103 protein-coding genes and 1 pseudogene (1 of these 104 only partly in view) are annotated in these 110362 nt (G+C 74.3%); 45 read left to right on the top strand and 59 right to left on the bottom strand.

The genetic code is table 11. The annotated features are described in order from the left end of the window. Together ACZ6ZT_RS05345 and ACZ6ZT_RS05340 are read left to right on the top strand one after the other, a co-directional pair. Positions 1 to 243 carry the end of a sigma-70 family RNA polymerase sigma factor gene (locus tag ACZ6ZT_RS05345; protein WP_469715717.1) on the top strand. It extends 360 nt beyond the left edge of the window, so only the last 243 of its 603 coding nucleotides appear in the window; its start codon lies off the left edge, out of view; it ends in the stop codon at positions 241 to 243. After that, positions 240 to 962: an anti-sigma factor gene (locus ACZ6ZT_RS05340; protein WP_469715715.1), complete on the top strand. Its 723-nt coding sequence runs from the start codon at positions 240 to 242 to the stop codon at positions 960 to 962. Before ACZ6ZT_RS05345 ends, ACZ6ZT_RS05340 begins: the two co-directional genes overlap by 4 nt. 392 nt (positions 963 to 1354) lie before the next feature. Here ACZ6ZT_RS05340 and ACZ6ZT_RS05335 read toward each other — a convergent pair whose 3' ends face one another. The 8 genes from ACZ6ZT_RS05335 to ACZ6ZT_RS05300 form a co-directional block, all read right to left on the bottom strand. Beyond that, on the bottom strand, positions 1355 to 2086 hold the full coding sequence (locus ACZ6ZT_RS05335; RefSeq protein ID WP_469715713.1) for a DUF7873 family protein: 732 nt from the start codon (positions 2084 to 2086) through the stop codon (positions 1355 to 1357). 45 nt (positions 2087 to 2131) lie between these two features. Then, positions 2132 to 3301 (bottom strand): alpha/beta hydrolase family protein, encoded by a 1170-nt coding sequence (locus ACZ6ZT_RS05330; protein ID WP_469715712.1) that lies wholly within the window; start codon positions 3299 to 3301, stop codon positions 2132 to 2134. 58 nt (positions 3302 to 3359) lie between these two features. Then, positions 3360 to 4607, bottom strand: a complete 1248-nt coding sequence (locus ACZ6ZT_RS05325; protein WP_469715710.1) for a cytochrome P450 family protein — start codon at positions 4605 to 4607, stop codon at positions 3360 to 3362. Next, a complete protein-coding gene (locus ACZ6ZT_RS05320) occupies positions 4604 to 5833 on the bottom strand; it encodes a cytochrome P450 (RefSeq protein WP_469715708.1) in 1230 nt (409 codons plus the stop codon). The genes ACZ6ZT_RS05325 and ACZ6ZT_RS05320 overlap by 4 nt, the downstream gene beginning before the upstream one ends. After that, positions 5830 to 6474 carry a GTP-binding protein gene (locus ACZ6ZT_RS05315; RefSeq protein ID WP_469715707.1) on the bottom strand — a complete coding sequence of 215 codons (645 nt, stop codon included), beginning with the start codon at positions 6472 to 6474 and terminating at the stop codon, positions 5830 to 5832. The genes ACZ6ZT_RS05320 and ACZ6ZT_RS05315 overlap by 4 nt, the downstream gene beginning before the upstream one ends. Next, on the bottom strand, positions 6455 to 6811 hold the full coding sequence (locus ACZ6ZT_RS05310; protein ID WP_469715705.1) for a DUF742 domain-containing protein: 357 nt from the start codon (positions 6809 to 6811) through the stop codon (positions 6455 to 6457). Before ACZ6ZT_RS05310 ends, ACZ6ZT_RS05315 begins: the two co-directional genes overlap by 20 nt. After that, positions 6808 to 7209, bottom strand: coding sequence for a roadblock/LC7 domain-containing protein (locus tag ACZ6ZT_RS05305; protein WP_266579719.1), 402 nt, complete (start codon positions 7207 to 7209; stop codon positions 6808 to 6810). Before ACZ6ZT_RS05305 ends, ACZ6ZT_RS05310 begins: the two co-directional genes overlap by 4 nt. Positions 7210 to 7292: 83 nt before the next feature. Continuing rightward, positions 7293 to 8822 carry a sensor histidine kinase gene (locus ACZ6ZT_RS05300; RefSeq protein ID WP_469715703.1) on the bottom strand — a complete coding sequence of 510 codons (1530 nt, stop codon included), beginning with the start codon at positions 8820 to 8822 and terminating at the stop codon, positions 7293 to 7295. Between the two features lie 233 nt (positions 8823 to 9055). On the opposite strand from ACZ6ZT_RS05300, the gene ACZ6ZT_RS05295 reads away from it, so the two are divergent. Genes ACZ6ZT_RS05295 through ACZ6ZT_RS05285 form a run of 3 tightly spaced genes read left to right on the top strand, consistent with a single transcriptional unit; the run spans position 9056 to position 11891 of the window. Next, positions 9056 to 9955, top strand: a complete 900-nt coding sequence (locus ACZ6ZT_RS05295) for an ATP-grasp domain-containing protein (protein WP_469715702.1) — start codon at positions 9056 to 9058, stop codon at positions 9953 to 9955. Next, positions 9952 to 10794 carry an ATP-grasp domain-containing protein gene (locus ACZ6ZT_RS05290; protein WP_469715700.1) on the top strand — a complete coding sequence of 281 codons (843 nt, stop codon included), beginning with the start codon at positions 9952 to 9954 and terminating at the stop codon, positions 10792 to 10794. The genes ACZ6ZT_RS05295 and ACZ6ZT_RS05290 overlap by 4 nt, the downstream gene beginning before the upstream one ends. 47 nt (positions 10795 to 10841) lie before the next feature. Continuing rightward, the gene (locus tag ACZ6ZT_RS05285; protein WP_469715698.1) at positions 10842 to 11891 is read left to right on the top strand and encodes a zinc-dependent alcohol dehydrogenase family protein; all 1050 of its coding nucleotides are present in this window, start codon (positions 10842 to 10844) and stop codon (positions 11889 to 11891) included. A 319-nt stretch (positions 11892 to 12210) separates the two neighbouring features. Here the strand turns inward: ACZ6ZT_RS05285 and ACZ6ZT_RS05280 are convergent, their stop codons facing one another. After that, positions 12211 to 14589, bottom strand: coding sequence for an ATP-binding cassette domain-containing protein (locus tag ACZ6ZT_RS05280; RefSeq protein WP_469715697.1), 2379 nt, complete (start codon positions 14587 to 14589; stop codon positions 12211 to 12213). A 122-nt stretch (positions 14590 to 14711) separates the two neighbouring features. Next, positions 14712 to 15068, bottom strand: a complete 357-nt coding sequence (locus tag ACZ6ZT_RS05275) for a VOC family protein (protein WP_469715695.1) — start codon at positions 15066 to 15068, stop codon at positions 14712 to 14714. Between the two features lie 230 nt (positions 15069 to 15298). Between ACZ6ZT_RS05275 and tmpA the strand changes: the two genes are divergently transcribed. Both tmpA and ACZ6ZT_RS05265 read left to right on the top strand, forming a co-directional pair. Beyond that, on the top strand, positions 15299 to 16402 hold the full coding sequence (gene tmpA / locus ACZ6ZT_RS05270) for a 2-trimethylaminoethylphosphonate dioxygenase (protein WP_469715694.1): 1104 nt from the start codon (positions 15299 to 15301) through the stop codon (positions 16400 to 16402). Beyond that, entirely contained in the window at positions 16399 to 16974 is a 576-nt protein-coding gene (locus ACZ6ZT_RS05265) for a phosphonate degradation HD-domain oxygenase (protein WP_469715692.1), read from the top strand. The genes tmpA and ACZ6ZT_RS05265 overlap by 4 nt, the downstream gene beginning before the upstream one ends. 46 nt (positions 16975 to 17020) lie before the next feature. Here the strand turns inward: ACZ6ZT_RS05265 and ACZ6ZT_RS05260 are convergent, their stop codons facing one another. Next, the gene (locus tag ACZ6ZT_RS05260) at positions 17021 to 17914 is read right to left on the bottom strand and encodes a GntR family transcriptional regulator (protein ID WP_469715690.1); all 894 of its coding nucleotides are present in this window, start codon (positions 17912 to 17914) and stop codon (positions 17021 to 17023) included. Between the two features lie 109 nt (positions 17915 to 18023). Between ACZ6ZT_RS05260 and ACZ6ZT_RS05255 the strand changes: the two genes are divergently transcribed. Then, a complete protein-coding gene (locus ACZ6ZT_RS05255) occupies positions 18024 to 18488 on the top strand; it encodes a hypothetical protein (protein WP_469715689.1) in 465 nt (154 codons plus the stop codon). Here ACZ6ZT_RS05255 and ACZ6ZT_RS05250 read toward each other — a convergent pair. Genes ACZ6ZT_RS05250 through ACZ6ZT_RS05230 form a run of 5 tightly spaced genes read right to left on the bottom strand, consistent with a single transcriptional unit; the run spans position 18446 to position 23319 of the window. Beyond that, on the bottom strand, positions 18446 to 19201 hold the full coding sequence (locus ACZ6ZT_RS05250; protein WP_469715687.1) for an HAD family hydrolase: 756 nt from the start codon (positions 19199 to 19201) through the stop codon (positions 18446 to 18448). The genes ACZ6ZT_RS05255 and ACZ6ZT_RS05250 overlap by 43 nt on opposite strands. Before the next feature lie 20 nt (positions 19202 to 19221). After that, entirely contained in the window at positions 19222 to 20316 is a 1095-nt protein-coding gene (locus ACZ6ZT_RS05245; protein WP_469715685.1) for an ABC transporter ATP-binding protein, read from the bottom strand. A gap of 5 nt (positions 20317 to 20321) precedes the next feature. Continuing rightward, positions 20322 to 21260 (bottom strand): ABC transporter permease, encoded by a 939-nt coding sequence (locus tag ACZ6ZT_RS05240; RefSeq protein ID WP_469715683.1) that lies wholly within the window; start codon positions 21258 to 21260, stop codon positions 20322 to 20324. Beyond that, positions 21248 to 22150: an ABC transporter permease gene (locus tag ACZ6ZT_RS05235; RefSeq protein WP_469715682.1), complete on the bottom strand. Its 903-nt coding sequence runs from the start codon at positions 22148 to 22150 to the stop codon at positions 21248 to 21250. The genes ACZ6ZT_RS05240 and ACZ6ZT_RS05235 overlap by 13 nt, the downstream gene beginning before the upstream one ends. Beyond that, positions 22150 to 23319: an ABC transporter substrate-binding protein gene (locus tag ACZ6ZT_RS05230; protein ID WP_469715680.1), complete on the bottom strand. Its 1170-nt coding sequence runs from the start codon at positions 23317 to 23319 to the stop codon at positions 22150 to 22152. The genes ACZ6ZT_RS05235 and ACZ6ZT_RS05230 overlap by 1 nt, the downstream gene beginning before the upstream one ends. A gap of 232 nt (positions 23320 to 23551) precedes the next feature. Here ACZ6ZT_RS05230 and ACZ6ZT_RS05225 point away from each other — a divergent pair, with 232 nt between their 5' ends. Then, on the top strand, positions 23552 to 24301 hold the full coding sequence (locus tag ACZ6ZT_RS05225) for a GntR family transcriptional regulator (protein WP_469715678.1): 750 nt from the start codon (positions 23552 to 23554) through the stop codon (positions 24299 to 24301). A gap of 5 nt (positions 24302 to 24306) precedes the next feature. Here the strand turns inward: ACZ6ZT_RS05225 and ACZ6ZT_RS05220 are convergent, their stop codons facing one another. After that, positions 24307 to 25209 carry an NAD-dependent epimerase/dehydratase family protein gene (locus ACZ6ZT_RS05220; protein ID WP_469715676.1) on the bottom strand — a complete coding sequence of 301 codons (903 nt, stop codon included), beginning with the start codon at positions 25207 to 25209 and terminating at the stop codon, positions 24307 to 24309. Between the two features lie 71 nt (positions 25210 to 25280). On the opposite strand from ACZ6ZT_RS05220, the gene ACZ6ZT_RS05215 reads away from it, so the two are divergent. Then, on the top strand, positions 25281 to 26189 hold the full coding sequence (locus ACZ6ZT_RS05215) for a LysR family transcriptional regulator (RefSeq protein ID WP_469715674.1): 909 nt from the start codon (positions 25281 to 25283) through the stop codon (positions 26187 to 26189). After that, positions 26186 to 27691 (top strand): hypothetical protein, encoded by a 1506-nt coding sequence (locus ACZ6ZT_RS05210; RefSeq protein WP_469715672.1) that lies wholly within the window; start codon positions 26186 to 26188, stop codon positions 27689 to 27691. The genes ACZ6ZT_RS05215 and ACZ6ZT_RS05210 overlap by 4 nt, the downstream gene beginning before the upstream one ends. Positions 27692 to 27705: 14 nt before the next feature. Here ACZ6ZT_RS05210 and ACZ6ZT_RS05205 read toward each other — a convergent pair whose 3' ends face one another. After that, positions 27706 to 28599 carry a hypothetical protein gene (locus ACZ6ZT_RS05205; protein WP_469715670.1) on the bottom strand — a complete coding sequence of 298 codons (894 nt, stop codon included), beginning with the start codon at positions 28597 to 28599 and terminating at the stop codon, positions 27706 to 27708. A 162-nt stretch (positions 28600 to 28761) separates the two neighbouring features. Here ACZ6ZT_RS05205 and ACZ6ZT_RS05200 point away from each other — a divergent pair, with 162 nt between their 5' ends. Continuing rightward, positions 28762 to 29205, top strand: a complete 444-nt coding sequence (locus tag ACZ6ZT_RS05200; RefSeq protein WP_469715668.1) for an STAS domain-containing protein — start codon at positions 28762 to 28764, stop codon at positions 29203 to 29205. Positions 29206 to 29298: 93 nt separating this feature from the next. Here the strand turns inward: ACZ6ZT_RS05200 and ACZ6ZT_RS05195 are convergent. Then, positions 29299 to 29542: pseudogene (locus ACZ6ZT_RS05195) on the bottom strand (ABC transporter ATP-binding protein); the annotation flags it as partial. Between the two features lie 76 nt (positions 29543 to 29618). On the opposite strand from ACZ6ZT_RS05195, the gene ACZ6ZT_RS05190 reads away from it, so the two are divergent. Beyond that, the gene (locus tag ACZ6ZT_RS05190) at positions 29619 to 31088 is read left to right on the top strand and encodes a condensation domain-containing protein (protein ID WP_469715666.1); all 1470 of its coding nucleotides are present in this window, start codon (positions 29619 to 29621) and stop codon (positions 31086 to 31088) included. Here ACZ6ZT_RS05190 and ACZ6ZT_RS05185 read toward each other — a convergent pair. Continuing rightward, a complete protein-coding gene (locus ACZ6ZT_RS05185; RefSeq protein ID WP_469715664.1) occupies positions 31078 to 32322 on the bottom strand; it encodes an RNA polymerase sigma factor in 1245 nt (414 codons plus the stop codon). The genes ACZ6ZT_RS05190 and ACZ6ZT_RS05185 overlap by 11 nt on opposite strands. Positions 32323 to 32373: 51 nt before the next feature. Beyond that, entirely contained in the window at positions 32374 to 32730 is a 357-nt protein-coding gene (locus ACZ6ZT_RS05180) for a YciI family protein (protein ID WP_469715662.1), read from the bottom strand. Positions 32731 to 32985: 255 nt separating this feature from the next. Here ACZ6ZT_RS05180 and ACZ6ZT_RS05175 point away from each other — a divergent pair, with 255 nt between their 5' ends. Continuing rightward, a complete protein-coding gene (locus tag ACZ6ZT_RS05175) occupies positions 32986 to 33363 on the top strand; it encodes a DoxX family protein (protein WP_469715660.1) in 378 nt (125 codons plus the stop codon). 91 nt (positions 33364 to 33454) lie between these two features. On the opposite strand, the gene ACZ6ZT_RS05170 is transcribed toward ACZ6ZT_RS05175, so the two are convergent. Further along, the gene (locus tag ACZ6ZT_RS05170) at positions 33455 to 33724 is read right to left on the bottom strand and encodes a hypothetical protein (protein WP_469715658.1); all 270 of its coding nucleotides are present in this window, start codon (positions 33722 to 33724) and stop codon (positions 33455 to 33457) included. Positions 33725 to 33822: 98 nt separating this feature from the next. On the opposite strand from ACZ6ZT_RS05170, the gene ACZ6ZT_RS05165 reads away from it, so the two are divergent. From ACZ6ZT_RS05165 to ACZ6ZT_RS05155, 3 genes are all read left to right on the top strand, one after another. Further along, on the top strand, positions 33823 to 34167 hold the full coding sequence (locus ACZ6ZT_RS05165) for a thioredoxin family protein (protein ID WP_469715657.1): 345 nt from the start codon (positions 33823 to 33825) through the stop codon (positions 34165 to 34167). A 144-nt stretch (positions 34168 to 34311) separates the two neighbouring features. Further along, the gene (locus tag ACZ6ZT_RS05160; protein ID WP_469715656.1) at positions 34312 to 35523 is read left to right on the top strand and encodes a cytochrome P450; all 1212 of its coding nucleotides are present in this window, start codon (positions 34312 to 34314) and stop codon (positions 35521 to 35523) included. 5 nt (positions 35524 to 35528) lie between these two features. Beyond that, entirely contained in the window at positions 35529 to 35723 is a 195-nt protein-coding gene (locus tag ACZ6ZT_RS05155; RefSeq protein ID WP_469715840.1) for a ferredoxin, read from the top strand. 120 nt (positions 35724 to 35843) lie between these two features. Here the strand turns inward: ACZ6ZT_RS05155 and ACZ6ZT_RS05150 are convergent, their stop codons facing one another. Next, the gene (locus ACZ6ZT_RS05150; RefSeq protein WP_469715654.1) at positions 35844 to 36050 is read right to left on the bottom strand and encodes a cold-shock protein; all 207 of its coding nucleotides are present in this window, start codon (positions 36048 to 36050) and stop codon (positions 35844 to 35846) included. 14 nt (positions 36051 to 36064) lie between these two features. Continuing rightward, entirely contained in the window at positions 36065 to 36454 is a 390-nt protein-coding gene (locus ACZ6ZT_RS05145) for an HGxxPAAW family protein (RefSeq protein WP_469715652.1), read from the bottom strand. Positions 36455 to 36544: 90 nt separating this feature from the next. Here ACZ6ZT_RS05145 and ACZ6ZT_RS05140 point away from each other — a divergent pair, with 90 nt between their 5' ends. Further along, positions 36545 to 37072 carry a MarR family winged helix-turn-helix transcriptional regulator gene (locus ACZ6ZT_RS05140; RefSeq protein ID WP_469715650.1) on the top strand — a complete coding sequence of 176 codons (528 nt, stop codon included), beginning with the start codon at positions 36545 to 36547 and terminating at the stop codon, positions 37070 to 37072. 152 nt (positions 37073 to 37224) lie between these two features. Further along, positions 37225 to 38727: a DEAD/DEAH box helicase gene (locus ACZ6ZT_RS05135; protein ID WP_469715647.1), complete on the top strand. Its 1503-nt coding sequence runs from the start codon at positions 37225 to 37227 to the stop codon at positions 38725 to 38727. A 102-nt stretch (positions 38728 to 38829) separates the two neighbouring features. On the opposite strand, the gene ACZ6ZT_RS05130 is transcribed toward ACZ6ZT_RS05135, so the two are convergent. From ACZ6ZT_RS05130 to ACZ6ZT_RS05110, 5 genes are all read right to left on the bottom strand, one after another. Next, complete coding sequence (locus ACZ6ZT_RS05130) at positions 38830 to 39780, bottom strand: class I SAM-dependent methyltransferase (protein ID WP_469715645.1); 951 nt, start codon at positions 39778 to 39780, stop codon at positions 38830 to 38832. A 171-nt stretch (positions 39781 to 39951) separates the two neighbouring features. Next, positions 39952 to 40569 carry a hypothetical protein gene (locus ACZ6ZT_RS05125; protein WP_469715643.1) on the bottom strand — a complete coding sequence of 206 codons (618 nt, stop codon included), beginning with the start codon at positions 40567 to 40569 and terminating at the stop codon, positions 39952 to 39954. A 68-nt stretch (positions 40570 to 40637) separates the two neighbouring features. Further along, positions 40638 to 41372: an SDR family oxidoreductase gene (locus tag ACZ6ZT_RS05120; RefSeq protein WP_469715641.1), complete on the bottom strand. Its 735-nt coding sequence runs from the start codon at positions 41370 to 41372 to the stop codon at positions 40638 to 40640. 102 nt (positions 41373 to 41474) lie between these two features. Further along, positions 41475 to 42005, bottom strand: coding sequence for an SRPBCC domain-containing protein (locus ACZ6ZT_RS05115; protein ID WP_469715639.1), 531 nt, complete (start codon positions 42003 to 42005; stop codon positions 41475 to 41477). Positions 42006 to 42096: 91 nt separating this feature from the next. Then, a complete protein-coding gene (locus ACZ6ZT_RS05110; protein WP_469715637.1) occupies positions 42097 to 43104 on the bottom strand; it encodes an NUDIX domain-containing protein in 1008 nt (335 codons plus the stop codon). Positions 43105 to 43513: 409 nt separating this feature from the next. On the opposite strand from ACZ6ZT_RS05110, the gene ACZ6ZT_RS05105 reads away from it, so the two are divergent. The 6 genes from ACZ6ZT_RS05105 to ACZ6ZT_RS05080 all read left to right on the top strand — a co-directional run bounded on the left by ACZ6ZT_RS05105 (position 43514) and on the right by ACZ6ZT_RS05080 (position 54135). Further along, entirely contained in the window at positions 43514 to 43927 is a 414-nt protein-coding gene (locus tag ACZ6ZT_RS05105) for a hypothetical protein (protein WP_469715635.1), read from the top strand. A gap of 83 nt (positions 43928 to 44010) precedes the next feature. Continuing rightward, entirely contained in the window at positions 44011 to 45843 is a 1833-nt protein-coding gene (locus ACZ6ZT_RS05100) for an RNA ligase family protein (RefSeq protein WP_469715633.1), read from the top strand. Then, a complete protein-coding gene (locus ACZ6ZT_RS05095) occupies positions 45843 to 48704 on the top strand; it encodes a poly(A) polymerase (protein ID WP_469715631.1) in 2862 nt (953 codons plus the stop codon). Before ACZ6ZT_RS05100 ends, ACZ6ZT_RS05095 begins: the two co-directional genes overlap by 1 nt. Positions 48705 to 49052: 348 nt before the next feature. Continuing rightward, entirely contained in the window at positions 49053 to 51209 is a 2157-nt protein-coding gene (locus tag ACZ6ZT_RS05090) for a discoidin domain-containing protein (protein WP_469715629.1), read from the top strand. A gap of 97 nt (positions 51210 to 51306) precedes the next feature. Next, the gene (locus tag ACZ6ZT_RS05085) at positions 51307 to 52359 is read left to right on the top strand and encodes a DUF1996 domain-containing protein (RefSeq protein WP_469715627.1); all 1053 of its coding nucleotides are present in this window, start codon (positions 51307 to 51309) and stop codon (positions 52357 to 52359) included. Positions 52360 to 52404: 45 nt separating this feature from the next. Then, entirely contained in the window at positions 52405 to 54135 is a 1731-nt protein-coding gene (locus ACZ6ZT_RS05080) for a discoidin domain-containing protein (protein ID WP_469715626.1), read from the top strand. A gap of 83 nt (positions 54136 to 54218) precedes the next feature. On the opposite strand, the gene ACZ6ZT_RS05075 is transcribed toward ACZ6ZT_RS05080, so the two are convergent. The 5 genes from ACZ6ZT_RS05075 to ACZ6ZT_RS05055 all read right to left on the bottom strand — a co-directional run bounded on the left by ACZ6ZT_RS05075 (position 54219) and on the right by ACZ6ZT_RS05055 (position 59926). After that, on the bottom strand, positions 54219 to 55136 hold the full coding sequence (locus ACZ6ZT_RS05075; RefSeq protein WP_469715838.1) for an NADP-dependent oxidoreductase: 918 nt from the start codon (positions 55134 to 55136) through the stop codon (positions 54219 to 54221). A gap of 202 nt (positions 55137 to 55338) precedes the next feature. Next, entirely contained in the window at positions 55339 to 56724 is a 1386-nt protein-coding gene (locus tag ACZ6ZT_RS05070) for a GH1 family beta-glucosidase (protein ID WP_469715624.1), read from the bottom strand. Then, positions 56721 to 57584, bottom strand: a complete 864-nt coding sequence (locus tag ACZ6ZT_RS05065) for a carbohydrate ABC transporter permease (RefSeq protein WP_469715623.1) — start codon at positions 57582 to 57584, stop codon at positions 56721 to 56723. Before ACZ6ZT_RS05065 ends, ACZ6ZT_RS05070 begins: the two co-directional genes overlap by 4 nt. Next, entirely contained in the window at positions 57571 to 58470 is a 900-nt protein-coding gene (locus ACZ6ZT_RS05060; RefSeq protein ID WP_469715836.1) for a carbohydrate ABC transporter permease, read from the bottom strand. The genes ACZ6ZT_RS05065 and ACZ6ZT_RS05060 overlap by 14 nt, the downstream gene beginning before the upstream one ends. Before the next feature lie 136 nt (positions 58471 to 58606). After that, positions 58607 to 59926 (bottom strand): extracellular solute-binding protein, encoded by a 1320-nt coding sequence (locus tag ACZ6ZT_RS05055; protein WP_469715622.1) that lies wholly within the window; start codon positions 59924 to 59926, stop codon positions 58607 to 58609. A 194-nt stretch (positions 59927 to 60120) separates the two neighbouring features. Here ACZ6ZT_RS05055 and ACZ6ZT_RS05050 point away from each other — a divergent pair, with 194 nt between their 5' ends. Further along, positions 60121 to 61578: an ROK family transcriptional regulator gene (locus ACZ6ZT_RS05050; RefSeq protein WP_469715620.1), complete on the top strand. Its 1458-nt coding sequence runs from the start codon at positions 60121 to 60123 to the stop codon at positions 61576 to 61578. A gap of 432 nt (positions 61579 to 62010) precedes the next feature. On the opposite strand, the gene ACZ6ZT_RS05045 is transcribed toward ACZ6ZT_RS05050, so the two are convergent. The 4 genes from ACZ6ZT_RS05045 to ACZ6ZT_RS05030 form a co-directional block, all read right to left on the bottom strand. Continuing rightward, positions 62011 to 63072, bottom strand: coding sequence for a LacI family DNA-binding transcriptional regulator (locus ACZ6ZT_RS05045; protein ID WP_469715618.1), 1062 nt, complete (start codon positions 63070 to 63072; stop codon positions 62011 to 62013). 34 nt (positions 63073 to 63106) lie between these two features. Then, entirely contained in the window at positions 63107 to 65674 is a 2568-nt protein-coding gene (locus ACZ6ZT_RS05040; RefSeq protein WP_469715616.1) for a glycoside hydrolase family 3 C-terminal domain-containing protein, read from the bottom strand. A 145-nt stretch (positions 65675 to 65819) separates the two neighbouring features. After that, positions 65820 to 66731 (bottom strand): DUF2199 domain-containing protein, encoded by a 912-nt coding sequence (locus ACZ6ZT_RS05035; protein WP_469715615.1) that lies wholly within the window; start codon positions 66729 to 66731, stop codon positions 65820 to 65822. A gap of 104 nt (positions 66732 to 66835) precedes the next feature. Then, positions 66836 to 67912, bottom strand: a complete 1077-nt coding sequence (locus ACZ6ZT_RS05030; protein ID WP_469715613.1) for an RNA ligase (ATP) — start codon at positions 67910 to 67912, stop codon at positions 66836 to 66838. Positions 67913 to 68070: 158 nt separating this feature from the next. Between ACZ6ZT_RS05030 and ACZ6ZT_RS05025 the strand changes: the two genes are divergently transcribed. Together ACZ6ZT_RS05025 and ACZ6ZT_RS05020 are read left to right on the top strand one after the other, a co-directional pair. After that, positions 68071 to 68814 (top strand): SDR family NAD(P)-dependent oxidoreductase, encoded by a 744-nt coding sequence (locus ACZ6ZT_RS05025; protein WP_469715612.1) that lies wholly within the window; start codon positions 68071 to 68073, stop codon positions 68812 to 68814. A gap of 79 nt (positions 68815 to 68893) precedes the next feature. Next, complete coding sequence (locus ACZ6ZT_RS05020; RefSeq protein ID WP_469715611.1) at positions 68894 to 69409, top strand: P-loop nucleotide/nucleoside kinase family protein; 516 nt, start codon at positions 68894 to 68896, stop codon at positions 69407 to 69409. A gap of 27 nt (positions 69410 to 69436) precedes the next feature. Here the strand turns inward: ACZ6ZT_RS05020 and ACZ6ZT_RS05015 are convergent, their stop codons facing one another. Continuing rightward, positions 69437 to 69940, bottom strand: coding sequence for a peptidoglycan-binding domain-containing protein (locus ACZ6ZT_RS05015; RefSeq protein WP_469715609.1), 504 nt, complete (start codon positions 69938 to 69940; stop codon positions 69437 to 69439). A gap of 721 nt (positions 69941 to 70661) precedes the next feature. Next, complete coding sequence (locus tag ACZ6ZT_RS05010) at positions 70662 to 70850, bottom strand: hypothetical protein (RefSeq protein WP_469715607.1); 189 nt, start codon at positions 70848 to 70850, stop codon at positions 70662 to 70664. A gap of 231 nt (positions 70851 to 71081) precedes the next feature. Here ACZ6ZT_RS05010 and ACZ6ZT_RS05005 point away from each other — a divergent pair, with 231 nt between their 5' ends. Then, entirely contained in the window at positions 71082 to 71540 is a 459-nt protein-coding gene (locus tag ACZ6ZT_RS05005; protein WP_469715605.1) for a hypothetical protein, read from the top strand. 37 nt (positions 71541 to 71577) lie between these two features. Further along, entirely contained in the window at positions 71578 to 72411 is an 834-nt protein-coding gene (locus ACZ6ZT_RS05000; protein ID WP_469715603.1) for a MerR family transcriptional regulator, read from the top strand. Here ACZ6ZT_RS05000 and ACZ6ZT_RS04995 read toward each other — a convergent pair. Next, positions 72380 to 72763 carry a hypothetical protein gene (locus ACZ6ZT_RS04995; RefSeq protein WP_469715601.1) on the bottom strand — a complete coding sequence of 128 codons (384 nt, stop codon included), beginning with the start codon at positions 72761 to 72763 and terminating at the stop codon, positions 72380 to 72382. The two genes, ACZ6ZT_RS05000 and ACZ6ZT_RS04995, sit on opposite strands and share 32 nt — an antisense overlap. A gap of 103 nt (positions 72764 to 72866) precedes the next feature. On the opposite strand from ACZ6ZT_RS04995, the gene ACZ6ZT_RS04990 reads away from it, so the two are divergent. Beyond that, positions 72867 to 73328: a hypothetical protein gene (locus ACZ6ZT_RS04990; protein WP_469715600.1), complete on the top strand. Its 462-nt coding sequence runs from the start codon at positions 72867 to 72869 to the stop codon at positions 73326 to 73328. A gap of 73 nt (positions 73329 to 73401) precedes the next feature. Here ACZ6ZT_RS04990 and ACZ6ZT_RS04985 read toward each other — a convergent pair whose 3' ends face one another. Continuing rightward, on the bottom strand, positions 73402 to 76143 hold the full coding sequence (locus ACZ6ZT_RS04985; RefSeq protein WP_469715598.1) for a LamG-like jellyroll fold domain-containing protein: 2742 nt from the start codon (positions 76141 to 76143) through the stop codon (positions 73402 to 73404). Positions 76144 to 76482: 339 nt separating this feature from the next. On the opposite strand from ACZ6ZT_RS04985, the gene ACZ6ZT_RS04980 reads away from it, so the two are divergent. After that, the gene (locus tag ACZ6ZT_RS04980) at positions 76483 to 77172 is read left to right on the top strand and encodes a hypothetical protein (protein ID WP_469715596.1); all 690 of its coding nucleotides are present in this window, start codon (positions 76483 to 76485) and stop codon (positions 77170 to 77172) included. An 84-nt stretch (positions 77173 to 77256) separates the two neighbouring features. Here the strand turns inward: ACZ6ZT_RS04980 and ACZ6ZT_RS04975 are convergent, their stop codons facing one another. Beyond that, positions 77257 to 79197: a glycoside hydrolase family 5 protein gene (locus ACZ6ZT_RS04975; RefSeq protein ID WP_469715595.1), complete on the bottom strand. Its 1941-nt coding sequence runs from the start codon at positions 79195 to 79197 to the stop codon at positions 77257 to 77259. A gap of 292 nt (positions 79198 to 79489) precedes the next feature. On the opposite strand from ACZ6ZT_RS04975, the gene ACZ6ZT_RS04970 reads away from it, so the two are divergent. Beyond that, entirely contained in the window at positions 79490 to 79951 is a 462-nt protein-coding gene (locus ACZ6ZT_RS04970) for a Crp/Fnr family transcriptional regulator (RefSeq protein WP_469715593.1), read from the top strand. Positions 79952 to 80187: 236 nt separating this feature from the next. Continuing rightward, complete coding sequence (locus ACZ6ZT_RS04965) at positions 80188 to 80631, top strand: subtilase-type protease inhibitor (RefSeq protein ID WP_469715592.1); 444 nt, start codon at positions 80188 to 80190, stop codon at positions 80629 to 80631. Positions 80632 to 80735: 104 nt separating this feature from the next. Here the strand turns inward: ACZ6ZT_RS04965 and ACZ6ZT_RS04960 are convergent, their stop codons facing one another. Further along, positions 80736 to 81581 carry a GNAT family N-acetyltransferase gene (locus ACZ6ZT_RS04960; protein ID WP_469715591.1) on the bottom strand — a complete coding sequence of 282 codons (846 nt, stop codon included), beginning with the start codon at positions 81579 to 81581 and terminating at the stop codon, positions 80736 to 80738. 78 nt (positions 81582 to 81659) lie between these two features. Beyond that, the gene (locus ACZ6ZT_RS04955; RefSeq protein WP_469715589.1) at positions 81660 to 82109 is read right to left on the bottom strand and encodes a hypothetical protein; all 450 of its coding nucleotides are present in this window, start codon (positions 82107 to 82109) and stop codon (positions 81660 to 81662) included. A 168-nt stretch (positions 82110 to 82277) separates the two neighbouring features. Here ACZ6ZT_RS04955 and ACZ6ZT_RS04950 point away from each other — a divergent pair, with 168 nt between their 5' ends. Further along, a complete protein-coding gene (locus ACZ6ZT_RS04950; RefSeq protein WP_469715588.1) occupies positions 82278 to 83012 on the top strand; it encodes an SIR2 family NAD-dependent protein deacylase in 735 nt (244 codons plus the stop codon). A 90-nt stretch (positions 83013 to 83102) separates the two neighbouring features. Here the strand turns inward: ACZ6ZT_RS04950 and ACZ6ZT_RS04945 are convergent, their stop codons facing one another. From ACZ6ZT_RS04945 to ACZ6ZT_RS04915, 7 genes are all read right to left on the bottom strand, one after another. Further along, complete coding sequence (locus tag ACZ6ZT_RS04945) at positions 83103 to 83588, bottom strand: VOC family protein (RefSeq protein ID WP_469715587.1); 486 nt, start codon at positions 83586 to 83588, stop codon at positions 83103 to 83105. Positions 83589 to 83724: 136 nt separating this feature from the next. After that, the gene (locus ACZ6ZT_RS04940; RefSeq protein ID WP_469715585.1) at positions 83725 to 87288 is read right to left on the bottom strand and encodes a bifunctional glycosyltransferase/CDP-glycerol:glycerophosphate glycerophosphotransferase; all 3564 of its coding nucleotides are present in this window, start codon (positions 87286 to 87288) and stop codon (positions 83725 to 83727) included. 182 nt (positions 87289 to 87470) lie between these two features. Continuing rightward, positions 87471 to 87845, bottom strand: a complete 375-nt coding sequence (locus ACZ6ZT_RS04935; protein WP_469715584.1) for a hypothetical protein — start codon at positions 87843 to 87845, stop codon at positions 87471 to 87473. Between the two features lie 119 nt (positions 87846 to 87964). Continuing rightward, a complete protein-coding gene (locus tag ACZ6ZT_RS04930; protein WP_469715582.1) occupies positions 87965 to 88465 on the bottom strand; it encodes a roadblock/LC7 domain-containing protein in 501 nt (166 codons plus the stop codon). A gap of 71 nt (positions 88466 to 88536) precedes the next feature. Further along, positions 88537 to 89301, bottom strand: a complete 765-nt coding sequence (locus ACZ6ZT_RS04925; RefSeq protein ID WP_469715580.1) for a transcriptional regulator — start codon at positions 89299 to 89301, stop codon at positions 88537 to 88539. Beyond that, entirely contained in the window at positions 89298 to 89711 is a 414-nt protein-coding gene (locus tag ACZ6ZT_RS04920; RefSeq protein ID WP_469715578.1) for a hypothetical protein, read from the bottom strand. The genes ACZ6ZT_RS04925 and ACZ6ZT_RS04920 overlap by 4 nt, the downstream gene beginning before the upstream one ends. Before the next feature lie 250 nt (positions 89712 to 89961). After that, positions 89962 to 90513, bottom strand: a complete 552-nt coding sequence (locus ACZ6ZT_RS04915) for a TetR/AcrR family transcriptional regulator (protein WP_469715576.1) — start codon at positions 90511 to 90513, stop codon at positions 89962 to 89964. A gap of 176 nt (positions 90514 to 90689) precedes the next feature. Here ACZ6ZT_RS04915 and ACZ6ZT_RS04910 point away from each other — a divergent pair, with 176 nt between their 5' ends. Continuing rightward, entirely contained in the window at positions 90690 to 91967 is a 1278-nt protein-coding gene (locus tag ACZ6ZT_RS04910; RefSeq protein WP_469715574.1) for a PucR family transcriptional regulator, read from the top strand. Here ACZ6ZT_RS04910 and ACZ6ZT_RS04905 read toward each other — a convergent pair. Continuing rightward, on the bottom strand, positions 91882 to 93825 hold the full coding sequence (locus ACZ6ZT_RS04905) for an APC family permease (protein ID WP_469715572.1): 1944 nt from the start codon (positions 93823 to 93825) through the stop codon (positions 91882 to 91884). The genes ACZ6ZT_RS04910 and ACZ6ZT_RS04905 overlap by 86 nt on opposite strands. Positions 93826 to 93977: 152 nt before the next feature. On the opposite strand from ACZ6ZT_RS04905, the gene ACZ6ZT_RS04900 reads away from it, so the two are divergent. Further along, positions 93978 to 94391 (top strand): SHOCT domain-containing protein, encoded by a 414-nt coding sequence (locus tag ACZ6ZT_RS04900; RefSeq protein ID WP_469715571.1) that lies wholly within the window; start codon positions 93978 to 93980, stop codon positions 94389 to 94391. Positions 94392 to 94448: 57 nt separating this feature from the next. Here the strand turns inward: ACZ6ZT_RS04900 and ACZ6ZT_RS04895 are convergent, their stop codons facing one another. After that, entirely contained in the window at positions 94449 to 94904 is a 456-nt protein-coding gene (locus ACZ6ZT_RS04895; protein ID WP_469715570.1) for a (2Fe-2S)-binding protein, read from the bottom strand. 15 nt (positions 94905 to 94919) lie between these two features. Next, positions 94920 to 97184, bottom strand: a complete 2265-nt coding sequence (locus ACZ6ZT_RS04890; RefSeq protein ID WP_469715568.1) for a xanthine dehydrogenase family protein molybdopterin-binding subunit — start codon at positions 97182 to 97184, stop codon at positions 94920 to 94922. A 532-nt stretch (positions 97185 to 97716) separates the two neighbouring features. Between ACZ6ZT_RS04890 and ACZ6ZT_RS04885 the strand changes: the two genes are divergently transcribed. Further along, positions 97717 to 99129, top strand: a complete 1413-nt coding sequence (locus ACZ6ZT_RS04885; protein WP_469715567.1) for a PP2C family protein-serine/threonine phosphatase — start codon at positions 97717 to 97719, stop codon at positions 99127 to 99129. A 104-nt stretch (positions 99130 to 99233) separates the two neighbouring features. Here the strand turns inward: ACZ6ZT_RS04885 and ACZ6ZT_RS04880 are convergent, their stop codons facing one another. After that, positions 99234 to 100730 (bottom strand): DNA-binding protein NsdB, encoded by a 1497-nt coding sequence (locus tag ACZ6ZT_RS04880; protein ID WP_469715566.1) that lies wholly within the window; start codon positions 100728 to 100730, stop codon positions 99234 to 99236. A gap of 232 nt (positions 100731 to 100962) precedes the next feature. On the opposite strand from ACZ6ZT_RS04880, the gene ACZ6ZT_RS04875 reads away from it, so the two are divergent. Both ACZ6ZT_RS04875 and kstD read left to right on the top strand, forming a co-directional pair. Beyond that, positions 100963 to 102093 (top strand): aminoglycoside phosphotransferase family protein, encoded by a 1131-nt coding sequence (locus ACZ6ZT_RS04875; protein ID WP_469715564.1) that lies wholly within the window; start codon positions 100963 to 100965, stop codon positions 102091 to 102093. Between the two features lie 186 nt (positions 102094 to 102279). Beyond that, the gene (gene kstD / locus ACZ6ZT_RS04870) at positions 102280 to 104100 is read left to right on the top strand and encodes a 3-oxosteroid 1-dehydrogenase (RefSeq protein WP_469715563.1); all 1821 of its coding nucleotides are present in this window, start codon (positions 102280 to 102282) and stop codon (positions 104098 to 104100) included. Between the two features lie 69 nt (positions 104101 to 104169). On the opposite strand, the gene ACZ6ZT_RS04865 is transcribed toward kstD, so the two are convergent. Beyond that, positions 104170 to 104670, bottom strand: coding sequence for a hypothetical protein (locus tag ACZ6ZT_RS04865; RefSeq protein WP_469715561.1), 501 nt, complete (start codon positions 104668 to 104670; stop codon positions 104170 to 104172). A 364-nt stretch (positions 104671 to 105034) separates the two neighbouring features. On the opposite strand from ACZ6ZT_RS04865, the gene ACZ6ZT_RS04860 reads away from it, so the two are divergent. The 4 genes from ACZ6ZT_RS04860 to ACZ6ZT_RS04845 are packed head-to-tail and all read left to right on the top strand — an operon-like array spanning position 105035 to position 108781. After that, entirely contained in the window at positions 105035 to 105634 is a 600-nt protein-coding gene (locus ACZ6ZT_RS04860) for a hypothetical protein (RefSeq protein ID WP_469715560.1), read from the top strand. Positions 105635 to 105648: 14 nt separating this feature from the next. Then, positions 105649 to 106179: a toxin-antitoxin system, toxin component gene (locus ACZ6ZT_RS04855; RefSeq protein ID WP_469715834.1), complete on the top strand. Its 531-nt coding sequence runs from the start codon at positions 105649 to 105651 to the stop codon at positions 106177 to 106179. 2 nt (positions 106180 to 106181) lie between these two features. Further along, positions 106182 to 107369 carry an MAB_1171c family putative transporter gene (locus ACZ6ZT_RS04850; RefSeq protein WP_469715832.1) on the top strand — a complete coding sequence of 396 codons (1188 nt, stop codon included), beginning with the start codon at positions 106182 to 106184 and terminating at the stop codon, positions 107367 to 107369. Further along, on the top strand, positions 107366 to 108781 hold the full coding sequence (locus ACZ6ZT_RS04845) for an NAD(P)/FAD-dependent oxidoreductase (RefSeq protein ID WP_469715558.1): 1416 nt from the start codon (positions 107366 to 107368) through the stop codon (positions 108779 to 108781). The genes ACZ6ZT_RS04850 and ACZ6ZT_RS04845 overlap by 4 nt, the downstream gene beginning before the upstream one ends. 66 nt (positions 108782 to 108847) lie before the next feature. On the opposite strand, the gene ACZ6ZT_RS04840 is transcribed toward ACZ6ZT_RS04845, so the two are convergent. Further along, complete coding sequence (locus ACZ6ZT_RS04840; RefSeq protein ID WP_469715555.1) at positions 108848 to 109258, bottom strand: ACT domain-containing protein; 411 nt, start codon at positions 109256 to 109258, stop codon at positions 108848 to 108850. A 179-nt stretch (positions 109259 to 109437) separates the two neighbouring features. Here ACZ6ZT_RS04840 and ACZ6ZT_RS04835 point away from each other — a divergent pair, with 179 nt between their 5' ends. Continuing rightward, a complete protein-coding gene (locus tag ACZ6ZT_RS04835) occupies positions 109438 to 110103 on the top strand; it encodes a hypothetical protein (protein ID WP_469715553.1) in 666 nt (221 codons plus the stop codon). A 62-nt stretch (positions 110104 to 110165) separates the two neighbouring features. Here ACZ6ZT_RS04835 and ACZ6ZT_RS04830 read toward each other — a convergent pair. After that, positions 110166 to 110362 (bottom strand): hypothetical protein (locus tag ACZ6ZT_RS04830; RefSeq protein ID WP_469715552.1); only part of this gene is annotated, 197 nt, incomplete at its 5' end.

The raw sequence follows: 110362 nt of genomic DNA, 5'->3' as shown, positions 1-110362 counted from the left end.
GCCCTGGACCGGCTGTCGCCGGAACACCGGGACGTGCTGACGGAGTTGTACTACCGCCAGCGCAGTGTCGCCGAGGCCGCCGACCGGCTCGGCATTCCCGCCGGGACGGTGAAATCGCGCTCGCACTACGCGCTGAAGGCCTTGCGCGAGGTGTTCGCGGACGGCGCCGCGGAAGGCGCCGGGAAGAGACGACCAGGCCGGCCGCCCCAGCAGCCCGGCGGACTGCGGGAGGTGGTGGCATGAACCGGCAGCGGCACGAGGAGGAACTGCTCGGACCGTACGTGCTCGGCGTCCTGGACGAGGAGGACGTACGGCGCGTCGAGGAGCACATCGGCGACTGCGTGCGGTGCCGGGAGGAGGTGGCCGCGTTGCGCGAGATGGAGAGCGTGCTGGGCGAGGTGCCGCGGGAGGCGTTCCTCGACGGGCCCCCGCAGGGCGGTGACCTGCTGCTCCAGCGGACCCTGCGGCAGGTGCGCGGGGAGCGGACGGCGTCGGCGCGGCGCCGGGTGGGGCTGGCCGGGCTGGCGGTGGCGGCTTCGCTGGCGGCCGTGTTCTGGGCCGGGACCCGGATGGGCGCGGAGCAGGACCAGGCCGGGGCGCTGCCCGGGCCGGTGATCCCGGGCGTTTCGGCGGCGCCCGCTCCCGTACCGGGGACCAGGGTGGCTTCCGCGACGGACCGGGGCTCGGGCGCGCGGATGAACGTACAGGTGACGCCCGCGGCGAAGTGGGTGCGGGTACACGCGGCGGTGACCGGGATCCCGGCGGGCGAGCGCTGCCGGCTGGTGGTGGTCGCGAAGGACGGTACGCGGTCCACGGCGGGCGGCTGGGTCGTGGGCACGGCCGAGCACGGCGAGGGCAGGGGGGCGTCCCTGGACGGTTCGGCGGCGGTGGATCCGGCGAACGTCAAGGAGGTCCTGGTGGAGAACGAGTCGGGGCGGACGTTCGTCTCGGTGCCGGTCTAGCGGGAACGTGACGGAGCCCGGGAGCATGTCCAGCTCCCGGGCTCCTGCTTGCCACCCAATTGCGCACACCGGCGGCTTTTAAGAACGGGGATCAAGGTGAGGCCGACGTGTTCTGCCTTTGAACTACCGCGCCATGAGAGAGGCGCAGGAGGGACTTGAACCCCCATCCGTCAGTGGTCGTCCCTGTTCGGTCGATCCGGTGTTCGGCGGCGAATACTGAGACTGGAGCGATAATCTGAAGTTCAAGGGGTCGCCTCTTCCGGCTTGGGCCACCCCGGCACGTGTGCCGGGGGAGGGATTCGAACCCCCAACTGACACCCCTGTTTCAGCTTCAACATCAGTTTCAGCTTGCGCTCTCGCGCACCCCCTGCGACACAGGGGGCGATCGTGGGCTACCCGAACAGGTAGCCGAACACCGCGTCGCCGACCCGCTTGTCGGTGACCTCGGTGCCGTTGGCCTCCTCGCGGGCGAACTTCACGGCCTGCTGGAGCCGCTCCACCCGGTCGAGGAGCTCGTTGACCCGGCGGGCCGGGAGGGCGCCGGAGAACTTGACGGTCGTCCAGTAGCCGACGGCCACGTCCTCGTAGTACACCTCGACCTGGGCCGGGTGCTGCTCGGTGGCCTCGGCCTTGACGTGGTTGCGCGGGACCTTCTTCGTGCGGATCGTCCGCACGGCCTCCGTCCGCCAGGAGTCCGTGGACGGGTCCAGGTTCCAGGATTCCGAGGCGTCGAGGACCGGGAGCTTGCGCACGAAGGTGTGCAGGTCGGTCAGCTGCTTCTCCAGGAAGAGCAGGTAGGGCACCGGCACCTCGGCGAGCAGGACGGTGCCGTCGACGACGATGTCCGCGACGGCGGTGCGGTTCGCCCAGTCCTTGGTGGCCGTCACGTCGAAGAGACGGGTCAGGGTGGTGGCCGTCGCCCGCAGCACGTCCTCGGCCTTCACCTGCACCCGGGTGGACTCGGGGGGCAGCTGCTCACCCTCTTCGTCCTTCGGCTGGTACGTCCGCGAGATACCGGCCAGCAGGGCGGGCTTCTGGACGTCGTGGTGAGCCTGGGTGAGCTCCTGGAGGGACTTGGACTTGACGCCCTTTTCGACTGCGATGATCTGATTCAGCTTCGGCACGTGAGCAACCTAGCAATTCCCCCGATCGGATGACCATCGGATATTTCACGGGTTGTGGAAGCGGACCTCGGGGTGGGCGGCGGACGGCCCGTCCAGTACCGGCCGGGCCTGCCCCTTGAGGTGCCGGTCGAGGAAGGCGGTCACGTAGCGCCGGGTCAGCTCGACGGCCCGGTCGCCGGACAGCGGGGCGTCGGGGTGGGGCAGGCCGAGCTGGTCGCGCAGGGCGGGGAAATCGGTGGGGCCGGAGTGGTCGGTGCCGTCGAAGGTGATCCAGCGCTTCCAGCCGTCGAAGTGCGGCCAGGGCCCGGACCAGTTGTACGGGGTGTCACCGGGCACGCTCGCGGCCGAGCCCAGCAGCATGAAGGGGCGCCCGCCGATGCCCGCCGCCGGGTACGGCTCCGGCAGGGCGCCGTCCATGTCGACGCCCGCCCGGATGCGCGGGTCGGCGGCCATGGCCGGGAGGGCGCTGGCTCCGCCGATGGAATGCCCCGCCATGGCGATGCGGGCCGGGTCGATGAGGCCGGCCCGGGCCCAGGCGGGATGGCGGCCGGTCAGCTGGTCCAGCAGGAAGGAGGTGTCGCGGGCCCGTACGGCCGTGATGGCCTCGCGGCCGCCCGGGCCCTGGGTCTGGTCGCAGGCCAGGCAGGTCAGGATCCGGCCGCCGGGGAAGGCGGTGGCGGCGCTCTCGTAGGCGTGGTCGACGGAGGCCACCACGTAACCCCGGGAGGCGAGTTCCTCGGCGAGGGAGCCGAGGGTGGCCCGGGGCACGGTGAAACCGGGCGAGAGGACGACCAGCGGGTAGCGGCCCCGGGCGGGCCTGGCCGCCGTACGGGCGTGGGTGCGGGTGGCGGCGAAGGCGGCGGGGTCGACGACCTGGCCGAGGCCCTGGTCGCGCAGGAGCAGCCGGGCTTCCTCGGTGCTCAGGTACGGGGCCGGGGCGCGGCCGGTGCCGGCTTCGGCCGGGTAGCGCAGGGTCACCATCAGTTCGCGCGGGCCGGAGTGCGCCCAGGGGTCGGTCCGGCCGCGGTCGACGAGGTGGAGGTCCTCGGAGCCGATGGCGAACGGGCCTGTGGGGCGCGGGAGTTCGAGCGCGGAGGTCCGGGTGCCCGAGGGGGCGGGGGCCGGCTGGGCGGCGGCGGAGGTCCCGGCGAGCGGGAGGGTGAGCAGGAGGGCTGACAAGGCCACGGCGGCCGCGGTGCGGCGTCTGATCTGCATGACGCCGAACCTAGGCGGCCGGCCGCGGCCATACGTCGCTCCCCGGTCGGATACCGGGTCAGCCCGCGGTCGTAGTGAGCGTGACGGGCAGGTCGAAGAGGTCGTTCTGGGTGAGGATCGGCTTGTTGCGCAGTTCCCCAGGTGCGACGGCCAGGGACAGGGCCGGGAAGCGGGCGTAGAGGGCCGGGAGGGCAACCAGGGCCTCCAGGCGGGACAGGGCCGCGCCGGGGCAGACGTGGGGGCCGTGGCCGAAGGAGATGTGCCGGTTGGGGGTGCGGGTGACGTCGAAGGCCCCCGCGGTCTCGCCGTGCTGGGCCTCGTCGCGGCCCAGGGCCCCGAAGGAGACGATCAGGCCCTCGCCCCGGGGCAGGATCCGGTCGCCGACCTCGATGTCCTCGGTGGCGAAGCGGATGAGGACGTGCGAGGTGGGGGTGGACCAGCGCAGGGTCTCCTCGATCACGTTCTCCCAGGGCACCTCGCCCGCGAGGACGCGGACGCGCTGCTCGGGGTGGGTCTCCAGGGCGACGACCGCGTTGACGATGAGGCTGATGGTGGTCTCGTGACCGGCGGCGACCATCAGCTGGAGGGTGTTGGTGATCTCCTCGGTGCTGAGGCGGTCACCGTCCTCGGAGGCCGCGATGAGCGCGCTGGTGAGGTCGTCGTCCGGGTTCGCGCGCTTGGACTCCACGATGCGGGAGAAGAGCGCGCCGAGGTCCGCCATCATCTGCGGGACCTCCTCGGGGAGGGTCTGGGTGGAGAAGAACTTCTCGAAGAGCGCCTTGAGGCGGGGGTGTTCGGACGCGTCCACGCCCATCAGCCGGCTGATGACGTTCATCGGCAGCGGGTAGGCGAAGGACGCCTTCAGGTCGACGCGCTCGCCGGGCGGGAGGGTGGCGAGCTTGTCGAGCATCTCGGTGGTGAGGTCCTCGATGCCGGCGCGCAGCTTCTCCACCCGGCGCACGGTGAGCGCCTGGGCGACGAGGGTGCGCAGGCGGCGGTGCTCGTCGCCGTCGGCGGTGAGCATGGAGCGGCCGGGGTTGGCGAGGCCGATCAGCGGCCAGTCCAGGGGGATCTCGCCGCGCTGCCAGGCGCCCCACACGTTGATGTCCTTGACCACTCTGGGGTCGGTGAGGAGTCTTCGGGCCTCGGCGTGGTGCGTGACGGCGTACACGCCGACGCCGCCGGGGAGCACGACGGGGACCAGCGGGCCGGCGGCGCGCAGCGCGGCGCTCTCGGCGTCGAGGTCGGTGACGAACGGGTCGAGGACCAGGGGGGCGGGGCCGGTGTGGTCGATCGGGCAGGTCATCGGGCGGCTCCATGGGCGGGAGTGGGCGTGTAGGTCACGGGGAGGGCGCTGAGTCCGCGCAGCCAGGGCGAGGGGCGCCGGGTGAGCGCCTCGGCGGGGCCGGCGAGGTCGACGTCGGGGAGCCGGTCGAGCAGGACCTCGATGCCGGTCCGCGCGATGACCTCGGCGACCTCCTGGGCCGGGAAGGGGCAGCGGTGTTCACCGTGGCCGAAGGAGAAGAAGGCGTTGTTCCCGCCGGTGAGGGCGCCCGCGTCGGTCCGGACGTTCGGGTCGGCGTTGGCGGCGGCCAGGCCCAGCAGGACCAGGTCGCCGCGGCCGATGCGCTGGCCGCCGAGCTTGGTGTCCCGGGTGGTCCAGCGGCCGGCCACGTTCTGGGTCGGGGTGTCCTCCCAGAGCACTTCGTTCATGGCCTCGCCGACGCTGTGCCGGCCGCCGGCCAGGGAGGCGGCGAAGCGGTCGTCGGTGAGCATCAGGCGCAGCGAGTTGCCGATCCAGTCGGCGGTGGGCTGGTGGCCGGCGGCCATCATGACCATGAGGTCCTGGGCGATCTCGTCGACGGTGAAGCCCGCGGTGTTGGCGAGCATCCGGGAGGCGACGTCGGGGCCGGGCTCGGCGGACTTCGCGGCGAGGAGCGCGTACATCGACTCGCCGAGGTGGCGCTGGCCGTCCAGGGCCCCCTCCCGGCCGTTGATCATGTCGTTCATGGCGGTGACGAGGCCGGGGCCCTGCTCGTCGGAGAAGCCGTAGAGACGGGCGAGGACGCGCAGCGGCAGCAGCATGGCGTACTGGCCGACGATGTCGCACTCGCCCTTGCCGCACAGCTGGTCGATGAGCTCGTCGGCGAAGCGTTCGGCGTGGCCCTTGAGTTCGAAGGGGTCGACGGCCTCCAGCGCGGCGGAGATCACGGCGGCGCGTTCGCGGTGGCGTTCGCCGACGGTGTAGAGGATGGACGGCTGCTTGCGGCCGATCATCGGGAGCAGCGGCCAGTCCGCCGGGATGCGGTCCCACTGGTTCCACAGGTCGGAGTCGCGGGAGAAGAGCTGCGGGTCGCTGGTGACCTGGTGGAGCTCGCGGTAGCCGAGGACCAGCCAGGCCGGGACGTCCCCGTCGAGGACGACCGGGGCGACGGCGCCGTGGTCGCGGCGCATCTCCCGGTACAGCTCGGCGGGGTCGGTCTGGAAGCGGGGGCCGCCGAGGTAGACGGGCTGCGGCTCGGGGGTGGTCACGGGGTGGGCTCCGGGATGGGGGTCGGGAGGGCCGGGCGGGGATGCGGGACGCCCTGGAGGCGCTGGAGGTGCTCGACGAGCGTGATCAGCACCTCCTTGCTGGACTCGCGGGAGCGGGCGTCGCAGAAGAGCAGCGGGACCTCGGGCGGCAGGTCGAGGGCGGCGCGGATCTGGTCCGGGGTGTGCGCGGGTCCGCCGAAGTCGTTGCAGGCCACGACGAAGGGCGTGCCGTGGTGTTCGAGGCGGTCGATGGCGTACCAGGAGTCGGCGAGCCGGCGGGTGTCGGCGAGGACGACGGCGCCGAGGGTGCCGGAGAAGAGCCGGTCCCACAGGAACCAGAACCGCTCCTGGCCGGGGGCGCCGAAGAGGTACAGGACGTTGTGGGCGTCGAGGGTGATGCGGCCGAAGTCGAAGGCGACGGTGGTGGCGGTCTTGGCGCCCACGCCCTCGGTGTCGTCGATGGCCTCGCCGGCCTTCGTCATCGTCTCCTCGGTGTTCAGCGGACGGATCTCGCTGACGGAGCGCACCATGGTGGTCTTGCCGACGCCGAAACCACCCACGATCACGATCTTGAGACCGTTGTCGGCGGTGCTGCTGAGGTTCTGCCGGGGCGCGCCCCGGTCAGAGGTTGCGGAGTCCAACGAGCACCTGCTCCAGGATGTCGAGGTCGGGAAGGCGGTAGGCGCCGGCGCGGGGGTGCCGGGCGCTGATCCGGCCGGTGCCGAGGAGGTCGGCGAGCAGGATCCGTACGATCGAGACGGGCAGGCCCAGTTCGGCGGCGATCTCGACGACGGCCGTCGGGAAGCGCGACATCTTCAGGATCGCCGCGTGTTCGGACTGCATGCCGGGTACCGGGTCGCATTCGGCGACGATGAGGGTCACCAGGTCGAAGGCGTCGGAACCGGAGCTGCTGCGGCCGCCGGTGAGGGTGTAGAGCCGGTCCGGGGAGTCGTCCCGGCCCGGCCTGCTGCGGCTCAACCCCGGGGCCTGGCGATCAGATGCTCGCTCAGCTGCTCGACCAGTTCGGACATGTTGTGGCCGACGAGTCCCGCGTCGGCGTCCTCGGCGGCGACGAGGGCGAGGTGGGCGCCCTCGCCGGCCTCGACGATGAAGAGGAGGCCGCCGTAGAACTCGGCCATGGCGGAGCGGACCCCGCCGGTGCCGTCGCCGAATTCGATGGACGCCCCGTGGGACAGGCTCTGGATGCCGGCGGCGATCGCCGCGAGCTGGTCGGCCTGGTCGACGGAGAGCTCGGGGGTGCGGCACAGCTTGAGGCCGTCGCGGGACAGCACGAGGGCGTGCCGGGCGCCGGGGGTGCGCTCCAGGAGCCCTTCCAGGAGCCAGCTGAGCGTCTCGTCGGTGGTGGAGCCGGTCATTGCGTGTTGCCTTCCGGGTACGGGGGTTCGTGGGGGCGTTCGGGGCGGCCGGGCGGGGGCCCGGCCGGCCGGCGGGGCCGTCCCTACGGCTGCTGCTCCGAGGTGCCGCGCACCGCCTGGCGGAAGCTGCCGAAGCGGGCGGCGGACCGGGACGCGGTGCCGGGGGCGGCCTGGGTACGGGCCGCCTCGGCGGCGTCGGGCCCGTCGGGGTGGGCGGCGGCCAGGGTCCGGCCGCGCCGCCGCTGGGGCAGTCCGCTCTCGCCGAGCACCGGGGTCTCGCCGGTGGCTTCGGAGTCGGCGGCGGGGGTGCCCTGGGGGTCGGCGGTGTCGTGGACCGGCTCGGCCTCCGGGCGGTACGCGGCTTCGGTACGGGGCGCGGGCGCGGCGGAAGCGGTCCGCTCCGGGAGGGCGGGCAGCGCCGGGGCGGCGGGCAGGGCCGGGGCGGGCACGGGGTCGGCGGCGCTGCGGCTGATCAGCTCCTGCGGGAGCATCATGAGGGCGCCGGTGCCGCCGCGCGCGGAGGGCCGGAAGGAGACCGTCAGCCCGTACTTGCGGGCCAGCCGGCCGACGACGGCGAGGCCGAGGCGGGTGCCGGAGAGCCCGGCCAGGTCCAGGGTCTCGGCGGTGACGGCCTGTTCGGCGCGGCGCAGCTGGACCTCGCTCATGACGAGCCCGCTGTCCTCGACGGTGATGATGATCCCGGCCGGCACCTCTTCCACGTACACGTGGACCTCGGCGGTGGGCGGCGAGAAGTTCGCGGCGTTGTCGAGGAGTTCCGCGAGGGCGTGCATGACGCCCTCGGCGGCGTGTCCGGCGACGGCGGCGTCGCTGGTGGAGTGCAGCCGGACCCGCTGGTAGCCGCCGATGCGGCCCATCGCGCCGCGCAGGATCGACTCCATGACGATCGGCTTGGCCCAGCGGCGCCCGGAGCGGGCGCCGGTGAGCACGGCGATGGAGTCGGCGAGGCGGCCCGCCTGGGCGGTGCGGTGGTCGAGGTGCAGCAGGTCGCCGAGGACTTCCTCGTCGGCGTGCTTGTGCTCCATGTCGCGCAGGTCGGCGAGCATGCCGGTGGCGAGCGCCTGCATCCGGCCGGCCGCGTTGGCGGCGGCGGCCATGGCGGCGGCCCGGCCGGACTGGGCCCGGCGCAGTTCCGCGCCGAGTCGTTCCCGGGTGACGAGCTGGGCCGCGGTCATCCGGTCGAGTTCGGCGGCGTGGGCGGCCGTCAGCCGGTCCACCTCGGCGGCGCGGGCGGTGGTCAGGTGGTCCACCTCGGCGGTGTGCGCGGAGTGCAGCCGGGCGCGTTCGGCGGTGTGGGCCGCCGTGTCGCGGGCCATGTCGGCGGTGAGCCGGGCGATGTACGCGTCCCGGGCGGCGATGTCCGTGGCGAGGGCCGAGAGCCGGCCGCGCAGGAGGCGTGCGCTGCGCGACCACCAGGTGATCGCGCAGGCGGACACGGCGAGCAGGAACGACCCGCAGGCCGAGAACCACCCGAGGGGCGTCTGGACCGACGCCGGGGCCGCGGACACGGCCGCCGCGGAGAGGGCTCCCGCCGCGACCGCGGTGACGGTCAGCGCGATGGCGGAGGGGCGGAAGGGGGAGGGCGACGCCGTCATGTAGTCAAAGCCTCAAACCGGGCGTAAATGGAAGAGAGGGTTCCTGTGGTAACGAGGCACAACTATAAGAGGATTGCTGATCGTTTAGGAAAGGTATTGGCGAATATCACGCTCTGTAGCGCCCACTTAGGCTGCTTCTGGCGCGGTTTCGGGGCTATGCCATGGCATCCTGTGACGTCACAGCTCGCCGGACGGAATCGGCGGAGGGGCGTCCGGGGAATATGGGGAAGGTCATGAGGCTCTGCTTCCTGGTGGAGGAGCACTACCGACGTGACGGCATGCCGAACGAGGTGATCCGCCAACTCACCGCGTGGGGACACCGGGTGGACGTGGTGCGGCCCGGCGGCTCGCTGCTGCGCATGGGCGACGTCGTACGGTCGGGCGCGCACGACGCCTGGGTGCTGAAGACGGTGTCCGGCGGCCCCGGGCTCACCCTCCTCGAAGCGGCCGCCGCCGCGGGCCTGACCACCGTCAACGACGCCCGCGCGATCCGCGGCGTACGGGACAAGGCACTGGCCGCCGCCATCGGCGCCGCCCGGGGCCTGCCCCAGCCCGAGACCTACGCCGTCGCCCGCCCCGAACTCCTCGCCGAGCTCCCCGAGTCCGCGTACCCGCTCGTCGTCAAGCCCGCCGACGGCAGCTCCGGCCGGTCGGTGCACCTGCTGCCCTCGCCGGACCGGCTCGCCGCGCTGCTGCCCGAACTCGCGGGCGAGGGCATGCTCATCGCCCAGCCGTACGTCCCGAACCACGGCACCGACCTCAAGGTGTACTGCGTCGACGGCGAGCTGTTCGCCACCGAGCGGCGCTCCCCGCTCCATCCGGGGGCCGGCGTGCGCGAGCGGCAGGTGCCGCTGCCCGCCGAGGTGGCGGAGATCGCCGCGCGCGTGGGCGAGGTGTACGGGCTGGACCTGTACGGGGTGGACGTGCTGCTGGGCCCCGACGGGCCGGTGGTGGTCGACGTGAACGACTTCCCGAGCTTCCGTCAGGTCCCCGACGCGGCCGCCCGGGTGGCCCGCGCCGTCCTGGCGCTGGCCCGCTCCGGCGCCGGCCGCGGCGTGCCGGCCGCCCCCGCGTTCGCCCTGCCGGTCGCGATCCCGCTCCAGGTGGCGGCGGGGGCGGGGGACGGCGCGTGAGGGCCGGGCTGGTCACCCCCGACGCCGGCCATCCGCTGCTGGCGGCCACCGCCCGGCTGCTCACCGGCGCCGGGCACGCGGTGGAGGTGCTGGACCCGGCGGCCGGCGCCGCGGCGGCGGCCGGCGCGCGGGCCGACGTATACCTGCTGAAGGCGCGCACCCCGGCCGCGCTGGAGCTGGCCCGGGAGCTGGAGCGGCGGGGCGCGCCCGTCCTCAACTCCGCGTCCGCCACCGCCGCCTGCCAGGACCGGACCGGGATGGCCGCTCTCGCGCTGCGCGCCGGGCTGCCCTTCGCGCCCACCCGCACCTTCGCCTCGGCGGCGGCGGCGCTCGCGGAACCGGCCGCGGGGTCGGCTGCGGAGTCGGCTGCGGAGTCGACTGCGGAGCAGCAGTGGCCGCGGTGGCCGCTGGTGGTCAAGAGCCGGGCGAGCCGCAAGCACGACCTGGTCGCCCGCGTCGACGGCCCGGAGGGGTTGCGGGCCCTGGCGGCCGAGTGGCCCGGGGAGCCGGTCGTGGTACAGCCGTTCGCGCCCAACAGCGGCTGGGACCACAAGCTGTGGGTGATCGGGGACCGGGTCTTCGCGGGCCTGCGGCGCTCCGAACTCGCCGTCGGCGCGGGGGAACCGGGCCGGCCCGGGGACCGGCTGCCCGACGGCTGGGCCGAACTGGCCCTGCGGGTGGGCCGGGTGTTCGCCCTGGACGTCTACGGGGTGGACGTCATCGCCACCGGGGACGGCGCACCGCTCATCGTGGACGTCAACGCCTTCCCCGGCATCCGCGGCCAGGCCGGCGCCCCCGAGGCCCTCGCCGCGCTGGCCCTGCGCCGGGCGGCGCGCTGACGGGGTCCGGCCGGTAGCGTGCGGGGCAGTCGACGGAAGGCGGCCCCATGCGCGCGGTGGTGTTCGAACGGTACGGCGAACCGGCGGAGGTACGGGAGGTCCCCGATCCGGCGCCGGCGTCCGGCGGAGCCGTCGTACGCGTCGAGGCGACGGGCCTGTGCCGCAGCGACTGGCACGGCTGGCAGGGCCACGACCCGGACATCACGCTGCCGCACGTCCCCGGGCACGAACTGGCCGGGGTGGTCGAGGCGGTGGGCCCCGGGGTGACCCGCCTGCGGCCCGGCGACCGGGTGACCGTCCCCTTCGTCTGCGCCTGCGGCGGCTGCGCCGACTGCGCGGCCGGCGAGCACCAGGTGTGCGCGCGCCAGACGCAGCCCGGTTTCACGCACTGGGGTTCCTTCGCCGAGTACGTGGCCCTCGACCACGCCGACGTGAACCTGGTGGCGGTGCCCGAGGAGCTCTCGTACGCCACCGCCGCCGCCCTGGGCTGCCGGTTCGCGACGGCGTTCCGGGCGGTGGTCGCGCGGGGCCGGGTCGCGGCGGGCGAGTGGGTCGCCGTCCACGGCTGCGGCGGGGTGGGCCTGTCGGCGGTGATGATCGCGGCCGCGGCCGGCGCGCGGGTGGTCGCCGTCGACCCCGCCCCGGCCGCGCGGGAGCTGGCCCGCGCCTTCGGTGCGGCGCACACCGTGGACCCGTACGACACCGGGTCCGGCGGCACCGCCGAGGTGGTACGGGACCTCACGGGCGGCGGGGCGCACCTCTCGCTGGACGCCCTCGGCTCCCCCGCGACTGCCGCCGCCTCGGTGGCGGGGCTGCGCCGGCGCGGGCGGCACGTCCAGGTCGGGCTGCTCCCGGCGGAGTCCGGCCCGGCGGTGCTGCCGATGGACCGGGTCATCGGCTGGGAGCTGGAGGTGCTGGGCAGTCACGGCATGGCCGCCCACGCCTATCCGCCGATGCTGGAGCTGGTCCGCTCGGGCGCGCTGCGGCCGGACCTGCTGGTCACCCGGACCCTCCCGCTGGCCGCGGCCCCGGCGGCCCTCGCCGCCATGGGCGCGGCGCCGGGGCCGGGCGTGACCGTGATCCTGCCCTGGGAGTGACCGGCCCTCGCCGGGGGGGGCCGCACCGAGGCCCACGGCGAGGGGCCGTACCGGAGGCCCGCATCGAGGGCCCGTATCGAAGCCCCGTACCGAGGGCCAGTGCCGAGGGCCGGTGCCGAGGGCCGGTGCCGAGGGCCGGTGCCGAGGCTCGTACCGAGGGCCGGTGCCGAGGCCCGTGCCGAGGGCCGGTGCCGAGGCCCGTGCCGAGCGCCGTACCGAGGGCTGTACCGAGGGCCCATGCCAAGGGCCGCACCGAGCGCCCGTACCGAGCGCCCGTACCGGCCGGGCGCGGCGGGCCCGGCCGGTGCCGGACCCCGGATCAGGCGCCGACGTACGCCGCGAGGTGCTCGCCCGTGAGGGTGGAGCGGGCCGCGACGAGGTCGGCGGGAGTGCCCTCGAAGACGATCGTGCCGCCGTCGTGCCCCGCGCCCGGGCCGAGGTCGATGATCCAGTCCGCATGCGCCATGACCGCCTGGTGGTGTTCCACCACGATCACCGACTTGCCGGAGTCGACGAGCCGGTCGAGCAGTCCGAGGAGCTGCTCGACGTCGGCGAGGTGGAGGCCGGTGGTCGGCTCGTCCAGGACGTAGACGCCGCCCTTGTCCGCCATGTGCGTCGCCAGCTTCAGCCGCTGCCGCTCGCCCCCGGACAGGGTGGTGAGCGGCTGGCCCAGGGTCAGGTAGCCGAGCCCGACGTCGGCCAGCCGGCCGAGGATCCGGTGCGCGGCCGGGGTGTGCGCCTCGCCCGCGCCGAAGAACTCCGCGGCCTCGTCCACCGGCATGGCGAGCACCTCGCTGATGTCACGGCCGCCGAGGTGGTAGTCGAGCACCGACGCGTCGAACCGCTTCCCCCCGCAGTCCTCGCAGGGGGAGGCGACCCCGGCCATCATCGCCAGGTCGGTGAAGATGACCCCGGCGCCGTTGCAGGCGGGGCAGGCGCCCTCGGAGTTGGCGCTGAACAGCGCCGGCTTGACGCCGTTGGCCTTGGCGAAGGCCTTGCGGATCGGGTCGAGCAGCCCGGTGTACGTGGCCGGGTTGCTGCGGCGCGAGCCGCGGATCGGGCTCTGGTCCACGAAGACCACGTCCTCCCCCGCCGGGATCGAACCGTGGACGAGCGAGCTCTTGCCGGACCCGGCGACGCCCGTGACCACGGTCAGCACCCCGAGCGGGACGTCCACGTCGACGTCGCGCAGGTTGTGCGTGCGCGCCCCGCGGATCTCCAGCGCCCCGGTGGGCTCGCGCACCGTGTCCTTGACCCGGGCCCGGTCGTCGAAGTGGCGGCCGGTGATGGTGCCGCCGGCCCGCAGCCCTTCCACGGTGCCCTCGAAGCAGACCGTGCCGCCCGCCGTGCCGGCGCCCGGGCCGAGGTCCACGACGTGGTCGGCGATGGCGATCGTCTCCGGCTTGTGCTCCACGACCAGCACCGTGTTGCCCTTGTCCCGCAGCCGCAGCAGCAGGTCGTTCATCCGCTGGATGTCGTGCGGGTGCAGGCCGGTGGTGGGCTCGTCGAAGACGTACGTGGTGTCGGTGAGCGAGGAGCCGAGGTGGCGGATCATCTTGACGCGCTGCGCCTCGCCGCCCGACAGGGTGCCCGAGGAGCGGTCGAGCGAGAGGTAGCCCAGGCCGATCTCCACGAACGAGTCGAGGGTGTGCCGCAGCGTCGCCAGCAGCGGGGCGACCGAGGGCTCGTCGAGGCCCGCGACCCAGGCGGCCAGGTCGCTGATCTGCATCGCGCAGGCGTCGGCGATGTTGTGGGCGCCGATCCGCGAGGACCGCGCGCCCTCGGTGAGCCGGGTGCCCTCGCACTCGGGGCAGGTGGTGAAGGTGACCGCCCGCTCCACGAACGCCCGGATGTGCGGCTGCAGCGCCTCCTTGTCCTTGGACAGGAAGGACTTCTGGATCTTGGGGATGAGTCCCTCGTAGGTGAGGTTCACGCCCTCGACCTTCACCTTCGTCGGCTCCCGGTAGAGGAAGTCGTGCATCTCCTTCTTCGTGAACTTCCGGATCGGCTTGTCCGGGTCGAGGAGGCCCGACTCGGCGTAGACCCGTACGGTCCAGAAGCTGTCGGACTTCCAGCCGGGGATGGTGAAGGCGCCCTCGGCGATCGACTTGGAGTCGTCGTAGAGCTGGGTGAGGTCGATGTCGGAGACGGAGCCGCGGCCCTCGCAGCGCGGGCACATGCCGCCCGTCCGGCTGAAGGTGGCCTTGACGGCCTTCTGCGCGCCGCGCTCGACGGTGATCGCCCCGCTGGCCCGGACGGAGGGGACGTTGAAGGCGTAGGCGCCGGGCGGGCCGATGTGGGGCTGCCCGAGCCGGCTGAAGAGGATGCGCAGCATGGCGTTGGCGTCGGTGGCGGTGCCGACCGTGGAGCGGGGGTCGGCGCCCATCCGCTGCTGGTCGACGATGATCGCGGTCGTCAGGCCTTCGAGCACGTCGACCTCGGGCCGGGCCAGGGTCGGCATGAAGCCCTGGACGAAGGCGCTGTACGTCTCGTTGATCAGCCGCTGCGACTCGGCGGCGATCGTGTCGAACACCAGGGAGCTCTTGCCCGAGCCGGAGACGCCGGTGAAGACGGTCAGGCGGCGCTTGGGGATCTCGATGCTGACGTCCTTGAGGTTGTTCACGCGCGCGCCGTGCACGCGGATCAGCTCGTGCCGGTCGGCGGCGTGCCGCGGGTCCGTCCCCGGGGTCTTGCTCATGGTGTCTCCATCTGTCGGACGGTGCCGGTGGTCGCTGCGCTGCCTCCGGTTCTACGTCGTCGGGGGCGGCCGGGGCAACGCCCGGCCGCCCTCCCCGCCGGTGCGGTGGCCGCCTGGACGGCCTAGCGGTCCTGGATCAGCCCGAGGACGTTCCCGTCGGGGTCGGTCAGGGTGGCCACCAGGCGGCCGCCGCCGACGTCCTCGGCGGGCTGGCGCAGGGTGGCGCCCGCGGCGGTCACCTCGGCGATCTTCGCCTCGATGTCCGGGACGTGCCAGTAGGCCACCGGTGAGGTGAGGCCCTGGGGGCCGCCGCCCGGGACGAGCCCGATCTGCTGGCCCTCGGCCTCGAAGCCGACGTAGTACGGGCTGTCGGTGGTGGGCCGTACGCCGAGCAGGGCGGCGTACACCTCCGTGGCCTTGCCCAGGTCGGTGACGGGGTGCAGGACGGTCTTGACGCCGTGGGTGGACGAGCCGGTCATGGTCGCTCCTGAGGTCGTGAGTGGTGGTGGGTGCGAGTGGGGGCCGGTGGTCGTGGCCGACCTTCATCACGCTAGTCGCGGCCCCGGTGAGGAGGCTTCTCCATTCCTGACCGGTCCTGCCGGTCACCTTTCTGCCACCTCCCGGCCATCCGGGGCTGTCACCCTGCTGCCACCACCCCCAAGTTGTATATACAACTTTCCCCCTGCCCTCATCCCCGACGGGAGCCCCGATGTCCTCCACGGCGATCACCGGTTCGCCCGCGCCCTGGCTGCGCGACAACTGCCCCTGCGGCGCCTGCCGCGATCCGCGCAACGGCCAGAAGCTCTTCCAGATCACCGACCTGCCCGCCGGCCTCGCCGTCGGCTCCGTCCACCCGGTGGGCGAGGGGGCCGCGGCCGGCTGGGAGGTGGTGTGGGAACCGGACGGGCACCGCTCGCTCTACCCGGCCGGCTGGCTCGACGCCCACGCCCCCGGCGTCCCGCGCGCGGGCGGCGGTGACGGCCGCACCGAAGCCGACAAGGAGCTGTGGGCCGCCGACGGCCTCTCCGGACGGCTGCCCGAGGCCTCGTGGGACGCCTACACCGGCGACCGCGCGGTACGGATCGAGGCGCTGGAGAGCGTGCGCCGCCTCGGCTTCGTCCTGCTGCGCGGCGTGCCCTGCCAGGACCGGATGGTGCTCGACGTGGCGGAGACCTTCGGCTTCGCGCGCCGGACGAACTACGGGGAGCTCTTCGAGGTCCGGATCGAGCCCGATCCGAACAACCTCGCCTTCACCGGCGCCCTGATCACCCCGCACACCGACAACCCGTACCGGGACCCGGTCCCGACCGTGCAGCTGCTGCACTGCCTGCGCAACGAGGCGCGGGGCGGTGACTCCGGGCTGGTGGACGGCTTCCACGCGGCGGCGCTGCTGCGCGACGAGGACCCGCGGGCCTTCGGCGTACTGACCCGGGTGCCGGTGGAGTTCGCCTTCGCCGACGCCCGCACCGAACTGCGCGCGCACCGGCCCCTGATCGACGTCGACCCGCTCGGCCGGATCCGCGAGATCCGGTTCAACAACCGCTCCATCGGGACCCTGCACGAGAGCGCCCGGGTCCTGGAGGAGTTCTACGCCGCCTACCGGCGCTTCGGCGAGCTGCTGCTGCGCCCCGAGCTGCGCCTGGACTTCCGGCTCACGCCGGGCGACTGCCTGATCTTCGACAACACCCGGCTGCTGCACGCACGTACGGCCTTCGCGGAGTCGGGCGGGCGGCACCTCCAGGGGGCGTACGCCGACCTCGACGGGCTCGGCTCCGCCCTGGCGGTCCTGCGCCGCGAGGAGGCCGCCGCGTGAGCGCCGCGACCGGCGGAGCCGGCCCCCTCGACCTGCTCGCCGCGCTGTTCGCGGGCGAGGGCGGCGCCGAGTACTTCGGCGAGAAGGTGACCCAGGCCGAGCACATGCTCCAGGCGGGCGCCCTCGCCGAGGCGGCCGGCGCCCCCGATCACCTGGTGGCCGCCGCGCTGCTGCACGACATCGGCCACTTCCACGGGACGGTCACCGGCCGCGACCTGATGGAGGACGGTGTGGACAACCGGCACAGCCACACCGGCGCCGACTGGCTGGCCCGCTGGTTCGGGCCCGAGGTGACCGAGCCCGTACGGCTGCACGTGGCCGCCAAGCGGTACCTGTGCACGGCCGAGCCCGGCTACTTCGGCCTGCTCTCGGAGGCCTCGGTGCACACCCTGCGCGTCCAGGGCGGCCCGATGACCGAGGAGCAGGCCCGGGCCTTCGAGGCCCTGCCGGGGGCGGCCGACGCGGTCGCCGTGCGCCGCTGGGACGAACGGGCCAAGGATCCGCTGATGGACACCCCCGACTTCGCGCACTTCCGGCCGCTGCTGGCCGGGCTGCTGCGTACGGAGGTCTGAGCGGGGGCGGCGGCCCCTCCCCGGGGGCGCGGCCGGCGGCGGTCCGTCAGGGCCGCAGCCGGCGGCCCAGCGCGCCGGCCGCCGTCGAGTGCGCCGTGAAGGCCACCGTCCCGGGCAGGTACCGGTCCTGGGACCACTCCACCGGCACGCCCGCCGGGTCGGTGGAGCGCCGCCGCTCGCGCAGCAGCGCCTCCCCGGCCCGGCAGCCCAGCAGCCGTGCGTCGTCGGCGTCGGCGGGCGCGATGTCGATGGTGTGGTGGGCGTCGGTGAAGAGCACGCCGTGGTGGGCGAGGCGTTCCGAGTACGAGACGGTGTCCAGCGGCATCGCCGCCACCAGCGTGCCGACCGCCTCCGGGTACGTCGTACGTTCCACCATCACCGGCGTGCCGGACAGGGTCCGCAGCCGCAGCACCCGGTACACGGCCGCCCCGGCGGCCACCCGTAGCTGCTCCGCCTCCTCGGCGTCCGCCGCGCCCGGGTCCACGGCGACGGTCCGGCCGCCCGGCTCCTCCCCCAGGGAACGCGCCCAGCGGGTGAAGCTGCGCAGTTCGGCGGCGGCGTTCTCCTCCCCCGGGCCGCCGAGCACCACCCGGCGGGTGCCCCGGCGGGAGGTGACGAGCCCGTCGGAGCGCAGCGCGGCCAGGGCCTGGCGGACGGTGCCCCGGGAGACGGCGTAGCGGCGGGCGAGTTCGTCCTCGGCGGGCAGCCGGGCCCCGGATCCGTACTCCCCGGCGGCGATGGCCGCGCGCAGGTCCGCGGCGACCGTCAGGTAGAGCGGCGTCCGGCCGGGCGCCGGTCGGGACCGGGCAGGCTCCCGCGGCGGGGCCGCGTCCCGGGCGGCGGGTGGCGCCTGCGGCGGGGCCGCGTCCCGGGCAGCGGGGGCCACCTGCGGCGGGTGCGGTTCCTGGGGTGCGGGTGCTGCCTGCGGTGCCTCGTTCACGGCCCCAGCCTGCCATGCGGGCCGGGGCGCCGGTGGGCCCGCTCGACCCGGTCCCCGCCCGCCTCCCATACTGGGGCCGCATGAAGGGAGATACATGAGGGGAAAGGACATGCCGCGCAGCAGTCCGCTGGTGCCGGACGGCGTGCGGGATGAGCTGGCGCGGCACGACTGGGCGGGCACGACCTGCGGCTGCGGTCGCCCGGCGGCCCACCTGGAGGACACCCTGTGGGACGCGGCGGAGGGACATCCGGCGGCGTTCCACGCCCTGCAGGGGCACGTGTTCACCGGGACCCGGCTGTGGCCCCCCGCCCCGGCCGCCTGCGCGGTGCTGATGGCGGTGTGGGCGGCCGGACCGCCCCGGCAGACGGGCCGGGAGGCGCTGCTGTGGACGCTGCTGTCCCTGCTGAGCGCCGAGGACGACGGGGACAGCCACGGGGCGGGCCTGTACGGGCAGGTGGCCGCGCACGTCCGGACCGGCCTGCCGCTGCTGGTGCGGGTGCTGGAGGCCGGCCCGGGGTCGGTCTGCGGTGCCTACGCGGAGGGCATCCTGGAGTTGCTCGTCCTGTCGGCCTGAGCCGCGGGCCCGGCGGCGGCAGTGGCGTCGGCAGCGGCGCCGATGACGCAGCGCCGCAGGACCTCCGGGGTGACCTCCTCCAGGGACCGCGCGAAGGTGCGCGCCGCCGAGGCGGGCACGTCCAGCAGCGAGGGCACCACCAGCACGGGGCAGCCGGCCGCCTCGGCGGAGGCGGCGCCGTCCGGGGAGTCCTCCACGGCGACGCACTCACCGGGCCGGCGGCCGAGCCGTTCGGCGGCGGCGCGGTAGGGGTCGGGGTGCGGCTTGGTCCGTACGGTGTCGTCGGCGGAGACGGTGAAGGCGAACGGCACGTGCGCGAGGGCGCCCCCGACCACCTGGTCCACGACCACCCGCGGTGAGGCGCTGACCAGGGCGAAGGGGATGCCGGCCGCTTCGAGGGCGGTGAGCAGCCGCTGGGCGCCGGGACGGATCGGCGCCCCGGCGGCGACCCGCCGGAAGAAGCCCTCGGTGAGTTCGGCGGCGACCTCCCGGACCTCCCCGCGCCCCGCCACCCGTACGAGGTGGGCGGCGGTGTCGGGGACGGCGCGGCCGACGACCTCGGGGGCGTCGGCCGGGCCGAGGCGGTGTCCGAGCCGCTCGGCGGTCCGCTCGGTGGTCTCCCACCACAGCACCTCGGTGTCCACGAGGGTGCCGTCCATGTCGAACAGGACGGCGGCGAGCTCGCTCCCCCGGTCCCCGGCGAGCTCACTCACCCGGTCTTCGGCGGGCCCGCTCACGCGGTCCTCGCCACGACGAGTACGGGCCGCTCGGCCGGTCCCACGGCGGCCCGCGCGCCCGGCGCCAGGTCGGCGGCGTCGCGCGAGGGCAGGTCGGCCTTGACGCGGGTGCCGTCGGCGAGGTCGAGGTGGAGGCGGGTGACGGCGCCGAAGAAGGAGGCCGACGTCACGGTGGCGTTGCCCTCGGGGTCGGCGGCGACGGTGAGGTTCTCTGGCCGGACCAGCACCTCGACGTCGGCGGTGGCCGGGACGGGGCCGTCGACGGGCAGCCGGGTGCCGGAGACCTCGACGAGGCCGGAGTCGGTGAGGCGGCCGGGGAGCCGGTTCATGGTGCCGACGAACTCGGCGACGAAGGGCGTCGCCGGGCGTTCGTACAGCTCGGCGGGGGCGGCGCACTGCTCCAGCTTCCCGGCGTTCAGCACGGCGACCCGGTCGGCCATGGACAGGGCCTCCTCCTGGTCGTGGGTGACGAACACGGTGGTGATGCCGAGGTCGAGCTGGAGGCGGCGGATCTCCTCGCGCAGGTTGGCCCGTACCTTGGCGTCCAGTGCGGACAGCGGCTCGTCCAGCAGGAGCACGCGCGGGCGCAGGGCCAGGGCGCGGGCGAGGGCGACGCGCTGCTGCTGGCCGCCGGACATCTGGTGCGGGTAGCGGTCGCCGTGGTCGGGCAGGCCGACGAGGTCGAGGAGTTCGGCGGCCCGCTCGTGGCGCTGCGCCGCGCCGACCTTGCGCACGCGCAGGCCGAAGGCCACGTTGTCGCGGGCGCTGAGGTTGGGGAAGAGGCTGTACGACTGGAAGACCATCCCGGCGTCGCGGCGGTTGGCCGGCACCCGGGTGATGTCCTCGCCGTCGACCAGGACTTCACCGGAGTCGGGCGTCTCGAAGCCGGCGAGGACGCGCAGGGCGGTGGTCTTGCCGCAGCCGGAGGGGCCGAGCAGGGCGAGGAGTTCGCCGGGTTCGACGGTCAGGTCGAGACCGTCGAGGGCGACGGTGGAGCCGAACGCCCGGCGCAGGCCGCGGAATTCGACGCGCGCGCCGGCGGGGGCGGCGGGGTCGGCCGTCTTCCGCGGCGCGGGGAGGGTCGTGGACATCTGGGTCAGGACTCCTTGCGGGAGGTGGCGGGGGCGGTGGAGACCGTGGCGGGGGCGGTTCCGGCCCGCGAGAGGACGAGCAGCAGCAGCCAGGTGATGAGGAGGCTGAGGATGGAGACGGCCACCGACATCCGGGCCTGGGCGCCGGAGATGGAGACGATCCACACGGCGAAGGGCTGGAAGCCGAGGAGCGAGGCGATGGTGAACTCGCCGAGCACCAGGGCCAGGGTGAGGAAGGCGGCTCCGGCGAGCGAGGCGCGCAGATTGGGCAGCAGGACGCGCAGCACCACGTGGGGCCAGCTCGCACCGCAGCTGCGGGCGGCCTCGACCAGGGTGGGGACGTCGACGGCGCGCAGCCCCGCGTCGAGCGAGCGGTAGACGAAGGGCAGGGCCAGCACCGTGTACGCGAGGACCAGGACGAGCGGGAAGTCCTCGTTCTGGACGGCGATGAAGGTCTGGTAGAGCGGGGTCCGCGACAGGTGGTCGGGCCCCCAGCGCAGCACGGTGGTGATGCCGGTGACCAGGGCGATGGGCGGCACCACCAGCGGCAGCATGCACATCACCTCCACCACGGGCCGCAGCCTCGGCGAGCCGATCCGTACGGCGACCAGCGCGGGTACCGCCAGCGACAGGGACAGCGCGATGGTGGCGGCGGCCAGGCCGAGCGAGAGCAGCAGGCTGCGCGTGAAGCCGTCCGCGCCGAGCAGTTCGGTGTACGCCTCGAAGGTGATGCCCTGCCCGGGCACGTGCACGGTGAAGACGAAGGAGGCGACGAGCGGGAGCAGGAAGTACGCGCCCGCGAGGCCGAGGACGGCGCCGCGCCAGACGCGGGGCCGGGGGCGGGACCGGCGGGCCCGGGCCGGAGCCGGGGCGGGGAGGGGGGCGGGCGGGGCCGCCGCTTCCGCGCTGTCCGCCCGGGGGGCGGTGGGGGTCATCGCAGCCATCGGGCGCTCCGTCGCTGGAGGGGCAGGTAGACCGCCATGACCAGGCCGGCGATCACGATCATGTCGAGGCCGAGGGCGAGCGCCACGTTCTCCTGGCCGGTGAGGACGTTGCCGGAGAGGGCGTCCGCGATCTTCAGCGTGACCAGCGGCACGGAGCCGCCGACGAGGGCCGCGGCCGTGGCGTGCGCGGCGAACGCGGTGCCGAAGAGGAGGACGAATCCGCCGAGCAGGGAGGGCGCGAGGACCGGCAGGCCGACGTGGCGCCAGAACTGCCAGGCGTTCGCCCCGTTGTTCTGGGCGGCCTCGCGCCACTGCGGGCGCAGTCCGTCCAGGGCCGGCACGATCACCAGGACCATCAGGGGGATCAGGAAGTACAGGTAGACCACGGTGAGGCCGGTGAAGGAGTACAGGTCCCAGCCGAGGCTCGTGAGGTCCGCGAGCTGGGTGACGACTCCGGAGATCCCGGCGGTGGCGATGAACGCGAACGCGAGCGGCACCCCGCCGAAGTTGGCGAGGACGCCGGAGGCGGTCAGCGCCGCGGAGCGCAGGGCGGTGGAGCGGGAGGTGACCAGGGCCTGGGCGATGAGGACGCCGAGGACTCCGCCGAGGAGTGCGGTCAGGGCGGAGAGCTGGACGCTGCCGGTCAGCGAGTCGAGGTACGGGCCCTGGAGGGAGCGCGCGAGGTGCTCTCCGGTGAGGCGGGTGGCGCCGGTGGCGGGGTCGGTGCGGGTGACCGCGCCGAAGGCGATGGCGCCGAGCGGGACGCCGAAGCAGAGCCCGGTGAAGACGAGGAGCGGGAGGGCGGCGAGCCAGGTGCGCGGGCCGCGCCGCCGGCGGCGCGCGGTGGCGCCGCCGGCGGTCCCCTGCTGGGGGAGGGTGGGTGCGGACATCAGCTGAGGGCCTTGTCCCACTTCTCGGCGAGGGTGGCCTTGGCCTTGTCGAGCTCGGTGGAGGCCGGGAAGGTCGGGGTGCCCTGGACCTGCGGGAGCTTGGTGACGGCGTCCTTGTCGGCGGTGCCGTCGGCGGCCATCACGGGGAGCAGCACGGGGCGGGCGTGGCCCTGGAGCCAGATGTTCTGGCCCTCGGCGCTGTAGAGGAACTCCATCCACAGGCGGGCGGCCGCCGGGTTGGGGGCGTCCTTGTTGATGGCCTGGGAGTAGTACTGGGCGTAGACGCCGTCGGAGGGGACGGAGACCTTCCAGTCGACGCCCTTGCCCTTGAACTGCTCGGCGTAGCCGGCGTTCAGGTAGTCCCAGTCGATCGAGATGGGGGTCTCGCCCTTCTCGACGGTGGCCGGGGTGGACTCGACGGGGATGAAGTTGCCGCTCTTCTTCAGCTGGCCGAAGAAGTCGATGCCGGGCTGGATGTCGGCGAAGGAGCCCTTGTTGGCGAGGGCGGCCGCGTAGACGCCGCCGAAGGCGGAGCCGGACTTGGTGGGGTTGCCGTTCAGGGCGACCTTGCCCTTGTACTCGGGCTTCAGCAGGTCGGCGAAGGTCTGCGGGCAGGTGGGGATGCGGGCGGCGTCGCAGCCGATGGAGACGTAGCCGCCGTAGTCGTTGTACCAGCGGCCGTCGGCGTCCTTCTGGGCGGCGGGGATCTTGTCCCAGGCGGCGACCTTGTAGGAGGCGAAGAGGTTCTCGTCGGCGCCGCTGCGGGCGAAGGCGATGCCGAGGTCCATGACGTCGGGGGCGCGCTTCTGGCCCTTGCGGGACTTGACGGCGGCGATCTCGTCGGCGCTTGCGGCGTCCGGGTTCTCGCTGCTGATCTTGACCTTGGGGTACTTCGCCTGGAAGGCCTTGACCATCTGGCCGTAGTTCGCCCAGTCCGGCGGCAGCGCGATGACGTTGAGCTGGCCCTCCTTCTCGGCGGCGGCCACGAGGGCCGCCATTCCGCCGAGGTCGGCCACCGAGGTCGCGGTGCCCGGCTGGGCGTTGCCCTTGGCGTCGCCGGTGGCGGCGGCGGGCTTCGGGTCGGGCGCTGCGCCGCACGCGCTGAGCGTGGTCAGGACGGCGGCGCCGAGCAGTACGGCCGCGCCGCGGCGGGCGGAGGAACTGAGCACGGTCTCTCCCGGAGACGAAGGGGCTTCACTTGTCAGATTCACTTGTCTGAACAAGTTGGCTCCAGTTCGCCCGTGCCCGCTGTACGGACGGTGAACGGGGGCTGGACCCTGGAGCACGAGTCGAGGAAGAGAAGAGAATGACCGAAAGACGTCGTGACACAACGGGTCCGGAGGATCCCCGATGATGATCAAGACCCCGGGGTCACGGGACGTCACAGCGAGGGGGAACGACATGGGAACCGCGCGGTACCTGAAGATCGCGGAGGAACTGCGCCGGGCGATCCTGTCCGGCGCCTACCCCGTGGGCGCCCGGCTGCCCTCCGAGAGCGACCTCGCCACCCGCTGGGCGGCCTCGCGCGGCACGGTCCGCCAAGCCGTCGCCACCCTGGCCGCGGAGGGGCTCATCGGCTCCAGCCAGGGTGCGCGCAGGATCGTACTGCGCCACGAACGCCGCCACAGCTTCGGTGAGTTGAACAGTTTCGCGCAGTGGGCCGAGGGGGTGGGCCACGAGGTGCGCAGCCGCTTCCTGTCGCGGACCCGGCGGCCCGCCACCGCCGAGGAGGCGGAGCGGCTCGCCCTGCCGCCGGGTACGGAGGTCCTCGCGGTGCTGCGGCTGCGGCTGCTCGACGGCGAGCCCACGATGGTGGAGCGCACCGCCTACGCCGACTGGGTCGCGGCGGCGGTGGAGGCGCTGCCCGAGGACTGCCGCTCGGTGATGGACAGCCTGGCCGCGGACTCCGGGATCGTGGCGCACTACGGGGAGCACCTCATCGACGCCCTCGCTGCGGGCAGCGAGGACGCCCGCCTCCTGGCGGTCCGGCGCGGCAGCCCGCTTTTGCGCCAACGCCACACCTCCGCGACCCGCACGGGCCGCCCGATCGAATGGTCCGACGACCGCTACCGAGCGGGCAGCGTCACCTTCAGTGTGAGCAACTCGGCGGTAGCCACCCCACTGGAGCGGCATCCGGGGGGCGAGCGCTGAGGGCCTCAGCGGGACGACACGGTCTCGTCGATCGCTTCCGGTAGCCAGTCGGCGGTGTGGCGGAAGGAGAAACCGAGGCGGGCGGCACGGCCGTTGTCGAGGGCGTAGGCACGGTCGAAGGAGAACGGCGAGGCCTGCTCCCCGTCCGCCACGGTCCGTAGGAGCGGCTCGCGCCCGAGCCGGGCGCCGACGGCCCCGGCGAGGGCGGTGACGGTGAGCGGACCGTGCGAGGCGGCGTTGACCGGCCCGGTGAAGGTCCCCGCGGCGGCCCAGGCCAGGAACCGTGCGATCTCCCGGTGATGGATGAAGGAGGTCGCCTGCGGAGCCTCGTGGACGTGGACCGGCAGACCGGCGCCGATCCGCTCGGCGTAGTGCGCGAGCCGCCCGGTGAAATCCCGCGCGCCGCCGCCGAGGACGTGCGCGGAGCGGACGCTCACGTACGGGAAGGCGGGCTCGCGCAGGAACACCGCCTCCGCCCGCCGCTTGTCCGCCGCGTACCGTGCGGCGGCGCCGACCGCGGGCCGGTGATCGCGGCGGGGGTCGAAGGCGGCTTCCGTCAGCGGGGCGGCCGTGACCGGCGGCGCGGCGAAGGTGGCGGGGTCGTATACCTCCATCGTGGAGGTCATCACGTACCGCCCGGTCCGGCCCGCGGCGAAGGCCCGGCGGGCGACGGCGGCCTGGTGCGGGGTGTAGCAGACCTGGTCGAGGACGACGTCGAAAGTGCGGGCGCCGAGGGCGGCACGCAGCGCGCGTGCGTCGTCGCGGTCGGCGGTCAGGTGGGTCACGCCGGGCGGCGGGACCGTGGAGCCGCGGTTGAGGACGGTGACCGCGTGGCCCGCGTCGCGCAACAGGGTGACCAGGTGCCTGCCGAAGTACCGGCTCCCGCCGATGACCAGATATTCGCTCATGGCCTCGACCCTGCCGCTATAGGGTCACCGGCGGAACTGATCGAATACTGAACACGTCGTAAGGAAAACTGTTGATCGATGTGCACCGGCTGCGCATCCTGCGGACCGTGGCCGAGCACGGCAGCTTCAACCGCGCGGCGGCCGCCCTGCGGCTGACCCCCTCGGCCGTGTCCCAGCACATCGCCTCCCTGGAACGCGACCTCGGCCATCCGGTGGCGGAGCGCAGCACGCGCGGGGCCGCCCTCACCGAGGCCGGGCGGCTCCTGGTGGAGGCGGCGGACACCATCACCGCCGAACTGGACCTGGTCCGCGCCCGGATCGGCCGGCTGGCGGCCGGCCGGCCCCGGCTGACGGTCGCCACCTTCACCAGTGGCGGCCGGCACCTGCTGCCCCGGGCGCTCGCCGCGTTCGTGGCCGAGCACCCGGAGGTGGAACTCACGATCGTGGAGGCCGAGCCCGAGGCCGCCCTGCCGATGGTGCGCGGCGGGGCGGCGGACCTCGCGCTGGCCTACCACTTCGACGGCCCGCTGCCGTCCGGCGCGGCCGGGCGCACAGGCGCGGACTGGCTTCCGCTGAGGGAGGACCCGCTGTACGCGGTCCTGCCGCCGGGGCACCGGCTGGCGGGGCGGGAGGCGCTGGAGCCGGCGGAACTGGCGGCCGACCGGTGGGTCCTGGGCTGCCTGAAGACGGAGGCCTTCCTGCGCCGGTACGCCGACCGGTCCGGGTTCGAGCTGCGGACCGCCGCCTCGACCACCGACTACTTCTTCGCGCAGTCCCTGGTCGGGGCGGGGGTCGGAGTCGCCCTGATCCCGTACATCGCCCTGTCCCCGGCACCCGGCTCGGCGGTGGTCCCCCTCGCCCCGCCGCGGCCGGCCCGGCACATCGGCGTGGCCACCGCACCCCGCACCCCGGCCGGCTCCCCCGCCGCCGCACTGGCCGCGGCGCTCCTGGCGGCGGCGGCCACGGGGGTGACGCGGTGAGCGATGTGCTGTACGGGCTCGCGGCCAATCCCGCCCTGCCGGGCGAGCTGATCGACGGGCTCCTCACGTACGCCCTCGCGACGGACGACTGGCTGTGCCGGGTACTCGGCGAGCGCGCGGACCTGAGCCGGGAGCAGGTCCTGGCCCTGGCCGCCCACGACGAACACCACGCCACCGCCCTCGCCTACGGGGGCCGGTTGCACGCCGCCGACGTCGACCCGTCGGCCCGACCGGACGCCGCCCTCGCCCTGCTCGACGAGGGCCGGGGGCTGCCGCACTGGCCCCGCCTGCTCGCCTCCCATCCGGACCCCTTCCGCCGGCGCGAACTGGCCGGCTTCGCCGGTCTGCCGCCTGAGGTGACCGCGCGGCTGGCCGCCGACCGTCAACTGGACGTGCCGTGCGAGCTGGCCGCGTACGGCACCCCCGACCCGGTCGCGGCCGCACTGCTGGTGGCGCACCCGCACGCCGAGGTGCGCCGGCAGGCCGCCTTCAACGAGGCCATGCCCCCGGCCCTGCTCGCCGCGCTGCTCACCGGGGAGGGGCTGGCTGCGGCAGCGGTCTGCCCCGTGTGCGAGGAGGATCCGCGGTCGCGCTGGTTCGACCCCAGCGTCCCGGAGGGCGCCGTCTGTGGCGGTGCGCACCGGAGCACCCTCCACGACACGCGGCGAGCCGCCCTGGCGAACCCCGCCACCCCGGCGGAGGCCGTCGCCCGTTTCGCCGCTCACCCCTCCGCCGCGCTGCGCCGGGCCGTGGCCGGTAGGCCCGGTCTGCCGCCGTCGGTGTACGCCGGACTGGCGCGCGACCCGGAGCCCGAGGTGCGGTGGGCGCTCGCCGCGAACCCCGGTACCGACGAGGCGCTGGTCCGCGCACTCGCCGCCGGCCGGGATCCGGAGGTCCTGGCCGGACTCGTCCGGCACCCCCGTCTGCCCCTGGACCTGCTGACGGCCCTGACCGCCACCCGGCGGGCCGGCCCGGAGCCGCTGCCCCGGATCGCCGCCGCCACGGACGCCGAGATCCGCGAACTGGCGGCCTCGGCGCCGGCGGGCGTACGGGCCCACGCGGCGCGGCGCCGCGATCTGCCCCCGGAGGTGCGCGACGCGCTGGCCGCCGATCCGGACGCGAAGGTGGCCGGAGCCGTCGCCGCCCACCCGGGCCTGGACGAGGACCGGCTGCGCGCGATGGTGGCACGGCACGGCGTACAGGTCCTCGCGCGGGTGGCGGCCAACCCGGACGCCCCGGCGGCCCTGCTGGCCGACCTGGTCCGGCACGACCCGCCGGCGGCGCGGGCGTTGCGCGAGGTGGCGCGGCATCCGAACGCCACGGCGCCCGCGCTGCGCGGCTGCCTGACCGACCCCGAGGCCCGCCGGTACGCCGCCGCGCACCCCGCCCTGCCGCCGGAGGAACTGCCCGCGCTCCTCGCCGACCCGGACGGGCCGACGGCGGAGGCGGCGGCCGCCCACCCGGCCCTGCCGCGCGCCGAGATGTACCGCTTGATGCCGTGACGCCGGCGTGGCCCCTACCGGCGGCCGGTGGGGCGCTCGGTGGACGTGGCGGTGCGGCGGGACGTCTCGGCCGCGCGGGTGGCGTCGCGGAGGCGCGTTTCCGCTTCGGTCACTGCGGTGTACGCGAGGTCCCGCTCGGCGCGGGCCCGTTCGGCGGCCTCCTCCAGCCGGGTGACCTCGGCGTCGGCCCCGGCCGCCCGATCCACCGCCCGCCGCCGGGCCTCTTCCGCCTCGCGGGCCTCCGTCTCGCGCGCCTTCGCCTCGCGGGCCTCCGTCTCGCGCGCCGTCGTCTCCCGGTGGGCGTCGGCGGTGCGGGCGGCTTTCGGGGCCGGGGCGGGTGCCTTCTTCGTCGCTCGGTCCGGGGCCGCCGCCGGGGCGGGCGGCGGGCGGTGGGCGCGGACGGCCGACGGGGTGGCTGCCGGGAAGGACGGGGCGGCGGACGGGGCGCGGGCGAGGCGGGCGGAGGCCCAGGCGGTGGCCGCGTCCGGGTCGGCCAGGGCCGTGTACAGGATGCGCTCCACCTCCCGGACCACCGGCTCCGACACCGCCGTGCCCGCCTCCCCGGCCAGCCGCTGCGCCTCCCGGGCCAGCGCCCCGACCACCACGTGCTGCTGGTGCGAGAGGTCCCGTAGCTGTGCGCCGTCGAGCGAGCGGTGGGCCTCGCGCAGTGCCTGCCCGAGCTGGAGGAACTGCTCCACCTCTTCGGGCTGGGCCCGGACCAGGGTGTTGGACACCCAGGCCGCCAGCGTGGGCCGGCGCAGCCCCGCGATGCGTTTCGCCGCCGCCGCGTCTCCGGCCGCCTTCGCGCGCGCCGCGGCGGCGTCGCGCGCGGCCGTGAACCCCTTCGGGGGGCCCGCGTACAGCGCGTCGACGACCTCGTCCGAAATGCCCTCCGCGTCCGCGTTCACGCGCCCCACTTTCGGGCATGACCGCCGGTCGGGCCGGTTGGGACGCACCAGGGGCCCGGCCGGGTGACGAAGATCGCCGGAACGGATCAGCGGGCCGCCCCGCGCGGGTGACGTGCGCACCCGCACCCGTTCCCGACCGCCGCCGGGCCCGTTGGACGGGGCATGAAAGCTCCCATAAAGGCGATAAGCGCCCCGATACTGCCCGCGGCCGGACGTCCCGACGCCCTCACCGCCCTCACCGCCCCCACCGCTGCGGCGCCGCCCGCCGGCGCGGTCCCCGCCCCGCCCGAGCCGATGCCCCGCTTACGGTCCACGCTCCGCGACGGGGTCCTCGCCGTCAGCCTGGCCGGGGAGTTCGACCTCCACACCTGCGCCCCCCTGCGCGGCCTCCTGGACCGGGCCGCGGCCCACGGGGCCCGCCGCCTCGTCCTCGACGCGGCCCTCGTCACCTTCTGCGATTCGTCCCTGCTCGACGTGCTCGACGCGTGGACCCGCGGCGGACGCTCCTGGGAACCGGCCACCACCTCGCGGCCCCTGCGCCTCCTGCTGGACCTCAGCGCCCGCGTCCGGCCCTGGCGGGACGGCCGGAAGCGGGTGGACTCGTGACGTTCACGGCCCTCACCCTGGTCCCGCTGCTGCTGGCCGCCCTGCTGGCCCGGCGGCTCCCCCCGCCGCCCCGGCCGCACGGCCCGGCACCGCTCAGCCGGCCACCGGGGCGATCCGGCGGTCGCGCAACTCGGCCCCCTGGTCGGCGAGTTCCGTCAGTTCCGGATCGTGGGTGGCCACCAGGGCGGTGACCCCCTCGCTGCGCACCACCGTGCGCCGCAGCCGCATGATCGAGCGTGCGGGTCGGGCTCGTCAGCAGTGCCCGGCCCACCACGACGCACTACTGCTGACCGCCGGACAGCTCCCCCGGGCGCTGTCCGGCCTGGTCGGCCAGTCCGAACCGCGGGCGTCACTTCCGTGGCCCGGGTGTCGTTAGCCGCTAGGGGTTGACCCGGGGGCGAAGGGATGACGGAATGCGGCAGTTTCCTCTGGAGATGCGCCACGTGGCGCCGGGGCGCGTGGTCGAGTGGCGGTTGCGGTCCACGGCCGTGCCGCCGCAGGACACGGACCGGGGTGACGCGGCCGGCAGATGGGCCTCGTTCAACCAGGACAAGCACTTCACCGTCGCCGAGGAGAGCCGCGGCGCCGACGATCCCGTCGCCTCGTGGCTGGCCGTCACCTTCGAGGTCGAGGGCGCTCTCGACGAAGTGGCCCTCGCCCAGGCGCTGCTGGGCTTCGTCCAGCGGCACGAGGTGCTGCGCAGCGCGTTCCGGCGGCTGGCCGGCGAGGTGGCGTGCGAGCCGCTGGACGCCGGTGAACTGGCCCTGGAAGCCCGGCACGTGGCCACCTTCGACTCCGCGGACCGGCTGCGCGACTTCCTCGCCGAGCGGTTCAAGCGCAGCATCGACACCCTGGCGTGGCCGCTGTTCACCATGGGCGCGGTGCTGCGCCCGGACTCGGCGACCGTCTACCTCGCCTTCGACCACATCGTCTGTGACGGGATGTCGATGCCGATCGTCGTCCGCGAGGTGATGACCGCGTACGAGGCCCTGCGCGACGGCGCCGATCCGGCCCTGCCGGCCGTCCCGAGCTATCTCGACTTCGCCGAGGAGCAGCGGCGGCGCTACCTGTCGATCGACGCGGACGACGCGCGCCTGGACTACTGGAAGTCGTTCATCGCCCGCAACGGGGAGTTCTTCCCGCGCTTCCCGCTCGATCTGGGCGTGGAGCCGGGCCGGATGTACCCGATCGTCAACGAGGCCTCCGCGCTGCTGGACGCCGCCGAGGCGGAGGTGTTCGAGAAGGCCTGCCGGAAGGCGGACGCGAAGCCGTTCATGGGGCTGCTCGGCTCGGTCGCCGTCTGCCTGCGCGAGGCCGGGGGCCCCGGGGTCTACCGGGGGTTCATGCCGGTCAGCGAGCGCGGGCGCGGGGCCTGGAACGACGCGGTGGGCTGGTTCGTCAACACGATGCCGATCGAGTTCGACGCCTCCCCCGGCCAGGACTTCACCCAGGTGATGGCGGCGGTCCGGGCGGGCTTCGGCGAGATGATCGCGCACATCGACGTGCCGTTCGTACGGGCCTGGGAGCTGCTGGCGCCCGAGGAGTTCGCGGCCCGCTCGTGGCCGTACCCGGTGAACTTCTTCTCGTACATCGACATGCGCAAGTGCCGGGGCGCCGAACGCCACCAGGAGTGGCGGCCCGCCACGCACGTGTGGTCGGCGCGGGCGAACGGGGCCTGCTCCTGGTTCCAGCGGGACGCGGAGGGGCTCCACATGAACTCCCTGTACGTGGACACGCCCGCGGCCCGCCGCACGATGGGCGACTTCCAGGAGGCGCTGCGCCGCACGGTGCGCAGCGTCGCCCGTTCGGGCGGTTTCGGCCGGCCCGTCGCGCTGACGGCGCCGCGGCGCTCCGAGGAGCGGGCGGCGCCGGTCAGGGCCTGAGCGGCGGGAGGGCGGCGGCGCGGGCCAGCAGCAGGTCCCGTTCGCGGGCGTTGCGGGTCAGGGCGGCCGCCTTCTCGAACTCGGCGCGGGCCTCCCGTCCGCGCCCGAGCCGCTCCAGCAGGTCTCCCCGTACGCTCGGCAGCAGGTGGTACGCGCGCAGGGCGCCGTCCCGGTCGAGGGCGTCGACCAGGGGCAGCGCGGCGGCGGGGCCTTCGGCCATGGAGAGGGCGACGGCCCGGTTCAGCTCGATCACCGGCGAGGGGACCAGCCGGACGAGCCGGCCGTAGAGGGTGGCGATGGCCGTCCAGTCGGTGTCCTCGTAGCGGACGGCGGCGGCGTGGCAGCCGGCGATGGCGGCCTGGAGCGCGTAGGGGCCGCTGCCCGCGCGGTGCAGGGCGTCGACGCCGCGCCGGATGAGGAGCCGGTTCCAGCGGGCGCGGTTCTGGTCGGCGAGCAGGACCGGTTCGCCGTCGGGTCCGGTGCGGGTGGCGGTGCGGGAAGCCTGGAACTCCAGCAGCGCGCACAGGCCGTGCACCTCGGGCTCCTCGGGCATCAGCGCGGCCAGGACGCGGGCGAGGCGCAGGGCGTCCTCGCACAGGGCGGGCCGCAGGAGGTCGTCGCCCGCGGTGGCCGAGTACCCCTCGTTGAAGACGAGGTAGATGACTTCGAGGACGGAGTCGAGCCGCTGTGCGCGGTCGGCGCCGTAGGGGACCTCGAAGGGGACGGCGGCCTTGGCCAGGGCCCGTTTGGCGCGGACGACGCGCTGGGCGACGGTGGCCTCGGACGTCAGGAACGCGCGGGCGATCTCCTGGGTGGTGAGGCCGCCCACCAGGCGCAGGGTGAGCGCGATCCGGGCCTCGGTGCCGAGAACGGGGTGGCAGGCGGTGAAGACCAGGCGCAGCAGGTCGTCGTCGATGTCGTCCGGGTCCGCGGGCTCGGTGGGCGGGGGTACGTCCTCCAGGGTGCGGCCGACCTCGGCGAGTTTGCGGGCGTAGGTCTCCCGGCGGCGGACGAGGTCGACGGCGCGGTGCTTGGCGGTGGTCGTCAGCCAGGCGCCGGGGCGGTCGGGAATGCCGGTGCGGGGCCATTGTTCGAGGGCGGCGACCAGGGCGTCCTGGGCGAGTTCCTCGGCGATGCCGACGTCCCGCACGATGCGGGTGACGCCGGCGATGATCCGGGCGGACTCGATTCTGAAGACCGTCTCGACCGCCCGCGCCGTGCTCTGTTCCGTCACGGCCACCCATCAGAGCAGGCGTGACGGAACAGGGCAAACGCGGCGTCGGCGTCACATCTCCTGGATCTCGCGAAGCTCGGCGCCGACGTGCCAGCTGGTGGGGTGGATGGACAGGAACCGCTTGGTCCATTCCAGGGCCTCGGCCTTGTCCTTGCACTGGAGCAGGGCGTAGCCGCCGACGACCTCCTTGGTCTCGGTGAAGGGGCCGTCGGTGAAGCCGAGCTTCCCGTCGGACCAGGTGACGCGGGTGGCCTCGGAGGTGGGGAGCAGCCCGGCGGTGTCGAGCATGACCCCGGCCTTGGTGATCTCCTCCATGAGGGCGCCCATGCGCTCCTCGAAGTCCTTGGGGAAGCCGTCGGTGGGCAGGTTCTGCTCGTCGATGCGGATCAGGCTCAGGAAGCGCGGCATGGTGACTCCTCGGTCGAAGGGGCGGGGCCTCTCCCCGCCTCTCACCCCTGCGTCGAACGGGAGGCCCCCGGATCGACACCCCCGCCGGAATTCTTCGAAGTTTTCTCGGACCCGGCCACCCGGGGCCGCCGGACGGCCTCCCGGCGGCCGGTCCGGGGCCGCCCGGGCCGCTTGGCGGGTGGGCCCTGACGCTGGGCCCTACCCGCGAGTAGGATCGCCGGGACCCAGGCAGGCCCGCCCTCCGAGAGGATCCCGATGCCCCGCACCTCCTCCTCCCCACTGCTGCTCGCCGGACTGCTCGCCGGGGCGGCGGTGGCGCACGCGGCCCTGCCGGAGCGGTTCGACGCGATCGTCCCGCGCTCCCTGCCGGGCAGCCCGCGCGGGTGGACGTACGCGAGCGGCGCGGCGGAGCTGGCGCTGGCGGCCGGGGTGGCGTACCCGCGCACCCGCCGGGTGGCGGCGCTGGCCACGGCGGCGTTCTTCGCCGGGGTCTTCCCGGCGAACGTGAAGATGGCCGTGGACGCGCGCCACCGCTCCCCCGCCTACCGCGCGGCGGCGCTCGGACGACTGCCGCTCCAGGTACCGCTGGTGCTGTGGGCGCGCGGCGTGAGCCGTTCGGCGACGAGCCGTTAGGCCGGCGCATCCGATCGCGGGCCGGCGGCGGAAGAGACAGCCAGAGCCCCCGGTCACACGTCGGCGGACCGGGGGCTCGGCCGCACCGCCCCTACCGGCTGTCGCCCGACCAGTCCCAGCGGCCCGGGTCGTCGGGTCTGCGGCGGTAGTGGGCGCGGCCGCCCGGGCCGTAGCGGCCTATCTCGGTGGCCAGCCGGGCCTCCTCCGACAGCTGCCGTGCGCTCCAGCCGGTCACGTCGAGGAGCAGGCCGTCGAGGGGGCCGCCCACGAGCTCGCCGTAGGCACGCCCCGGGCGCGGGCCCGGGTCGGGGTCGTCGTGGTCGGCGCCGTAGACCCGGCGCCGCAGCATCCTGTCGTCCATGGCCCCAGCTTCACAGGCGGCACTGACAACGGCCGCGCCCCCGCCCGTTCGGCCCTACGCTGGCGGTCACGACAGACGCGAACCGAGGAGCACCACCCATGACCCGTCGGGCACACCGGCCGCTGGAGGACCGGGAATTCGACTTCATCGTCGGCATGGCACCGGGCCCGGTCCTCGCCTACTTCACCGGCACCTGGCCGAAGGCCGCCCCGGCCTGCGCGGCGATGGACGCCGTCGTCGCGGAACTGCTGGCGCCGACGGAGTACGGGAGCCGGCTGACCGCCGTCCGCACCGACATCACCCGCTGCCCGGAGACGACCCGCCGGTACGGGGTGACCGGCGCGCCCACCGTGGTGCTGATCCGGGCCGGAGAGGCGGTGGCCACGCACGCCGGTCCGCTGTCGGGGGTGGAATTCCGGACGTTCCTGGACGCCCACCTCTGAGCCCCCTGCCCTGCGGGGCCCGGGAACGCGCGCTCGGGTGAACCCGGGCAGACTGGCCGAAACTGGCATGGATGAGATAGGTGCCTGAGGCATGTAATGGAGTCCGGCGTGAACGGAACCATCGCTTGCGAGGTGTTGCTTTCCATGACCGAAGCCATGACCCCTGCCCTGCCTGATGCCGTCGCCTTCCCACAGGACCGCACCTGCCCCTACCACCCGCCCGCCGCGTACGAGCCACTGCGGAAGAACCGGCCCCTCTCGCGCGTCACCCTCTTCGACGGCCGCTCCGTCTGGGTGGTCACCGGCCACGCCGAGGCGCGCGCCCTGCTCTCCGACGCCCGGTTGTCCAGCGACCGCGACAAGGAGGGCTTCCCCGCCCCCACCCGCCGCTTCAAGGGCATCCAGAGCCGGCGCGCCGCGCTGCTCGGGGTGGACGACCCCGAGCACAACCGGCAGCGCCGCATGCTGATCCCGGCCTTCTCGGTCAAGCGGATGGCGGCCATGCGGCCCCAGATCCAGGAGACCGTGGACCGGCTGATCGACGCCATGGTGGCGAGCGGCACCCAAGCCGAACTCGTCGGTTCCTTCGCCCTGCCGGTCCCGTCCATGGTGATCTGCTCCCTGCTGGGCGTGCCGTACGCGGACCACGAGTTCTTCGAGGGGCAGTCGCGGCGGCTGCTGCGCGGTCCCGAGCCCGCCGACGTCGAGAACGCCCGCCGCCGGCTGGACGCCTACCTGGAGGAACTGATCCGGCGCAAGCGCACCGATCCGGGCGACGGGCTGCTGGACGAGCTGATCGCCACCCGGCTGGAGACCGGCGAGACCACCGTGGAGGAACTGGTCGCCCTGGCCGTGATCCTGCTGATCGCGGGCCACGAGACCACGGCGAACATGATCTCCCTCGGCACCTTCACGCTGCTGCGCCACCCCGAGCAGCTCGCCGAGCTGCGCGAGGACCCCTCGCTGATGTCGGAGGCGGTGGAGGAGCTGATGCGGTTCCTCTCGATCGCCGACGGCATGCTGCGGGTGGCCACCGAGGAGATCGAGGTCGGCGGCGTGACGATCCGCCCGGACGAGGGGGTGGTCTTCTCCACCTCCGTCATCAACCGCGACGAGGCGGTCTTCGAGGAGCCGGACTCGCTCGACTGGAACCGGCCCACGCGCCACCACCTGGCCTTCGGCTTCGGCATCCACCAGTGCCTGGGCCAGAACCTCGCCCGCGCCGAGATGGAGATCGCCCTGGGCACCCTCTTCCGGCGGCTGCCCGGCCTGCGCCTGGCGGCCGACCCGGACCGGATCCCCTTCAAGCCCGGCGACACCATCCAGGGCATGCTCGAACTCCCCGTGGCCTGGTGAGCGGCATGCGGATCTCGGTCGACCAGGACGTCTGCATCGGCGCGGGCCAGTGCGCGCTGACCGCGCCCCAGGTGTTCACCCAGGACGACGACGGACTCAGCGAGGTGCTCCCGGGCCGCGAGGACGGCCACGGCAGCCCGCTCGTAAGGGAGGCCGCCCGCGCCTGCCCGGTCTCGGCCATCACCCTCAAGGAGGACTGAGGCGGCCCGTCCCCCGCCGGACGCGGTCGCGGGGCCCGCGACGACGGCCCCGCACCGCGCGAGAGCCCCCGCCGGATGACCGACGGGGGCTCTCTCACGGGCCGGGCTCGTGAAGCGGCGCTAGGAGATCGTGACCACCTGTTCCGCCTGGGGTCCCTTGGGGCCCTGGGTGACGTCGTACTCGACCTTCGCGCCCTCCGCCAGCTCCTTGAAGCCGGTCGACTGGATGGCGGAGTAGTGCACGAACACGTCGGGGCCGCCGTCGTCCTGCTGGATGAAGCCGAACCCCTTCTCCGCGTTGAACCACTTCACGATGCCTGTTGCCATCTGGCTGATCCTTCTCAACGTTCCACTCGGGCCGCACGTGCGGCCGTCTCGATACTGCCCACCCGTCCCGTCCGCCACACCCGGAGCGCGGCCAACCGGGGGCGGACCCCACCTCCCGCCCGGCAGCCCAGGCAGTTCGCGTGACCTGTCCGGGCGGCGGTGTCGCGTACCCGCCAGTCCCACTCGGCGGCCGGGCGGGGCCCGCTCGGCTTGCCCCAGCCGGTGAGGTGGAGCAGCCAGGTGAATACGCCCGCCGCCAGGACCAGCCCGAGGCCCAGCCAGATGCCGGGGGCCCAGGCGGCACACAGGGCCGCGCCGGCTCCGGCGCAGCCCAGCAGGGCCAGGGTGGTGCCCGTCCAGCCGGCGATGGTGTGGCCGAGGTCGACGTGCCCGTGGGCGCTCATGGGGTCTCCCGGGAGGACGTACGGCAGTAGGCTCGGAGCAGGAACTTTTATCTCGCGAGCTAAGTAACTTAGACACTAAGGAGTATTGGCGTGCAGGGCAAGCCCCGCCCCCCGGCCACGGCCGCCCAGGCGATCTCGCACATGGACCGGTACGTGGCCCTGGGCCTCATCGGCCAGCAGGAGGTGGCGCAGTCGCTCGGGCTGAACGTCACCGACCTGACCTGTCTCGGCCACATCCTGGGCGCCGGGGAGGCCCCGCTCGCCGCCGGCGACCTCGCCTCGCTGACCGACCTCACCACCGGCGCCGTCACCGGTGTGCTCAACCGCCTCGAACGCGCCGGGTACGCGCACCGGCGGCCGGACCCGGCCGACCGGCGCCGGGTGCGCGTGGTGGCCGACCCGGCCGCCGCGGCCCGCGTATTCGCCGTATACGAGCCCTTCTACGCCCGGCTCCGCGCCCTGTTCGCCGAGTACTCCCCCGACGAGATCGCCGTCATCGCCGACTGGTTCGGGCGGGCGACCGTCGAGATGCGGGCCCACCTGGACCAGGTCCGCTCCGGCGGACCGGGTTCTGTCGCCCCTGGGCACCGCCCGGGGGGAACCGGCTCCGACTGGTAAAATGGGCGGGAAACTCGAAGCGCGGGGCGCGTTCGCCCGGTGCGGACACGCAGACGAGCCGGGGCGCGTACCGAGGGGTACGGACCCCGGCTCGTCGCCGTTCACCCCCTGTGTCCGCATTCCGCGTGCGCACTCCTCACGGAAGGTTCTGCATGAAGAACCCGTCACCCCATGGGCGTTTCGGCATCAAGGCCGCGGCGAAGGGCTCCAAGCCGGGGGCCAAGGGCGCCGGCAAGACGCCGCGGACCCTCGGACCGCAGGGCGAGTACGCCATGCCCCGGACGACCTCCCCGGCGCTGCCGCCGGTCGCGGCCTTCGAGGAGCTGGGCCTGCCCCCGGAGCTGGTGACGGCGATGACCGACCTGGGGGTGACGAAGCCGTTCCCCATCCAGGCGGCCACCCTCCCCAACTCCCTCGCGGGCCGCGACATCCTGGGCCGGGGCCGCACCGGCTCGGGCAAGACGCTCGCCTTCGGCCTGGCCCTGCTGGCCCGTACGGCGGGACAGCGGGCGGACCCGAAGCGCCCGCTGGCGCTGGTCCTCGTACCGACGCGCGAGCTGGCGCAGCAGGTGACCGAGGCGCTGGACCCGTACGCGCGGGCGCTGGAGCTGCGCCTGGCCACCGTCGTCGGCGGGCTGTCGATCGGCCGCCAGACGGGCGCGCTGCGCACCGGCGTGGAGGTCGTCGTCGCCACCCCGGGGCGGCTGAGCGACCTGGTCGGACGGCGTGACGTCCACCTGGAGCGGGTGAAGATCACGGTGTTGGACGAGGCGGACCAGATGTGCGACATGGGGTTCATGCCGCAGGTCACCGAGATCCTCGACCAGGTCCACCACGCGGGGCAGCGGATGCTGTTCTCGGCCACCCTGGACCGCAACGTCGACCAGCTGGTGCGCCGCTATCTGAAGGACCCGGTCGCGCACTCCGTCGACCCGCAGTCGGCCTCGGTCGGCACGATGGACCACCACGTGCTGCACATCCACGCGGCGGACAAGATCTCGGCGGCGACCGAGATCGCCGCGCGCGAGGGCCGGGTGCTGATGTTCCTGGACACCAAGCACGGGGTGGACCAGTTCGTGAAGCACCTGCGGGCCATGGGCGTACGGGCGGAGGGGCTGCACAGCGGCAAGTCCCAGCCGCAGCGCACGCGCACCCTCGGGCAGTTCAAGGACGGCCTGGTCACCGTCCTGGTCGCGACGAACGTGGCCGCCCGCGGCATCCACATCGACGACCTCGACCTGGTCGTCAACGTGGACCCGCCCGCCGACAGCAAGGACTACCTGCACCGCGGCGGCCGCACGGCCCGGGCCGGCGAGTCCGGCAAGGTCGTCACCCTGATCACGCCGAACCAGCGGCGCGACATCACGCGCCTGATGGCCGACGCCAAGATCCGGCCCACCATCACCCAGGTGCGCTCGGGCGAGGCGGCGCTGAGCCGGATCACGGGTGCGAAGGCGCCCTCCGGGGTCCCGCTGGCCGGGGCCGCGCCGACCGACGCCAAGGGCCGGCCCAGCGGCACGGACCTGGGCTTCCGCGGCATCGGTACCCGGCCGGGCCGGCCGGGCAAGGCCAAGGAGTCCCGCAAGACCATCGAGGCGCGCCAGGCGGCGGAGGCCCGGCGCGCGGCCCGGGTCCGCAAGGGGCTGACGCCGTGAGGCCCTGACGGGCTCACGCGGAAGGCGAGCCGGGGCCCGTACCGAGGGGTACGGGGCCCGGCTCGTCGCCGTTCAGCTCCGGCGGCGGCGCCTGCGGGTCGTTCAGCTCGGGCGGCGGCGCCTGCGGGTCGTGATCGCCCGGGTGACCAGCGGCGGGAGCAGATCCTTGGCGAGGCGGCGACACCCGGCCGCCTTCGGGGACACGGCCTTCGCGGGCATGGGCTTCGGCGAGGCCGGGGCCGCGGCGGGACCGGCGGCGGGCGGGCGCAGGAGTTCCGGCGCGGGCGGGGCCTTGACGCCCTCGTCGCCGATGCGCACCAGCGGGTGCCCGGCCACCATGTCCACGCCGTGCCACAGGTCGGTCCGGCCCTCCAGCCAGCCGAGCAGGGCCGCCTGGTGGGGTGCCGGGTCGCCCCAGGTCGCGTACAGCTTCGAGGCGGAGACGGCGATCACGCGCAGCCCGCCGGTGGCCACCGCCGCCCAGACGGCGGCGGCGACGCCCGGGCAGTGGGCGGAGCGGTAGTCGTCGAAGACCACGACGGCGTCCGGGGCGGCGACGGTGCGCGAGGAGGCGATGTCCTGGACCACGTGCTCGTGGAGGTGCGAGGCGTCGATGTGCACGAAGCGGCAGCTGCCGGGGCGCACCCGGTCCGCCACCACCGAGGTCGGGGCCTGGATCACGGTCGGCAGGGCCGGGTGGAAGGCCAGGTAGTTCGTCTCGAAGCCGCGCCGGGTGAGGGTGGGGTAGGAGTCCCTCATCTCCGCGAGGTTGAAGTCGTCGGGCGGGGGCGAGTCGAAGAGGTCGCAGACCGTGAACTCCTCGCCCTCGCGCAGGTATCCGGCCAGGAAGATCGCGCTCTTGCCCATGAACGCGCCGAGTTCGAGGATGTCACCGGACGCGCCGGGGGTCTCGTTCTGGCGGGTCAGGAACCAGTCGAAGAGCACCTGGTCGTACGCCGAGAACCAGCCCTTCACCTCGCTGTACGCGCGGGGCTCGGGCGGCGCGGGCTCCCCGTCGGGGGTGGTGACGGGAGCCTGTGGAACGTGCTGCACGGAGAGTCATCCTCCAGCGGAATGGCATCGGTTCAACGCTGACACCCGGCCGGGTAGGGAGAAGATAAACCGCTGAACGGCGTATGGCGACCCCTTGCGTACGACGCCTTCCGTTTCCCGGCCGCACCGGCTCCGGGAGCCGGCTGCGGGAGCCGGCTGCGGGCGCGGTGTCTAGGCCGCCCGGCGGCGTAGGCGTTGGGAGGCGGTGTTGCGGACGCGGCGGGTGCGGGCCGAGGTGGCGAGGAGGGTCAGGGCCTGCGGGGAGTCGAGTGAGCCGGCCGCGGTGTGCTGGCACCAGTCGGAGGCGGCGGCGAGTTCGGCCGGGGACCACGGCGCGCCGGCGGCGACGGCCTTGAGCAGGGTCCACTCGCGCAGCCGGCGGGCCGGGAAGGCGTGGCCGACCAGTACGGGGCGCAGGGCGCCGGCCCAGTCGGGGAACCCGGTGCCGGGCGGCAGGCCGGTGGCGCGCCGGTCGAGGTGGGTGACGACCGCGCTCTCGGCCATCACGGGGTCCGGGTCGCGCAGGACGGCGGCCACCGCCGCGGCCTCCCCCGCCCCCGGGCCCGCGAGGGCGGCGGCGGCCAGCCGGTCGAGGTGCCGGGCGTAGCGCCACCGCCCGGGGACGCCGGTCTCCGCGGGCGCCGCCGGGGCGGGTGCCGGGCCCGGCGCGGGCCGGGCCGCGGGCCGGTCGGGGCGGCGGGGGGCCGCCTCGCGGCCCGCGCGCGCTGCCGCCGGGTACGCCGGGCCGCTTCCCGGCGTCCGGCTCGTCTGGTGATCGCGTCTCCCCATGGGTCCATTCCACACGACGGGCGTGCCCGGGCGGTGCCCCGGGGTGCCCCGCGCGGAGCGGAGGCCGGTCAGACCTGTTCGAAGGAGAACGACTTGATGAAGCAGTCCCGGGGCTGGCCGATGGCGAAGAACACGCAGTCCACGAGGGACTGGGCGGTGAGCGGGTCCTTCGCGGTGCGCGGGGCGTCCACCCACGCGGGGGACAGCGGGTCGTGGTTGGCGAAGTCCGGCGGGTACAGGGAGATCACGCGGACGCCCTCGCCGCGCAGCCGCCGGGAGAGGACCTCGGTGAATCCGGCCTGGGCGCTCTTGGCGGCGTAGAAGGAGTCGTGCGCGTCGGAGCGGTGGTTCCCCTTCTCGCCGCAGCCCGAGACCATGGTCACGATGTCCGGCTTGTCGGACTTCAGGAGCAGGGGGAGGAACGCCTTGGTCGCCAGGACGGTGCCGGTCGCGCCGGAGGCGAGGGTGGCCACCACGTCCTCGTCGGAGGCGGACAGCAGGTCCGTCCCGTGCTGGTACCGGGCTCCGTTGTTGACCAGGACGTCGATGTGCCCGGCCCGGGCGGCGACCGAGGCGGCGAACTCCCGGACGGACGCCGGGTCGCTCAGGTCGCAGGCGTAGGCGTGGACGCGGCTGACGTCATGGCCCTGGGCGGCCATCTCCTCCCGTACGCGCTCGGCGGCTTCGAGGCCGCGGGCGGAGAGGTGGACCTCGGCGCCGCGCGCGGCGAAGCTGAGGGCCAGCGTCCGGCCGAAGTCCCGGCCCGCGGCGGTGATGACGACACGGTGATCGGTGAAGGTCATGTCTGCGCTCCCGTTCGGATGTCCCGCCTTCCATGATCACATTCACCGTCCGGGCCCCGGATCACCGGCTCCGCACCGGCCTCGCACCGGCTCAGTGGCGGGTCAGCCGCGGTGGGCCTCGTACCCGCCCGAGCCCTGGTCGGGCTCGTGGCCGGGGTCCGGGAGCGGGGCGCCGGTCTCCAGCAGGGTCTTGAGGCTGGACGCGAGCATCGGCCAGGCCCGGCCGCACATCCCGATGAGGGTGCCGCCCGCCACGAACCCCTCGTGCCGAATGGTCAGCCGGGCCAGGGTGTCGCCGACCGGCTCGATCTCGTAGGTCACCCGCGTGCGCGGCTCGGCCGCCAGCTCGGCCCGCAGGTCCTCCGCGATCCCCACGGCCGCCGCCCACGCGCGGGTGAAGGTGTGCCAGGTGTACGAGAGCCTGCGGTCCGGAACGCAGTCCAGGACCACCTGGGCGGGATCGCTGGTACGGGCGCCCCGCTCGACCCAGTCCATCCGCGAGCCCACCGCCCAGTCCGTCTCGAAGCCGAGGCCCCAGTAGCGGCGGGTGAGGGCCGGCTCGGTCAGGGCCTGCCAGATGCGGGCGGGGTCGGCCTGGATGTAGAGGGTGTAGTCGATCACGGTGTCGGTCATGCCCCCATGCTGCGCGACCGCCGGCCGTCGGCCCGGGATTGCGGCGGGGGCGCGTTCCCGGGCGGGGCGCCGGGCGGCCCGGGGGCGGGGGTTACCAGCGCAGGCCCTGTTCCGGGAGTTCCATGGGCGGGATCCGGGGCGGCGCGGGGAGGTTGAGGTGGGCGCGGGCCGCGTGGACCGCCGCGAGTTCGTCCCGCCCGGCCGGGCCCCAGTCGCTGAGTTCGCGCACCTGCTCCGGGGTGGCCAGCAGTCGCGCGTACGCCGGGTCCGCGGCCGGGGACACCGCCGTGAGCCGGGCCGCGGTACGGACCGCCGCCCCTTGGTCGGCGTACCGGTAACCGAGCGGGAGGGTCGCCGCGGTGGGCTCCGCCGTCGGGGCGGGCAACTGGGCGGCGCCGGTGGCGCGGGCGACGAGCAGCAGCACCCGGCCGTCGGGGGCGAACAGCCAGCCGGAGCGTTCGCGTACGGGCAGGTGCGCGGGGACCGGGCCGGGGCGCCAGGGGGCGTGCTGCGGGGTGCGGCGGGTGCGCAGGACGCCGAGCCGGTCCAGGGCGGTGGGGTTGGTGGGGCGGCCGTCTTCCAGCAGGGCCGGGCCGCAGCCGTTGATCCGGGCCCGCAGGGCGGACAGCGCGCGGCGGGCGTCGCCGGGGTCCATCAGGGCGGGCAGGTCGGCGGGTTCGGCGAAGTCGATGCCGGTGATCTCCTGGGCGGGCAGCCGGACGGAGCGGATCCGGTCGGGGGTCCACGTACCGCCGTCGTACACGTGCAGGATCTCGCCGGGGAAGCGCATCTCCGGCGGGAAGCAGGGGGTGTCGGCGGGGATCCAGTCGACGGCGAGCCCGCGCGGGTAGCGGCCGTCGATGCCGAGTTCCTCGCGCACCTCGCGGGCGGCGGCCGCGGCGGGCGCCTCCCCCGCGTCCACGGCGCCGCCGGGCAGCAGCCGGTCGGCGCGGTAGTCGACGCTCTGGACGAGGACGCGGCCGTCGGCGTCGGTGACGAGGACGGCCGCTCCGGTCCAGAGGGCGGCGCGCGAGGCCCCGTACTCCTCCGGGCTCATCCAGGTGCCAGCGCGCTCGGGGTCGTCGGTCAGCTGGGGCATGGGAACTCCGTTCACCGTGGGTGGACCCGCCGCCTGTGCAACAGCGGGCGCGGGCCCCGGGTTACGGCGCCGACCCCTCGGCGGCCGGATCCGTTTTACCGCCGCCATACCTCCTTATGACCGGGTTATGCCCCTCTCGCTACTGTCGCGGTGCGGACTGGCGGCGTGAAAACCGCCGGTCCGACCAATGCGTTGGTCCTCTTACGCACCGCGATGCCGCGCGCATCGGCTTCGTGCGCGAGGGCGGGCTGTACTCCTCGGCCTGGGGTGAGCGGTGCATGCGCGGGACGGCCGCCGGGCGGGGCGCGGCGGGGGCTCATCCATCCGGGTGATGGGTGGGCTCGGTGGGGTGGGGGTGCGGCAGGGTGGGGGCATGCCGTCCCTCCGGGTCCCGCCTCCGCTCCCTCTCGTGTCGATGGTGCTCGCGCTGTCGGTGCTCAACGCCGGGTGCGTGACGGTGCGGCCGTCGGGGCCGGGGCCCGGGGCCGCCACGCGGACGTCGGACCGGCCCGTGGTGCGGGAGCTGCCGCTCGGGCCGCTGCCGGACGCCCCGGCCACATCCGCCGAGGCCGCGCCGCCGGTCCCGGCCCCGGCCGCGCCGCCGCCGGACGCGCCCGATCACCGGGCGGCGCCGGACGCGCCCGAACCCGGGCCCCGTGCGCGCCGCCGGGCCGACCCCGCGCCCGCACCCGCTCCCGCGAAGCGCCGTACGCGTGCGCCGTCCCGGCCACGGCCCGCGCCCGCCCGTACGTTCGACATGGCGCCCCTGTGCGAGGCGGCCCGGGGCACGGTGTCCCCGGCCATCGTCGCCCTGTGCCGCTGATCCGCACCGGCCCTAATCCGGTGGATCCGGGGGCTGCGCCTACCTAGAGTGACCGGGCACCCGTCCCGAGCTGGAGTCCGCGCATGCGTACGCACTACCCCCGTACGGCCCACCTGCCGTGGTCCCCCGGCGCCACGCCGGACGACGTGCGCGCGAGCGGGCCCTCGGCGCTCGCCGGGCGGGAGGTCGTCGTCACCGAGAAGTTCGACGGCGAGAACACCACGCTGTACGCCGACGGGCTCCACGCCCGCTCCCTCGACTCCGGACACCATCCCTCGCGCGCCTGGGTCAAGGGCCTCCAGGGCCGCATCGGCGCCGGCATACCGGCGGGCGTACGGGTGTGCGGGGAGAACCTCTACGCCCGCCACTCGCTCGCGTACGGGGAACTCGACAGCTGGTTCTACGCGTTCTCGGTATGGGACGGCGACCACTGCCTCGACTGGGACCGGACCGTGCGCTTCCTGCACCGGCTCGGCGTCCCCACGCCGCCCGTCCTGTGGCGCGGGGTGTACGACGAGCGCGCGCTGCGCCGGCTGCGCGTCGACCCCTCCCGCCAGGAGGGTTACGTCGTACGGACGGTGGCGGGTTTCCGGCGCGAGGACTTCGGCCGGTACGTGGCCAAGTGGGTGCGCGGCGGCCACGTCCGGACCGGCACCCACTGGATGCACGCCCCCGTCGTCCCGAACGGGCTCGGTCCGAACGCCCCGCTGTGGGCGGTCCGTTCGGGCGCCGAACCGGACGTGGCCGGGCTGCTGGCGGCCCTCGGCCCGGGGGCGGGGGCGCGGCCGGGGGTGGCGGACGGCGGCACGGACGCGGGGGGCGGCGGTCTGGCCGCCGCCGAGCGGGCCGTCGCCGAGGTGACCCCGCTCCTCGACGGCGCCGGCCGCACCGGCGAGGCCCGGCTGGCCGGAGTGCTCGCCGCCGCGCTGCACCGCGAGCCCCGCGCCGCTCTCGCCGCGCGCCTGGCGGCGGGGCCGCTCGGGATGCCGGCCGCCCGGCGGGTCGCGGACCTGGTCGGGCTGTACCCGGCGCTGCGCAGGCCGTTCCCGGACGAGGAGCGCCGGGCCGGCCTCGTACGGATGGCGGTGGCGGCCGACCTCGGGGTGCTGCACGCCCTCGCGGTGGCCCTGCCGGGCGGTGGCGGAAACGCGGACGACGCCGACGACGCGGACGACGCCGCCGCGCGGGAGTGCGCGCAGTGGTCCGCGCTGTACGCCGAGGAAGCGGGGTTGCTCGGCCCGGACCCCCTGGGCGGCCTGCGGGCCGGGCTGCGGGAGGCCCTCGCCGGGCTGGACGGCGACGCCGCCGACCGGTGCTGGGCCGAGGCCCGCGAGGCCTTCGGGCGGGGCACCCTGTCGACCGCCGAGGAGGCCGTCGCGGCTACCTGGCGCCTGCGCGACCCGGGGTCCTTCCCCCGGGTGATACAGCTGTGCGGCCCCTCGGGGAGCGGGAAGAGCACGTACGGCCGAGGCCTGCCGGGCGTCGACGCGTACGTCAGTCTGGACGACCTGCGCTCCGCGCGGGGCTCGCGCGCCGACCAGCGGGCCAACCCGGAGGTGCTGCGCGAGGGGCTGGAGCGGCTGGACCGGGCGCTCGCCGCGGGCGGCACGGTGGTGTGGGACGCCACCTCGCTGACGGACCGCCAGCGCGGCCTGGCCGGGGCGATCGCCCGGCGCCGGGACGCGCTGGTCACCCAGGTCGTGGTGCTGGTCGGGGAGGCGGAACTGGTGCGGCGCAACGCCGTGCGCCCGCACCCCGTGCCGGAGCCGGTCCTGGCGGCGCAGCTGCGCCGGTTCGCCCCGCCGTACCCGGGGCAGGCGCACCGCACCCGGTACGTGGGCGCGGGCGCGGGCGGCGCAGTGGAGGACACGGCGGGCGGTCTCGGGCTGCCGTGCGGGGCGGGGGAGGAACGCTGATGCGTACCAGTGAGCAGCTCTACCACCAGGTCCGCTGGGACCCCCGCTTCGATCCGGCGCGGTTCACGCTCGGCCTGCTCCAGCGCGGGGCCGCGCCCAAGCGGGTGCCGCTTCCCTCCTTCGTGCCGGGCGGGGACATCCCCTGGCACCGGGTGCTGTTCGTCGAGGCGGACGGCGAACTCGTCTGGGACCGGGCCTCCGGGGTGGACCGGATCGACTCCACGCGGGCCGGCCGGGTACGGGAGACGCGGCTGCTGGCCGCCCCCTTCTTCGCCGCCCGGACCCCGCATGCCTGGGACCCGTCGGACGGTGGCGGCTGGCGGCCGTTCCGGGCCGGCCCCGGCGCCGCGCCGCCCGCCGCCGTGCGGATGCTGACCTGGAACACCCTGTGGGACCGCTACGACGCCCCGCGCATCGCCACCGCCCGGCGCAGGCCGCTGCTGCTGGCCTCCCTGGCGGCGGCCGACGCCGACGTGATCGCGCTCCAGGAGGTGGAACCGGCGCTGCTCGCGCTGCTGTTGGCCACCCCGTGGGTCCGGGCCGGGTACGTCCTCGGCACGGATCCGGACGGCGCCGACGTGGCCGACCACGGGCTGGTGGTGCTGAGCCGGCTGCCGGTGCGGGAGGCGGGCCTGCACGAGCTGCGGCCGCACAAGGCGGTGGCCGCCGTCACCGTGGACTCGGCGGCCGGGCCGCTGGTCGTCGCGGCGACGCACCTGACCAGCGACCACACGGCGGACGGCGCCGCCCGGCGGGAGGCCGAACTGGCCCGGATCGCCGAGGGGCTGGGCGGCCTGGAGGCGGAGGTGGCGCTGCTCGGCGACTTCAACGACGGCCGTTCCGGGGCCGAGGGGCCGGCCGCCGCGCTGGGGATGCGGGACGCCTGGAACGAGGCGCACGGCCCGGCGGACGACACCGCGACCTTCGACCCGGGGGTGAACCCGCTGGCCGCCGTCGGTTCGCTGACCGGGCGGGCGGCCCGGCTGGACCGGATCCTGCTGCGGCCGTCCGGTGGCGCGCGGGTGCGGCGGGCCGCGCTGCGGGGCGATGCCGCCGGGCCGGAGGGGCTGTTCGCCTCCGACCACTTCGGGGTGGAGGCGACCGTCGCGTACGGGGACGGGCCCGATGACGGCCCCGACGGCGGCGTGCCCGCGCGGCTCGGCGCACCGGCGACGGCGCGGACGGCCGTAGCCTGGCAGGCCACCGAGGACCCGGCGGCCGGGGAGCCGTGCCGGGCGTACGGCCCAGGGGTGGGCCGCCGGCTCGCGCACGGGAACCTGCTGTCCGGCTTCGTACCGGAGTCCGACTTCGCGGCGGCGCTGCCGCTGCTGGCCGAAGTGGCCGCCGGGGTGCGGCCGTTCATCGCCTGCCTGGACGCGGTCGGGCAACGGGAGAACGACACCCTGCGGCTGGACCCAGCGGCGGGTGAGGGCGGCGCCGCGCCGTGGCACCGGCTGCGGCAGGCCTTGGCCGACCGGTTCCCGGGTTGCCGGGGGCACGCGGGCGGCTGGACCCCGCACCTGACGCCGGGCGGGAGCACGGACGTAAGCGCGGGTGAGGCCGGGCTCGGCGGCGGGCGTTCCGTACGGGTGGGCTCGCTGGCCGTGCTGTCACGGCGCGGGGACGGGCCGATGCGGGTCCGGGCGACGGTGGACCTGGGCACGGGCGAGCTGCGGTGGACGCCGCAGACCCCGTCGGCGGCCGACGCGGACCCCGCCGGTACGGGCGCCCTCGCTGCCGACGCGGAGGCGCGGGCCGCCCGGATCGGGGCGCGGATCGCGGCGGCCCTCCCCGAGGGGCTCGTCCATGTGGCCGGGTCGCGCCGGATGGGCTGCGCGCTGCCCGGCTCCGACCTGGATCTGGTGGCGGTGCTGCCCGGCGCCCTCGACAGTGGCGCCGTACGGGCGCGGATCGCGGCGGCGCTGCCGGAGGCGGAGCGGCTGCGCGTGGTGACGGGCGCGCGGGTGCCGGGGCTGCGGCTGCGGGCCCGCGGACTGGACGTGGACCTGGTGCTGGTCGGCGCGGCCGGGCTGGAGCCCGCGCGGGCCGTGGCGCGGCGGGCGGAGCTGGGCGGGGCGGCCGCGGTGGCGCTGAGCGCGCTCACCGATGCGGACGCCGTAAGGGAGGCGGTGGGCGGGGCGCGGGCCGCCTTCGCCCGGCTGGCTCGGGAGGTGAAGGCCTGGGCGCGGGCGCGCGGGCTGGACTCTGCGCCCTTCGGGGGGCTGCCGGGGCCGGCCTGGGCGGTGCTGGCGGCGCGGACCGTCCGCGAGGCCGCCGACCGCTCCCCGCAGGCGCTGCGGCGCGAGTTCTTCGGTACCTGGGCGGCCTGGGACTGGACCCGGCCGGTGGCCCTGGCGCCCGGCGCCCCGTCCCCCGCCCCGGCGGAGCCCGTCACCGTTCTCACCCCCTCCGCACCGGTCCGCAGCTGTACGGGCCAGGTGGGTGGGGGCATGCGCGACCTGCTGGTCCGGGAGCTGTACCGGGCGTGGGAGGTGCTGGAGGAGGACCCCGAGGACTTCGGGCGGCTCCTGGCGCCGCCGCCGCTGCACCGGCGGCACGCGGCCTGGGCGGTGGTGGACGTACGGGCTGACACGGCGCGGGAGTTGGAGGAGCGGCTGGGCCGGGTCCGGGGGCGGCTGCGGGGCCTGCTCGGCGTCCTCGCGGACGCCGGGGTGCGGGACGCGCACGCCTGGCCCCGCCCGTTCGAGCGGACCGGCACGGCGGCCCGCTACGCGATCGGGCTGGGTCCGGCCCCGCCCGGCGCCGCCGCCCTGGCGGCGCTCGCGGCCCCCTGGCCGGCGGGGCTGCCGGGCGTGATGGTCACCTGGACGCCGGGCGGCGAGGTCCCGGACCTGCCGTGAGCCCGGGGCCGGGAACTGGCAACCGGCAGCCACTGACGACAAGCAACGAAGGCGCCACCGCCCACGAGCCCCCGGTACGGACACTTCCCGAAGGCGGTGGCGAGCTCCGTCACGCCTCGGCGGGTCCGGCGGGGCGGAGCGGTCACGGTCGTCAGTACAGCCTCGCGGGGAATTTTCGTCAACACTTTTCACAAGGATTGAAGAAACCCCGAGTTCACAGCGCTGAAAGGGAGTTGACACCTCTTCTGGCCTTCAGTTCGTGAACGCACAACCCCTTGACGGTGCCTGCGGCGGGCAGTTCACTCACGCTTCGATCCCCCCGGATCCTCACGTCAGGAGTGACCCCGCATGCCCCTCCTCTCCGACCGTCCGCCGCGGCTCACCGCCGCGGCGCTCACCGCCGTGCTGATCGCGGCCCTCCTCGCCCTGCTCCCCGCCTCGGCGGCCACCGCCGCGCCCGCCCTGCTCTCCCAGGGCAGACCGGCCACCGCCTCCAGCGTGGAGGGCGCCGGCACCCCGGCCGGCGCGGCCGTGGACGGCGACAACGGCACCCGCTGGTCGAGCCAGTTCGCCGACCCGCAGTGGATCCAGGTCGACCTCGGCGCCCCGGCCCAGCTGAGCCAGGTGGTCCTGCGCTGGGAGACCGCCGCCGCCAAGGCGTACCGGATCGAGCTGTCCACCGACGGCAGCAGCTGGTCCACCGCCTACTCGACCACCAGCGGCGCCGGCGGCACGGTGACGCAGGACATCACCGGCACCGCCCGCTACGTCCGCGTGTACGGCACCCAGCGCACCACCACCTACGGCTACTCCCTCTGGGAGTTCCAGGTCTACGGCACCTCCGGCACCGGGCCGCAGCTGCCCGGCGGCGGCGACCTCGGACCCAACGTGATCGTCTTCGACCCCTCGACGCCCAACATCCAGGCCCGGCTCGACGAGGTGTTCCGGCAGCAGGAGTCGGCCCAGTTCGGCTCCGGCCGCTACCAGTTCCTCTTCAAGCCCGGTACGTACAACGGGCTCAACGCCCAGATCGGCTTCTACACCTCGATCTCGGGTCTCGGCCTGAACCCGGACGACACCACCATCAACGGTGACGTGACCGTCGACGCCGGCTGGTTCAACGGCAACGCCACGCAGAACTTCTGGCGTTCGGCCGAGAACCTGGCGCTCAACCCCGTCAACGGCACCGACCGCTGGGCCGTCTCCCAGGCGGCTCCGTTCCGCCGGATGCACGTCAAGGGCGGCCTCAACCTGGCCCCGAACGGCTACGGCTGGGCCTCGGGCGGGTACATCGCCGATTCGAAGATCGACGGCCAGGTCGGCAACTACTCGCAGCAGCAGTGGTACACGCGCGACAGCTCCATCGGCAGCTGGAACAACGGCGTCTGGAACCAGGTCTTCTCCGGCGTCCAGGGCGCGCCCGCGCAGGCCTTCCCCAACCCGCCGTACACCACCCTCGACACCACGCCCGTCTCCCGGGAGAAGCCGTTCCTCTACCTGGACGGGGCCGAGTACAAGGTGTTCGTCCCGGCCAAGCGCACCAACGCGCGCGGCACTTCCTGGGGCAACGGCGCGCCGCAGGGCACGTCGGTCCCGCTGAGCCGCTTCTACGTGGTCAAGCCGGGCACCAGCGCCGCCACGATCAACCAGGCGCTGGCGCAGGGCCTGCACCTGCTGTTCACCCCGGGCGTCTACCACCTGAACCAGACCATCCAGGTCAGCCGCCCCGACACGGTGGTCCTCGGACTGGGCCTGGCCACGCTGGTCCCGGACAACGGAGTCACCGCGATGAAGGTCGCCGACGTGGACGGGGTGCGGCTCGCGGGCTTCCTGATCGACGCGGGGCCGGTCAACTCGCCGAGCCTGCTGGAGGTCGGCCCGGCCGGCACCAGCACGGACCACGCCGCGAACCCGACCACCGTGCAGGACGTGTTCATCCGCGTCGGCGGCGCCGGACCCGGCAAGGCCACGGTCGGCATGGTGATCAACAACCACGACACGATCGTCGACCACACCTGGATCTGGCGGGCCGACCACGGCGACGGCGTCGGCTGGGAGACCAACCGCGCCGACTACGGGTTCCGCGTCAACGGTGACGACGTCCTGGCCACCGGCCTGTTCGTGGAGCACTTCAACAAGTACGACGTGGAGTGGAACGGCGAGCGCGGCCGGACGGTGTTCTTCCAGAACGAGAAGGCCTACGACGCCCCGAACCAGGCGGCCGTCCAGAACGGCTCCGTCAAGGGCTACGCGGCGTACAAGGTCGCCGACTCGGTGACCACCCACGAGGGCTGGGGCCTGGGCAGCTACTGCTACTACAACGTCGACCCGACGATCCGCCAGGACCACGGCTTCGAGGTCCCGGTGAAGCCGGGCGTGCGCTTCCACGACCTGCTCGTGGTCTCCCTCGGCGGCAAGGGCCAGTACGAGCACGTGATCAACGACACCGGGGCCGCCACCTCCGGCACCTCGACCACCCCGTCCACGGTGGTCTCCTTCCCCTGATCCCCCACCGGTCCCCGGAACACGCGGGGCGGCGCCACAGGCCGCCCCGCGTTTTCCGGCCCGCACGAGAGAGCGCTCTCCCAGAGGAGGAGCACGTATGAAACTCCGCTCGCGCACCCTGTCCGCCCTACTGGTGTCCACGGCCTTCGCCGTGACCGCCGCCGGTCTCGGCGGCCTCTCCCTGACCGCCCAGGCCACCCCCGACACCGGCATGGCCCCGCCGCACGCCGCCCACGCCGCCGCACCGCTGGCCACCGGCGACGGGTACATCCCGGCCGTCCCCCGGGTCACCGGGGTCACCCCGTCGTGGAACAACCCGCCGGACCGCTACTTCCACGAGTTCCAGGCCAACTGCGCCATCAGCCGGACCGCCCCGGACGACCCGATCGTCTTCGCGGGCCGCCCCGGCGCCTCACACGACCACACCTTCATGGGCAACACCACCACCGACGCCTTCAGCACCACCGCCTCCCTGAGCGCCGGCGGTACGGCGTGCAACGCGCCCGGCGACCTGTCCGGGTACTGGATGCCGTCCCTGTTCAACGGCGGCACCAAGGTCCTGCCGACCGGCCCCCAGGTCATCTACTACAAGGCGGGCGTCACCGACTACACCAGTGTGCGGCCCTTCCCCAAGGGCCTGCGCTTCGTCGTCGGCAGCCCGACGCAGACGGCGGCCGAGTTCCGCAGCCACCGGGGCTGGGTCGAGGGCTGGGAGTGCGGGGACAGCTTCAAGAACGTCGAGTTCCCGGCCAACTGCCCCGCCGGGACCCAGCTCAACATCCGCATGCAAGCGCCCAGTTGCTGGGACGGCACCTACCTGGACACCCCCGACCACAAGGCGCACATGGCCTATCCGGTGGTGAAGCCCGGCAGCAACGACAACGTCTGCCCGGCCGACCACCCCGTCGCCCTGCCGATGATCGAGTTCAAGATGGCCTTCCCGGTCAGCGGCGACATGTCGCAGGTCAGGCTGTCCAGCGGCAGCGGGCACTCCTTCCACTACGACTTCTTCAACGCCTGGGACGACCGGACGCTGAACGCGCTGGTGGAGCACTGCGTCAAGGGCGGGCTCCAGTGCGACGCCCGCGGCTACGACCAGACCCACCCGGCGGCGGGCGCCGTCCTGGGCCCGGACTACCGGCTCCCGTAGCGGCCGGCCCTCCCCCACCCCTCCACCCCTCCCAGGAGGTCCTGCATGCCCTCACGCATGCGTTCCCTCGTCACGGCCGCGCTCCTCGCCGGCGCCGTGACCGCACTGCCCTCAGCCCCCGCCCACGCCGCCGGCAGCGTGGTGAAGGTGACGGGCTCCCAGGGCAACTGGCAGCTCACCGTGAACGGTTCGCCGTACCAGGTCAAGGGCGTCACCTGGGGCCCCTCCCCGGCCAACGCCGCCCGTCTGCTGCCCGACGTCAGGTCCCTCGGCGCCAACACGGTCCGCACCTGGGGCACCGACGCCACCAGCGCCCCGCTCTTCGACGCGGCCGCCGCCAACGGCATCAAGGTCGTCGCCGGGTTCTGGCTCCAGCCGGGCGGCGGCCCGGGCAGCGGCGGCTGCACCGACTACGTCACCGACTCCGCCTACAAGAACACCATGCTCGCCGAGTTCACCAAGTGGGTGCAGACCTACCGCGACCACCCGGCCGTGCTGATGTGGAACGTCGGCAACGAATCCGTTCTCGGCCTGCAGAACTGCTACAGCGGCGCCGCCCTGGAGAACCAGCGGAACGCCTACACCACCTTCGTCAACGACGTGGCCAAGGCGATCCACCGGATCGACGCCAACCACCCGGTCACCTCCACGGACGCCTGGGTGGGCGCCTGGACCTACTACAAGCGCAACTCGCCCGACCTGGACCTGTACGCCGTCAACTCCTACAAGGAGGTCTGCGGGGTCAAGACGGCCTGGGAGCAAGGTGGTTACACCAAGCCGTACATCGTCACCGAGACCGGCCCCGCCGGGGAGTGGGAGGTGCCGACCGACGCGAACGGCGTCCCGCTGGAGCCCGGCGACCAGGCCAAGGCCGACGGCTACACCAACGCCTGGAACTGCGTCAGCGGCCACCGCGGGGTGGCCCTGGGCGCGACGCTCTTCCACTACGGCACCGAATACGACTTCGGCGGCCACTGGTTCAACCTGACCCCGGCCGGGGAGCGCCGTGCGTCCTACTACGCGGTCAAGCGGGCGTACGGCGGGAACACCGCCGGGGACGACCTGCCGCCGACCGTGCGGGCGCCGGCCGTGGCGGACCCCTCGGCCGTCCCCGCGGGCAAGGAGATCACCGTCCAGGCGCCGGCGAGCGACCCGGAGGGCGAGCAGCTGACGTACGAGGTGCTGTGGGGGAGCAAGTACGTGGATGGCGGCGGCGGTCTGACCTCCGTCCCCTCCACCCACCTCGGCGGCGGCACCCTGAAGGTCACCGCCCCCGCGAAGACGGGGGTGTGGAAGCTGTACGTCAAGGTGAAGGACGGACGGGGCAACGTGGGCGTGGAGCAGCGGTCGGTGAGGGTGGTGCCGCCGCCGGTGGCGGGTACGGACGTGGCCCTGAACCGGCCGACCACGGCGTCCACCTACCAGAACGACGGCTACGGGGGCTGCCCGTGCGGTCCCCAGCTGGCCACGGACGGGCGCGCCGACACCCGCTGGGCGAGCACCTGGGCCGATCCGCAGTGGCTCCAGGTGGACCTGGGGTCGGTGCGGCAGCTGAGGCACGCCCAGTTGGTGTGGGAGAGCGCGTACGGGAAGGCGTACGCGATCCGGGTGTCGGACGACGGGCAGACCTGGCGGACGGCCTACGCGACCTCGTCCGGTGACGGCGGGATCGACGACGTCGACCTGTCCGCCGCGGGCCGCTACGTCCGGCTGGAGCTGACGCAGCGCGGCACCGGGTACGGGTACTCCCTGTTCCAGTTCGGCGTCTACGCCTGACCTTCCGCGCCCCCGGCACTCCGCGCGCCGCCCCCGTATCCCGCCGGGCGGCGCGCGGTCGTGCGCGCGGGGCGCGGACCGGCTCAGACCTCGATGACGATCTTGCCCGCGGTGTGTCCGGCCTGGCTGAGGGCGAAGGCGTCGGCGAGGTCGGCGAGCGGGAAGGTCTCGGCGACCGTGACGGTCAGCTGCCCGGCGTCGGCGAGGGCGCCCAGGGCCCTCAGGTCGGCGCCCGCGGGGCGGACCCACATCCACTGGCCGCCCGCGCCGAGGACGGACTGGTCGGTGATGGAGGCGTGGCGGCCGCCGTCGGCGAGGACGGCGCGGGTGACGTCGAGGACGCCGCCGACGAAGTCCGCGACGACGGTGACGCCGTCGGGGGCGAGGGCGCGGACCCGTTCGGTGAGGCCGTCCCCGTAGGCGACGGGTTCGCAGCCCAGCTCGCGCAGCCGGTCGTGGTTGCGGGGGGAGGCGGTGCCGATGACGCGGGCGCCGAGGGCGCGGGCGATCTGCACGCCGAAGGAGCCGACGCCGCCGGCCGCTCCGTGGACCAGGACGGTGTCGCCCTCGCCGGTGCCGAGCCGGGTGAGGAGCTGGTAGGCGGTGAGCCCGGCCAAGGGCAGAGCGGCGGCCTGCTTCCAGCTGAGGGAGTGCGGCTTGGGCGCGAGGGCCCGTACGGGGACGGTGACGTACTCGGCGAATGTGCCGCCGTGCACGTAGTCCTTGCGGGCGTAGGCGATGACCTCGTCGCCGGCCGAGAACTCGGGGGTGTCGATGCCGACGCGCTCCACGGTGCCGGCCACGTCCCAGCCCGGGACGACGGGGTACACGACGTCCATGAGGGCGTCCAGCCCGCCGGCCATGATCTTCCAGTCGACGGGGTTGACGGAGGCGTACCGGACGCGGACGAGGACCTCGCCCGGCCCGACCTTGGGGACGGGCTGCCGGGTCTCGGAGAGCACCTCCGTCCCGCCGTACGTCTCGTACGTCATCGCCCGCATGGTGCCCTCGGCGCCCTCGGTGTCCTCCGGCATGTGCGCGACCTCTCCTCTGAGTCGTGGGGAAGAACGTGTGCAGGAACGGGGGGAAGAACGGGGGGAAGAACCTGTGGAAGAGCCCCTTCCCCATCTTTCGTATCCCATCACGAAACGCCGTGCCCGCCCCGGGAGGCGGGGCGGGCACGGCGCGGCGCGCGGGGCGCGGTCAGAGGGCCCGGTGGGCGGCGATCACCTGGGCGTAATGGCGGCCGCTGGACTTCACGGTGCGGCGCTGGGTGGCGTAGTCGACGTGGACGAGGCCGAAGCGCTTGTCGTAGCCGTAGGCCCATTCGAAGTTGTCGAGCAGCGACCAGGCGTAGTAGCCGGCCAGCGGGGCGCCGCGGCGGGCGGCGCGGGCGCAGGCGGCCAGGTGGGCGGTCAGGTAGGCGGCCCGTTCGGGGTCGTGGACGCTGCCGTCGGGGGCGATGGTGTCCGGGTACGAGGAGCCGTTCTCGGTGACGTGGATGCGCCGGGCCCCGTACTCCTCGGTGAGGCGCATGAGCAGGGTCTCGATGCCGCTCGCGTCGACCTCCCAGTCCATGCCGGTGCGCGGGACGCCGGGCCGGGCGATCTGCCGGGCGTGGGGGGCGGGGCCGGCCGGGTCGGCGGTGACGACCTGGGGGAAGTAGTAGTTGAGGCCGGTCCAGTCGAGGGGCGCGGCGATGGTGGTGAGGTCGCCGGGGCGTTCGGGCAGGTCGACGCCGTAGACCTCGCGCATGTCGGCGGGGAAGCCGCGGCCGTGGACGGGGTCGAGCCACCAGCGGTTGACGTGGCCGTCCATGCGCCGGGCCGCCGCACGGTCGGCGTCGGAGCCGGTGGCGGGGGCGACGGTGGAGAGGTTGTTGACGATGCCGATCCGCGCGCCGGGGGCGGCGGCCCGGACGGCCTGGGTGGCGAGGCCGTGGCCGAGCAGCAGGTGGTAGGAGGCGCGGACGGCGGCGGTCAGGTCGCGCAGGCCGGGCGCCATCTTGCCCTCCAGGTGGCCGACCCAGGCGGAGCACAGCGGCTCGTTGAGGGTGGCCCACTGGGTGACGCGGTCGCCGAGCCGGGCGGCGACCGTCCCCGCGTACGCGGCGAAGTGCTCGGCGGTGGCCCGTTCGGGCCAGCCCCCGCGGTCCTGGAGGGTCTGGGGCAGGTCCCAGTGGTAGAGGGTGACGCTGGGGGCGATGCCGGCGGCGAGGAGGCCGTCGACGAGCCGGTCGTAGAAGTCGAGGCCCTGGGCGTTGACGGGGCCGTCGCCGCCGGGCAGGACGCGGGGCCAGGCGACGGAGAGCCGGTAGGCGTTGGTGCCGAGCCCGCGCATCAGGGCGATGTCGTCCTGCCAGCGGTGGTAGTGGTCGCAGGCGGTGTCACCGGTGTGGCCGCCGTGGACGGCGCCGGGGGTGCGGCAGAAGGTGTCCCAGATGGAGGGGGCGCGGCCGTCCTCGGCGGCGGCGCCCTCGATCTGGTAGGCGGAGGTGGCGGTGCCCCAGGCGAAGTCGCGGGGCAGGGCGGCGAGGTCGATGCCGCCCGGGTGCGGGGCGGTGGTGGGGAGGCTTTCGGAAAGGGTCACTTGACGGCTCCTGCCGTGAGTCCGGCCACCAGGTAGCGCTGCAGCAGCAGGAATCCGGCGACGACGGGGATGCTGACGACGAGCGAGGCGGCCATGATCTGGTTCCAGTACACGTCGTTCTGCGTGGAGTAGCCCTGCAGTCCGACGGCGAGGGTGCGGGTGGTGTCGTTGGTCATGACGGAGGCGAAGAGCACCTCGCCCCAGGCGGTCATGAAGGCGTAGACGGCGACGGCGACGATCCCGGGCACGGCGGCCGGCACCACGACGCGCAAGAGGGCGCCGAGGGGGCCGCAGCCGTCGACGGTGGCGGCTTCGTCCAGGTCCCGGGGCACGGAGTCGAAGTAGCCGATGAGCATCCAGATGGAGAAGGGCAGCGAGAAGGTGAGGTAGGTGAGGATCAGGCCGCCGCGGGAGCCGTAGAGCGCGACGCCGGTGGTGTTCCCGATGTTCACGAAGATCAGGAACAGCGGGAGCAGGAAGAGGATCCCCGGGAACATCTGGGTGGAGAGCACGGTGACGGTGAACAGGCGCTTGCCGCGGAAGCGGTAGCGGCTGACGGCGTAGGCCGCGAAGACGGCTACGACGACGGAGCAGACGGTGGCGGCGCCCGCGACGATCAGCGAGTTCACGAAGTACTTGGCGAGCGGGATGGTGTGCCAGATGTCGGCGTACGGGCGGAGGGTGAGCCCGCTGGGGATCCACCGGAAGCTTCCGGCGACGTCCTTCGACGGTTTGAGGGAGCTGGTGACCATCACGTAGACGGGCAGCAGGACGAATCCGGCCAGCAGGGTCAGGAAGACGGCCCGGAGCACGCGGAAGGACGCGGGCGGGCGCAGCGGATCGCGTTCAGCGGCCGGCATCGTCGTGCCTCCTTCCGCGGGTGGTGACGAGCAGGTACACGGCGGTGACCAGCAGCAGGAAGAGCAGCAGCAGGACGGACATGGCCGAGCCGGTGCCGAAGTTCCAGGTGACGAAGCTGGACTGGTAGATGTGCAGCGAGATCAGGTCGGCGGCCTCCGGGGCGGCCTTGCCGAACAGCACGAAGGGCGTGTTGAAGTCGTTGAACGTCCACAGGAACAGCACCAGGACCAGCACCTGGTTGACCGGGCCGATGGACGGCAGGGTGATCCGGCGGATCTGCTGCCAGATGTCCGCGCCGTCCAGCGCGGCCGCCTCGTACAGCTCGCGGGGGATGTTCTGCAGGGCGGCCGTCACGATGAGGAAGGCGAAGGGCCAGCCCTTCCAGACGGAGACGGTCAACAGGGCCCAGAAGCTGTTGTCGCCGAGCAGCCAGAAGGTGTGCTCGGCGCCGCCGAGGCCGAGCTGGTCGTGGAGGACGTGGTTCACCAGGCCGTTGTCGCGCTGGAACATGAACGACCAGGTGATGACGGCCGCGTAGACGGGCAGCGCGTACGGGACCAGGAACAGGGCGCGCAGGATCGCGCGGCCGCGGAAGGTCTCCTGCATGAACACGGCGGCGGCGGTGCCGATCAGCCAGCACAGGGCGACGGAGAGCAGGGTGAACAGGCAGGTGGTGGCGAAGGAGCGGAGCAGGGCCGCGCCGACGGGCCGGTTGATGTCGACGGCGAGCCGGTAGTTGTCGAAGCCCGCCCAGGGCGCGCCGGTCCAGTCCCGGATGTGGAACTGGGTGAGCTCGCGGAAGCTCGCCACGATGCCCATCACCATCGGGACGAGGTGGACGAGCAGTTCGAGCAGGAGCGCGGGCAGGAGCAGCAGGTACGGCAGGGCGGTGCGGCGGGCCCGGCCGGGGCGGCGCGGGCCGCCGCGGCGGCGGGGGCCCGGGGCCGCGGCGGGGCGCCTGGCCGCGGGCGGGGTGCCGGGGGGAAGGGTGGTGGGCGCGGAGGTCACGGCGGGCCCGGGCTCAGTTCGACATCAGCTGCTGGGCCTTGGTGAGCCGCGCCTTGACCGATTCGGTGGTCACCGGCCGGCCGGCCGCGGCGTCGGCGAAGAGCTCCTTGACCGCCGTCCCGACCGCGGTCTCGAACTGGGATTCCTGCGGCACCTGCGGGAGGGGCGCGGCGCTGGTGGCGAGGGTCTGGCGGAGCACGGTGAGGTCGTCGGTGGCGAAGGCGGGGTCGGACTGGGCGGTCTTGACGGGCGGGATCGAGCCGTAGGCCTGGTTCAGGACCTTCTGCTCCTCGTCGCCGGTCATGAACTTCACGAACTGGAGGGCCCCGTCGACGTTGTCGGTGTTCTTGAAGACGGCCATGTTGATGCCGGCGACCATGGAGTTGGTGTTCCGGCCGGAGCCGGGGGCGCCGCCGGCCGGGACGGGCACCGGGGCGACGCCCCAGTCGCCCTCCTTCATGCCGTTGGCCTTGAAGGTGGTGGCGACGTTCTGCCAGAGGACCATGGCGGTCTTGCCCTGGGCGAAGTCCTGGAGGGACTGGTTCTTGTCGTACTCCGCGTTGCCCGGCGCGATGATCCTGTCCTTGGCCATGAGGTCGACGTACTGCTTGACGGCATCGACGTTGGCCGGGCTGTCGAAGACGGGTCTGCCGGCGGTGTCGAAGAAGGCGGCGCCGTGCTGCTGGGAGAAGACGAAGGCCTGGTGGATGTTGTTGGAGAGGTTCGCCCCCTCGGCCCCCAGCGCCCACTTCCCGTCCCTGGAGAGCTTCTTGCCGACGGCGGCCATCTCGTCCCAGGTGGCCGGCGGCTTGTCGACGCCCGCCTCCTGGAACATCTTCTTGTTGTAGTAGAGCGCGTACGCCATGGAGTAGAGGGGGACGGCGGCCGGGTCCTGGCCGGCCGCGCCGGCGGAACCGATGGCGGAGGCGACGAAGCGATCCTTGCCGCCGATGGCGTCGAAGTTCTTGGCGTCCCAGGGCAGCAGGGCGCCGGTGGCCTGGAGGGAGGAGGACCAGGTGTTGCCGATGTTGAGGACGTCGGGGCCCTGGCCGGAGGCGGTGGCGGCGAGGATCCGGTTGAGCAGGTCCGACCAGGGGACCACCTCCAGCTTCACCTTGATGCCGGTCCGCTGCTCGAACTTCTTCAGCTCGGGACCGAGGACCGCCTGGTCCGCCGCGATGTCGGGGCCCTGGTTGGAGGCCCAGTACGTGAGCTCCTTGGGGGCGGTGTTGGAGCCGCCCCCGCTGTCGGCGGTGCCGCCGCCGCACGCGGTGGCGGTGGCGGCGAGGAGGGTGGCGGTCACGGCGGCTGATGCGGCTCGGGTTCTGCGCATGGCGGATCGGCCCCTTTCGGCAGGGTCGTGGAAGGCCGGGCTGGCGGGCGCCGGGGGTACCGGCCCTGGACCCCGGTGGCACCCGATTGCGTCCAGGCCTTAATTTAGGACGTGAGTTAAGCCTCGGGAAAGGGTCGCGTCAAGGGGTCCCGCAGAGGTATGTTGCGAGCGAAGTCACGGGCGGAAGGGGCCAGATGACGACGGTGCGGGGCGGACGGACGGTACGGGACCTGCGGCGCGGCAACCGCAGCGCGGTGCTCCAGCGGTTGTACTTCGGCGGGCCGATGAGCCGTCAGGAACTGGGCCCGGCAACGGGACTGAGCTCCGGCTCCGTGAGCAACGTGGTCGGCGAGCTGATCGCGGACGGGCTCCTGGAGGAGGCCGGCGTCGTCGACTCGGACGGCGGCCGGCCGCGCACCCTGCTGCGGGTCTCCCCCGGCAGCGCGCACATGATCGGCGTGGACGTGGGGGAAACCCGGGTCCGGGTCGAGCTGTTCGACCTGACCCTGACCGAACTGGCCCGCACGGAGCTGCCGTTGTCGCCGCGCGGCTGTTACGACGTCGGGCCGATCGTGGACCACGTACGGACCGGCATCGCCACCGTCCTCGCGGAGGCCGGGGTGAACACCGACCGGCTGCTCGGCGTCGGGGTGGGCGTACCGGGCATCGTCGACCGCGACGCCCCCGGCGGGACGGTGGTGCACGGCCAGACCATCGGCTGGGACGCGGTGCCGCTGGAGGCGCTGCTGCGCGCCACGAAGGCCCTGCCGGACGAGGTCCCGTACCTCATCGACAACGGCGCCCGTACGCTCGGCCAGGCCGAGATGTGGTTCGGCGCCGGCCGGGGCGCGCGGGAGGCGGTGGTGGTCCTGTTCGGCTCCGGCGTCGGGGCGAGCCTGATCACCGACGGCTCGGGCACCGCCCTGGAGTGGGGCCACCTCACGGTGTCGGTCCGCGGCCGCCGCTGCCGCTGCGGCGCCCTGGGCTGCCTGGAGGCGTACACCGGCGCGGAGTCGGTCCTCGCACGGTGGTCGGAGCGGGGCGGGGGCGGGGTGGGCTCGGGGGTGGGGGTGGGGGTCGCGGCCCGCGCAGTAGGCGTGGCGGAGACCGGCGGTGCGGCTCACGCGGTGGGGGCCGGGGAGAGGGGCGGTGCGGCGCGGGCGGACGGTGCGGCCCGCGCGGGTGGCGTGGTGGAAGCGGGTGGCGTGGTGGGAGCGGGTGGCGTGGTGGGAGCGGACGAGGAGGACGCGCTGGCCGCGCTGCTCGCGGCGGCGGACGCCGGGGACGCGGTCGCCCGGGAGGTGCTGGCGGAGACGGCGGAGTACCTGGGGGCGGGCCTGTCGGACCTGATCAACCTGTTCAAGCCGGAGCGGATCCTGATCGGCGGCTGGGCGGGGCTGATGCTGGGCCCGCACATCCTCCCGGCGGTCCGCGAGCACGCCACCCGCTACGCGCTGCCGCACCCGGCCGCGCGGGTCTCGATCGACCTGAGCGCGCTGGGCCCGGACGCCGTCACGGTCGGCGCGGCAACGCTCCCCCTGTCGGCCTTCTTCAGCGCGGGCGGCCGCCGCCCGCTCCCCGCGCCCCCGGCGGAACAGCCGGGCTGGCAGACATCCCTGAAGGTCCGCAGCGGGGGGCCGGTCGGCGGATAGGCGGGGGCCGCCGGGGGAGCAGCCCGCAGCGGGGACCGGCCGGCGGATGCGCCGGGGGCGCCAGGGGGCGACGGCTCGACTGCGGCCGTGCGGGCGGGCGTTGCCGGGGGAGCGGGCGTTCGGGGGCCGGCCGCTGAGCCGGGCTTCAGGCCGCGCGTACGGCCCGCCGCGGGGGGTCGGACGCCCGAGCGTTCGGGCGGCCCGGCTTCCGGCTATCCGGGCGCTCCGGCGGGGGGCCAGGCGGGCGTTGCCACGGAGAGCGGGCGATCGGGGGCCTGCCGCCGAGCCAGGCCTCACCCGCGCATACGTTCCGCCTCGGGGGTCGGGCGGCCCGGCGCTCGGGATATCCGGGCGTTCCGGCGCGGTCGGCACTCGCGACCGTGCGGAGCACCGTGGCACCGGCCCGCCCGCCGCGAGGGCGCGGCCGCCGGGTCAGGAGGAGGCGCGGACGATCAGCGTCGGGGCGAAGAGGGTCTGCGCCGGGGGCGCCGCCGGGGAGGTGAGCCGGGCCAGGAGGAGGCGGACCATCTCCGCCGCCATGTCCTCCACCGGCTGGCGGACCGTCGTCAGCCTCGGCCGGCAGGCCAGGGCCGCGCTGGAATCGTCGAAGCCGACCACCGCCACGTCGTCCGGGACCCGCCTCCCGTCCTCCCCCAGCACCAGGCAGGCCCCCTGCGCCATGAGGTCGTTGGCCGCGAACACCCCGTCCAGGTCCGGGCGTTCGGCCAGCAGCAGCCGCATCGCCCGCTCGCCCCCCTCCAGCGTGAAGTCGCCCTCCGCAACGGGAACCGCCGCCCCGGCCCCCGCCAGGAACCCCGCCACCCGCTCCCGGCTCGCCGCCAGCCGCCCCGGGCCCGCGATCACCGCGAGCCGCCGCCGGCCCCGCCCCGCGAGGTGCGCGGCGGCGAGGGCCCCGCCCTCGCGGTGGCGCAGGTCCACCCAGTCCAGGGGCAGCGCCGCCGCATCCGGTTCCGGGCGGCTGAACCGCACCGCCGGGAGGCCGGCCCCGGCGAGCATCCCGGGCAGCGGGTCGTCGGCGTGCGTGGTGACCAGCAGCGCCCCGTCGGCGCCGCCCTGGCCGACGTACGCGAGCACCTGCGCCCGGTCCTCCGCCGCGTCGGCGAGCATCAGCACCGGGTGCACCCCGCCGGGCCGCAGCGCCCGCACGACCGCCCCCGCGATCCTGCCGAAGAAGGGGTCCTGGAAGACGCGCGCGGCGTCCCCGTCCGGCCCGGCCCCCGTCCCTGAGACCACCAGGGCCACCGCCCCTGAGCGCCGGGTCACGAGCGAGCGGGCGGCCCGGTTCGGTACGTACCCGGTCGCGGTGACGGCCCGCCGGACCGCCTCCCGGATCCCCGGGTCGACGTTCCGTACGCCGTTGACCACGCGGGACACCGTCGCCCGCGACACCCCGGCCGCCCGTGCGACGTCCTCCAGGGTCGGAGCCGCCCCCGTCCCCGCGCCCGCGCCCGTACGGCCCCGCCCCGTGTCCATGGCGGCACTGTAGCGCCGCCCGGCCGTCCCGGTGTCAGGTCCCGTGGGGCGGGGTCCCGGCGTCGAGGACGGTCCGCAGTGGGAGTTCGCCCGCGGTGGGCCCGGCCAGCAGCGTGAACCGGCCCGGCTCCAGCTCCCAGCCGTGCGTCCGCGCCGACCAGTGCCGCAGGGCGCGCGCGGGGACCCGTACCCGGGCGGTCGCCGCCGCCCCCGGGTCCGCCGTCACGGCCGCCCAGCCGGCGAGCCAGCGCACGGGGCGCTCGACCGCCGAGCCGGGCCGGGCGAGGTGGACCTGGACGACCTCCCGGCCGCGCCGCGGACCGGTGTTGCGCAGCCGCACGGGGACCTCGTAGCCCCCGTCGGGCAGCGGCTCCGGCCGGCCGATCCTTTCGAACTTCCAGGTGGTGTAGCCGAGTCCGTGCCCCAGCCAGTAGGCGGGCGCCGGCGCGCCGGGGCGCAGCCAGGCGCGGTACCCGACGTGCAGGCCCTCCTCGTACGGGAGGACGCCGCGGCGGGGCCGGGTGGTGCGGACCGGGGCGTCGTCGAGGGCGGCGGGCCAGGTGGTGGGGAGCCGGCCGCCGGGCTCGGCGCGGCCGAGGAGCACGTCGGCGAGGGCGGCGCCGCCCTCCTGGCCGGGGAACCAGGTGAGGAGCACGGCGGCGGGGTCCGCGCGCCACGGGAGTTCGACCGGTCCGCCGCAGTTGACGACGACGATCGTACGAGGGTTCGCGCGGGCGATCTCGCCGATGAACCGCCCGTACCCGGGGTCCAGGTGGAGCGTGTCACGGTCGCGCCCCTCCGACTCCCCGCCCTCGTCGGTTCCGACCACCACCACGACGGCGTCGGCCCCGCGGGCGGCCTCCACCGCGGCGGCCGCCGCCCGGCCGGGGTCGGCGGGTGGCGGGGCGGCGGCGAGGACGGTGGCGCGGCCGGTGCCGGCGGCCAGGCCGCGGCGGGCGACGATCCGGACGGGCCGGCCGGCGGTGAGGTGGACGCGGGCGGTGTGCAGGGGCGGGCGGACGTGGAGGACGGCGGGGTCGTCGGTGCCGGGCGGGAACTCCCCCTCCAGGACGGGCGTTCCGTCCACGGTGAGGCGGAGCTCGCCGAAGCCGCCGATCCCGAGGGTCCAGGGTCCGGTCGCGTCGGGGTGGAGCACCGTGGCCAGCTCGACGGTGGCGGCGCCGGGCGGCAGCTCGGGCTCCAGCACCCGCCCGGACGGCGCCACACAACCCCCGAGCACGCCCCCGTCGCCCCCCAGCACCCGGACCCGCACCCCCGGCGCTCCGCCGCCGGGCTCCCGCACACTCCCCGCCCCGGCGCCTGCGGGGCCCGGGCCCACCGGCTCCGGGGCCGCGGCCGGCTGCGGGCCGGGTTCGTACCCGATCCGGACCGGCGCCGGCAACGCCGCCCGCAGCCCGGCCAGCGGGGTGACCACCCCGTGGGGGAACACCTCGGAGCTCCCGCCGCCCTGCACGCGCGGGGCCACGGCGTGCCGCCCGATCACCACGACCCGCCGCAGCGCCCCGGCGTCCAGCGGCAGCACGCCCCGGTTCTCCAGGAGCACGAAACCGGCGGCGGCAGCCTCCCGCAGGGCCCGCCGCACCGCGCCCACACCAACGGGCGGGCCCGCCTCCCCGAGCGCGGCGGGGTCCGGCGGGGCGTCGGGGGCCTTCGGCCCCGTGCGTGCCGGGACGGGGTACGCGTACGGGGCCGCCGCCGGAGCGGGGCCGAGGGCGTGGACGCGGGCGGCCAGGCGCAGGAGGCGGCGGAGCTTGTCCGCCACCACCCCGGCCGGGACCTCCCCGCGCTCGACCGCCGCCACCAGCCCCGCGCCCCACGGCCCGCCCGGCCCCGGCATGGCCAGGTCCTGCGCGGCGGCCGCCGCCGCGGCCGTGGAGCGGACGGCCCCCCAGTCCGAGACGACCACCCCGTCGAAGCCCCACTCCCCCTTCAGCGGCTCCGCGAGCAGGGAACTCTCACTCATGGTCATGCCGTTGACCTTGTTGTACGCCGACATCACCACCCACACCCCGGCCCGCACCGCCGCCTCGAAGGGGGCGAGGTACACCTCGCGCAGCGTCCGCTCGTCGACCCGTACGTCGAGCGTGAGCCGCTCCGTCTCGGAGTCGTTGGCGACGTAGTGCTTGGCCGTGGCGGCCACGCCGCGCGACTGGATGCCGCGGATCAGCGCCGCGCCGGTGCGGCCGGTGAGCAGCGGGTCCTCGGAGAAGGCTTCGAAGTGGCGGCCCGCGAGGGGGCTGCGGTGCAGGTTGAGGTGGGGGGCGAGCAGGACGTGGACCCCCTTGCGGCGGGCCTCGTCGCCGAGGAGCTCACCTAGCCGGCGGACGCGGTCCTCGTCCCAGAGCGCGCCGAGCGCACTCGGGCAGGGCAGCAGGGCGGAGGTGTCGCGGGCGTCCCAGCCGGGCCCGCGCACCCCGGCTGGCCCGTCGGAGAACACCATCGGGGCGAGCCCGAGGGCCGGTTCGGGGTGCGTGCGCCAGGTGTCGGCGCCGGTGAGCAGCCGGACGCGCCGCCCCAGGTCCAGCCCCTCGGCCGGCTGCTCCGCCCGGCCGTCCCGGTCACCGTCGTCACCCTCACGCATGTACGGGTCCCCTTAGGCCGGGCCGGATCGGGTCGAATCAGAACGCTCGGAGAGCGCTCTCCCAGATAGTCCCGGCCTACCGGCGACCATGTCAACGCCCGCGCACAGGACCGGCGTTACCTCCGCGTACCCGTCACCGGACCGCTCAGGACGGACCGGCCCCCCACTCCAGGGACCGCCAGACCTCCTGCGCCCACGCCAGGTCCGCGGGGTCTTCGTGGGTGCAGAACACCCCGGCAGCCGCGCCGGAGGCCGGCGCGGTGAATCCGTAGAACTCGTGCCGCTCCCGCCCGTGGTCGTGCGGGGTCAGCCAGAAGGCGTGCCGCAGGCCCCCGGCCAGCGGCTCGACGAGCCGCTGCGCGGGCAGCCGGTCGGGGGCGCCGGCGAGCAGGACGGAGAGGAACTCCTCGGGGGTGCGGCCCGGCACGTCGTCCGTGAACACGGTGACGGCGGCGCTGCGGTCCGGACCGGCGAACTGGTCCGCGCCGTCGGCGAACCGGGCGGTGAGGCCGGCGCTGCGGACGACGGACCAGCGGTCGCCGAGGTCGGTGCGCACGTCGACGGGGAGCTGGTGCGGGAAGCGGCTGAGGACGTGGTCCCGGTCCCAGGTGTCCGCCAGGATCCGGGCGGCCAACGGTGCGTGGCCCGCGACGAGATGCGGCAGCTCCTCGGGTTCGGCGACCCGGGCGGTGAACGGCGCGCCCAGCAGGTCGTCGCCCCAGGGCCGGACCTTGTTGGCGAGCCTCCCCTCGAAGGCGAGGTCCGCGTAGCCGGGGTCCTCCCACCGGGTGTGGGCCTCGCGCAGGACGGCGTCGTCGACCTCCAGCCAGATGCCCAGGACGAGTTCCGTCCCGTGGGTCAGCCGGACGGGCAGCAGGCACCGGACGAAGGAGCCGACGCCGTCGACCCGGAGCAGCGCGGAGGGGCCGAGCCGGTGTCGCGCCCCTTCGGGCGCGGCGAGGGCGGCGTCGGGCAGGTTGAAGCCGACGTCGATGCGCCGCTCGTCCGTCAGGGAGTCGCCGCAGCAGGAACAGGAGGGCAGGTGGTCGCTGGTCACGCCGTCACCCTAAGCAGCGGCCGCACCCGCCCCGACGCCGGGGCGGGCGGCGCGGCCGTCCGGGCCGACGCCGACGCCGACGCGCGGCGGCTGCGGCCGGGCTGTCACTCGTACTCCGTCCCGCCCTTGCGCGTCAGGTAGGCCGGGCTGACCGCCTTCGCGAGGGCGCGGCCGCCGGTGACGGTGCTGTGGCGTTCCGTCGCCGCGCGGATGACGACGCCCTCGCGCAGGTGCAGCCCGCGCCCCGAGACGGTCTCCCGTCCGTTCGCCAGCTCCAGCACCTTCTCCAGGTCGTACGGACCCTCGAAGAGCCGTGGCACCAGCGGGAGTTCGCCGTCCTCCAGCACCCGGGCCGGATCAAGCCAGCGCACCTGGCCGTCGATCTCCGCGGACACGTCGAAGACGGCGTACCCGGGCGGCGCGTCGGCCGCGCCGCCGCGCGCCCCGTACGCCAGGTCCTGCACCCCCGAGCCGTACACCTCGGCGAAGATCCCGACCTGGGTGGCCCCCAGCCGGGCGGCCAGCCGGGCGGCGGCCTCCGGTACCCGGTGGCCGCGTACGGCACGCCAGTAGAGGTTTCGCTCGTCCTCCTTGAGCGCGAGGCCCTTGGAGCCGAAGCCCTTGGAGGAGACCAGGACGCGCTCACCGTCGGCGACGTACGTCAGCAGGCAGGCCGTGCCGTGCAGCTTCTCGGTCAGGATGACGGGCTCGCCCGCCTCGAACACGTGCGGGTAGCGCCTCAGGTTCTCGATGTCCGTCCACGGCAGCAGTCCGGGGGCCGCCTCGACCTCGCCGTTCATCGTCGTGGGCACGGGCGGCGACCACTTGACGATGCCCAGCGCGGCGGCGAAGTCGGTGCCCCCCTTCGCCGCGAGCTCCAGGTCCACGGCGGCCAGCGCGCGCGGCCGGCACACCAGACCCTGCGAGAGCTCGCCGCGCAGCCGGACCGCCCGCACCCGGTCGTGGGCGCCTCCGGCGAGCCGTCCCGTAAGACCCAGCTCCTCGATCAACGGGGCTGGCAGGACAGCCTGTTCGGGTATGTAAAGGGCGAAGTCACCGCTGCGGTAAGCGCCCTTGGCGACGACGGCCCGGTACAGGCCGACCTGGGCCAGCTCCAGGGCGTCGGCGTTCGGGTGCGGAAGCACGGTCAGTCGCTCGACGGTGACGCGCAGGGTGGACATCGCACTCGGCTCCTCGGGACAGGCGCGGAAGGGGTGGGGCACCACTGTCCGGCGGCCCATTTACGCTGGTCCAGCGAATATCGCGGTGCTAGCCTGCGGCGGCGCGCGCGGGGACCGGAACACCGGCGGGCCCCTCTTCCCGACCCCAGGAGGCCGTCATGTCATCTCGTCCGGTCACGGTCGTCACCGGCGGCAGCCGGGGCATCGGCGCGGCGGCCTGCGTGCGGCTCGCCGCCGACGGCCACGACCTGGTGCTCGGCTACGTACACGACGGGGCGGCGGCCGAGGCGGTCGCGGAGCGGGTACGGGGGGCCGGCGCGCGGTGCGTGACCGTACGCGGGGACACCTCCGAGGAGTGCGCGGTGGAGCGGCTCTTCGACATCGCCGGGGCCGAACTCGGCGCCGTCACGGGCCTGGTCAACAACGCCGGGGTGACCGGGCCCCTGGGCCGTCTCGCCGACGCCCGCGCCGAGGACCTGCGGCGGGTGGTGGAGGTCAACCTGCTCGGGTACCTGCTGTGCTGCCGGCGGGCCGCGCGGGACATGGCGGAGGGCGGCGGCGGGGCCATCGTCAACGTGTCCTCGGCCGCCGCGACCCTGGGCAGCCCCGGGGACTACGTGCACTACGCGGCCACGAAGGCGGCGGTGGACGCGCTCACGGTGGGCCTGTCCAAGGAACTGGGGCCCGACGGCGTCCGGGTCAACGCGGTGGCGCCCGGCATCATCGAGACGGGGATGCACGCGGCGATGGGCGACCCGGAGCGGCCCGCCCGCGCGGCGGCGGGCATCCCGCTGGGGCGGCCGGGGCAGCCCGAGGAGATCGCCGGGGCCATCGCCTGGCTGCTGTCGGCCGACGCCTCGTACACGACGGGGACGGTCCTGCGGGTCGCCGGCGGCCGCTGAGCGGAGGCCCGGACCGGGCAATTGGCCCAGCGTGGGAAGCGGCCCGGACGTGGTTCCTCCGGTGACTACGCTCGGCGTCGTGATCATCTGGTTGAACGGGACCTTCGGCGCGGGCAAGACGACCACGTCGAGGGAACTCGTCGCGCGGCTTCCCCGGTCGAGGATCTTCGACTCCGAACACGTCGGTTTCATGCTGCGGCACGTCCTGCGGTCCGTGCCGGTCGAGGACTTCCAGGACTGGCCCCCGTGGCGGTCCCTGGTCGTGGAGACCGCCGTCCAGGTCCTCGACTACGTCGGCGGGACCCTCGTCGTCCCCCAGTCGGTGCTCGTGGAGGAGTACTGGGCCGAGATCCGGGCGGGGTTCGAGAAGGCCGGTGTGCCCGTCCGCCACTTCGTGCTGCACGCGGACCGGGAGACCCTGAGGCGGCGGATCGAGGCGGACGCCGTGGAGACGGGCGCCCGGCAGTGGCGGCTGGACCACCTCGACGCTTACGAAGCGGCCCGTCCGTGGCTGGGCCGGGAGGCCGAGTCGATCGTCACCACCGGCATCGCGCCGGAACGGGTCGCCCGGCTCGTCGCCGACCGCGTGGGGTGACGGCCCCGCCCCCTTCCGGGGACCTTCTCAGCCGAAGGCCGCGCGGGTGGCCGGACCGTAGGTCCCGCTCGGGTCGCCCTTGATGTCGCGGTCCCGCTGGAGTTGCGCCACGCCGCGCCGCGTCTGGTCGTCGTAGACGCCGTTCGGGGAGACGTACGTGAACCCCTGCCCGTAGAGCCGCTCCTGGAGGGCGCGCACCTCGGGCCCGCGGTCCCCCGGGCGCAGGGTCCCCGGCGCCCCGGCCGACGGCTTCGCGGCGGGTGCGCTCGGCCCGGGGCCGGCCGGGCGGGTCGCGGGCTCCCCCGACGGCCGGGCCCCGGCCGACGGGCTGCCCGGGGCGGCGGACGCCGAGGGCGTGTGCGAGGGCGCGGGCGCATCGGGCTCCCCGGCGCCGGGGCTGCGGGCGGGCAGCGCGGGCAGCGCCAGCCCGGGGTGCGGGACGCCGCCGGGGTCGGGCTCGGGTGCGGGGTCGCGCAGCAGGAACGCCAGTACGCCCGCCACCACGAGCGCGATCACCACGAGAGCCGCCAACGGCGGGCGGACACCCCGCCGGGCGGGCGGCCCGGGGTCACTGCCGCCGCCGGGCCTGGTGGCCGACGGCGACGCGGCGACCGGCCCGAGGGGCCGGGCGGACTCGGCCGCCCCGGGCGCCGGCGGCCCGAACACCGGCGAGGCGACGCCCCCCGGGCGGCCCGCCGGCGCTCCCCCGTCAGCGCCTCCGCCCGGCCCGATGGGCCAGACCGACGCCGCCGCACCACCCGCGGACGCGGGAACCGGATACGGCGCGGCCGCCCAGCCCGAGCCCGAGGACGGCATGGTCGACGCGGACACTCGGTCCTGGCCTGGGGACGGCGGTACCGGCGTCGGCCGCGTGGACGCCCCGCCCGCAGCCAGGTACGGCGAAGGCGTCATCGGCGGCGCCGATGCCCGGCCCGGGCCCGGGGACGGCACGGTCGGCGGCGTCGGCGCCGACGCCCGGCCCGGGCCCGCGAACGGCGATACCGGCGTCGGCCGCGCGGACGCCCCACCCGCAGCCGCGTACGGCGGAGGCGTCATCGGTGGCGCGGGCGCCCGGTGCGGCGGGGTCCCCGCCCGCGGGGCCGGGCGGGGCGAGGGGGGCGCCGCGTACGGGCGTATGAGGCTGTCGGCGTCGGGCTTGGGGCCGGTCTCGTCGGGGGGTGGGGTCATCGGTCGTCTCCCGGCACGGTCGGGGGCCGGTGCGGCGGTGCGAAACCGGCCCCCGTGCCGCCGGTCAGGCTCCGGGCCGCCGGGCGGCCGGGGCCGTGCCCGTTCCCGCGGCCGGCGCGGTGGCGCCGCCGAACGGGAGCGGGACCGTCGTGTCCGCTCCGACCGCAGCGGAGCGCCCGCCCGCCGGGGCCTTGGCGGCGGGCGAACCGCCCATCAGGGCCGGGCCGGGTGTGGAGCGGACGGCTGTCGACATTCCAGTTGTCTCCGAAGTGCGGCTCGCGGGGTGCCTCTTGACCAGGGGGCCTCCTGGCCGGGGCTCCTGACCGGACTCTTTCCGTCCGAAGCCACTCCGGTCAAGCCGGATGTCCGATCCGCCCCCATCCTTCCGTTCTGTGTGAGACGGCCCCGGCACCCCACGGCCCCGTTTCACCCGGACGCGTGAGCGGCGCCGCCCGGCCGCAGCCGACTACGGCATGGTGGTCGAATGCAGTTACGCCGGGCCGCCCTGCCCCTCTCCCTCCTGGCGCTCCTCGCGAGCGCGGGCTGTGTCGCCGCCGGGCCGGAGTCCGGCGTTCCGGGCCCGGCGCGCGGCTCCGTACCGCCCCTCGACTCCCCGGACACCCCCTCCGGCCCGCACCCCGCCCCCCTCCCCCTCGGCGAGCTCCCCGACGCCGACCCCGCCCCCTCCCCCACCCCCGATCCGCCGCCCGGTCCCCCCGAAGCGGCACCCTCCCGCGCCCCCCGCCCGGCGCAGCGCGCGCCGAAGCCCACCGTGCCGCGCCGCGCCCGCCCGCTCGGCCCCCCGCCCCCGCACACCCCGCACGTCCCCCGGCCGGCGCCCCCGGGCCCCCCGCGCGGGGACGAACTGTGCGCGGCGGCCGAAGGCGCGCTCCCCCCGTCCGTCGTGGACCTCTGCGTACGCCAGTACGGGCGGCAGACTTGACCCTCACACGGTGTCAGGCCGTCCACTGGAAGGCGTCATGTTCACCATCGGAGACTTCGCCAAGCACGGCCGGGTGTCGGTCCGCATGCTGCGTCACTACGACGCCCTCGGACTGCTGCGCCCGGCCCGTGTCGACCCCGTGACCGGCTACCGGTTCTACGAGGCCGGGCAGCTCGCCCGCCTCAACCGCGTCATCGCGCTCAAGGAGCTCGGCTTCACCCTGGACCAGGTGGGGGCGGTGCTCGACGAGAAGGTGAGCACGGAGGAGCTGCGCGGCATGCTGCGCCTGCGCCGCGCGGAGCTGGAATCCGCCGCGGCCGAGGCCGCCGCGCGCCTCACCCGGGTCGAGACGAGGCTCCGGACCATCGAGAGCGAGGGCACCATGCCCACCGAAGAGATCGTCGTGAAGAGCCTGCCGCCCGTCCGCCTGGCGGAACTCACGGGGGTGGCCGCCGGTTACGCCCCCGAGGACATCGGGCCGGTCATCGGTCCTTTGTACGAGGAGCTGTGCGCCCGCGTCGAGAGCGCCGGTGTCGTGCCGACCGGTCCGGGCCTCGCCCACTACGAGCCCGTTCCGGGCGGCGAGCCCGGCTCCGTCCTGGTGCACGCCGGGCTCCCCGTCGCCGGGGCCGTCCGTGCCGAGGACCTGGGCGGCGCGGTCCGGATCGTCGAACTGCCCGCGGTCGAGCGGGCGGCGACGGTGGTGCACCGGGGGTCCATGGACGGGGTGCTGGCGACGGCGCAGGCCCTGGCCCGGTGGATCGACGCGAACGGGCTCCGCTCGTCCGGGTACGCCCGTGAGCTCACCCTGGCCTGCCCCGAGGACCCCGGCCAGTGGGTCACCGAGCTCCAGGAACCCCTGACGCCCTGACGGCCCCCGGCCTCCGGGCAGCCCCGGACGGCCCGAGCCGGGCCGCGCGGGACACCGTGCGGCGGGTGCGCAGGGCCGTGCCCCGGCGGACCGTCCGCAGTCGGCGGGCGGTGGCGTGGCCGCGGCGGCGCCACTCGGCACCCGGCAGCCCGGCGCGCTGCCCGCCGCCGCTGATGAGGGCGTTGACCGGGGTGTGCGGGTCGGCGGCCAGCCCCTTGGCGACCAGCACGCCCACCACCAGCGGCGCGAGGGCGACGGCGAGCGCCGAGCCGGCGGCGCCCACGGTGCGCAGGCGGGGCCGGTGGCGGATGCCGGAGCCGGCGTCGGGTGCGGTGGCCGTCGGGGTGGTCATGACGCCATTCCAGCAGCGGCGGCGCGCCGGGGAATCGGCGCGCATACTCAGGCCGTTGCGCACGGAGTACTCAGACGAGTCAGACGAGGAGGGGGTGTTACGAGTGCCGCAACCGGACCCGGAACCGGCGGGGCGCGGCTTCGAGCCCGCGAGCGGTGACGGCCCGGAGCCGGCCGACGGCGGTGCGCGGGCCGCCGAGCTGCGCACCGCCTACGAGGGACTCATGCAGATCCGGCGCCTGCTGGGCGGCGGGGCGGACGTGCCCGCCCCGTGGGAGCTGCGGCTGATGCCCCGCGCGGTGGCCCTCGTACTGGAGGCGGCCGGGTTCCCGCCGTCGGCGGTGGACGACGGGGGACGGCGCTGCCGGACGGGCTACCGGGTGGCGGACGCGGGGCCGGGCCGGGTCGAGGTGTCCTGGCCGGGACCGCCGGGGAGCGGGGCCGCGCGGGAGGAGCAGGAGCGGCTGACGGCGTGCGCGGCGGAACTGGAGCGCCACGGCTGGGAGTGCCTGCTGTACCGGGGCCCGCGCGGCCGCCGTTTCCTGGAGGTGGAACCGCGCCGCTGACCCCCGCCGCATGCGCCGCGGGCCGCCGCGGAGGCCGGCCGGGGGGTTCCAAAGCGCCCCCGGCCGGCCCGCGTCACGGGGCGCCGAAGGTCAGCGTCAGCCGCGGAGTGCCCTCGTTCGCCGCGGCCTCGGAGGACCACAGCCACAGCGCGTCCGTTCCGGCGCCGGTCAGCGCCAGGCCGTAGGAGCCGCCGAGGGCGGCGGCGAGGGGCGCTGTGTCGAGTCCGGCGGTGTGGACCGCCGAGCCGTCCGGGATCCCCGGGAAACCGCCGAGCGCCCCGGATCCCAGGTCCGGGCGGTTGCGGTACGTGGTCCCGCCCTCCGTCCACGCTCCGGTGACCGGGACGACCGAGACGGCGTCCGCCGTGCCGGCGCCGGCCATGGTGCTGGTCTTCACGCTCAGCGAGGCCGCCTTGAGCACCGTGCCGGCCGGCGCGGCCGGCAGGGCGAAGCGCAGGTAGCTCGCGTACAGCGGGGTCCCGCGTACCGCCAGGGAGCCGGAGCCGCCGAAGTTGCCGTCCGGTGCGCCCGCGTTGGCGTACGTGTCCTCGGTGGCCGTGAGCTGGACGACGGTGTCGGCCGGGGCGGAGGCGAGGTCGTGGTGGCGCCGCACCTGCGCCGCGCTCAGCACGCCGGGGTAGACGGCCGTCTCGTCGATCAGGCCCGCGAAGTGGTCGCTCGCCGGGCGGTCGGGCCAGCCGTTGAGGTTGTCGTAGCCGACCCGCCAGTAGCCCGGGTAGTTCTCGTGCGTGGTGACATCGAGCGTGCCCTGCTGGGCGCCGTCCACGTACAGGGTCATGCCTCCCGGCCCCTGGGTGGCCACGACGTGGTGCCACGCGTTGTCGTTGTAGGCGGCGGTGGTGGTGATGGTGCGGGTGGCGCCGGTGTAGACGCCGTAGACGAGGCGGCCGTCGTCGGTCATGTAGACGTGCTTGTCGTACTGGCCGCTGCCGTCGGTCTGCCGGCTGCCGAAGCCGACCAGCTTCCCGCCCCGGGTGGTGCCGGTCTTGAACCAGGTCTCGATGCTGTAGGTGCCGCCGACGCTCTGCCGGCGGTCGCCGTAGACGTGGCCGGCCGTGCCGTTGAAGCCGATCGCCGTGCTCGCGCCGCCGACCGCGCCGGGTGACTGGCGCAGCGCGGGGGCGTCCTGGTGCACGCCCGCCTGGTCGCCGGCCGAGGAGTCCGCCACGTACGGGAGGGCGGTGTCGTCGTAGCGCCAGTACAGCTGGGCGCCGTCCGCGCGGACCTGGGTCGGGTACGCGTCCGCCGAGGTGGGGACGGTGACGGCGACGGTCCCCGAGGGGGCGCTGACGTTGCCCGCCGCGTCCGTCGCCGTCACCCGGTAGGTGTACGACCGGCCGGCCTGGGCGGTGGTGTCGGTCCAGGAGGCCTGCGGGCGCCGGAAGAACAGCGAGTCGGCGGTGACCGTGGCGATCGGGGTGGCCGCGCCGTCGCGGTAGATCCGGTAGGCGAGCGCGCTGTCGTCCAGGTCGAGGCCGGTGCGCCAGCGCACCTGGACCTCGCCGGGCCGGAAGGCGGCCGCGCTCGCGACGGGGGCGGTGGGCGCGCCCGTGTCGCCGGTGGCGGAGAAGCGGGTGAGGCTCTGCTGCGCGGCGCCGTTGACGGTGGTGAACTCGCCGCCGACCCACAGGTAGGGCGTGCCGGCCGTGGAGCCGACCGTCATCACGCGCGGACCGATGCCCTCGCCGATGCCGTCGTTGGTGTCGGGCGCCCAGCCCAGCTTGCCGACGGAGGTGGTCGGCTGGGCCAGGAGGTGGTGGCGCGGGCCGTCGGGGTATTCGCCGACGCTGGAGCAGTCGTGCGCGTGGGAGGCGCTGTAGAGCACGTCCTGGTATGGCAGGACCGCCTGGGTGGCGCCCAGGCAGGTGTCGCGCCAGCGCTGGCCGAAGTCGGACAGGTTCAGGGCGATGCGGCCGTCGAAGACCCCGCCGCCGGTGCCCTCGTTGCCGGTGTAGAAGCCGGTCGCGTCGGTGGCGATGTCCTTGACGACCGAGTTGGTCTCGATGAAGCCCGGATAGGACCTGCTGAGGGCGCCGCTCGTGGCGTCGGCGACGGCCAGGGCGTGCGTGTCCGTCCCGTTGACGGTGAAGAAGTCCCCGCCGAGCAGCACGTTCGCGCCGTCGGGGGTGACCTCGACGGCGCGGCCCGGGTCGTCGGCGTCGGCCCGGAAGGGGCGCAGGGTGCCGTCGGCGGCGTCGACCGCGGCGAAGCGCCGGCGGGGCTGGCCCGCGACGGTGAGGAAGTCGCCGCCCGCGTAGACGGTGTCGCCGGTGACGGCGATGGCTCGTACGGTGGCCGCGAAGGCGGGGCGGAAGGACGGCTTCACGGTGCAGGTCGCGACGTCGATGGCGGCGATGCTGGAGACCGGGGTGCCGTTGACGGCGCCGAAGTAGCCGCCCGCGTAGAGGGTCTTCTGGTCCGGCGAGAGGGTGAGCGCGCGGACGGTGGCGGTGCCGCTGCCGATGGTGAAGGACAGGGTGCAGGAGGTGGGGGCGCCGGTCGCGGCGTCGAGAGCCGCGAAGTTCACCGCCGGCCGCTCGCCGCCCGCGGCGCCCGCGGGCGGGCGGACGGCGGAGAAGGTGCCGCCGGCGAAGACCGTGCCGCCCGCCTCGGCGAGGGCCCAGACGATTCCGTTGGGCTGCCAGGTGGGCAGCGCGTCGGCGGTGAAGGCGACGGGCGGGGTGACGGCCGCCGCCGGCGGGACGGGGCCGAGGCCGACGAGCGCTCCGGAGCCGGCGAGGACCAGGGCGAGAGCGGCCACTGGTCCTCTGGATCTACGGGTGGATCTACGCATGAACCCCCCAGTTCGGTGTGCGTCACGGTGCGGCACGCGGGCTGCGGCGCACCGGCGTACGTGCGGGCTACGGGCGCACCCTAGGGCGGATCGGGGGTCCTGACATCGGACTTGACCCATCGCATGCGCAGCGGCGCCGGCCGCCGGACCGCTCGGCGTGCCGGGGCCGGGCAGCGGGGATAGGGTGAAAAAGGACGTCCAGGCCCCCGGGGCCGCCGTACGCGGACCGGATCCGGCGAGGCCGGGCGCACCTTCGCGCCGTACTTTCGCGCCGTCGGCGCGCGCCACCGCGATGTCCTCACCATCCCACCCGATGCTTTCCCGGCAAGGAGGGAACGCATGAATCGGCACGCTCGTTACGCACTGCTCGCCCCGCTTCTGGTGACCGCGGTGGCCATGCCGTCCACGATGGCGCACGCGGCGGCACCGGCCGCACCCGCCGCGGTCCCTGCCGCGGCCTGCGCGCTGGTGGCGGCGCCGAACACCAGTCCACAGGAGTTCGACCTGACGCTGACCGGCTTCAAGCCCAACCAGAACGTCAGGATCACCGGGCCGGAGAAGTTCAACGTCACCACCAACGGGCAGGGCACGTCCACGACCGAGGACGTCAAGAAGGGCAACTACACCGCCCAGCCCCACGGCCAGGGGCAGGGACAGGGCAACAGGTCGGTCAGCTGCAGCAAACCGGCCAGGGTGCCCACGTCCACCGTCAAGATCTCCGACGTGGACATCACGGGCGGAGCGACCACTCCCGATGTGGTCGACTGCTCGAAGCCGCAGAACGTCACGTTCACCGGCAAGCTGACCGGTACGGGCACCGGAGACATCGACGTCAACTGGTCGTCCGAAGGCAGGTCGGCCAACCCGACGGTGAAGTTCGCCGCCCCGAGCGGCACCACGACCTTCGTGGGGAAGTTCCCCGGCCGCCCGGCAGCCGCGGCCGCCGGACCGGCGGTCACGGCCACGCTCAAGGCCGGCAACGCCTCGGACTCCCTCAGCGTCACGCTCAAGTGCCAGCCCGGCACCTGACGCACACCCCCTCCCCCGGCCCCCTGCCTCCCGGCCCGCCGTGCGCGGGCCGGGAGGCGCGTGCGCCCGGTGTCCCTGCGGCGCTCAGCCGCCCGGCAGGGTGCGGCACAGCAGCGCCGCCGGGCCCGGGCGGGCGGCGGCGCGGGTGGTGAAGGCGATGCCCGCCGCGTACTCGGACGGCAGGCACTGGCCCTTGTAGTGGCCGGAGGCAAAATCGCCGCCGCCGGCGCCCGCCGGGCGGTTGTCGCCCCGGTCGAACCAGACCGTACGGCCGCCGCCCGCGGGCAGCGCGGTCTGCGCCGGGACGCACAGGGCCGCGGAGACCCGCTCGCCGCGCACGCTGTATCCGATGAGGAACTGCCCGGCCGGACACTGGAGTTTGGTGTATCCGCCGGCCCAGTCCCCGCCCGCCGGGACGTACTCCTCGTCGCGGACCACCGTCTGGCCCCCGGCCTCGGACCGCAGGCCGGAGGTCGAGCACAGGCCCCGGCCGCCGGTGTGGCTGAGGGCGGCCAGGCGAGAGCCGTCCGGGCAGACGGCCTTGCGGGCGCCGGTGTCCCAGTCCCCGGTGGCGCGGGTGCGCAGCGAGGCGTTGTGGTCCCGGTGGTCGGTGCTCAGCTGGTACCAGGCGGTGGTGGCGGGGACGGGTCCGGTGCGGCCGGGGGCGGTGGTGAGTGCCGTCCAGGGGCCGGTGCGCCAGTCGGCGGGGTCGAGGACTCCGGTGCGGCGGCCGGTGGTGTCGTAGCGGAGCAGGGCCCAGCTGTCGCCGCCGGGGGCGCCCTGCGCGGTGGTGCTCCAGCCGACGAGCGGCCAGTAGGCGAAGTCGGCGTCGGAGGCGGCGAGGTCGCCGGTGAGGTTCTGGAACCAGGCGCGCGGGGCGGTGCCGTTCTCGTCGGCGCCGGTGCCGAACTCGCTGATCCAGACGGGGGCGGTGAAGTGCGTCCCGGTTTCGGCGGAGACGAAGAAGGCCTGGTCGTAGAGGGTTTGGCGGAGTTCGGCGGGGGTCAGGTCCTGGTAGCGGGCGTCATGGGTCTCGCCGAGGCCGGTCGCGCCGCTGTGGCGGGGGCCGGTGTACCCGTAGAAGTGGGCGGAGTACACGAGCTTGCCCGAGACGACGAGGGTGTGGGAGAGCGTGCGCACGGGGGTGAGGACGGGCCGGCCGTGGGGCAGGCCGTCGAGGGGGATGCCGGTCCAGTTGATGCCCTCGATGACGATGAGCAGGTCGGGGTTGGCCTCGGTGAGGATCCGGTCGGCGGCCTCCTGGGCGGCGGCCTGCCAGTCGTGGGCGTCGCCCAGGCCCCAGTTGGGGTCGTCCCAGGTGTCGCGGCGGACCTCGTTGTAGAGGTCGGCGCCGACCACGCGCGGGTTGTCGCGGTAGCGGCGGGCGAGGAAGACCCAGTCGTCGGCCCATTGGGCGGTGGAACGGCCGCTGTTCCAGCGTTCGTTGCCGTCGAGGCCGCAGCACCAGCGGGTGGTGCCGGTGTGGTTGTTCAGGATGACGGCGAACCCGGCGTCGGTCAGGGCCCGTACGACGGCGTCGTAGACCTGGAGCGGGGTGCGGCCGCGCAGGGACGGGTTGGCGGCGACGGCGGCGTCCGGGACGGGGGTGGCGGTGTGGAGCATCTCGTTGGAGAAGGGCAGCCGGACGCTGTTGAGGCCGAGGGCCCGGAAGTCGGCGAGCAGGGCGGGCAACGCGGTGCGGTCCAGGCCCAGGGGGATGCCGTGGGAGTCCTGGCCCGCGTGATGGTTGGCGGGGTCGCCCTGGTCACCGGAGCCGTTCCAGGAGCCCTGGGCGCCGTCCCAGTTGCCGGAGCGCAGCCGGAAGCGGTCGCCGCGGGCGTCGACGATGTAGCGGCCCCGGGTGGAGAGCGGGGGCGTCCAGGGCGCGTCCACCGGGGCACCCGCCGACGCCGGGGCGAGTGGGACCGGTGGGGCGGCAGTGGCTAAGGCAGTGGCGGAGGCGGCCGGTACCGCGCCGCCCGCCAGGAGCAGCACGCTCAGCACCACCCGTACGAGGCTCTTCATGTCGGCTCCCGCCGGCTGTGGCCACCCGGTCCCGGGCGGCTGCGGCGACAAGTTACCGTCCGGTCCCCGGACAGGGAAGGCACGGAACACGGCCTCCGGAAAGGACCCTGGCGGAATGGTTTGCTCCGGCGTCCCGCCGGTCACCCTCCGGGCGGGAGCCGCCGCCCCCGGCGGGCGGCGGGCCCGCGGCGTACCGGCGCCGCGACCCGGGCCGCGGTATGCCGCCATCCCGGGCCGTGGTCGGCGACACTGGGGGGACCAGCAGGTTCGGGGGGCGTGATCGGAGGCTGTCGTGAGCACACCTTCCCCCATCCGGATCGCCGCCGTCCTGTCCACCGAACATCGCGGGCGGCTGATGTCCCATGCCCGTGAGGTGAATTTCCCCGAGGGCGCGCGGCTCTTCGACGAGGGCGGCCGGGCGCGGTCCTTCTGGATCGTGCGTTCCGGCACGGTGACGCTGGAGACCCCGGTACCCGGGCACCGGGCGGCCCCGGTCGAGAGCCTGGGACCCGGCGAGCTCGTCGGCTGGTCCTGGCTGTTCCCGCCGTACGTCTGGCAGCTGAGCGCCGAGGCGATGACCCCGGTCCGCGCCTACGAGTTCGACGGGCAGACGGTCCGGCTACTCATGGACGCCGACCCCGCCTTCGGCTCGGCCGTCGGGCACTGGGTGGGACGGGTCCTCGCGGTACGGCTCCAGCAGACCCGGACCCGGCTGCTGGACCTCTACGCCCCGCACCGGGAAACGACCCGCTGACGGCCCCGCCGACCACCCCGGAGAGCCCCGCGCGGCGCGCCAACCCCTTTCCAGGGGGTGTGTTCAGCCGATTCGGCGGGGCGCTCCCGCGCACGTCACGAGCACGGCACGGCTGCGGACTGCGCACACGTCCTCACGATCGGTGACGAGAAACAGCGGTACGAACGGGCGTTCACGCTGCGGATCGGCAAGACTCCCGTCCGTTATCCGAAACACCGACCCGAGGAGTGTTCGAAATGCGGTCCATCACCAGGAGTCTGGGACTGGCCACCGGAGCCATGGCGCTCACCGCCCTGACGGCGCTGGCCGGCACCGGCGCCGCCGACGCGGCTCCGACCGGTACGCAGAGCCTGTACGCACCGTCCGCGCTCGTGGTCAGCGTGACGGCCGGACCGGACGCCGCGAACGGTACGGTGCTGCGCGCGGTGACGCTGGTGTGCGCGCCCCGTCCCGGTGGTACGCACCCCGAACCCGCCGCCGCCTGCGCCGAGTTGAAGGCTAACGGCCCTGCCCTGGACCCCCTCACCGCGCCCCGCCCGAACATCAGGTGCACCCGGGAGTGGAACCCGGTGACCGTCACCGCCGACGGCGTGTGGCAGGGGCGCCGGCTGAGCTACACGTACACGTTCGCCAACCCGTGCGGGCTGCACGCCAGCACCGGGACGCTGTTCGGCGTCTGACGCCCCGGAGCGGCGGCCCGTGACCCGGGGCCCCGCACCACGGTGTGCCGGGCGGCGACGTGCGACCGCCACCCGGCCTCCGCCCGCGCCGGGCCGCCCGGGCGTCAGCCCAGTTCGAGGCTGGTGACCCCGTACAGGCCGGCGGTGTCCACCTCGGGCGCCGGGCCCGTGTACATGCGGGCCGTCTCGAAGGACGGGGTGAGCCCGAGCCCGGCCAGCAGGGTGGCCGCGGCCGGGTTCGCGTCGGGTGCGTCCACGGACACCTCCCCGCCGGGGACGCACCCGGCCAGCCGCCGCACCAGGGCGGCGGCGACCTCCGGGGTGGCGGCGTACAGCGGGCCGATCCGGGCGGGGCCCTCGCAGGGGCGGATCACACCGAGCCCCTCGATCCGCCCGTCCCGGACGGCGGCCAGCGCGGTCCGGCCGGGCAGGGCGGTCCAGGCCGAGAGGAACGCGTCGCGGGGGGCCGGGAAGAACCGCCGGTCATAGGCGGCGAGCCGGGCGAAGGGCAGCGTGGCCGCGTCCACGGTCTCCACCGCCCCGTCGTCCCCGCCGGCGCTCGGGACCCCCTCGAAGCGGAGGTTCGTCCAGGCCGGACGGAAGCCGGACTTGCGGTAGTTGGCCTGCTGCTCGACCACCCCGTCGAGCCCGGTGAGCCGCCCGGCCAGCCGCTGCGTGGCGGCGTCCCACAGCCTGATCCCGTACCCCCGCCCGCGCAGATCTGGGCGGACGATGTAGTGCCCGATGAAGCCGAAGGCGTCCCCGTAGCGGACGGCGGAGACGCAGGCCACCGGGTCACCGTCGAGCCGCCCGACCAGGAAGCCCTCGGGGTCGGCGACCGCGAAGGCGAAACGGTCGGTGAGCCCGGGGTTCCAGCCCTCCGCGCCGGCCCAGTCCCGGATCAGTGCCATGTCGGACGCGCTCGCACCGGTGATCTCGAATCCCGTCATGCCCGGTGTTGTACCAGACGAGGGCAGCGTGCGCAGGAGTGCGCATCCGGCCCCCGCCCGACACGGGGGCGGCGCGGCTCAGCCCGCGCAGATCACGTCGTCGAGCTGGATCGGCACGGAGTCCAGGCGTACGTACGCGGTGAAGGTGTCGGTCGCCCCCGATCCCCAGAAGGTGGTGACGGTGGCCCAGCCGACGCGCGCCGACTGGGCGACGGTGGCCGGGCCGACGGCGATGTGCCGCGGGCGGTCCTGGGCGCAGAGCAGCACGTCGAAGTCGGGGGTGCGGTCCTGCTTCTCCTTCAGCTGCTGCGAGATCCGCAGGGTGCGGTAGGGGCCGGTGGGGCCGTGCTCCCCGTAGAAGGTGCGCAGGAAGCGGGTGATCTCCCCGGCGCTGTGCCGGTGGAGGTGGCGCAGCGGGCCCCGGTCGTCGGCGGGGGCGGCGGCCCGGGACGGGGAGGCGAGGAGGGCGGACAGGACCGCGGACAAGGCGAGGAGCAGGGCGCCGGAGCGGCGGGGCGTGAGCGTCATGTCCGGGTTGTAGCGGCTCGTCCGGCCGTACCGGCAGGGGCGCGGCGCGGGCTCACTCCGGTGGGCGCGGAGATTCACCGCAGGGAACGTCCCTCCCCGCTGCCGACCGGCCCCGGACCTCGCGAAATCGGGTCGCGGGCCGCGCGGGTGGCTGCGTAGGGTCGGCGCATGGGGAAGCCGCTCGTCGCAGTGTTCAGTGGGGCCGGGATGTCCACCGATTCGGGGATCCCGGACTATCGGGGGCCACAGGGCCTGTGGCGGCGCGAGCCCGGCGCCGAGAAGCTCGTGACGTACGCGTACTACATGGCCGATCCGGAGGTCCGCCGCCGGTCCTGGCTGATGCGCGCCGAGGTGTGGGCGGCCTCGCCGCGGCCCAACGCGGCGCACCTGGTCGTCGCCGAGCTGGAGCGTGGCGGCACTCCGGTCCGGGTGATCACGCAGAACGTGGACGGGCTGCACCAGCTGGCCGGGATGCCGGCGCGCAAGGTGTTCGAGCTGCACGGGTCCGCGCGGTCGGTGGTCTGCACCCGCTGTCATGCCCGGTCGGGGCTGGACGAGGCGCTGGCCCGGGTCGCCGCCGGGGAGCCGGACCCGGACTGCCGGGCCTGCGGCGGGATCCTGAAGACGGCGACCGTGATGTTCGGCGAACGGCTGGACCCGGAGGTGCTGGCGCAGGCGGTGGCCGTGGCCAAGGGGTGCCACGTCTTCATCGCGGTCGGTTCGACCCTCCAGGTGCAGCCCGCCGCCTCGCTCGCCGGGATGGCGGCGCGGGCGGGGGCCCGCCTGATCATCGTGAACGCCGAGGAGACCCCGTACGACGCGCTGGCCGACGAGGTCGTGCGCGAGCCGATCGGCACCGCCCTGCCGGCCCTGCTGGCCCGCCTGTCGGCCGGTTCGGCCTGACGGGCCGCCCGTCGCCGGGCCGGCGGGCGCCGGGCCCCGGTACGGCCACGCCTCGGGTCCGGGAAAGACCCGAGCCCGGCCGTCGGGCCCTCAGCCGGCGTCGGCCGCGCGGCGCATCTCCGCCACGTCCAGCTTCTTCATCCGCATCATGGCGGCGGTGGCGCGGGCGGCCCGCGCCGGGTCCGGGTCGCAGACCAGGTCGAGCACCTCCTCCGGGGTGACCTGCCAGGACACCCCGAACCTGTCCTTCACCCAGCCGCAGGCGGACTCCTCGCCGCCGTCCCTGGTCAGCGCCGCGTAGTAGTAGTCGGCCTCCGCCTCGTCCGCGCAGCGGATCTGGAAGGAGACGGCCTCGGAGAAGGTGAACTGCGGGCCGCCGTTGAGGGCGACGAAGCTCTGCCCGTTGATCTCGAAGTCGACGAACAGCACCTCCCCGGCCCCCGGGCTCTGCTCCGGCGAGGTGGAGCGGCCGATCCGGCCGGTCCTGCCGTCCTTGAAGACGGACAGGTAGTAGTCGACGGCGGCCTCCGCGTCGCCGTCGAACCACAGACAGGTGGAGAAGCCCTTGCCGGCCATGACTGCCTCCCGAGGGGGATGAACGGTGCGGGCGGCGGCTGCCGGCCCACACCCCTACAGACCGGTTCCGCGCCCGGAACTCATCGGCGGGCGCGGAACCTGTCCGTACGTTCACCCCTGCGGGCTACGTTTCGAGCTACATGTCGGGCCGCGCTTCGAGCATGCGGTCGACGATCCGCTCCGTGGCCCGGCCGTCGTCCAGGTCGCAGAACTCCTCGCGGAACGCCGCCCGCGCCGCCGCGTACTCGGCGCCCACCGCGTCGGCGTCGCGCACGGCAGCGATCAGGCTTTCGGAGTCCTTCAGCAGCGGTCCGGGGGCCTTGGCCTCCAGGTCGAAGGTGAAGCCGCGCAGGGTGTCGCGGTAGTGCTCCAGGTCGTACGTGAACAGCAGGATCGGCCGGTCCGTCAGCGCGAAGTCGAAGAGCGCGGAGGAGTAGTCGGAGATCAGCACGTCGGCGACGAGCAGCAGATCGGTGGTGTCGGGCCAGCGGGAGACGTCGAGGACGAAGCCGTCGCGCACGCCCTCCCGGACCTGCTCCCCCACCTTGTGGTGGCCGCGTACCAGCAGTACGTGGTCCTCGCCGAGCGCGCGGCGGGCCGCGTCCAGGTCGATCCGCAGGTCGAGCTTGTAACCGCCGGTCCAGCCCAGGCGGTTCTCGCGCCAGGTGGGCAGGTACAGGACGACCTTCTTGCCCTCCGGCAGGCCGAGCCGGCGCCGGACCTCCGCGATCCGCGCGGCGTCGGGGCGCAGCAGGGCGTCGGCGCGCGGGCTGCCCGTTTCCACGACCGGGCCGTCGTAGCCGAGGGCCCGCTTGAGGATGGGAGTGGCGTACGAGCTCGGGGAGGCGAGCAGCGACCACTGGGCGGCGTCGTGCCGGAGCCCTTCGAGGACCTCGGGGCTCGTGTAGTAGTCGTGCGTGAAGTCGTAGCCGATCTGCTTCAGCGGCGTGCCGTGCCAGGTCTGGACGACCGTCTGGCCGGGGCGGCGGAAGAAGGGCAGCGGGACGCTGTCGTTGACGACGTAGTAGCGGGCGCGGGCCAGGGCGTCCCAGGCCTCCAGGCTGTCGTACTGGACGGCGCGCGCGGTCGGCGGGACTTCGGCGCGGCCGTCGCGCACCAGCCAGACGTGCTCCAGCTTCTCGCCGCGGCGCAGGAGTTCCTCGTGGATGGCGCGGGGCGAGTCGCCGGCGCCGTTCCCCTGGAAGGTGTCGTAGACGACCATGTCCTTGACGGGCAGGGCGCGCTGGGCCGGGTACGTGACGTCGCGGGCGACGCGCTGCGCGTAGTGCGAGCGGTCGTGCGGGCTCAGGAGCGGGTCGCAGACCAGCGCCATCCGGTCGTGCAGGCGCGCCTCGACGCGCATCCGGCGGCCGAGGACGGTGATCGGGTGGGGTCCGGAGGTCAGGACGGGCGCCGCGAGCTGGACGTGCACGCCCCGGTCGACGCCGAGCAGCCCGGCGGTGGAACCGCCCTGGGCGGCCGGGCGCAGCGTGGGCCACCAGCGGCCCGCCGGGAGGCTGGTGCGGCCCGCGTACGGCTCGGGGAGGACGGGCTCGAAGGTGGCTTCGAAGCGGTCGCCGTCGCGGGTGACGGGGTAGCTGAACTCCATGCCGTACTGGTTGTGCAGGACCAGTTCGTACGCCTCGTCGGCGGTGGAAGCGGGCGCGCGGAAGCTGCCCCCCAGGGTCAGGGTGCCTTCGCGGGCGGTGACCGAGTCGACGAGCGGCGGCGAGGGCTGGACGGAGAGGACCAGGTGGCCGCTCATGCCGCGCTTGGCGAAGACGGTGCGTTCGGCGGGGTCGTCCGGGAGGGGGGCGACCAGGCCGGTGAAGCCGCCGCGCTCGTCGTGGGCGAGGGGGTGACGGGTGCCGTCGCCGCCGACCACGGCCAGGTTCCAGGCCTCGGGGCTCCAGGTGCCGGGCTTGCGCAGGGGTACGGCGGCCAGGTCGGCCAGCGGCACGACGGCGGTGAAGGGGATCCGGCCGCCGGGGCCGGCGGCGGTGGTGGTGAGCGGGAAGGTGAGGACGGTTCCGCCGTGCTTGGCCTGCAGGGTGGCGTCCGCACCGGCCTCGGCGGCCAGTTCGCCCGTCAGCTCCAGGGCGTCGGCGGTGGCACGGACGTCCAGGACGCGGGCGCGGACGATCTCGACCTGGACGGTGAGGACGTTGTTGACGGTCGGCAGGATGCGGACGTCGGGGGTGGCCCAGTAGGCGGGCGGGGTGAGTGCGCTATCGTGCTCGCCGCCCTTGAGGCGGGCCCGGTGCAGACCTCCGGCACCGGTGACGGCGATGGAGGTGGACCATATGCCCTCGCGCCACTTGCCGCCCGACTGGAAGACGGTGGGGTCGACGACGGCGCTGAAGCCGGCCCAGTCCGCGTGCCGCAGGGCGAGGTGCGGGCTGTTCACGGTGGCCATCGGGGAGGCGACGGTACGGGTGTTGACGACGGTGCGGCGGCGCTTGCCGTTCTCGCGGAAGATCAGCATCTTGCGCGAGCCGAGGCGGCTCTCCGCGCCCAGGTGTCCGGGCAGGGCGTAGCCGCGCAGCAGCAGCTTGCCGTCGCTCCAGGCGGCCTGCTCCAGCCGGCTCACGACGCGGCGTTCGCGCGGGCCGAGGGTCAGCAGCTTGGCCGGAACGGGCGCCTTGAGGAAGGGGTAGTCGGCCTGCGGGCGGGCCAGGCCCTTGACCGGGACGCTGTAGGTGAAGTCCCGCTGGTGCTTGAGGAGGGCGATGAACTCCTCGACGCGGCCTTCGCGGGCCAGGTAGGCCTTGAGCCGGTCGGCGACGGTGAGGTCGTTCCAGGGGTCGGTGCCGATCTCCCGGATGAGGCCGCCGACTTCCTTCACGAAGGCGGCGCGGAAGTCCGGGCCGCCTTCGGCGACGTACTTGTAGATGAGGGGGAGTTCCTCGCTCAGTACGTTGCGGTCGTACTCGCGCAGGTACCGGGCGTACTTCTCGCCGGACTTGCCGAGGAGGGCCTCGCGGACCAGGCGGACCGAGGTCACGCGGTCGATGACGGAGACCGGGTCGGTGGAGCGCTGGGTGATGGAGCGCTCTCCGGTCTCGCGGACCCGCCAGTGGTAGACGACGTCGCCGATCACGTCGACGCTCTTGGCGAAGTAGTGCGCGGGGATGCTGACGGGGGCGTCCTCGTAGAGGATGCCCTCCGGGTAGGCGAAGCCGTGCTCTTCCCAGAAGCTGCGCCGGTAGACCTTGTTCCACGCGGTGCGGTCGGTGACCAGCGCCGGGAACTTGGAGATGTGGGTCTTCAGCCGGGTGTTCGCGAATGCGAGCCGGTGGCCCCAGGACTGCTGCATGCCGACGGAGCGGAAGCGCCTGACGTTGCCGGCGGCGAAGTCGGAGCCGGTCTCGTCGAGGGCGGCGATCAGGCGCTCGTACGCGTACGGGGGCATCGTGTCGTCGCTGTCGACGAAGGCCACGTACTCGGTGCCCTCGGCGGCGTGCCGGAAGCCTACGTTCCGGGCGGCGCCGAGGCCCGCGTTCTTCTGGAGGACCACCCGGAACCGCTGGTCACGCTCCGCGAACGCCTGAGCGAGGGCGGCACTCGTGTCCGTGGACCCGTCGTCGACGATCACGACCTCGAAGTCGTCGAACGTCTGAGCGGCGAGGGACTCCAGGCACTCATCGAGGTAGAGCTCGACGTTGTAGACGGGGACGACGATGCTCAGGCGCGGGGGCATGGGTGGCGGGTTCTCCAGCGTTTTTTGCTCTGTCGATGAGTTGATGATCAGCTGATTACAGCATCTTACTCTGTAACAGGATGATAAAGTCCGCCCATCACGGACATATACCCGGGGCCGCCGGGGCGGACGACAAAGATTCAGCCGCCCGCCACCGCGCCGTCGCGGCTCCCTCGGATGTCTCAGATCTCCAGTTCGGCTTCGATCTTCTTCAGCTGGTGCCGCGCCATCGCGAGGTTGGCCCGGCCGCGGTCGAGCGCGAGGTAGAGGAAGAAGCCGCTGGTGCCCCTCGCCTTCATCAGCCGGATCAGGTGGTACTGACTCCCGAGCGTGATCAGGATGTCCTCGATCTCGTCGTTCAGGCCGAGCATCTCCATCGCGCGGACCTTGGCGCGGACCACGTCGGTGTTGCCGGCCGCTGCGACCGAGAGGTCCAGTTCCTTGCCGCCGCCGATGGTGCCGAGGGCCATGCCGCTGCCGTAGTCGACGAGCGCGGCGCCGATGGCGCCGTCGATGGTGGTGGTGGCTTCCTTGAGGGCGGTCTCGACGTTGACCATGAGGGGTTCCTCTTTCTGCTGGGGCGGTTGCCGGGACGGGACGGGCTGAGGTGCCCGCGTTTGCTGGGCGAAAAGACGGAAGAAGAGCGGAAGGAAGGGGGAGGGGTACGGAAACGGGCTCAGGACGCCGGGCCGAGCTGAGCGGACGGCAGGGCCGGGGGCTGAGCGGGGGCCTGGGCAGGGGGTTGAGCGGGCGGCGGCGGGACCGGGCCCGGACCGCGCCGGCCGAGGCTGTGGTCGATGAGCTCGGTGATCCGCAGGCTGGAGCGGCGGGCCTCCAGATGGAGGCGGCCGACGTTGACGCGCGGCTCCGCGATCAAGGTCAGCACCGCCGCCTCGCCCGCGGCGTACGTGGCCACGTACCCGTGCTCGCCGCGTACGAGGAGTTCCCGGAAGCCGCCCTGGCCGGTGCAGTCGCTGAGCCGCTGGGCGACGCCGAGCGCGGCCGCGGTGAGCGCGGCGACGGACTCGGCCGCGGTGGCGGCGCTGTCCTGGGCGAGCACCAGCCCGTCGGCGCTCGCGGCGAGGGCCCCGGTGAGCTGGGGCACCCGGGCCCGCAGCCTGCGGAGCTCGGCGAGTATCTCGGCTTCGGCCTCCGCGGGGACCATCGCCGTACTCATGTCGGCGCTCCTGCCTTCGGGCATCCTCCGCTCGGTGCGGTCGGTTCGCAGAACAGGTCGCATCGGGAGCCTCACAGGCTTGCCTCCAGTGCGTCGCGTAACCGGCGGAGCAGAGCCACGTCCGGGGATTGGGCCTCAGTGATCCAGGCGGGCAGGGGCGGGACCGTTACGGGGGCCGGCCGCGTGTGCGGGGTCTCGACCAGGCCCGCGGCGGCGAGTCTTCGTACGTCGAGCAGGGTGTGGAAGGCGGGCCGGCCGAGCGCCCAGGCCAGGTCCGCAGGGGTGCGTACGCCGTCCGCCTGGCCCAGCAGGATCCGCTGCCGGGCGGTGACCGTCTGTCCGGGCGCGGCCGGCCGGGGCACCACCGGGCATATGTCGAGCAGCGGGTACGGCCACACGGCGTCGAGCAGCTCGCGGCGGCGGCTGGTCTCGCGCTCGACGGCGGCCGCCGGGACGGAGCGGACGGAACCGATCCAGTGGGTCGCCCCGCGCCGGAAGCGGGAGGGCCCGCTGCCCGGGGAGAGCGCGAAGAAGGCGGCGTCGAAGATCGCGGCGAGGTGGCAGATCTCCAGCTCGCCGCCGGCGAGGCCGCCGCTGTCGACGAGGAAGCGCGCGACCTGGCGGCGGGCGCCGGCCTGGTTCACGGCCTCCTTCCAGCGTTCGGGGGCGAGTCCGCCGCCGGTGGTGAGCAGGACGTCGAGCCCCGGGGTGGCGGGGCTCTCGGCGTGGACGATGCGGCCGTCCTCCAGGAAGAGGGTGCCGCGGTCGCGGAGCAGGGCGCCGGTGGCGCGTTCGGCGGCGAGGCGGGTGAGCAGCGGGGAGACGGCGGTGGTCATCTGAGCACGAGTCCTTCGGCCAGTGCGCGGAGCCTGTGGCGGGCGAGGGCGAGGTTGCCGTCGGTGCGGTCCAGCCACAGGTGGAGGAAGACGCTGCTGTCGAAGCTGGTCTCGACGAAGCGGAGCACGTGGTAGCCGGTGCGCGTGGTGACGATGAGGTCTTCCACGGGTGGCCCGGCGGCCGGCGGGCCGCCGGCGGAGCCGGGTTCGCCCGCGGCGGGCGCGAAGGACTCGTATTCGGCCGCCGCCCGGGCCAGTTCGGCGGTCTCGGCGGCGGTGGTCTCGTGGTCGCCGACCGGCGAGTCACCGGCGGTGCCGAGGGCCAGTCCGCTGCTCCAGTCGACCAGCGCGGCCCCACGGGCACCAGGCAGGGCCATGGCTTCGAGCAGGCATTCGTCGATCCCGGGCACGCGGGCTCCCCTCCCGGCCGCACGTGCTGTGTGCACGTCCTACGGCGCGACCAGAAGGGAACTTACTCAAATTCCACTGCCCGAAACGGCGTTCTGGCATTTTCCGCTGGAACATGCGCGGTAGCACGTGACAGCTTGGCCGGATCGCATCCGTTTCTGATCAAGAACGCGATCGAGGGGGACGGCCGAGGCGTCCCGCCGCCTCCATCCTGCCCGAAACGGAGCCCGGCCGGGCCGGTCGTCCGCCACTTCACCGGGTGAGCAGCCGCTCCGCCATCACCCCGAGGAGGCGGTCCGCCGGGTGGGCGGCGGTCATCCCCGGCAGGGTCAGGTCGTCCAGGTGCAGGCCGAGCATGGCGAAGTAGAGGAGCAGGACGCCGTCCCGGTCCCCCGGCAGGCCCGCGTCCAGGTGCCCGGCGATGTTCGCCTCCAGCTCCGCGCCCAGGAACCGGGCCAGTTCCTCCTGGAGTTCGGGCCTGCGGGTGGCCTCCAACCGCAGCTCCAGCACGGCGATCTGCACGCTGCGCTCGCGGCGCAGCCGTCCCAGGAGCCGGCGGAGCAGCTCCTCGGTGTCCGGCGGGCCCTCCAGGTCGGCGGGGCCCGGGGTGAGGCGTTCGCGGGTGCGGTGCAGGATCTGGACCAGCAGCTGGCCGCGGTGGGCGAAGTAGTTGGAGGCGGTGCCGGTCGGCACCCCGGCCTCCTTGTCCACGGCGCGCAGCGTCAGACCCCGTGAGCCCTCGCGCGCCAGCACTTCGATGGCGGCGTCGAGGAGGGCGGCGCGGCGTTCCGGATTCTGGCGCATAAGGCATCCCTGGGGTCGGGGGGTGTCGGGGGCCGGCAGGAGCCGGCGGAGCCCGACCGGGGCCGGCGAGGGGTCCCGCACGAAAGCACTGCATGCGCAGTACTCCGCACACGCTAGCGGACCTTGGCGCCCCGGCCCCTCCCCCGCACCCCCTCGCCCGTGTCACCCTGCCCGTCATGGAGCGGATCATCGAGGAGATACGCGAGGACCTGAACCGCCGGATCGCCGTCGCGGCGGACCGGCTCACCGACCGGACGCTGACCGAGGATCCCGCCTACGCCGCCCTGCTCGGGCGGGCCGAACTGCGCGAGCGGATCCACCGCACCCTGCACCAGGCCGTCGAGGGCCTGGTCCGTGCCACCCGGGGGCAGCCGGCCGAACTGGCCGACGCCCGGGACACCGGCGCGCTGCGGGCCGGCCAGGGGGTGCCGCTCGCCTCCGTGCGCCGGGCCTACCGGCACGGCGGGCGACTGCTGTGGCAGTCCCTGACCGAGGCGGTGGCCGCCCACGACCGGGCACAGCTGCCCCGGCTGCTGCCGGCGGCGGTGGTGCTGTGGGACGTACTGGACCAGATGACGGACGCCGCGTCGGAGGCGTACCTGCGGGTGGAGGCCGAACGGGGCGAGCGCGACCGGGAGTTGCGGGCGGCCCTGCTCGACACCCTGCTCGACGGCGACACCCCGGCCACCGGGGCGGAGGCCGCCGCCGCCCGGCTGGGACTGCCCGGGCGGGGCCGCTTCGCCGTGATCGTCCTCGCGGCGTCCGGTCCGGCCGCGGCCGGACCGGACGGCGCCGGGGCGGGCGGCGGCGCGAGACCCGGCGGCGCCGGGGACGGACCCCGCGTGTGGTGGCGGGTGCGCGCCGACGGGGAGACGGGCCTCGCGGAGCTGGGCCACCATCCGCCGGAGTCGTTACGGACCCTGCTCGCGCCCCTCGCGGTGCGCGCCGGAGTCAGCCCGGTGGTGGCGGCCCCGGCCGAGCTGGCCGGGGCCCGGCGGCTCGCGGCCCTCGCCCTGCGCACCGCCCCGGCGGCGGCCGGGCCCGGGACCGTACTGCTGGACGAGCACCTGCCGGCGGCGCTGGTGGCGGCCGACCCCGCGCTCGCGGCCCGGCTGCGCCGGGTGGTGCTGGGGCCGGTGCTGGCGCTGGCGCCGGAGGACGGCCGGGTGCTGCTGGACACGCTGGGCACCTGGCTGGCCTGCCGGGGCTCGACCACGTACGCGGCGCAGCGGCTGTACTGCCACCGCAACACCGTCTCCAACCGGCTGCGGCGCCTGGAGCGGCTGACGGGCCGGGTCCTGTCGGACCCGGCGCACGTGGTGGAACTGGCCCTGGCCCACGCGGCGGTGCGGCAGCGCCCCGCCCCCGCTACGCCTCCTGCGGCTGTGCGGGATGCGCAGGCTGCGCCGACTCCAGCAGGTACGGCACGTCGATCACCGCGACGCCCGGGGTGAACAGCAGCCGCGCCTTGAGCCGGAACGCGTTCTGGTTGTGCAGGGGCTGCTCCCACCAGTGGCCGACGACGTACTCGGGGATGACGACCGAGAGCATGTCCGTGCCCTCGGCCGCGGCCTCCTCCTCCACCCACGCCAGCACCGGTGCGACCACTTCGCGGTAGGGCGAGTGCAGGATCTTCAGCGGGATCCCCGGATCGTGCGCGGCCCAGGCCTCGCGCAGCCGCTGCGCCCCCTGCTCGTCGGAGGCGACGGAGAGCGCGGTCAGGGTGTCGGGCCGCAGCCCCTCCGCGTAGCCGAGGGCCTTGAGGGTGGGGGCGTGGATGGAGGAGACGAGGACGACGACGTGGTGGCGGGCGGGTTTGCGGGGCCTGACCCCGGGCGGGACGGAGACCTGCTGGGCCACGGTGTCGTAGTGGCGGCGGACGCCCTTCATGCCGAGGAAGAGGAGGGGCATGGCGATGACGACCAGCCAGGCGCCGTGGGTGAACTTGGTGATGAGGACGATGACCAGGACGACGGCGGTCATACAGGCGCCGACCGCGTTGATGGCGAGCCGGCGGTGGATGTGGACGCGTTCGGCGCGGGGTGTGTCCGGTGAGGCGAGCACGCGCCGCCAGTGCCGGACCATGCCGGCCTGGGAGAGGGTGAAGGAGACGAAGACGCCGATGATGTAGAGCTGGATGAGGCGGGTCAGCTGGGCGTCGAAGGCGACGATCAGGGCGATGGCGGCGAGGGCGAGCAGGACGACGCCGTTGGAGTAGACGAGCCGGTCGCCGCGGTTGAAGAGCTGGCGGGGCGCGTACCGGTCCCGGGCGAGGATCGAGGCGAGCATGGGGAAGCCGTTGAAGGCGGTGTTCGCGGCGAGGACGAGCACGCCGGCGGTGACGGCCTGGAGCAGGTAGAAGAGGAAGTGCCAGTTCCCGAAGGTGGCGCGGCCGATCTGGGCGAGGGCGGTGGACATCGGGGTGCCGGGGGGCAGGCCGAGTTCGGTGGGGTCGGCGGCGACGTGCACCTGGTAGGACATGGCGAGGGCGGTGATGCCGACGAACATCGTCACGGACAGCACGCCCATGGCGGCGAGGGTGGTGGCCGCGTTCTTCGCCTTGGGCTTCTGGAAGGCGGGGACGCCGTTGCTGATGGCCTCGACGCCGGTGAGGGCGGTGCAGCCGGAGGCGAAGGCGCGCAGCACGAGGAACACGAGGGCGATGCCGGTGTAGGTGCCGGCGGCGGTGATGGGCAGATGGGCGGATTCGGCCCGGATGGTGTCGCCGGTCGCGAGGCGGACGGCGGCGAAGGCGAACATCACGTAGATGACGAGGACGAATCCGTAGGTGGGGAGGGCGAAGACCCGTCCCGATTCCCGGACGCCGCGCAGGTTCATCAGGGTCAGCAGCACCACGAAGGCGACGGACAGGGCGACTTGGTGGTCGCTGAAGGCCGGGATCGCGGAGGTGATGGCGGCGACCCCGGAGACCACGGAGACGGCGACGGTCATCACGTAGTCGACGAGGAGGGCGCTGGCGGCGGTGAGGGCCGCGGTCGGACCGAGGTTCTCGGCGCTGACGACGTACGCGCCGCCGCCTCCGGGGTAGGCGTGGCAGGTCTGCCGGTAGGAGGCGACGACGACCACCAGCAGGAAGACGATGGCGGTGGCCGCGTACCACGCCAGGTGGAGCAGCGCGACTCCGCCGAGGGCGAGGATCAGCAGGATCTCCTCGGTGGCGTAGGCCACGGAGGAGAGCGGGTCGCTGCAGAAGATGGGCAGGGCGAGCCGTTTGGGGAGCAGGGTCTCGCCCAGGCGCGCGGTGTCCAGGGGCTCACCGACCAGCATGCGTTTCAGATTGATACGCCTCATTACGGCATGATCGTCCATGTCTGACCGATTTGCCGGGAACCGGGCCGCCCGTTCGGCCCAGTGGCGATCATGTCCGTGCGCTGCGATGGTGATCACGTCGGTTGCCCGTGCGCTTCGGGCACGGGCCTCCGCCCGAGCGAAGGAGAACGGCCATGGACGCTTCCGTCTACCTGGCCTACGACTACCCGGTCCTGGGTGCCTTCTGGACCGTGATGTGGATCTTCCTGTGGGTCATGTGGCTGATCCTGCTCTTCCGCATCATCGTGGACATCTTCCGCGACCACGAGATGAACGGCTGGCTGAAGGCCCTGTGGCTGCTGTTCGTCCTGATCATCCCGTTCCTGGGCGTCCTCGTGTACGTGATCGCCCGTGGCAAGAACATGGGCAGGCGCGAGATCAAGCACGCGCAGGAACAGCAGCAGGCCCTCAACAACTACATCCGGGAGACCGCCGGGACGACCGGCAAGAACACGACGGAGGAACTCGCCAGGCTCTCCGAGCTCAAGGCCAAGGGCGACCTGACCGAGGCGGAGTTCCAGCTGGCCAAGCAGAAGCTGCTGGCCTGAGGGCGCCGCCCGCCCGAGGGCGCCGTGCCACGGCGGGCGCCCCCCGGTCCCGGGCCGTCACATCCGGGCGGCGGCGCTGCGGATGGCCTCGCGGATGCGGAAGTAGGTGCCGCAGCGGCAGATGTTGGCGATGGCGTCGATGTCCGCGTCCGTGGGCTCGGCGGTCCGCTTCAGCAGCGCCACCGCCGCCATGATCTGGCCGGGCTGGCAGTACCCGCACTGGGCGACGTCCTGCTCCAGCCAGGCCTCCTGCACCGGGTGCAGGGTGTCCCCGACCGCCAGGCCCTCGATCGTGGTGACCGACTTGCCCGCGCAGTCCGCGACGGGCACCACGCAGGGCCGGACGTCGACGCCGTCGAGGTGGCTGGTGCAGGCCTTGCAGACGTCCACCCCGCAGCCGTACTTGGGGCCGGTGACGCCCAGCAGGTCGCGGAGCACCCACAGCAGGGGCATGGTGTCGGGCGCGTCGACGGTGACGCTGCGCCCGTTGACGGTGAAGGTGTGGGTCGGCACGGCGGGCTCCAGCGGTCAGCGCGGGTAGGGGGTGAAGTCGACGTCGAAGTCGAGGGGGAAGCTGCGCGGCTTGGCACCGGTGGCGCGGGCCCACGCGTTGGCGATGGCCCCGACGGCGGCCGGCACCCCGAGCTCGCCCGCGCCGCCCGGCTCGGCCCCCGTCGCCGGGAGCACGAAGACCCGTACGTCCTGCGGGGTGTCGCGCTGGCGGGCCCAGTGGAACTGGCTGTAGCTGCCCTCCAGCGGCAGCCCCGCGTCCAGGTGCAGACCGGCCCGCAGGGTGGTGGAGATCGCGTCGGTGAGAGCGCCGATCAGCTGCGCCTCCAGGCCGCGCGGGTTCACGGGCAGGCCGACGTCCACGGCGATGACCGCCCGGGTGACCCGTACGTGCCGCGGATCGCGGGTGTCGATCTCCACCAGGCAGGCCGTACGGGACTTGTACTCCTCGTGGAAGGCGATGCCCTGCGCGCAGCCGGCCGGCATCGCCCGGCCCCACTCCCCCTCGGCGGCCACCTTGTCGAGGACCGCACGCTGGGCGTCGGTCTTGAGGAAGGTACGGCGGAAGCGGTACGGGTCCTTGCCCGTAGCGGCGGCGAGTTCGTCGACCACGATCTCCTCGGCGCCGCGCGTGTTGGCCGAGTACACCGAGCGCCAGGACCCGGTGGGGATCCCGGTCGCCACCTCGGTCAGGGCCTGGGTGGTCAGGCCGAAGTGGTAGGGGGACTTGACCGTGGTGAGGAACAGGGTCTGGGCGAGGGTGGCGTTGCCGATGCCGGACGGCAGGCTCGCGGCGGTCGCGGTGACGATCTCCCCGAGGCCGTGCCGGAAGTCGGTCTCGGCGGCGGCGACCCGGTGCTCGAAGCTGAGCACCTCGCCCAGCAGGTGGGTGGCGCGGATCCGGTGGTGGGTGGCCGGGCGCATCCGGCCGTGCCGGGTGTCGTCGACGCGGGTCCACATCAGCTTGACCGGGCGGCGGCAGGCCCGGGAGACGCGGGCGGCCTCCAGGGCCGCGTCGAAGAACAGCCGCCGGCCGAAGGAGCCGCCGGCCTGGACCACGTGGACCGTCACCCGGTCGAGCGGCAGGCCGAGTTCGGCGGCGATGGTCTCGCGCGCCACGATCGGGGACTTGAGCCCGGACCAGATCTCGGCGCGGTCCTCGCGCACGTCGGCGATCGCGGAGTTGGTCTCCATGGGGGCATGGCTGACGAAGGCGAAGTCGAACTCGGCGTCCACGTAAGGGGTGAGCAGCGGCGGCACCAGCGGCGGCGGGGTGGCGGCGCGCAGCTTCGCACGGACCTGCGCGTCCGAGAGCCGGTCGGCGGGCCCGGGTCCCCAGACGACCTGGAGGGCGGCCTTGGCGTCGAGTGCCTGCCCGAAGGTCTCGGCGACGACGGCGACGCCGGTCGGGACGGTCACCACGTCCAGGACCCCGGGCATGGCCCGGACGGCGGCGAGATTGGACACACCGCGGACCGGGCCGCCGAGGGTGGGCGGACGGCGCAGCACGCAGGGCTTGGCGCCGGGAACGTCCAGGTCGAGGGTGTAGCGCTGGGCGCCGGTGACCATGGCGCGGGCGTCGATCCGGCTGGTCGGGATGCCGATGAGGGCGTGCCGGGCGGCCGGCTTCGGGGTGGCGCCGGGGACGGCCAGGGCGGGCGAGGCCGCGGCCGCGGCGAGGGAGCCGTATCCGGCGGTGCGGCCGTCGGGGGCGCGTACGACGCCGTTCGCGGTGATCAGGCGGGCGGCCGGCAGGGCCCAGCGCACAGCGGCGGCCGCGACGAGGCGGGCGCGGGCGGTGGCGGCGCACTGGCGGACGGGGCCGTACAGGGAGCGGATGCCGTTCGAGGAGCCGGTGAGCTGGTTGAACAGCAACTCGGGGCGGGCGTCGTCCAGTTCCACGCGCACGGAGTCCAGCGGGGCGTCGAGTTCCTCCGCGACCAGCATGGCCACGGCGGTGGTCAGGCCCTGGCCGACCTCCTCGCGGGGCAGCCGGAAGCGGATCGTGCCGTCGGCTTCCACCACGAGGGCCAGCAGGGCCGAGGTGGGGGCGCCGGCCAGGATGAACAGGTCGCCGAGGTCGAGGAGATCGGCGATCGCGGGGAGGCTGGGCACGACGGCGTGGGCGGGCTGCGGGGCCATGACGTCGGCCGCGGTCCGGGTGACGAGGGCCAGGGTCGGCGCGGCGACGAGGGTGGTGAGGAAGGAGCGCCGGCTCCGCCCCGGCGCGGCGCCGCTCCCACCGGCGCCGTCCGGTCCGGCCGCGCCGCTCTGTCCGGTCATCTGGTCGTGCCCCCGCCCGCCCCGGCCCCGCCGAACGGGCCACCCCTGCCTGATTACCGACACGTAGGGTAGCCATCGCCCGCAAGGGTGGGAAGGCCGGGGCGGCCGGGACCTGAGTGACCACGAACCGCTGCCGTGAACGCTCCGTTCGGGTGATCACCCGGACGAGGCGTTCTCCCGCTCCCACAGCGGCCCGGGCGCGGACGGGCCCTCGCACACGTCGGCCGTACGCTCGACGCGCCCCGCGCGGGGCGCCGTTTTCCGGCCGCCGGCGCCGCCACCCGGACGGACGGCGCGGCGGGCCGAACCCGCTGGCAGGCAGCCCGGTCCGGTCCGACGACGGCTGACCGGATTCGTTCGCACGCGCGCCGGGGGCCCTGGATCGCCTGCGGCATATGCCATGAGCATGGACGCTACGGATGTTGCCAAACGCCTTACGGGCCGTCGCGGGCTGTGCCACAGTCGTTCAACGGTCCCGCTGTCGGACCCGGCCGTGACGCGTTCGTACCGCCGCGCCTGTATCGGAGTGCCCATGCCGTCCCATCTGTACGCGGACCGCCCCGCGCAGCCGCCCGAGCCGGGACCGGTGGACGCGCTGATCTCCCAGACCCGCCGGCTGCGGGGCGAGGTGGACGCGGTGCGCCGCGACACCGTCGTGGACGACGACGAAGCCCGGGGACGCTGGCAGCGCGCCCTGTGCGACCTGGCCGTGCACCACCTGGACGACCTCCGCGAGCGGCTCGGCCAGCTCAAGGAAGGCCTGCCACCGGAGCCGGAACCCGACGCCAACACCCCCGAGGACCACCAGGACCACCAGGGCCGCGTCGGGAGCGCCGAGTGGAACCTCCTGACGGACGAGGTCACCTGGTCCGGGGAACTGTTCCAGATCTTCGGCCGGTCGCCCGAGGCGGGCCCGCTGCCGCTCGACGAACTGGGCTCCCACCTCTTCTGCGAGGACCAGCCGCTGCTGACCGCGATGGTCACGGACTGCCTGGTGGACGGCAAGCCGATAGACGGCGAGTTCCGCATCGTCCGGGCCGACGGCCACGTCCGGACGCTGCACATGAGGGGCGAGCCGGTACTCGACTCCGAGGGCTGCACGGCCACCCTGTGGGCCGTGCTGCGCGACGTGAGTGAACTGCGCCGGACCCAGCGGGCGGTGCGCGAGTCGCAGGACTCGCTGCGAGGCCGGCAGGAGATCGCGCGCACCGAGCGCCGGCTGGCGGTCGAACTGCAGGAAGCCGTGCTCCCCCCGTGGCACGGCTCCCTGCGGTTCCCGCACGACCACCCCTCCTCGATGGACGTCGCCGCGCACTACCTGCCCGCCGCAGCCGGCGATCTGATCGGCGGCGACTGGTACGACGCGCTCGAACTCCCGGACGGCCGAACCCTCCTGACGGTCGGTCACCTGACCGGGCGCGGGGTGATCGCCGCCTCCGGAATGGCGATGGTGCTCGGCGCGCTGCGCGGGATGGCCATGGCCGGCATCGAACCGGGCCCACTGCTGGGCTGGCTCAACCAGCTGCTGGACAACTCCGCACGCCCCGCCCTCGGTTCGGCCCTCTGCTGCCGCTACGAGCCGGGCCGCCGGGTCCTGTCCTGGGCTCAGGCCGGACACCCCGCACCGCTGCTGTTCCGCCGCGGCCGGGGCCGGGCGCTGCAACCGCCCGCGGGCGTGCTGCTGGGCGCCACCCCCGGGGCCGTGTACGGGCAGGCCGAGGAACGGCTCGAACCGGGCGACGTACTCGTCCTGCACACCGACGGACTGACGGCGCCGGGCAACGGACCCGGCGGCACGGACGCCGTCGACCGGCTGCTGGACCTCGCCCCGGAGCTCTCCCGCGCACAGTCGGCGCGGGACTGCGTACGGCTGGTGACAAAGGAGTTCGGCCGGGGCGAGCGCGAGGGCGACGCCTGCCTGCTGGTCGCCCGGATCGACGGCTAGCGACCGGAGCCGGGCGGTCCGTTCGCCACCGCGCGTCCCGTCCTCCCCCTGCCCTGCCGGCCCTTGCCCTGTCGACTCGTCCCCTCCCGGCCGCTCCCCCGCCGCTACGCCTGCGCACCGCTGGCCGAACGCCGCGCCGGGGCGTCGGGGAGGGCCCTCTCGATCTCCTCGCGCAGGTCCTCGACGCGTCCGTAGCCGGCGTACTGGCCGGTCAGCCGGTACATCTCGCGCAGCCGGTCCCAGGTGCGGTGCGAGGAGGTCTCGTTCATGGAGACCAGGGCCAGCCGGGCGTAGCGGTCGGCCTGTTCGGGGTCGTCGGCGATGAAGCAGGCCGAGGCCATCGAGATGTAGTCGAAGATCTGCGAGCGCTGATGGCCGTCCCCGCGCAGCCGCAGGGCCTCGCGGGCGTGCTTGGCGGCGACGGGCGCGGCCGTGGCGTCGTGATCGGCGAGCGTGCGGTACGCCAGCGCCTGCATGCCGTGCAGGTCGGCCTCGTCGAAGTGCTGCATCCACGAGGGCGGCGGGACGTCGCCCTTGTCGGAGACGAAGAGGTCCTCCGCCTCCCCCAGGGTGCGGCGCATCGCCTGGCCCTTGCCCATGGCGGCCTGGGCCCAGGCCTCGATGGTGTGCAGCATGGCGCGGGTGCGCGGCAGGGTCTGCTCGCCGGAGCCGGACTTGGCCAGCTTCATCAGGTCCAGGGCCTCGTTGGGCTTGCCCAGGTGGACCATCTGGCGGGCGGCGCGAGAGAGGGCCTCGCCGGCGCGCGGCCGGTCGCCGCCCTCACGTGCCGCGTGGGCGGCGATGACGAAGTACTTCTGGGCGGTGGGTTCCAGGCCCACGTCGTGCGACATCCAGCCCGCGAGGACCGCCAGGTTGGCCGCCACCCCCCACAGCCTGCGCTGGAGGTGGTCGGGGTGGTGGTAGGCGAGCATCCCGCCGACCTCGTTCAGCTGGCCCACGACGGCCTTGCGCTGGAGGCCGCCGCCCCGGGAGGCGTCCCAGGCGCGGAAGACCTCGACGGAACGCTCCAGGGCCTCGATCTCCTGGGAGCCGATGGGGGCGGCTTCGTAGCGGTCGTAGCCCGCCTGGTCGGCCTGGTAGGGATCGCCGAAGCGCTGGGGCTCCTTGGCGGCGGCGGGGTCGGTGTGCAGCCAGTCGTACATGGCGTTGCTGAGGGCTGTGCCGGCGGTGAGCGCGACTCCCGCGCCCATCAGACCGCGACGGTTGAGCATGAGGTCCATTCCCGTGAATTCGGTGAGGACCGCGGCTGTGCGTTCGGGCGCCCAGGGCACTCCGTCGGGGTTCTCCTGCACCCCGTCCGGCTGCCGTTTGGTGGTGCGCCGCTGCCGTACGAACCCGAGGTCCTCGATGGTCACGACACGACCGAGCCGCTCGGTGAACAGTGCTGCCAGTACCGTGGGCACCGGTTCGCGCGGGGTCTCCCCCATGTCGATCCAACGCCGCACCCGCGAGGTGTCGGTGGCCAGCTGGTGGTGACCCATGGCCGCCGCCTGCCGGTTGACCATCCTCGCCAGTTCGCCTTTCGACCAGCCGGCCAGGCCGAACAGGTCGTTCAGACGGGTGTTTGGATCCTTGCTCACGTCAAGCCCCCAGGTTCTCGGCTGAGTTGACAGTAGCCCCCTGTCAGATCCCCGTGGACTATTCGCCAGGGTTCGCCAGGGCACGCCCAGTGGTTCGCCAGGGTCCGCCGGGTGTCAGGTAGGAATGCGCCTCCCCGACCCGGTTCACCGGCGGAACTCCCCAGGGTGAAGTACGGGATCCGGCGGGGCGGCGTACGCAACTCGTCGGCGCACGAAGGGAACCGTAAACGCCATGTACGCAGCAACGTCCTCCGTGTCCGCCCCGGTCCGGCAGCACCGCACCCTCCAGGCGGGGGGCGGCCCCTACCTGGAACCCGGCCGCGCGGCGGCCCCGGCCCAGGGCGCCGGCGCCGTACGGGCGCGGCGGATGCCGGGTACCGGATCGCAGCCGCTCAGCGGAAGAATCGACCTGTCGGGGCCGCAGGGGGCACAACTGCGCACCGCGCTCGCGTCGGTGCAGCGGATCTGTCCGGAGTTCGCGCCCGTCCAGGTCCTGCGGCGCAGCGGCCGGTCGGTGCTCCTGGTGGGGACGACGGGACGGATGACCGCCGTCGCGAAGGTCTTACTGGACCACTCGCCCGAATGGCGCGAGCGGTACCGGCACGAAATAGCGACGTACCGGACCTTCGTCCGGCACCGTCCGCCCGTCCGGGTGCCCCGGCTGATCGCCGCCGATCCGGAGAACTGCGTCCTGGTCGTGGAGCGCATGGCGGGCCGGGTCGCGGCGCTCCAGCGGCATCCGGTGGAGGCCCCGCCGCGGACCGACGTACGGGCCGCCCTCGGCGCGATGTGCCGGGTGAACCAGTGGCGGCCGCCGGCCGACCTGTTCGGGCACCCGGTCGACTACGCGCGGCGGATCGCGCGGGACCACGAGCGGGGGCTGCTGACCGACCGGGACTTCGGCGACCTGCAGAAGCTGCTGCACGGCCTGCGGCCGGCGGGAATCTCGTGGCAGTTCAACCACGGCGACGCCCTGCTGTCGAACCTGCTGCTGTCCCCGGCGGGTCCGGTGCTCCTGGACTGGGAGCACGCCGGCTGGTACCTGCCGGGCTATGACCTGGCCACGCTGTGGACGGTGCTGGGCGACGCCCCGGCGGCGCGCGGCCAGATCAGCCGGCTCGCCCAGTCGGCCGGCCCGGCGTCGCGGGACGCCTTCCTGGTCAACCTGATGCTGGTGCTGACCCGGGAGATCCGGATGGCGGAGACCGCGGTACAGCGGTCGATGGCGGCGTCCGCTCCGGCCCACCCGCTGCCCGCGGGGGCCCTGTCCTCGGGGGAGGAGCAGCGCCTGCTGCTGCGCCGCCTGCACGATGACGCGGGCATGGCCCGCAGGGCCGTACGGGCGGCGGTCGGCACCCGCTGACCCCACGCCCGCGACTGTCCCGTGGCCCGCACACCCGGTGTGCGGGCCACGGGTTTTGGTGTTCCGGGGCAGGGCGGTCCGGGGTGCGCGGGGCCTTGACATCACATGATCCCCCGAACACCTTTTCTGACTCAGCATCAGAATGCTGGAGCGACGCCTCCCTCCCACCCCCGCTGGAGCCCGCCCATGACCGAGAACCAGGACCGTCCGCCGACCGGGAACGCCACCAGGGCCGGGGGCGCCCCGCCCTCGCGCCGGGCGGTGCTCGCCGGGGCGGGGGCCGGCGCGCTCGCCGCCACCGTGCTGCCGGGCGCCGTCGCGCGGGCCGACGGGGGGCCGGCCGACGGCGTCCCGCTCGGCGAGTACGACGTCGTGGTGGTCGGGTCGGGGGCGTCGGGGATGACGGCCGCCCTCACCGCGGCCCGGCGGGGGCTGAGTGTGCTGGTGGTGGAGAAGGCGCCCACCTTCGGCGGCTCGGCGGCGCGTTCGGGCGCCGGGATCTGGCTGCCGAACAACTCGGTGATCCTGGGCGCGGGGGTACCGGACACCCCCGAGAAGGCCGCCGCGTACCTGTCGGCGGTGGTGGGGCCGGAGGTGCCGGCCGAGCGGCAGCGGGCGTTCCTGGCGAACGGGCCCCGGATGCTGGACTTCGTCATGGCGAACAGCCCGCTGCGGTTCCGCTTCATGGACGGCTACAGCGACTACTACCCCAACCTGCCGGGCGGGTTGCCGAACGGCAGGTCCATCGAGCCGGACCAGATCGACGGGAACGTCCTGGGCGCCGAACTGGCGCACCTGAACCCGGCGTACATGCCGGTGCCGGCCGGGATGGTGGTCTTCAGCCAGGACTACAAGTGGCTGAACCTCGCGGCGGTGAGCGCGAAGGGCCTGGCGGTGTCCACGGAGTGCCTGGCGCGCGGGGCCGCGGCCGCGCTGCGCGGGGAGAAGCCGCTGACCATGGGCCAGGCCCTGGCGGCCGGGTTGCGGGCCGGGCTGCTGCGGGCGGGGGTGCCGGTGTGGCTGAACAGCCCGCTGACCGACCTGGTCCAGGAGGGCCCGGACGGTGCCGTGACCGGGGTCGTGGTGGAGCGGGAGGGCGTACGGGGCGTGGTGCGGGCCCGCAAGGGGGTGATCGTCGGCTCGGGCGGCTTCGAGCACAACGCCCAGATGCGGGCCCAGTACCAGCGGCAGCCGATCGGCACCGAGTGGTCGGTGGGGGCGAAGGAGAACACGGGCGACGGGATCCGGGCCGGGCAACGGGCGGGCGCCGCGCTCGACTTGATGGAGGACGCCTGGTGGGGCCCCTCGATCCCGCTGCCCGGGGAGCCGTACTTCTGCCTGGCGGAGCGGACCCTGCCGGGCGGCCTGATGGTGAACCGGGCGGGGACGCGGTTCGTGAACGAGGCGGCGCCGTACAGCGACGTGGTGCACGTGATGTACGAGAAGGACCGGGGGACGGGGTCGCACATCCCGGCCTGGCTGATCGTGGACCAGAACTACCGCAACCGGTACCTCTTCAAGGACATCCTGCCGACGTTTCCCTTCCCGGACTCGTGGTACGCGGCGGGGGTGGCGAAGAAGGCCTGGACCTGGGACGCGCTGGCGGGCCAGATCGGCGTCCCGGCGGGGGCGCTGCGGGCGACGCTGAGCCGGTTCAACGCCCAGGCCTGGAGCGGCACCGACACCGACCAGCACCGGGGGGACACGGCGTACGACCACTACTACACGGACCCGGCCGTGCAGCCGAACTCCTGCCTGGCGCCGGTCTGGGTGCCGCCGTTCTACGCCTTCAAGATCGTGCCGGGCGACCTGGGGACGAAGGGCGGGATCGTCACGGACGCCCGGGCCCGCGCGCTGCGGGCGGACGGCTCGGTGATCCGGGGACTGTGGGCGGCGGGCAACGCGAGTGCGGCGGTGATGGGCCACAGTTACGCGGGGGCCGGTTCGACGATCGGCCCCGCGATGACGTTCGGCTACGTGGCGGCGAACGACATAGCGGTCTCCTGAGCCGCGGCGGCGGGGCGGGCCGGCGCTGGAACGGGGCGGCGCCGGGGCGGGCCAGCGCCCGGCCGGCTGCTAGCCCTGCTGGAAGAGTTCGGCCGGGAGCGGCTTCAGCAGCGCGTACAGGTCGTCGGTGATCGGGCGGTCCCAGCTCGCGATGGTCACCAGGACGTTGTCGCTGCGGTCGAACTGGACGCAGGAGATCCGGCTCTCGGAGAGCTTGACCTTGCGGACGATGAGGAGGTTGTCGCCCTGCATGACGGGGCAGTCCTCGGAGCCGGTGACCTCGACCTCCTCCTCGTTCTCCAGGGCGGCCAGCAGCTGGGCCACCTCGAAGGGGACCTGGCCGTCGGCGAGCTCCCGGGCCGGCGATCCCTCGGGCAGGTTCCCGATGATCATCGCGGGGCCCCGACCGCCGAACAGGTCGTAACGCAGGAAGACACCCTGGCAACTGCCGTCGGGGGCGGGCAGCAGCCCGGCCCCGAGATTGCCCGGCCAGTCCCCCGGGTCCATGGCCAGGACGTCGAAGTCCGGGCCGGCGGGTGTGGCAGCGCGGTGGCGGCGGAGGAAGGACATGCCGCCATGGTACGTGGCCGCGCACCATTTCCGGCCCCGGGGGCTCCGCCCGGGCGACGGGCGGCCACCGCGGCGGGAAGGGGGTGCGGACGGGGTGGCGGGGCGGGTGGCGGGAAGCCCGGGCGGACCGGCACGAAGATCCCGGACCTGCGGGTATGGACCGCCGCGGTCCGGTACTCCTTACCGGCCGGGCGGCCGTGCGCGAGGGAGCGGGCAGACGCTCCCTTTCTCGCCACAGTCCCGCCCACTGGCTGTATCTTGCTGTCCGTCCCCACCACCGGTCCCCGGCCGTACCGACGTCGCGACGGGGCGGCGAGCGGGCGTGCGGACGACCTGCCCTTCGGACGTATGGGAGTACAGACAGATGGCGGAGTCTGTCCTGCCCCTCGCCACGACGCTCGCCCGCATACGGGCGCTCGCCAAGGAGAGGCACCTGGACGTGGACGAGATCCTGAACGTGCGGGCCCTCGCGGAGCGGACCGGTGTCCCCGCCGGGCTGACGGCCGCCCTGCTGCGGGGCGAGGAGTTCGCGGATCCCACGCCGGAAGAGGCTGAGGAAACGGTCCGCCTGCGGGCGGCCTTCCTCTACGCCGCCTCCCGCGACACCGACGGCCGCCCGTACGCGATCGCCGACATCGCGGCCGCGATCGGCGCCGCCCCCTGGTGGGTCAACCAGCTGGTGACCGGCCGAAAACCCCCGCACCTGCGGCACTGCGCGCAGTTCGCCGCCTTCTTCGGCCGTGAGGCCACCTTCCTCACGGACACTCCGGCCCAGGCCGTGAACCGGGCCCTGCAGCCCGCGCTCCAGTCCCTCGACAACGGCTCGGGGGATCTGCTGGCCGGCCTCGTCGACCAGTACGGGCTGGTCTCCATATCGACCCGGGGGAAAGCCCTCACCCGTACACAGGAGACACTTCTCCTGGGCATGATCACCTCGATGCTGTCCGCTGAGGAGGTCCGGTGAACGTCTCCCGTTCGATGCGCAAGCTGTGCACCGCTCTGACGTCGTCGCTCGACCTGGAGGCGCCGGTCGATCCGCAGACCCTCTTCCGGGCCCTGTGCGACGCGATGAGCCGTACGCGCGGCGGCCGTCCCATCGTGCTGCGCTTCGAGCGCTTCCCCACCGAGCTGACGACCTCCGGGCTCTGGCTGAACATGGAGGAGTACGACATCGTCGTCGTGGAGAAGTACACGACCGCGGACCACCAACTGGTCATCCTCGGGCACGAGCTGTGGCACATGAAGGCCGGCCACTGCACCGAGCACGGCCGCGGGGCGGCGGCCGCCGCCCGCTCCCTGCCGGACGCCTCGGACCTGACGTACGCCAGTGTCGCGGCGCGCTCCCACTACGAGGACGCCCAGGAGATCGAGGCGGAGAGCTTCGGCCTGATGCTCGGCGACCGGTGCCGTCCCTGGCTCGTGGGCGGCGACGCCCCCGGAGCGGTCCGCAGGAACGATGTGGCCGGGCGCATCGGCAACGCGCTCGGCTACCGAGGACCGATCGGTTGACGGTGAACTCCGACAAGTACTACATCCCCTACCTCATCCCGGCCGCGATCCTCACCCTGGCGTTCGCGATCCGGCTGCCCGTGATGATGAGGTTCTGGCGCATCGACCCCAACGTGCGCTCCGTCGGCGGCCTGCTGCTGCTGGCCTCCGCCGTCTTCTACTTCGGGCGGCCCACGACCCTGGCGGCGATGAACCGCGGGACGGGCGTGCCGAACTTCGCGGCGCCGGTCCTGTACACGCTGCTCACGCTCTTCTGCGCCTCCTGCCTGGTGATGATCATCCACTGGCGGGGCGGTGACCCGCGGCGCGTGCGGCGGACCAGCTGGACGATCGGGATCGTCTACTCGGCGGTCGTCGCCGGGCTCTGGACCACGTTCGCCTTCGCCGACGTACCGGTCGAGCGGCTGCGGGACCTGGACACGTACTACGCCAACACCCCCTGGATGCGCGAGCACATCCTGCTCTACCTGGGGGCCCACACCATCGCCTGCGCGATCACCTCGGTGGTCACCTGGTCCTGGCTGCGCCAGGTCTCGGGCTGGCTGCGCTCGGGCCTGGTGCTGCTGGTGATCGGCTTCCTGCTGAACCTCTGCTACGACACCGTGAAACTCATCGCGGTGATCGCCCGCTGGTCCGGCCACGACCTGGACTGGCTCAGTACGTACGTCGCCCCGCCGATCGCCGCCGTGTGCGCGCTGTTCATCGCGGTGGGCTTCATCCTGCCGCACGCCGGGGAGGCGCTCCAGCGGATCGGCGCGGACTACCACCACTTCCGCGGCCTCGCCCCGTTCGTACGGGAACTGGCGCCGCTCGACACCGGTTCGCTGAAGCTGCCCCGCCGTTCCCCCATCAGCCGGCGCCTCGTCCAGCGCAGGACCCAGATCAGCGACGGCCTGCTGCGCCTCCAGCCGTACATGGACCCCGCGGTCCGCGAGCGGGCGCTGGCCGAGGCCCTCGGCCAGGGCGAGGCGCCCGACCGGGCGGCGGCGGCCGCCGACGCGGTCGCCGTGGTCGCGGCGCTGCGCCGGCTGCGCGGGGGCGGCCGGCCGGCGGAGGCCGAGGCCCCGGCGGCTCCGGCGCGTGTCCCGGACCTGGTCGCGGTGGCCAGGGCCCTGCGCCGGTCGCCCGTCGTCATCTCCTTCCGTGCCCGGACCGGGCCGGCAGACCACCCAGAGAGCGTGAGTCCATGAGCAGCACTGCACCGCCGTCCGGGAGACCGCGTACCTCGGTCGTCATCGGCGGGAGCCTCGCCGGCATGCTGGCGGCCGCCGCGCTCGCCGGGTCCGGTGACGTCGTCGTCGTGGAGCGCGACGCGCTGCCGGAGGGCCCCGTCCCGCGCCGGGGACTGCCCCAGGCCCACCACGCCCACCTGCTCTGGTCGGGCGGGGCGGCGGCGATCGACAGCCTGCTGCCCGGCACCATCGGGCGGCTCATGGCCGACGGCGCCCACCGAATCGCGCTGCCGACGAACATGGTCGGCTATTCCCCCGAGGGCTGGTTCCGCCGCTGGGCCAAGGCCTCCCACTACGTGGTCCTCGCCAGCCGCGACCTGCTGGACTGGCACGTCCGCCGGGCCGTGGCGGCCCTGCCCCGGGTCGCCGTCGTCGACCGTACGGAGGTGCTGGGGCTGGAGGGCGACGCGTCACGCGTCACCGGGGTCCGGGTGCGCGAGCGGGGCGGCGAGGAGCGGGTCATCGAGGCGGACCTGGTGGTCGACGCCTCCGGCCGGTCCTCGCACGCCCCGGCCTGGCTGGCCCGGTTCGGCCTCCCCGAGCCCGCGGTGCGGACGGTCGACCCGGGGCTGGTCTACGCGAGCCGGACCTTCCGCGCCCCGAAGGACCTCGGCACTTCCTTCCCCGTCATCGTCAACGTCCAGGCCGACGCCCGGGAGACGGGCCCCGGCCGGTCGGCGACGCTGGTCCCGATCGAGGGCGACCGCTGGCTGGTCACCCTCTCGGGGACCCGGGGCGGCGAGCCGACCAGGGACCCCGAGGCCTTCGAGGGCTTCGCGCGGGACCTGCGCCACCCCATCGTCAGCGAGCTGATCGCGCAGACCCGGCCGCTGACCGACGTGGTGGTCACCCGTACGACGGTCAACCGCAGGCACCACTACGAGAAGGCCGCGATGCCCCGGCGGTTCGTGGTCATCGGGGACGCGGTCGCCGCGTACAACCCGGTGTACGGGCACGGCATGTCGGTGGCCGCGCAGAGCGCGCTGGCCCTGCGGGCCGTCATCGCCCGGTACGGCTGGGCGGACGACCGGCTCGGCGCGCGCGTGCAGAAGGCCGTCGCCGGGCCGGTCGGCGCCGCGTGGGCGCTGTCCACCGGCAACGACGTCTTCTACCCGGGCGCCACCGAGGGCGGCCCGACGATGGCCGAGAAGGTCGGGGCGGCCTACGTCCGGCGGCTGCTGCGCACGAGCACCGGGAACGGGCGGGTGGCACGGGCGGTCACCGACGTGATGACCCTGGAGCGCCCCGCCGCCCGGCTCTTCACCCCGCCGGTGCTGCTGGCGGCCGCACTGGGCCCGCGCCGGACCCAGCTGACCGCCCCGCCGCTGGCCGCCACGGAACTGGCGGCGATAGCGGCCCTGCGCGCGTAGCCCCTCCGGGCGGCTTCCGTCAGGGCGGCGGGGCCCGCCGGAAGGGGGACGGATCGTTCCGCGGATCTACCGTTCCGTCGAGCGCGCGGCCAGTTCCTCCAGTACCGAGACGGCTTCCGCCGCGCGGTCGGCGGCCACGAAGAGGTGGTCGTGGTGGTAGCCGGCGACCACGTTGCAGCTGAGTCCGTGCGCGGCCAGTTCGGCGGCGAAGGCGCCGGTGAGGCCCACGGCGTCGAGGGCGGAGTGGACGCGCAGGGTGATCCAGCCGGCGGTGTACCCGTACGCGAGTCCGGCGGCGTCGGCCTCCTCCTGGCGCAGGACCAGGGTGAGCCCTTCGGCCTCGCGGACGGTGGCCACGGGCGTGAGTCCGGCCGGGACGGGGGTTGACGGCGGGAGGGTACAGAACACGTACCGCCCCTCGTTCAGTTGGGGGCGCATGCCGCTCAGTGGTTTCCGCAGGTCGCTCTCGCCGCTCATGGGCTCATGATATCCACCGGCCGCGCAACGCCCCGCACGCCTCCGGAAATCATCGGGGGGCTGTACGGGGGAAAAGGCAGCATCGCCAGCGTGCCTGTTGATCGTTCACCCCCCGCCATCGCCATCCTGTCGACTGAGTCTCAGGGACCGGACTTCAAGGACGATGAAAGGTTGGCCGAGTGAAGCTCACCAAGCAGTTTGTCGCGATCAGCGTCGCCGCGACGGCGACGGTTCTCTTCAGCGCCGGCAGCGCCCAGGCCCAGGGCGACGGCGAGTTCCTTTCGTTCCTCGGCAATACCACGCTGCAGCGGATCTCGTACTCGGTGCAGGTCGGCGACGGCAACAGCTACATCGGTACGCAGAACATCAACACGAACAACAACAGCGGAAAGGGCACCGCGAACAACAACAATAACAACAACAACGGGGACGGGAACCAGGCGGCTCTCCAGGAGATCTCGCACCCGGTGCAGCTCGGGGACGGCAACAGCGCCGTCGGAACGCAGAACATCAACACCAACAACAACACTGGCGCCGGCACGTACAACAACAACAATAACAACAACAACGACGGCGTCGCGAACAACAATAATAACAACAACAATGGGGGCGTGAACAACAACAACAATAACAACAACGGCGGTACGGCGAACAACAATAACAACAACAACGGAAATGGCGCCTACCGTCACGCCACCCGCGCCATGAACAGCGGAAAGTTCGCCCCACTGCTGAACGCCGCCGCCCGCAACAGCCACCAGGCCTGCTCCTCCTCTATGGGGCGCCTCGGCCAGAACAGCGCCGTCATCTCGGGCGCCATGAGAATGCACTGCGCCCAGAACTGACGCCTCACATGACAGTCCGGCGGCCAAGTGACTCCGCGTCACCAGCCGCCGGACTGTGAGGTTCAGTTATTGTTGTTATTGTTGTTGTTCGCCCCTCCGCCGCCATTATTGTTGTTATTATTGTTGTTCGCTCCGCCCCCACCGTTGTTGTTGTTGTTGTTGTTGTTCGCCCCACCTCCGCCGTTGTTGTTATTGTTGTTGTTATTGGCCCCACCTCCGCCATTGTTGTTGTTATTGTTGTTGTTGTTGGCCCCGCCCC

This window comes from Streptomyces sp. NPDC102258 (assembly GCF_055584685.1).
Note: the sequence above shows the minus strand (reverse complement) of the source record. Positions and strands in the feature narration are given on the sequence as shown.

Excerpts from the sequence above, each read along its gene's own strand:
- ACZ6ZT_RS04910 (WP_469715574.1), top strand. The coding sequence starts at position 90,690 with ATGGAGCGGATCATCGAGGAGATACGCGAGGACCTGAACCGCCGGATC.
- ACZ6ZT_RS05280 (WP_469715697.1), bottom strand. The coding sequence starts at position 14,589 with ATGAGCAAGACCCCGGGGACGGACCCGCGGCACGCCGCCGACCGGCAC.
- ACZ6ZT_RS05065 (WP_469715623.1), bottom strand. The coding sequence starts at position 57,584 with ATGCCGGCCGCTGAACGCGATCCGCTGCGCCCGCCCGCGTCCTTCCGC.
- ACZ6ZT_RS04955 (WP_469715589.1), bottom strand. The coding sequence starts at position 82,109 with ATGACGCTCACGCCCCGCCGCTCCGGCGCCCTGCTCCTCGCCTTGTCC.
- ACZ6ZT_RS05255 (WP_469715689.1), top strand. The coding sequence starts at position 18,024 with ATGCCGCGCAGCAGTCCGCTGGTGCCGGACGGCGTGCGGGATGAGCTG.
- ACZ6ZT_RS04930 (WP_469715582.1), bottom strand. The coding sequence starts at position 88,465 with ATGAGTACGGCGATGGTCCCCGCGGAGGCCGAAGCCGAGATACTCGCC.
- ACZ6ZT_RS05080 (WP_469715626.1), top strand. The coding sequence starts at position 52,405 with ATGCCCTCACGCATGCGTTCCCTCGTCACGGCCGCGCTCCTCGCCGGC.
- ACZ6ZT_RS05305 (WP_266579719.1), bottom strand. The coding sequence starts at position 7,209 with ATGACCGGCTCCACCACCGACGAGACGCTCAGCTGGCTCCTGGAAGGG.
- ACZ6ZT_RS04950 (WP_469715588.1), top strand. The coding sequence starts at position 82,278 with ATGGGGAAGCCGCTCGTCGCAGTGTTCAGTGGGGCCGGGATGTCCACC.
- ACZ6ZT_RS04995 (WP_469715601.1), bottom strand. The coding sequence starts at position 72,763 with ATGACCACCCCGACGGCCACCGCACCCGACGCCGGCTCCGGCATCCGC.
- ACZ6ZT_RS05150 (WP_469715654.1), bottom strand. The coding sequence starts at position 36,050 with ATGGCAACAGGCATCGTGAAGTGGTTCAACGCGGAGAAGGGGTTCGGC.
- ACZ6ZT_RS05085 (WP_469715627.1), top strand. The coding sequence starts at position 51,307 with ATGAAACTCCGCTCGCGCACCCTGTCCGCCCTACTGGTGTCCACGGCC.
- ACZ6ZT_RS04965 (WP_469715592.1), top strand. The coding sequence starts at position 80,188 with ATGCGGTCCATCACCAGGAGTCTGGGACTGGCCACCGGAGCCATGGCG.
- ACZ6ZT_RS05145 (WP_469715652.1), bottom strand. The coding sequence starts at position 36,454 with ATGAGCGCCCACGGGCACGTCGACCTCGGCCACACCATCGCCGGCTGG.
- ACZ6ZT_RS04900 (WP_469715571.1), top strand. The coding sequence starts at position 93,978 with ATGGACGCTTCCGTCTACCTGGCCTACGACTACCCGGTCCTGGGTGCC.
- ACZ6ZT_RS05095 (WP_469715631.1), top strand. The coding sequence starts at position 45,843 with ATGCGTACCAGTGAGCAGCTCTACCACCAGGTCCGCTGGGACCCCCGC.
- ACZ6ZT_RS05165 (WP_469715657.1), top strand. The coding sequence starts at position 33,823 with ATGACCCGTCGGGCACACCGGCCGCTGGAGGACCGGGAATTCGACTTC.
- ACZ6ZT_RS04975 (WP_469715595.1), bottom strand. The coding sequence starts at position 79,197 with ATGAAGAGCCTCGTACGGGTGGTGCTGAGCGTGCTGCTCCTGGCGGGC.
- ACZ6ZT_RS05110 (WP_469715637.1), bottom strand. The coding sequence starts at position 43,104 with ATGCCCCAGCTGACCGACGACCCCGAGCGCGCTGGCACCTGGATGAGC.
- ACZ6ZT_RS04925 (WP_469715580.1), bottom strand. The coding sequence starts at position 89,301 with ATGACCACCGCCGTCTCCCCGCTGCTCACCCGCCTCGCCGCCGAACGC.
- ACZ6ZT_RS05285 (WP_469715698.1), top strand. The coding sequence starts at position 10,842 with ATGCGCGCGGTGGTGTTCGAACGGTACGGCGAACCGGCGGAGGTACGG.
- ACZ6ZT_RS05030 (WP_469715613.1), bottom strand. The coding sequence starts at position 67,912 with ATGTCCACCCTGCGCGTCACCGTCGAGCGACTGACCGTGCTTCCGCAC.
- ACZ6ZT_RS05155 (WP_469715840.1), top strand. The coding sequence starts at position 35,529 with ATGCGGATCTCGGTCGACCAGGACGTCTGCATCGGCGCGGGCCAGTGC.
- ACZ6ZT_RS05245 (WP_469715685.1), bottom strand. The coding sequence starts at position 20,316 with ATGTCCACGACCCTCCCCGCGCCGCGGAAGACGGCCGACCCCGCCGCC.
- ACZ6ZT_RS04985 (WP_469715598.1), bottom strand. The coding sequence starts at position 76,143 with ATGCGTAGATCCACCCGTAGATCCAGAGGACCAGTGGCCGCTCTCGCC.
- ACZ6ZT_RS04915 (WP_469715576.1), bottom strand. The coding sequence starts at position 90,513 with ATGCGCCAGAATCCGGAACGCCGCGCCGCCCTCCTCGACGCCGCCATC.
- ACZ6ZT_RS04960 (WP_469715591.1), bottom strand. The coding sequence starts at position 81,581 with ATGACGGGATTCGAGATCACCGGTGCGAGCGCGTCCGACATGGCACTG.
- ACZ6ZT_RS04875 (WP_469715564.1), top strand. The coding sequence starts at position 100,963 with ATGTACGCAGCAACGTCCTCCGTGTCCGCCCCGGTCCGGCAGCACCGC.
- ACZ6ZT_RS05235 (WP_469715682.1), bottom strand. The coding sequence starts at position 22,150 with ATGTCCGCACCCACCCTCCCCCAGCAGGGGACCGCCGGCGGCGCCACC.
- ACZ6ZT_RS05050 (WP_469715620.1), top strand. The coding sequence starts at position 60,121 with ATGACGACGGTGCGGGGCGGACGGACGGTACGGGACCTGCGGCGCGGC.
- ACZ6ZT_RS05115 (WP_469715639.1), bottom strand. The coding sequence starts at position 42,005 with ATGACCGACACCGTGATCGACTACACCCTCTACATCCAGGCCGACCCC.
- ACZ6ZT_RS05005 (WP_469715605.1), top strand. The coding sequence starts at position 71,082 with ATGCAGTTACGCCGGGCCGCCCTGCCCCTCTCCCTCCTGGCGCTCCTC.
- ACZ6ZT_RS04940 (WP_469715585.1), bottom strand. The coding sequence starts at position 87,288 with ATGCCCCCGCGCCTGAGCATCGTCGTCCCCGTCTACAACGTCGAGCTC.
- ACZ6ZT_RS05125 (WP_469715643.1), bottom strand. The coding sequence starts at position 40,569 with ATGGGGAGACGCGATCACCAGACGAGCCGGACGCCGGGAAGCGGCCCG.
- ACZ6ZT_RS04845 (WP_469715558.1), top strand. The coding sequence starts at position 107,366 with ATGAGCAGCACTGCACCGCCGTCCGGGAGACCGCGTACCTCGGTCGTC.
- kstD (WP_469715563.1), top strand. The coding sequence starts at position 102,280 with ATGACCGAGAACCAGGACCGTCCGCCGACCGGGAACGCCACCAGGGCC.
- ACZ6ZT_RS05330 (WP_469715712.1), bottom strand. The coding sequence starts at position 3,301 with ATGCAGATCAGACGCCGCACCGCGGCCGCCGTGGCCTTGTCAGCCCTC.
- ACZ6ZT_RS05175 (WP_469715660.1), top strand. The coding sequence starts at position 32,986 with ATGCCCCGCACCTCCTCCTCCCCACTGCTGCTCGCCGGACTGCTCGCC.
- ACZ6ZT_RS05225 (WP_469715678.1), top strand. The coding sequence starts at position 23,552 with ATGGGAACCGCGCGGTACCTGAAGATCGCGGAGGAACTGCGCCGGGCG.
- ACZ6ZT_RS05220 (WP_469715676.1), bottom strand. The coding sequence starts at position 25,209 with ATGAGCGAATATCTGGTCATCGGCGGGAGCCGGTACTTCGGCAGGCAC.
- ACZ6ZT_RS05180 (WP_469715662.1), bottom strand. The coding sequence starts at position 32,730 with ATGCCGCGCTTCCTGAGCCTGATCCGCATCGACGAGCAGAACCTGCCC.
- ACZ6ZT_RS05275 (WP_469715695.1), bottom strand. The coding sequence starts at position 15,068 with ATGACCGGCTCGTCCACCCACGGCGTCAAGACCGTCCTGCACCCCGTC.
- ACZ6ZT_RS05170 (WP_469715658.1), bottom strand. The coding sequence starts at position 33,724 with ATGGACGACAGGATGCTGCGGCGCCGGGTCTACGGCGCCGACCACGAC.
- ACZ6ZT_RS05160 (WP_469715656.1), top strand. The coding sequence starts at position 34,312 with ATGACCGAAGCCATGACCCCTGCCCTGCCTGATGCCGTCGCCTTCCCA.
- ACZ6ZT_RS05040 (WP_469715616.1), bottom strand. The coding sequence starts at position 65,674 with ATGCGTGAGGGTGACGACGGTGACCGGGACGGCCGGGCGGAGCAGCCG.
- ACZ6ZT_RS05240 (WP_469715683.1), bottom strand. The coding sequence starts at position 21,260 with ATGGCTGCGATGACCCCCACCGCCCCCCGGGCGGACAGCGCGGAAGCG.
- ACZ6ZT_RS04885 (WP_469715567.1), top strand. The coding sequence starts at position 97,717 with ATGCCGTCCCATCTGTACGCGGACCGCCCCGCGCAGCCGCCCGAGCCG.
- ACZ6ZT_RS04855 (WP_469715834.1), top strand. The coding sequence starts at position 105,649 with ATGCGCAAGCTGTGCACCGCTCTGACGTCGTCGCTCGACCTGGAGGCG.
- ACZ6ZT_RS05120 (WP_469715641.1), bottom strand. The coding sequence starts at position 41,372 with ATGACCTTCACCGATCACCGTGTCGTCATCACCGCCGCGGGCCGGGAC.
- ACZ6ZT_RS04980 (WP_469715596.1), top strand. The coding sequence starts at position 76,483 with ATGAATCGGCACGCTCGTTACGCACTGCTCGCCCCGCTTCTGGTGACC.
- ACZ6ZT_RS04945 (WP_469715587.1), bottom strand. The coding sequence starts at position 83,588 with ATGGCCGGCAAGGGCTTCTCCACCTGTCTGTGGTTCGACGGCGACGCG.
- ACZ6ZT_RS05000 (WP_469715603.1), top strand. The coding sequence starts at position 71,578 with ATGTTCACCATCGGAGACTTCGCCAAGCACGGCCGGGTGTCGGTCCGC.
- ACZ6ZT_RS05340 (WP_469715715.1), top strand. The coding sequence starts at position 240 with ATGAACCGGCAGCGGCACGAGGAGGAACTGCTCGGACCGTACGTGCTC.
- ACZ6ZT_RS04935 (WP_469715584.1), bottom strand. The coding sequence starts at position 87,845 with ATGGTCAACGTCGAGACCGCCCTCAAGGAAGCCACCACCACCATCGAC.
- ACZ6ZT_RS05045 (WP_469715618.1), bottom strand. The coding sequence starts at position 63,072 with ATGGACACGGGGCGGGGCCGTACGGGCGCGGGCGCGGGGACGGGGGCG.
- ACZ6ZT_RS04860 (WP_469715560.1), top strand. The coding sequence starts at position 105,035 with ATGGCGGAGTCTGTCCTGCCCCTCGCCACGACGCTCGCCCGCATACGG.
- ACZ6ZT_RS05090 (WP_469715629.1), top strand. The coding sequence starts at position 49,053 with ATGCCCCTCCTCTCCGACCGTCCGCCGCGGCTCACCGCCGCGGCGCTC.
- ACZ6ZT_RS05135 (WP_469715647.1), top strand. The coding sequence starts at position 37,225 with ATGAAGAACCCGTCACCCCATGGGCGTTTCGGCATCAAGGCCGCGGCG.
- ACZ6ZT_RS05100 (WP_469715633.1), top strand. The coding sequence starts at position 44,011 with ATGCGTACGCACTACCCCCGTACGGCCCACCTGCCGTGGTCCCCCGGC.
- ACZ6ZT_RS04840 (WP_469715555.1), bottom strand. The coding sequence starts at position 109,258 with ATGAGCGGCGAGAGCGACCTGCGGAAACCACTGAGCGGCATGCGCCCC.
- ACZ6ZT_RS05075 (WP_469715838.1), bottom strand. The coding sequence starts at position 55,136 with ATGCGGGCGATGACGTACGAGACGTACGGCGGGACGGAGGTGCTCTCC.
- ACZ6ZT_RS05325 (WP_469715710.1), bottom strand. The coding sequence starts at position 4,607 with ATGACCTGCCCGATCGACCACACCGGCCCCGCCCCCCTGGTCCTCGAC.
- ACZ6ZT_RS04865 (WP_469715561.1), bottom strand. The coding sequence starts at position 104,670 with ATGTCCTTCCTCCGCCGCCACCGCGCTGCCACACCCGCCGGCCCGGAC.
- ACZ6ZT_RS04890 (WP_469715568.1), bottom strand. The coding sequence starts at position 97,184 with ATGACCGGACAGAGCGGCGCGGCCGGACCGGACGGCGCCGGTGGGAGC.
- ACZ6ZT_RS05295 (WP_469715702.1), top strand. The coding sequence starts at position 9,056 with ATGAGGCTCTGCTTCCTGGTGGAGGAGCACTACCGACGTGACGGCATG.
- ACZ6ZT_RS05055 (WP_469715622.1), bottom strand. The coding sequence starts at position 59,926 with ATGCGCAGAACCCGAGCCGCATCAGCCGCCGTGACCGCCACCCTCCTC.
- ACZ6ZT_RS05190 (WP_469715666.1), top strand. The coding sequence starts at position 29,619 with ATGCGGCAGTTTCCTCTGGAGATGCGCCACGTGGCGCCGGGGCGCGTG.
- ACZ6ZT_RS04905 (WP_469715572.1), bottom strand. The coding sequence starts at position 93,825 with ATGAGGCGTATCAATCTGAAACGCATGCTGGTCGGTGAGCCCCTGGAC.
- tmpA (WP_469715694.1), top strand. The coding sequence starts at position 15,299 with ATGTCCTCCACGGCGATCACCGGTTCGCCCGCGCCCTGGCTGCGCGAC.
- ACZ6ZT_RS05025 (WP_469715612.1), top strand. The coding sequence starts at position 68,071 with ATGTCATCTCGTCCGGTCACGGTCGTCACCGGCGGCAGCCGGGGCATC.
- ACZ6ZT_RS05300 (WP_469715703.1), bottom strand. The coding sequence starts at position 8,822 with ATGACGGCGTCGCCCTCCCCCTTCCGCCCCTCCGCCATCGCGCTGACC.
- ACZ6ZT_RS05010 (WP_469715607.1), bottom strand. The coding sequence starts at position 70,850 with ATGTCGACAGCCGTCCGCTCCACACCCGGCCCGGCCCTGATGGGCGGT.
- ACZ6ZT_RS05200 (WP_469715668.1), top strand. The coding sequence starts at position 28,762 with ATGAAAGCTCCCATAAAGGCGATAAGCGCCCCGATACTGCCCGCGGCC.